Origin of the sequence: Streptomyces sp. NPDC001851 (genome assembly GCF_040297165.1) — a bacterium.
Lineage (GTDB): Bacteria > Actinomycetota > Actinomycetes > Streptomycetales > Streptomycetaceae > Streptomyces.
Window position 1 is genome coordinate 248,539 of sequence record NZ_JBEOYR010000005.1, and the last position, 108,496, is coordinate 357,034.

Annotated in this window: 96 protein-coding genes and 5 pseudogenes (1 of these 101 cut by a window edge); 54 read left to right on the forward strand and 47 right to left on the reverse strand. The window is 69.8% G+C overall.

Features of this window, described 5'->3' with window-relative positions:
* Positions 1-93: the 3' portion of a DHA2 family efflux MFS transporter permease subunit gene (locus tag ABT171_RS09515; protein ID WP_351241571.1), read on the forward strand. It extends 1,347 nt beyond the left edge of the window; only the last 93 of its 1,440 coding nucleotides appear in the window; its start codon lies beyond the left edge, outside the window; it ends in the stop codon at positions 91-93.
* Positions 94-237: 144 nt separating this feature from the next.
* On the opposite strand, the gene ABT171_RS09520 is transcribed toward ABT171_RS09515, so the two are convergent.
* From ABT171_RS09520 to ABT171_RS09535, 4 genes are all read right to left on the reverse strand, one after another.
* Positions 238-984 (reverse strand): sulfite exporter TauE/SafE family protein, encoded by a 747-nt coding sequence (locus ABT171_RS09520; protein WP_351241573.1) that lies wholly within the window; start codon positions 982-984, stop codon positions 238-240.
* Entirely contained in the window at positions 981-1,367 is a 387-nt protein-coding gene (locus tag ABT171_RS09525; RefSeq protein WP_351241575.1) for a rhodanese-like domain-containing protein, read from the reverse strand. Before ABT171_RS09525 ends, ABT171_RS09520 begins: the two co-directional genes overlap by 4 nt.
* A 51-nt stretch (positions 1,368-1,418) precedes the next feature.
* The gene (locus ABT171_RS09530) at positions 1,419-2,780 is read right to left on the reverse strand and encodes a rhodanese-like domain-containing protein (protein ID WP_351241577.1); all 1,362 of its coding nucleotides are present in this window, start codon (positions 2,778-2,780) and stop codon (positions 1,419-1,421) included.
* 93 nt (positions 2,781-2,873) lie between these two features.
* Positions 2,874-3,713, reverse strand: a complete 840-nt coding sequence (locus ABT171_RS09535; RefSeq protein ID WP_351241579.1) for a GntR family transcriptional regulator — start codon at positions 3,711-3,713, stop codon at positions 2,874-2,876.
* Between the two features lie 179 nt (positions 3,714-3,892).
* On the opposite strand from ABT171_RS09535, the gene ABT171_RS09540 reads away from it, so the two are divergent.
* The 7 genes from ABT171_RS09540 to ABT171_RS09570 all read left to right on the forward strand — a co-directional run bounded on the left by ABT171_RS09540 (position 3,893) and on the right by ABT171_RS09570 (position 11,950).
* Positions 3,893-5,098 carry an NAD(P)/FAD-dependent oxidoreductase gene (locus ABT171_RS09540; protein ID WP_351241581.1) on the forward strand — a complete coding sequence of 402 codons (1,206 nt, stop codon included), beginning with the start codon at positions 3,893-3,895 and terminating at the stop codon, positions 5,096-5,098.
* 254 nt (positions 5,099-5,352) lie between these two features.
* The gene (locus ABT171_RS09545) at positions 5,353-5,877 is read left to right on the forward strand and encodes a hypothetical protein (protein ID WP_351241583.1); all 525 of its coding nucleotides are present in this window, start codon (positions 5,353-5,355) and stop codon (positions 5,875-5,877) included.
* Between the two features lie 353 nt (positions 5,878-6,230).
* Positions 6,231-7,895: an alkaline phosphatase family protein gene (locus ABT171_RS09550; RefSeq protein WP_351241585.1), complete on the forward strand. Its 1,665-nt coding sequence runs from the start codon at positions 6,231-6,233 to the stop codon at positions 7,893-7,895.
* Between the two features lie 275 nt (positions 7,896-8,170).
* A complete protein-coding gene (locus tag ABT171_RS09555) occupies positions 8,171-9,109 on the forward strand; it encodes an ABC transporter ATP-binding protein (protein ID WP_351241587.1) in 939 nt (312 codons plus the stop codon).
* Positions 9,106-9,957, forward strand: a complete 852-nt coding sequence (locus ABT171_RS09560; RefSeq protein ID WP_351241589.1) for an ABC-2 transporter permease — start codon at positions 9,106-9,108, stop codon at positions 9,955-9,957. Before ABT171_RS09555 ends, ABT171_RS09560 begins: the two co-directional genes overlap by 4 nt.
* Positions 9,958-9,992: 35 nt before the next feature.
* Positions 9,993-11,285, forward strand: a complete 1,293-nt coding sequence (locus ABT171_RS09565; RefSeq protein ID WP_351241762.1) for a sensor histidine kinase — start codon at positions 9,993-9,995, stop codon at positions 11,283-11,285.
* Positions 11,282-11,950, forward strand: coding sequence for a response regulator (locus ABT171_RS09570; protein WP_351241591.1), 669 nt, complete (start codon positions 11,282-11,284; stop codon positions 11,948-11,950). Before ABT171_RS09565 ends, ABT171_RS09570 begins: the two co-directional genes overlap by 4 nt.
* Positions 11,951-12,105: 155 nt before the next feature.
* Here ABT171_RS09570 and ABT171_RS09575 read toward each other — a convergent pair whose 3' ends face one another.
* A complete protein-coding gene (locus ABT171_RS09575) occupies positions 12,106-13,248 on the reverse strand; it encodes an LUD domain-containing protein (RefSeq protein ID WP_351241593.1) in 1,143 nt (380 codons plus the stop codon).
* A gap of 152 nt (positions 13,249-13,400) precedes the next feature.
* Between ABT171_RS09575 and sigJ the strand changes: the two genes are divergently transcribed.
* Positions 13,401-14,363 carry an RNA polymerase sigma factor SigJ gene (gene sigJ, locus ABT171_RS09580; RefSeq protein WP_351241595.1) on the forward strand — a complete coding sequence of 321 codons (963 nt, stop codon included), beginning with the start codon at positions 13,401-13,403 and terminating at the stop codon, positions 14,361-14,363.
* Between the two features lie 278 nt (positions 14,364-14,641).
* On the opposite strand, the gene ABT171_RS09585 is transcribed toward sigJ, so the two are convergent.
* The 3 genes from ABT171_RS09585 to ABT171_RS09595 all read right to left on the reverse strand — a co-directional run bounded on the left by ABT171_RS09585 (position 14,642) and on the right by ABT171_RS09595 (position 17,997).
* Positions 14,642-15,307, reverse strand: coding sequence for a hypothetical protein (locus tag ABT171_RS09585; protein WP_351241597.1), 666 nt, complete (start codon positions 15,305-15,307; stop codon positions 14,642-14,644).
* 430 nt (positions 15,308-15,737) lie between these two features.
* A complete protein-coding gene (locus ABT171_RS09590; protein ID WP_351241599.1) occupies positions 15,738-16,493 on the reverse strand; it encodes a hypothetical protein in 756 nt (251 codons plus the stop codon).
* A gap of 64 nt (positions 16,494-16,557) precedes the next feature.
* Positions 16,558-17,997, reverse strand: a complete 1,440-nt coding sequence (locus ABT171_RS09595; protein ID WP_351241601.1) for a hypothetical protein — start codon at positions 17,995-17,997, stop codon at positions 16,558-16,560.
* 260 nt (positions 17,998-18,257) lie between these two features.
* Here ABT171_RS09595 and ABT171_RS09600 point away from each other — a divergent pair, with 260 nt between their 5' ends.
* Positions 18,258-18,800 (forward strand): GNAT family N-acetyltransferase, encoded by a 543-nt coding sequence (locus tag ABT171_RS09600; protein ID WP_351241602.1) that lies wholly within the window; start codon positions 18,258-18,260, stop codon positions 18,798-18,800.
* A 294-nt stretch (positions 18,801-19,094) separates the two neighbouring features.
* On the forward strand, positions 19,095-19,940 hold the full coding sequence (locus ABT171_RS09605) for a DUF1206 domain-containing protein (protein WP_351241603.1): 846 nt from the start codon (positions 19,095-19,097) through the stop codon (positions 19,938-19,940).
* Between the two features lie 134 nt (positions 19,941-20,074).
* Here ABT171_RS09605 and ABT171_RS09610 read toward each other — a convergent pair whose 3' ends face one another.
* From ABT171_RS09610 to ABT171_RS09625, 4 genes are all read right to left on the reverse strand, one after another.
* A complete protein-coding gene (locus tag ABT171_RS09610; RefSeq protein ID WP_351241604.1) occupies positions 20,075-21,013 on the reverse strand; it encodes an aminoglycoside phosphotransferase family protein in 939 nt (312 codons plus the stop codon).
* Positions 21,014-21,092: 79 nt separating this feature from the next.
* On the reverse strand, positions 21,093-22,565 hold the full coding sequence (locus ABT171_RS09615; RefSeq protein WP_351241764.1) for a cellulase family glycosylhydrolase: 1,473 nt from the start codon (positions 22,563-22,565) through the stop codon (positions 21,093-21,095).
* Positions 22,566-22,612: 47 nt separating this feature from the next.
* The gene (locus ABT171_RS09620) at positions 22,613-23,233 is read right to left on the reverse strand and encodes an HAD family hydrolase (protein WP_503074628.1); all 621 of its coding nucleotides are present in this window, start codon (positions 23,231-23,233) and stop codon (positions 22,613-22,615) included.
* Positions 23,230-24,270, reverse strand: a complete 1,041-nt coding sequence (locus ABT171_RS09625) for a vWA domain-containing protein (protein WP_351241606.1) — start codon at positions 24,268-24,270, stop codon at positions 23,230-23,232. Before ABT171_RS09625 ends, ABT171_RS09620 begins: the two co-directional genes overlap by 4 nt.
* Before the next feature lie 813 nt (positions 24,271-25,083).
* On the opposite strand from ABT171_RS09625, the gene ABT171_RS09630 reads away from it, so the two are divergent.
* Positions 25,084-25,395 (forward strand): helix-turn-helix transcriptional regulator, encoded by a 312-nt coding sequence (locus ABT171_RS09630; protein ID WP_503074587.1) that lies wholly within the window; start codon positions 25,084-25,086, stop codon positions 25,393-25,395.
* Between the two features lie 693 nt (positions 25,396-26,088).
* Here the strand turns inward: ABT171_RS09630 and ABT171_RS09640 are convergent.
* Together ABT171_RS09640 and ABT171_RS09645 are read right to left on the reverse strand one after the other, a co-directional pair.
* Complete coding sequence (locus ABT171_RS09640) at positions 26,089-26,952, reverse strand: alpha/beta fold hydrolase (RefSeq protein WP_351241608.1); 864 nt, start codon at positions 26,950-26,952, stop codon at positions 26,089-26,091.
* Between the two features lie 791 nt (positions 26,953-27,743).
* Positions 27,744-28,157: a winged helix-turn-helix transcriptional regulator gene (locus ABT171_RS09645; protein WP_351241610.1), complete on the reverse strand. Its 414-nt coding sequence runs from the start codon at positions 28,155-28,157 to the stop codon at positions 27,744-27,746.
* Between the two features lie 65 nt (positions 28,158-28,222).
* Here ABT171_RS09645 and ABT171_RS09650 point away from each other — a divergent pair, with 65 nt between their 5' ends.
* Positions 28,223-28,918, forward strand: a complete 696-nt coding sequence (locus ABT171_RS09650) for an NADPH-dependent F420 reductase (protein ID WP_351241612.1) — start codon at positions 28,223-28,225, stop codon at positions 28,916-28,918.
* A 485-nt stretch (positions 28,919-29,403) separates the two neighbouring features.
* Positions 29,404-30,894 (forward strand): protein kinase domain-containing protein, encoded by a 1,491-nt coding sequence (locus tag ABT171_RS09655; protein ID WP_351241614.1) that lies wholly within the window; start codon positions 29,404-29,406, stop codon positions 30,892-30,894.
* A 127-nt stretch (positions 30,895-31,021) separates the two neighbouring features.
* Here the strand turns inward: ABT171_RS09655 and ABT171_RS09660 are convergent, their stop codons facing one another.
* Complete coding sequence (locus ABT171_RS09660) at positions 31,022-32,215, reverse strand: hypothetical protein (protein WP_351241616.1); 1,194 nt, start codon at positions 32,213-32,215, stop codon at positions 31,022-31,024.
* Between the two features lie 310 nt (positions 32,216-32,525).
* On the opposite strand from ABT171_RS09660, the gene ABT171_RS09665 reads away from it, so the two are divergent.
* Both ABT171_RS09665 and ABT171_RS09670 read left to right on the forward strand, forming a co-directional pair.
* Positions 32,526-32,957 (forward strand): hypothetical protein, encoded by a 432-nt coding sequence (locus ABT171_RS09665; protein WP_351241618.1) that lies wholly within the window; start codon positions 32,526-32,528, stop codon positions 32,955-32,957.
* 298 nt (positions 32,958-33,255) lie between these two features.
* Positions 33,256-33,606, forward strand: a pseudogene (locus ABT171_RS09670) (PIN domain-containing protein).
* 86 nt (positions 33,607-33,692) lie between these two features.
* On the opposite strand, the gene ABT171_RS09675 reads toward ABT171_RS09670, so the two are convergent.
* From ABT171_RS09675 to ABT171_RS09685, 3 genes and pseudogenes are all read right to left on the reverse strand, one after another.
* Positions 33,693-35,030, reverse strand: a complete 1,338-nt coding sequence (locus tag ABT171_RS09675) for an alpha/beta hydrolase family protein (RefSeq protein WP_351241620.1) — start codon at positions 35,028-35,030, stop codon at positions 33,693-33,695.
* A 272-nt stretch (positions 35,031-35,302) separates the two neighbouring features.
* Positions 35,303-35,932 (reverse strand): DUF4291 domain-containing protein, encoded by a 630-nt coding sequence (locus ABT171_RS09680; protein WP_503074591.1) that lies wholly within the window; start codon positions 35,930-35,932, stop codon positions 35,303-35,305.
* 31 nt (positions 35,933-35,963) lie between these two features.
* Positions 35,964-36,145: pseudogene (locus tag ABT171_RS09685) on the reverse strand (IS5/IS1182 family transposase); the annotation flags it as partial.
* 12 nt (positions 36,146-36,157) lie between these two features.
* Between ABT171_RS09685 and ABT171_RS09690 the strand changes: the two are divergent.
* Positions 36,158-36,466: pseudogene (locus ABT171_RS09690) on the forward strand (transposase); the annotation flags it as partial.
* A gap of 15 nt (positions 36,467-36,481) precedes the next feature.
* Here ABT171_RS09690 and ABT171_RS09695 read toward each other — a convergent pair.
* The 4 genes from ABT171_RS09695 to ABT171_RS09710 all read right to left on the reverse strand — a co-directional run bounded on the left by ABT171_RS09695 (position 36,482) and on the right by ABT171_RS09710 (position 38,781).
* Entirely contained in the window at positions 36,482-37,069 is a 588-nt protein-coding gene (locus tag ABT171_RS09695; protein ID WP_351241624.1) for a histidine phosphatase family protein, read from the reverse strand.
* A gap of 70 nt (positions 37,070-37,139) precedes the next feature.
* Positions 37,140-37,892, reverse strand: a complete 753-nt coding sequence (locus ABT171_RS09700) for a DNA alkylation repair protein (RefSeq protein ID WP_351241626.1) — start codon at positions 37,890-37,892, stop codon at positions 37,140-37,142.
* Positions 37,889-38,308 carry an SRPBCC family protein gene (locus ABT171_RS09705; RefSeq protein ID WP_351241628.1) on the reverse strand — a complete coding sequence of 140 codons (420 nt, stop codon included), beginning with the start codon at positions 38,306-38,308 and terminating at the stop codon, positions 37,889-37,891. The genes ABT171_RS09700 and ABT171_RS09705 overlap by 4 nt, the downstream gene beginning before the upstream one ends.
* Positions 38,309-38,319: 11 nt before the next feature.
* Positions 38,320-38,781 (reverse strand): MarR family winged helix-turn-helix transcriptional regulator, encoded by a 462-nt coding sequence (locus ABT171_RS09710; protein ID WP_351241630.1) that lies wholly within the window; start codon positions 38,779-38,781, stop codon positions 38,320-38,322.
* An 848-nt stretch (positions 38,782-39,629) separates the two neighbouring features.
* Here ABT171_RS09710 and ABT171_RS09720 point away from each other — a divergent pair.
* The 5 genes from ABT171_RS09720 to ABT171_RS09740 all read left to right on the forward strand — a co-directional run bounded on the left by ABT171_RS09720 (position 39,630) and on the right by ABT171_RS09740 (position 44,310).
* Positions 39,630-39,773, forward strand: a complete 144-nt coding sequence (locus ABT171_RS09720; protein ID WP_351241632.1) for a hypothetical protein — start codon at positions 39,630-39,632, stop codon at positions 39,771-39,773.
* Positions 39,774-40,237: 464 nt separating this feature from the next.
* Positions 40,238-41,200, forward strand: coding sequence for a phosphotransferase family protein (locus tag ABT171_RS09725; protein WP_351241634.1), 963 nt, complete (start codon positions 40,238-40,240; stop codon positions 41,198-41,200).
* 176 nt (positions 41,201-41,376) lie between these two features.
* Positions 41,377-41,742 carry a nuclear transport factor 2 family protein gene (locus tag ABT171_RS09730; protein ID WP_351241636.1) on the forward strand — a complete coding sequence of 122 codons (366 nt, stop codon included), beginning with the start codon at positions 41,377-41,379 and terminating at the stop codon, positions 41,740-41,742.
* Between the two features lie 425 nt (positions 41,743-42,167).
* Entirely contained in the window at positions 42,168-43,793 is a 1,626-nt protein-coding gene (locus tag ABT171_RS09735) for a class I adenylate-forming enzyme family protein (RefSeq protein ID WP_351241638.1), read from the forward strand.
* Between the two features lie 247 nt (positions 43,794-44,040).
* Complete coding sequence (locus ABT171_RS09740) at positions 44,041-44,310, forward strand: hypothetical protein (protein WP_351241640.1); 270 nt, start codon at positions 44,041-44,043, stop codon at positions 44,308-44,310.
* Here the strand turns inward: ABT171_RS09740 and ABT171_RS09745 are convergent.
* The 3 genes from ABT171_RS09745 to ABT171_RS09755 all read right to left on the reverse strand — a co-directional run bounded on the left by ABT171_RS09745 (position 44,301) and on the right by ABT171_RS09755 (position 46,779).
* Entirely contained in the window at positions 44,301-45,086 is a 786-nt protein-coding gene (locus ABT171_RS09745) for a pentapeptide repeat-containing protein (RefSeq protein WP_351241768.1), read from the reverse strand. The genes ABT171_RS09740 and ABT171_RS09745 overlap by 10 nt on opposite strands.
* A gap of 1,102 nt (positions 45,087-46,188) precedes the next feature.
* Positions 46,189-46,347, reverse strand: a complete 159-nt coding sequence (locus ABT171_RS09750) for a hypothetical protein (RefSeq protein WP_351241642.1) — start codon at positions 46,345-46,347, stop codon at positions 46,189-46,191.
* A 75-nt stretch (positions 46,348-46,422) separates the two neighbouring features.
* Positions 46,423-46,779: a hypothetical protein gene (locus tag ABT171_RS09755; RefSeq protein ID WP_351241644.1), complete on the reverse strand. Its 357-nt coding sequence runs from the start codon at positions 46,777-46,779 to the stop codon at positions 46,423-46,425.
* A 270-nt stretch (positions 46,780-47,049) separates the two neighbouring features.
* On the opposite strand from ABT171_RS09755, the gene ABT171_RS09760 reads away from it, so the two are divergent.
* From ABT171_RS09760 to ABT171_RS09765, 3 genes and pseudogenes are all read left to right on the forward strand, one after another.
* Positions 47,050-48,039 carry an AraC-like ligand-binding domain-containing protein gene (locus tag ABT171_RS09760; RefSeq protein ID WP_351241646.1) on the forward strand — a complete coding sequence of 330 codons (990 nt, stop codon included), beginning with the start codon at positions 47,050-47,052 and terminating at the stop codon, positions 48,037-48,039.
* Between the two features lie 147 nt (positions 48,040-48,186).
* A pseudogene (locus ABT171_RS41860) lies at positions 48,187-48,521 on the forward strand (alpha/beta hydrolase); the annotation flags it as partial.
* 150 nt (positions 48,522-48,671) lie between these two features.
* Complete coding sequence (locus tag ABT171_RS09765; protein ID WP_351241648.1) at positions 48,672-49,310, forward strand: DUF6518 family protein; 639 nt, start codon at positions 48,672-48,674, stop codon at positions 49,308-49,310.
* 1,049 nt (positions 49,311-50,359) lie between these two features.
* Here ABT171_RS09765 and ABT171_RS09770 read toward each other — a convergent pair.
* On the reverse strand, positions 50,360-51,082 hold the full coding sequence (locus ABT171_RS09770) for a hypothetical protein (protein WP_351241650.1): 723 nt from the start codon (positions 51,080-51,082) through the stop codon (positions 50,360-50,362).
* A 121-nt stretch (positions 51,083-51,203) separates the two neighbouring features.
* Between ABT171_RS09770 and ABT171_RS09775 the strand changes: the two genes are divergently transcribed.
* Entirely contained in the window at positions 51,204-51,602 is a 399-nt protein-coding gene (locus ABT171_RS09775; RefSeq protein WP_351241652.1) for a hypothetical protein, read from the forward strand.
* 67 nt (positions 51,603-51,669) lie between these two features.
* A pseudogene (locus ABT171_RS09780) lies at positions 51,670-52,074 on the forward strand (winged helix-turn-helix domain-containing protein); the annotation flags it as partial.
* Positions 52,075-52,224: 150 nt separating this feature from the next.
* On the opposite strand, the gene ABT171_RS09785 reads toward ABT171_RS09780, so the two are convergent.
* Positions 52,225-53,424, reverse strand: coding sequence for an acyl-CoA dehydrogenase family protein (locus ABT171_RS09785; protein ID WP_351241656.1), 1,200 nt, complete (start codon positions 53,422-53,424; stop codon positions 52,225-52,227).
* A gap of 315 nt (positions 53,425-53,739) precedes the next feature.
* On the opposite strand from ABT171_RS09785, the gene ABT171_RS09790 reads away from it, so the two are divergent.
* Positions 53,740-53,919, forward strand: coding sequence for a hypothetical protein (locus ABT171_RS09790; protein WP_351241658.1), 180 nt, complete (start codon positions 53,740-53,742; stop codon positions 53,917-53,919).
* 491 nt (positions 53,920-54,410) lie between these two features.
* Here the strand turns inward: ABT171_RS09790 and ABT171_RS09795 are convergent, their stop codons facing one another.
* The gene (locus ABT171_RS09795) at positions 54,411-55,115 is read right to left on the reverse strand and encodes a polysaccharide deacetylase family protein (RefSeq protein WP_503074630.1); all 705 of its coding nucleotides are present in this window, start codon (positions 55,113-55,115) and stop codon (positions 54,411-54,413) included.
* A 1,178-nt stretch (positions 55,116-56,293) separates the two neighbouring features.
* Entirely contained in the window at positions 56,294-57,910 is a 1,617-nt protein-coding gene (locus ABT171_RS09800; RefSeq protein ID WP_351241662.1) for an ADP-ribosyltransferase domain-containing protein, read from the reverse strand.
* Positions 57,911-58,023: 113 nt separating this feature from the next.
* Here ABT171_RS09800 and ABT171_RS09805 point away from each other — a divergent pair, with 113 nt between their 5' ends.
* The 7 genes from ABT171_RS09805 to ABT171_RS09835 all read left to right on the forward strand — a co-directional run bounded on the left by ABT171_RS09805 (position 58,024) and on the right by ABT171_RS09835 (position 61,920).
* The gene (locus ABT171_RS09805) at positions 58,024-58,701 is read left to right on the forward strand and encodes a macro domain-containing protein (RefSeq protein WP_351241664.1); all 678 of its coding nucleotides are present in this window, start codon (positions 58,024-58,026) and stop codon (positions 58,699-58,701) included.
* Positions 58,702-59,010: 309 nt separating this feature from the next.
* Positions 59,011-59,208, forward strand: a complete 198-nt coding sequence (locus ABT171_RS09810; RefSeq protein WP_351241666.1) for a hypothetical protein — start codon at positions 59,011-59,013, stop codon at positions 59,206-59,208.
* Between the two features lie 6 nt (positions 59,209-59,214).
* A complete protein-coding gene (locus ABT171_RS09815; protein WP_351241668.1) occupies positions 59,215-59,343 on the forward strand; it encodes a hypothetical protein in 129 nt (42 codons plus the stop codon).
* A 330-nt stretch (positions 59,344-59,673) separates the two neighbouring features.
* Positions 59,674-60,105, forward strand: a complete 432-nt coding sequence (locus ABT171_RS09820) for a hypothetical protein (RefSeq protein WP_351241670.1) — start codon at positions 59,674-59,676, stop codon at positions 60,103-60,105.
* Complete coding sequence (locus tag ABT171_RS09825; protein ID WP_351241672.1) at positions 60,099-60,350, forward strand: helix-turn-helix transcriptional regulator; 252 nt, start codon at positions 60,099-60,101, stop codon at positions 60,348-60,350. The genes ABT171_RS09820 and ABT171_RS09825 overlap by 7 nt, the downstream gene beginning before the upstream one ends.
* Positions 60,347-61,321 (forward strand): NAD(P)-dependent alcohol dehydrogenase, encoded by a 975-nt coding sequence (locus ABT171_RS09830; protein ID WP_351241674.1) that lies wholly within the window; start codon positions 60,347-60,349, stop codon positions 61,319-61,321. The genes ABT171_RS09825 and ABT171_RS09830 overlap by 4 nt, the downstream gene beginning before the upstream one ends.
* Positions 61,322-61,419: 98 nt before the next feature.
* Positions 61,420-61,920, forward strand: coding sequence for a GNAT family N-acetyltransferase (locus ABT171_RS09835; protein WP_351241676.1), 501 nt, complete (start codon positions 61,420-61,422; stop codon positions 61,918-61,920).
* 7 nt (positions 61,921-61,927) lie between these two features.
* Here ABT171_RS09835 and ABT171_RS09840 read toward each other — a convergent pair whose 3' ends face one another.
* Together ABT171_RS09840 and ABT171_RS09845 are read right to left on the reverse strand one after the other, a co-directional pair.
* Complete coding sequence (locus tag ABT171_RS09840; RefSeq protein WP_351241678.1) at positions 61,928-62,329, reverse strand: YybH family protein; 402 nt, start codon at positions 62,327-62,329, stop codon at positions 61,928-61,930.
* Between the two features lie 119 nt (positions 62,330-62,448).
* Positions 62,449-63,444, reverse strand: a complete 996-nt coding sequence (locus tag ABT171_RS09845; protein ID WP_351241680.1) for a GlxA family transcriptional regulator — start codon at positions 63,442-63,444, stop codon at positions 62,449-62,451.
* A 92-nt stretch (positions 63,445-63,536) separates the two neighbouring features.
* On the opposite strand from ABT171_RS09845, the gene ABT171_RS09850 reads away from it, so the two are divergent.
* The 4 genes from ABT171_RS09850 (at position 63,537) to ABT171_RS09865 (ending at position 69,487) form a co-directional block, all read left to right on the forward strand.
* Positions 63,537-64,355, forward strand: a complete 819-nt coding sequence (locus tag ABT171_RS09850) for a dienelactone hydrolase family protein (protein WP_351241682.1) — start codon at positions 63,537-63,539, stop codon at positions 64,353-64,355.
* A gap of 122 nt (positions 64,356-64,477) precedes the next feature.
* Complete coding sequence (locus ABT171_RS09855) at positions 64,478-65,674, forward strand: NAD(P)/FAD-dependent oxidoreductase (protein ID WP_351241684.1); 1,197 nt, start codon at positions 64,478-64,480, stop codon at positions 65,672-65,674.
* Between the two features lie 475 nt (positions 65,675-66,149).
* The gene (locus ABT171_RS09860) at positions 66,150-68,249 is read left to right on the forward strand and encodes a trypsin-like serine peptidase (protein WP_351241686.1); all 2,100 of its coding nucleotides are present in this window, start codon (positions 66,150-66,152) and stop codon (positions 68,247-68,249) included.
* 395 nt (positions 68,250-68,644) lie between these two features.
* Positions 68,645-69,487 carry a hypothetical protein gene (locus ABT171_RS09865; RefSeq protein ID WP_351241688.1) on the forward strand — a complete coding sequence of 281 codons (843 nt, stop codon included), beginning with the start codon at positions 68,645-68,647 and terminating at the stop codon, positions 69,485-69,487.
* A 182-nt stretch (positions 69,488-69,669) separates the two neighbouring features.
* Here ABT171_RS09865 and ABT171_RS09870 read toward each other — a convergent pair whose 3' ends face one another.
* Positions 69,670-70,806 (reverse strand): pentapeptide repeat-containing protein, encoded by a 1,137-nt coding sequence (locus ABT171_RS09870; RefSeq protein ID WP_351241690.1) that lies wholly within the window; start codon positions 70,804-70,806, stop codon positions 69,670-69,672.
* A 189-nt stretch (positions 70,807-70,995) separates the two neighbouring features.
* On the opposite strand from ABT171_RS09870, the gene ABT171_RS09875 reads away from it, so the two are divergent.
* A complete protein-coding gene (locus tag ABT171_RS09875; protein ID WP_351241692.1) occupies positions 70,996-71,607 on the forward strand; it encodes a class I SAM-dependent methyltransferase in 612 nt (203 codons plus the stop codon).
* A 530-nt stretch (positions 71,608-72,137) separates the two neighbouring features.
* Here ABT171_RS09875 and ABT171_RS09880 read toward each other — a convergent pair.
* On the reverse strand, positions 72,138-72,716 hold the full coding sequence (locus ABT171_RS09880) for a hypothetical protein (protein WP_351241694.1): 579 nt from the start codon (positions 72,714-72,716) through the stop codon (positions 72,138-72,140).
* 552 nt (positions 72,717-73,268) lie between these two features.
* Between ABT171_RS09880 and ABT171_RS09885 the strand changes: the two genes are divergently transcribed.
* On the forward strand, positions 73,269-77,333 hold the full coding sequence (locus ABT171_RS09885; protein ID WP_351241696.1) for a hypothetical protein: 4,065 nt from the start codon (positions 73,269-73,271) through the stop codon (positions 77,331-77,333).
* A 185-nt stretch (positions 77,334-77,518) separates the two neighbouring features.
* Here ABT171_RS09885 and ABT171_RS09890 read toward each other — a convergent pair whose 3' ends face one another.
* The 5 genes from ABT171_RS09890 to ABT171_RS09910 all read right to left on the reverse strand — a co-directional run bounded on the left by ABT171_RS09890 (position 77,519) and on the right by ABT171_RS09910 (position 81,851).
* Positions 77,519-78,484 (reverse strand): SGNH/GDSL hydrolase family protein, encoded by a 966-nt coding sequence (locus ABT171_RS09890; RefSeq protein ID WP_351241698.1) that lies wholly within the window; start codon positions 78,482-78,484, stop codon positions 77,519-77,521.
* 283 nt (positions 78,485-78,767) lie between these two features.
* A complete protein-coding gene (locus ABT171_RS09895) occupies positions 78,768-79,013 on the reverse strand; it encodes a hypothetical protein (RefSeq protein WP_351241700.1) in 246 nt (81 codons plus the stop codon).
* 608 nt (positions 79,014-79,621) lie between these two features.
* Positions 79,622-80,458: a GNAT family N-acetyltransferase gene (locus ABT171_RS09900; protein ID WP_351241702.1), complete on the reverse strand. Its 837-nt coding sequence runs from the start codon at positions 80,456-80,458 to the stop codon at positions 79,622-79,624.
* A gap of 66 nt (positions 80,459-80,524) precedes the next feature.
* Positions 80,525-81,700 (reverse strand): bifunctional class I SAM-dependent methyltransferase/NUDIX hydrolase, encoded by a 1,176-nt coding sequence (locus ABT171_RS09905; RefSeq protein WP_351241704.1) that lies wholly within the window; start codon positions 81,698-81,700, stop codon positions 80,525-80,527.
* Between the two features lie 19 nt (positions 81,701-81,719).
* On the reverse strand, positions 81,720-81,851 hold the full coding sequence (locus ABT171_RS09910) for a hypothetical protein (protein ID WP_351241706.1): 132 nt from the start codon (positions 81,849-81,851) through the stop codon (positions 81,720-81,722).
* Between the two features lie 52 nt (positions 81,852-81,903).
* Between ABT171_RS09910 and ABT171_RS41865 the strand changes: the two genes are divergently transcribed.
* The 4 genes from ABT171_RS41865 (at position 81,904) to ABT171_RS09925 (ending at position 84,438) form a co-directional block, all read left to right on the forward strand.
* Positions 81,904-82,206, forward strand: coding sequence for a hypothetical protein (locus ABT171_RS41865; protein ID WP_503074631.1), 303 nt, complete (start codon positions 81,904-81,906; stop codon positions 82,204-82,206).
* A 594-nt stretch (positions 82,207-82,800) separates the two neighbouring features.
* Complete coding sequence (locus ABT171_RS09915; RefSeq protein ID WP_351241708.1) at positions 82,801-83,424, forward strand: hypothetical protein; 624 nt, start codon at positions 82,801-82,803, stop codon at positions 83,422-83,424.
* Between the two features lie 67 nt (positions 83,425-83,491).
* Positions 83,492-84,025, forward strand: a complete 534-nt coding sequence (locus tag ABT171_RS09920; protein WP_351241710.1) for a hypothetical protein — start codon at positions 83,492-83,494, stop codon at positions 84,023-84,025.
* A 206-nt stretch (positions 84,026-84,231) separates the two neighbouring features.
* The gene (locus ABT171_RS09925) at positions 84,232-84,438 is read left to right on the forward strand and encodes a hypothetical protein (protein ID WP_351241712.1); all 207 of its coding nucleotides are present in this window, start codon (positions 84,232-84,234) and stop codon (positions 84,436-84,438) included.
* On the opposite strand, the gene ABT171_RS09930 is transcribed toward ABT171_RS09925, so the two are convergent.
* The 3 genes from ABT171_RS09930 to ABT171_RS41870 all read right to left on the reverse strand — a co-directional run bounded on the left by ABT171_RS09930 (position 84,422) and on the right by ABT171_RS41870 (position 87,540).
* Entirely contained in the window at positions 84,422-85,879 is a 1,458-nt protein-coding gene (locus ABT171_RS09930) for a sensor histidine kinase (RefSeq protein WP_351241714.1), read from the reverse strand. The two genes, ABT171_RS09925 and ABT171_RS09930, sit on opposite strands and share 17 nt — an antisense overlap.
* 321 nt (positions 85,880-86,200) lie before the next feature.
* On the reverse strand, positions 86,201-86,983 hold the full coding sequence (locus tag ABT171_RS09935; RefSeq protein WP_351241716.1) for a class I SAM-dependent methyltransferase: 783 nt from the start codon (positions 86,981-86,983) through the stop codon (positions 86,201-86,203).
* Between the two features lie 197 nt (positions 86,984-87,180).
* Complete coding sequence (locus ABT171_RS41870; RefSeq protein WP_503074633.1) at positions 87,181-87,540, reverse strand: PepSY domain-containing protein; 360 nt, start codon at positions 87,538-87,540, stop codon at positions 87,181-87,183.
* Here ABT171_RS41870 and ABT171_RS41875 point away from each other — a divergent pair.
* Positions 87,455-87,661 carry a hypothetical protein gene (locus tag ABT171_RS41875; RefSeq protein ID WP_503074620.1) on the forward strand — a complete coding sequence of 69 codons (207 nt, stop codon included), beginning with the start codon at positions 87,455-87,457 and terminating at the stop codon, positions 87,659-87,661. The genes ABT171_RS41870 and ABT171_RS41875 overlap by 86 nt on opposite strands.
* Before the next feature lie 162 nt (positions 87,662-87,823).
* Here the strand turns inward: ABT171_RS41875 and ABT171_RS09950 are convergent, their stop codons facing one another.
* A complete protein-coding gene (locus tag ABT171_RS09950; RefSeq protein WP_351241720.1) occupies positions 87,824-88,843 on the reverse strand; it encodes an ArsR/SmtB family transcription factor in 1,020 nt (339 codons plus the stop codon).
* Positions 88,844-90,201: 1,358 nt separating this feature from the next.
* Between ABT171_RS09950 and ABT171_RS09955 the strand changes: the two genes are divergently transcribed.
* Positions 90,202-91,773, forward strand: coding sequence for a glycoside hydrolase domain-containing protein (locus ABT171_RS09955; RefSeq protein WP_351241722.1), 1,572 nt, complete (start codon positions 90,202-90,204; stop codon positions 91,771-91,773).
* Positions 91,774-92,034: 261 nt separating this feature from the next.
* On the forward strand, positions 92,035-93,003 hold the full coding sequence (locus ABT171_RS09960; RefSeq protein ID WP_351241724.1) for a hypothetical protein: 969 nt from the start codon (positions 92,035-92,037) through the stop codon (positions 93,001-93,003).
* Positions 93,004-93,239: 236 nt separating this feature from the next.
* Here ABT171_RS09960 and ABT171_RS09965 read toward each other — a convergent pair whose 3' ends face one another.
* The 3 genes from ABT171_RS09965 to ABT171_RS09975 all read right to left on the reverse strand — a co-directional run bounded on the left by ABT171_RS09965 (position 93,240) and on the right by ABT171_RS09975 (position 97,074).
* Positions 93,240-93,974, reverse strand: coding sequence for a response regulator transcription factor (locus tag ABT171_RS09965; RefSeq protein WP_351241770.1), 735 nt, complete (start codon positions 93,972-93,974; stop codon positions 93,240-93,242).
* Positions 93,975-94,828: 854 nt separating this feature from the next.
* On the reverse strand, positions 94,829-96,319 hold the full coding sequence (locus ABT171_RS09970; protein ID WP_351241726.1) for a sensor histidine kinase: 1,491 nt from the start codon (positions 96,317-96,319) through the stop codon (positions 94,829-94,831).
* Positions 96,316-97,074 (reverse strand): response regulator transcription factor, encoded by a 759-nt coding sequence (locus ABT171_RS09975; RefSeq protein WP_351241728.1) that lies wholly within the window; start codon positions 97,072-97,074, stop codon positions 96,316-96,318. The genes ABT171_RS09970 and ABT171_RS09975 overlap by 4 nt, the downstream gene beginning before the upstream one ends.
* 499 nt (positions 97,075-97,573) lie before the next feature.
* Between ABT171_RS09975 and ABT171_RS09980 the strand changes: the two genes are divergently transcribed.
* The 5 genes from ABT171_RS09980 to ABT171_RS10000 all read left to right on the forward strand — a co-directional run bounded on the left by ABT171_RS09980 (position 97,574) and on the right by ABT171_RS10000 (position 104,136).
* Positions 97,574-99,160, forward strand: coding sequence for an IucA/IucC family protein (locus ABT171_RS09980; RefSeq protein ID WP_351241730.1), 1,587 nt, complete (start codon positions 97,574-97,576; stop codon positions 99,158-99,160).
* A gap of 69 nt (positions 99,161-99,229) precedes the next feature.
* The gene (locus ABT171_RS09985) at positions 99,230-100,924 is read left to right on the forward strand and encodes an IucA/IucC family protein (protein ID WP_351241732.1); all 1,695 of its coding nucleotides are present in this window, start codon (positions 99,230-99,232) and stop codon (positions 100,922-100,924) included.
* Positions 100,921-102,117 carry a type III PLP-dependent enzyme gene (locus ABT171_RS09990; RefSeq protein WP_351241734.1) on the forward strand — a complete coding sequence of 399 codons (1,197 nt, stop codon included), beginning with the start codon at positions 100,921-100,923 and terminating at the stop codon, positions 102,115-102,117. The genes ABT171_RS09985 and ABT171_RS09990 overlap by 4 nt, the downstream gene beginning before the upstream one ends.
* A 6-nt stretch (positions 102,118-102,123) precedes the next feature.
* Positions 102,124-103,560, forward strand: a complete 1,437-nt coding sequence (locus tag ABT171_RS09995; RefSeq protein WP_351241736.1) for an MFS transporter — start codon at positions 102,124-102,126, stop codon at positions 103,558-103,560.
* A 153-nt stretch (positions 103,561-103,713) separates the two neighbouring features.
* Positions 103,714-104,136: a YkvA family protein gene (locus ABT171_RS10000; protein ID WP_351241738.1), complete on the forward strand. Its 423-nt coding sequence runs from the start codon at positions 103,714-103,716 to the stop codon at positions 104,134-104,136.
* A 125-nt stretch (positions 104,137-104,261) separates the two neighbouring features.
* Here ABT171_RS10000 and ABT171_RS10005 read toward each other — a convergent pair whose 3' ends face one another.
* Together ABT171_RS10005 and ABT171_RS10010 are read right to left on the reverse strand one after the other, a co-directional pair.
* Positions 104,262-105,563 (reverse strand): RICIN domain-containing protein, encoded by a 1,302-nt coding sequence (locus ABT171_RS10005; RefSeq protein ID WP_351241740.1) that lies wholly within the window; start codon positions 105,561-105,563, stop codon positions 104,262-104,264.
* 100 nt (positions 105,564-105,663) lie between these two features.
* The gene (locus ABT171_RS10010) at positions 105,664-107,094 is read right to left on the reverse strand and encodes an endo-1,4-beta-xylanase (protein ID WP_351241742.1); all 1,431 of its coding nucleotides are present in this window, start codon (positions 107,092-107,094) and stop codon (positions 105,664-105,666) included.
* A 561-nt stretch (positions 107,095-107,655) separates the two neighbouring features.
* Between ABT171_RS10010 and ABT171_RS10015 the strand changes: the two genes are divergently transcribed.
* Positions 107,656-108,496 (forward strand): non-reducing end alpha-L-arabinofuranosidase family hydrolase (locus ABT171_RS10015; protein WP_351241744.1); only part of this gene is annotated, 841 nt, incomplete at its 3' end.

Below are 108,496 nucleotides of genomic sequence, written 5' to 3' on the forward strand. Positions count from 1 at the left end.
GCGGCGACCCTGCTGATCCCGGCCCGGCGCCACATCGCCCAGAGCGCGGTCGCCGCGGACCAGACGCCGGTCCTGGAGACCACCGCGTCCTGAGCACGGCGCCTCACCGACGCAACCCGCTGACGCGCCCCTTGCGCGGCCCCGCCCCTCACGGCGGGCCCTGCAGGGGGCCAACCGGCATACGGGAGAAGCACCCCGCGTCGCCGGTACGGGTATCGAGGAGATGGGGTGCGTGCTTCAGACCACGGCGTCGACGAGCATGACGGCGGCCACGGCCAGCAGCGCCAGGGCGAAGATCCGTTGCAGGGTGTGCCCTCTCACCTTCGAAGAGAGGCGCCTGCCGTCCCAGGCACCCAGGACCGCGGCGCCGGCGAAGGGGGCGACGACCGCCCAGTCGAGTGCGTTGATCGTGCCGCCGCGCAGCGCGAGTGCGGCAAGCGAGTTGACGGTGATGACGAGCAGGCTTGTGCCCACCGCGTCGCGCATGCGCAGGCCGAGTATTCCCACGAGTGCCGGGACCGCGAGGAAGCCGCCGCCGACGCCGAGGACACCGGTGACTGCGCCGAGCCCCGCGCCGGCCGCTGCCGCGCGCCCGGGCCTGGTCGCAGGGGTGGCCTCCTTTTCCTGCCCGGGTCGCAGCATGCGTATCGCCGCGCCCGCCGCGACCAGCGCGAAGGCCGCCTGGAGGGCGGGCGCGGGAATGTTCGAGGCGAGGGCGGAGCCCAGCATCGCCGGACCGATCCCGGCCGCGGCGAAGAGGAGTCCCGCACCCCAGCGGACATGTCTGTCGCGCGCGTGGCCGGTCAGCGCGACTGACGAGGTGAGGGCCACGATCACCAGTCCGGCGGTGGTGGCCGCCATCGGGGTGAAGCCGAGCAGGTAGATCAGGGCGGGGACGGCCAGGACGCTGCCGCCGCCGCCGAGCGCGCCGAGCGTCAGCCCGATCACCGCGCCGGCCGCGAGGGCGAGGATCAGCGCGGTCACGCGACCGTACCCGGCAGGCCCTGCGCGTTCACCACGGGCAGGTCCGCCAGGGCCCATGCGCGCATGCCGCCGATCACGTCCACCGCCGCCGCGCCGCTGTCCGTGAGCAGGCCGACCGCCTGCTGGGAGCGCTTGCCGGACCGGCAGATGACGACCAGGGGGCGCCGTTCGGCCTCGTCAGGCAGCGGCGCGCCTGCGGAGAGCCGGGAGAGGGGGAGGAGGAGGGCCCCGGGTATGTGGCCCGCGCGCCATTCGTCGGGTTCCCGGACGTCCAGCAGGACGCACATGCTGTCGCGGGCGGCGGTGCCGTCGCCCGTGTGACCGGTGCGCCGGGCTGCTTCGTCCACGGTGATCCGGCCTGTGCCGAAGGGGGGTGTGTTCATGGGCTGTCCTCGCCTGGTGGGCAGTGGTGGGTGGATCCGACCTGGTGGGGATCAGGCGGCGCAGAGCGGGAGTCCGGCCGGTTCGGCGGCGGTGAAGGAGTCATCCACGGCGACGACGTCCCTGCCCGCCGCGTCCAGCAGCGAGGCGGCGATGGCGGCCCGCATGCCGCCCGCGCAGTGCACCCACACGACACCCGGCGGCACGTCGTGGAGGCGCCGGTGCAGGGTGTGCAGCGGGATGTGGACGGAGCCCTGGATGAACCCGGCGGCCCGTTCGGAGGCGCGCCGGACGTCCAGCACGACCAGGTCCTGGCCGCGCCGGCACTCGGCCAGGTCGGCGAACGTGGCGCGGGGAAAGGCGGCCAGGTGCGTGCCCGGGAGGGTCCAGGCGGTCGGCTCGCCGGTGGCCGCGGCGGCCGGGCGGTCGATGCCGACGCGCACCAACTCGCGCTGCGCGTGAGCCAGTTGCTCAGCAGACGCGGCGAGCAGGGTCACCGGCTTGCCCCAGGGAATCAACCAGGCCAGATAGGTGGCGAGCTGCCCGTCGGCCTCGAAGTTGTAGGTGCCTGCGACGTGCCCTTCGGCGAACGCGATCCGGTTGCGCAGGTCGACCACCCACTCCCCGGCGGCCAGCCGTGCCGCGATCTCCGCGGCGTCGGCGACTGCGGGGGCGGTCAGGTCGACGGGGGCGGGCCCGGCGGTGTTGGCGGGGCCCATGTGGGCGTAGTAGGCGGGGAAGTCCTCCAGGCCGGCCAGGAGGCGGCTGACGAAGGTGTCGACGTCCTGGGTGAGGGCTTCATTGGACGCCCTCTCCTTGCCGATGGTGGTCTCGGTGCCCGCGCTCTGGCCGGCGGAGCAGAAGCTGCCGAATCCGTGTGTGGGCAACACGGTGGCGGCGTCGGGCAGTTCTGCGGCGAGGCGGTGCGCGGAGGCGTACTGGGCCCGGGCCAGTTCCTCGGTCAGGCGCGGCTCGACCAGGTCGGGGCGGCCCACCGTGCCGATCAGCAGCGATCCTCCGGTGAACACCGCGAGCACCGTGCCGTGCTGCTCCAGCGCGTAGGCGGTGTGGTGCGGCGTGTGCCCCGGCGTCGCCAGCGCCCGCAGGGCCAGGTCCGTGTCGATGAGCGTGCGGTCGCCGTCGTGCACGGGGATGCGCTGGTAGGACACCGCAGCCCCGGCCGGCACGAGGTAGGCCGCGCCGGTGAGGCGGGCGAGCTCCAGGCCGCCGGTGACGTAGTCGTTGTGGATGTGGGTCTCGACGACGTGCGAGATCCGGACACCCCGGCGTGCCGCCGCCGCCAGCATCCGGTCGATGTCACGCGGCGGGTCGATGACCACGGCCGTGTGCTCGCCGCCCGCGAGGTAGCTGCGGTTTCCGAGTCCGGCTATCTCGATCGTGTCGATGAAGAACATTTCATGCACTCCTTTCAGCGCCCCGCAGACGCGCGGGTCTGCGGGGCGTGAGCGTGGACAGCCATCTCGTGCACGGGGTGGCCACGGGGGCGTTCAGCGTGCCGACGTGAGTCCGCGTACGCTGCGGCGCGGACGGGTGAAGGGGGCGCCGGCGGGATCGAGGCGGTATCCGGCGCGGGCGTCGAAACGGGCGACGACGCTGAACCGGTCGCCGCGGATGAGGGTCGTGCGCCATTCGACCGCGCGGCCGTGCGTACGGCCGAGTCGTTCGATGGAGAACGCCGCCACCCCGTCGGGCAGGCCGAGCAGCCTCTTCTCGGCGGCGGTGGGGGTGACGGCCTTGATGTGTTCCTCGCCGCCGACCAGCCGGATGCCACAGCGTTCGGCGAGTTCGTCGTAGAGCGCGGTGTGGCTGAAGTCGGCGTCCAGCAGGGCGCGGGTGTCCGACGCCAGCAGCCACACCTTGTCGTGGGCCAGTGGCTCGCCGTCGGCCAGGCGGATGCGCTCCAGGTACAGCAGGGGCGTCGACTCCTCCATGCCCAGGCGCACCGCCACATGGGCGTCGGCGCGGACGTCCAGCGTGCGCACGATGCTGCGCTGTTCGAGTCCGGCCGCCTCGACGGAGGCGAACAGGCTGTAGAGGGCACCGACGGGCTGTTCTATGACCGCCTCGTCCGCAGGTCGCGGGCGGCGGCCCTTGGCCGCGGTGACCAGCCCTTGCTCCCGCAGCTCACGCAGCGCCGCACGAATGGTGTGCCGACTCACCTCGTACCGCTTGACCAGCTCCATCTCGCCGGGGAAGGAGTCGACGAACTCGCCCTGCTCCAGCCGGAGCCTGAGGTCGTCACGCACATGACGCCACAGCGGGGTCCCGCCCCGGCCTGCCTGGGAACGCGCGCCCCGGCCGCCCGCGGGAGTGGGTTCCTCACCCATGATCCATCCTTGTGTACGTACATTTGCAGCTCTAATGTACGTACATTAGCGTGGTCGGGCAAGGAAGGGGAAGCACCCACCCGCACGTGATCCTCGGGCCGCACCGTCATGGATCGCGCCGCCGCGCACGGCCCGCCTGCCCGTCGGCACGGCCCCCTCGAACCGGATGGAGAACGGGTATGACCACTGACGCGCACCACAAGGTCCTCATCGTCGGCGGAGGAAGCGCCGGTGTGAGCGTCGCGGCCCGGCTGAAGCGCCAGGGCATCCGCGGCATCGGGCTCGTCGAGCCCTCCACCACGCACTACTACCAACCGCTGTGGACCCTGGTCGGCGGCGGGCGTGCCAGCGCGGCGGACAGTGCCCGCACCCAGCAGTCCGTGATGCCGAAGGGCGTCGCCTGGATCCGCAGCCGCGTGGAGACGGTGGCTCCCGGGGAGCGGACGGTCGGCCTCGCCGACGGGCGGACCATCGGCTACGACAGGCTCGTCGTCTGCCCGGGCATCCAGCTCGACTGGGACGCGGTGCCCGGCATGGCGCAGGCGGTCGCCGCGCCGCACACCTCCAGCAACTACTCCTACGAACTGGCCCCCAAGACCTGGGACCTGATCCGCTCCATGCGCTCGGGCACGGCCGTGTTCACCATGCCATCGGGCCCGATCAAGTGCGGCGGGGCGCCCCAGAAGATCGCCTATCTCGCGGCGGACCACTGGCGCGAGCAGGGCGTACTGAAGGACATACGGGTGGTCCTCGTGCTGCCCACACCGGGCATGTTCGGGGTTCCCGTGTTCGCCGCCGAGCTCGAACGGATCGCGGCCCGCTACGGCATCGAGGTGCACACCAACAGCGAGCTGGTCGAAGTGGATCCGGACGGCCGCGACGCCCTGGTGGTCAACCACGAGTCCAAGACCAAGGACTCCATCCGGTTCGACACGATGCACCTGGTCCCGCCCCAGTCGGCGCCCGGCTGGCTCAAGACGAGCGAACTGGCCGACCCGGAGAACCCGGCCGGGTACGTGGAGATCGACAAGCACAGCATGCGCCATGCGCGCTACCCCGAGATCTTCGCCCTCGGCGACGCGGGATCATCGCCCAACTCCAAGACCGGGGCCGCGGTCCGCAAGCAGGCACCCGTCGTCGCCCGCAACGTCGCCGCCAGCCTGGCAGGCGCCGAGTCGCTGCCCGCGTCGTACGACGGATACTCCTCCTGCCCCATCACCACCTCACGGCACCGCATGCTGCTGGCCGAGTTCGACTACAGCCTGCAGCACCGCCCCACCTTCCCCCTCATCGACACCACCCGTGAACGCCGGGACATGTGGTACCTCAAGCGCTACGGACTGCCGTTCCTCTACTGGAACCTCATGCTCCGCGGACGCGCCTGACCCCCGCGCCCTCAGCCAACCAGGCCGCGCCTGGCCGCCCTTGAGCGATGGGCGCCTGTCTGGCAAGATCAACATCTATGTCCGACGGGGAGCCCAGCACGGTGAGCAGCACGCTGACGGGTCGCGGTCGCCACCTGGCGCGCACGGCGCTCCTCTCGGCGCTTTGCTGTGTCACAGCGGTCGGGTGCGGCGGGACCTCCCAAGGCTCGACCGCCCATGGCGCAGCCAGCCCTTCCAGCGACCGGGTATCAGTCGTGGACGCGACGCAGCTCCAGTCCACCTTGCCCACAGCTCTCAACATGCCCCGGGACTTGTCGGAAGAACGCACGGTCAGGGCCTGGGACTTGGCGGCGGAGCCCTCCCAGTGCCAGGACGAACGGTGGCCGGACGCCTGGTGCGCGAAAGCTGCCGCAGTCGGCCTGGCTGCCTTCACCAACACCACCGATCAAGACCTCGGGATCCACCTGGTCTCCTTCCCGGACGAACAGTCTGCGGCCCAGGCCTTCAAAAAGAGGGACAAGTCGGACGAGGTGGGCCGGTACCCAGGCCCGGACGGAGCGCCCGTCTACACCCTCGACCTCGTCGCGTCGGGGGGCGATCCGTACGCGTCCGGCAGAGGAACGACCTTCCAGCGGGGCACGGTCGTCGGCAGGATCGAGTACGCGTGGCAGCCGGGAGCGAAGGTGCCGGCCGACCGTTTGCTTGCGGTGACGCGCATGGTGGTCCAGCGGATCGACGAGAAGGAAAAGGGCTTGAACCCCACCGCTTCAGTGCACTGACCGCACGATCACCAGCAGGTGACCGTCTGTCAGACCGCGGCTCCGGCTGAACCGGTCCCGCGGCAGGTGGGCGTCCGTACACGGAGACCGTGACCGTGGCGGCGGCCACCCGAAGGAGACCCGCTCCCGCCGGCGCAAGTGCGCCGGCCTCCTCCACGGCCCGACGGCGGCCGCTCCCCCGAAGATCTGGGCCTCAGGAAGGCTGGGGGTATCCGCATCGCGGCTTTGCGTGTCCCGTTGAGTTTCTTGGCCAGGACACGGCGCGGACGTCCGCTTCCGTACACGTTCTGCCCTTCGGATGTCCCCGCAGAGACCGCGTGCCGCCCCCCGCTCGTACTGTCTGAGGAGAACCCTTGTTCCGACGTTCGGTCCGTTCGACCCGTCCGGTCACCGCGGCAGCCGCCGCGCTCGCCGCTGCCGGCGCGTTCACCGCCACGACCATCGAGCCCGCCTCGGCGCACCTGCCCGGACGCCCGGCTGCCCGGCACGTCCTGCTGCTGTCGGTCGACGGCCTGCACCAGTCCGACCTGGCCTGGTACATCGCCCGCCATCCGCATGCAGCGCTCGCCCGGCTCGTGGGTGGCGGTGCGGAGTACACGCACGCGAGAACCACCGTCCCCTCCGACTCGTTCCCCGGCATGGTCGGCCAGCTCACCGGCGGCAACCCGGGCACCACGGGCGTCTACTACGACGATGGCTACGACGCCGCCCTGCTCCCGGCCGGCACCACCACCTGCGCAGGTACCAAGCGGGGCGCCGAAGTCGACCTCACCGAGGACCTCGACAAGAACAAGGACTCCATCGACGCGGGCCAGGGTCTGCCCCGACTGCCCGGCAGCATCCTGAAGATGACCCCCGACGCCGCGAGCCTCATCGACCCGGCGAAGCTGCCGGTCGACCCGAAGTCCTGCGCGCCGGTCTTCCCGCACGCGTACCTGCGGGTGAACACGGTCTTCAACGTGGCTCGCGGGGCCGGGCTGCGGACCGCCTGGTCCGACAAGCACGTCGCGTACGACATCCTCAACGGCCCCTCGGGCAACGGCATCCAGGACCTGTTCGCCCCTGAGATCAACAGCACCGCCATCGGTTACCCCGCGGGCGAGGACTGGACCAAGGACAACGCCGCGACCGAGCAGTACGACGGCTACAAGGTGCAGGCCGTGCTCCATGAGATCGACGGCTACGACCACAGCGGCACCCACAGGGTCGGCACCCCGGCGGTGTTCGGCATGAACTTCCAGTCCGTGTCGACCGCCCAGAAGCTGCCCGCCTCGGACGGACTGGCCGGCGGCTACAAGGCCAAGGGCGTGCCCGGCCCGCTGCTGGAGAAGAACCTCGCCTTCGTCGACAAGGAGGTCGGCGCGTTCGTCACCGAGCTCCGCAAGCGGCACCTGGACGGCAGCACCACGGTCGTCCTGTCCGCCAAGCACGGCCAGTCGCCGACCGACCCCGAGGCGCTCACCCGCATCGACGACGGCCCCCTCCTGGACGGCCTCAACGCCGCGTGGAAGAAGGCCCACCCGGGCTCCGGCGACCTGGTCGCGCACGCCGTGGACGACGACGCCATGCTGATCTGGCTCACCGACCGATCGAGGGCCGCCACGGACTTCGCCAAGGCGTACCTGCTCGCCAGGTCGGGCAACGGCACTGGCATCGACGGCAACACCAAGCCCTTCACGGCGAGCGGTCTGAGGAGCTTGTACGCGGGCGCGGGCGCTGCCCGGTACTTCCATGTGAAGCCGGGTGACCCCCGCGTGCCCGACCTGTTCGGCATCACCCGCTACGGCGTCGTCTACACCGGCGGCAAGGGCAAGATCGCCGAGCACGGCGGCGCCCACGCCGATGACCTCGACGTCCCGATCGTCGTCTCCGGCGCCCTCACCCCGCACGGCGTCCGCGTCGCCGCCCCGGTCGAGACCACCCAGATCGCCCCCACCATCCTGCGGCTCCTCGGCCTCGACCCGCGGGCCCTGGACGCCGTACGCGCCGAGCACACCCCCGCACTGCCCGTGCGCTGACCTCACGATCCGCGGGCTGGGGAGCCATCTCCCCGGACTCCCCAGCCCCTGGCCGATCCGCGCGCGGACCATCCGCGGACCGGGCCCTGCCGCGCAGACATGTGTGCAGGTACGTCGTAACAAGTTCTCCTCGCCACCGGCGCCGTAGTACCCCGGTACCACCCGCCCGCCGCGGTTCAGCCCCCGGTACCACCGGATCCGGCGGTTCGCGGGCCTAGCGTCGGACAGGAGGCGTCGGGCGGTTCGGGCGCCTAAGTCCGAGGGAGAGAACGCGAATGATCGAGGCACAGCAGCTCACCAAGAGGTACGGGGAGAAGACAGCCGTCGACGGCCTGGACTTCACCGTGAAGCCGGGCGCGGTGACCGGCTTCCTGGGGCCCAACGGTGCGGGCAAGTCCACGACGATGCGCATGATCGTCGGCCTGGACGCACCGACCAGCGGATCGGTCACGGTGAACGGGCGGCGCTACGCCCGCCACCAGGCGCCGCTGCAGGAAGTGGGGGCGCTGCTGGAGGCGAAGTCGATCCACCCGGGCCGCTCGGCCTACAACCACCTCCGGGCCCTTGCACTCACCCACGGCATCCCGCGCCGCCGGGTTGACGAAGTCGTCGAGCTCGCGGGCCTCGGCAGCGTCGCGACACAGCGGGCCGGTGCCTTCTCCCTCGGCATGGGCCAGCGGCTCGGCATCGCGGCCGCCCTGCTCGGCGATCCGCAGACGGTGATGCTCGACGAGCCCGTCAACGGACTGGACCCCGAGGGCGTCCTCTGGATCCGCAACCTGCTCACCTGCCTCGCGGCCGAGGGACGCACCGTGTTCGTCTCCTCGCATCTGATGAGCGAGGTGTCACTGGTCGCGGACCATCTGATCATCGTGGGGCGGGGGCGTCTGCTGGCCGACACGACCGTGCGGGACCTGGTCCGCGAGGCGGGCGGCGACACCGTGACCGTGGCGACGGACGACCCCGCGCGGCTGCGGGACGTGCTGGCCGGACCCGGCGTTGAGGTCACCGGCCGTATCGGCTCCGAGGAACTGCAGGTGACCGGGGCGTCCGCGCGCGAGATCGGGCTGAAGGCGGCCGAACACGGGATCCCCCTGTTCGAGCTGACCACCAAGGCGGTCTCGCTGGAGGAGGCATTCATGGAACTGACCAGGGACGCCGTGGAGTACCACGGCTCCACGACCGGCACCGAGACCTCAGGGAGCGCGGCATGAGCACCCTCACGGCACAACCCGAGACCCCCGAGACCACACCGGCTGCCCCCGCCCGGCCCGCCTACCGGGTGACCGGACGGCGAGTGCTGTCCTCGGAGTGGGCCAAGCTCTGGTCCCTGCGCTCCACCTGGATCACCCTCGGCCTGGGCCTGCTGTTCCTCGTGGCCTTCGGCGTCATCGCAGCGAGCCACTACAGGTCGAATCTCGGCTCCGGCCGGCACATGGACCGCGACTTCGCCACCGCGACGGCCGCGAGCCTGTCCCTCTTCGGCACGAACTTCGCGCAGCTGGCCCTCGGCGTGCTGGGCGTGCTGGTCACAGCGGGCGAGTACTCCACCGGCATGATCCGCTCGACGCTGGCCGCGGTGCCGCGCCGACTGCCTGTGCTGTGGTCCAAGGCGGCGGTGTACGGGCTGGTCGCGCTGGTGATCGCGACCGCCGGCGCGTTCGTCGCCTTCCTCGTCGGCAGCCAGATCGTGTCCGGCACGCCCGCCGCCATGGGCCTCGGCCACACCGGCGTCGTCCGCAGCCTCCTGGGCGCCGGACTCTACCTCGGTCTGGTCGGCGTGATCGGCACCGCGCTGGGCGCGCTGCTGCGGTCCGTGGCCGGCGGTATCTCGGTCCTGGTCGCCGCCCTCATGCTCATACCCGGGCTCGTCTCCCTGCTGCCCAGCTCGTGGCAGGGTGACATCGACCCCTACCTCCCCAGCCACGCGGGCGAGTCGATCTTCGCCCTGACCCATGACTCGACCACTCTGTCGCCGGGTGCCGGACTGCTGGTCTTCCTCGGCTGGACGGCCCTGGCGCTGGCCGGAGCGGCGTACCGGCTGCTGCGCAGCGACGTCTGAGCGGCGGCCTCCCGCATCATGGGTGGGTGACCTTTGTGACCACCGAAGATCTCAGCGGGATGGGGCCGCTGGTCGCCCGGCTGAGCCGGGCCGGCCAGCGGCTCCGGCACGCCGACCGGGCCCGTCCGTGGGTGCTGGACACCGCGGTGGTGGTCCTGGTCTTCCTGCTGTTCTGCCTGCCGGACCTGCTGCACGCGGTCGGCGTGATCGGCGGCGACGGTGACGGCCCGCACCGCTTCCGCCTGGCCTTCACCCGGCTGCCCGTGGCGGGCATGCTGGCCCTCCAGGCCGGGCTGGTGCTGCCGCTGCTGTGGCGACGCCGGGCACCCGCCGCCGCCTTCGGCGCGGTCACGGCCATGTTCGTCCTGCAGTGGTCTCTGGGCGCCGCGCTGCGTGCGGACGTCGCCCTCTTCGTCGCCCTGTACAGCCTGACCCTGCACGGGCGGCTGCGGCAGCTGCCGTGGGCCTGTGCGGTCACGGCGGGCGCACTGGGTCTGGTCGCGGCCCGGGTGTCGGCGGCGGTGTCGGTCTGGGACGCACTGTTCTTCCTGCTCAGTACGGCGACCGCGGCTCTCGCGCTCGGCATGGTGATCCGCATCCGGCGGGCGCAGCTGGCCGCGCTGCGCGACCGTGCGGCACGGCTGGAGATCGAACGCGACCAGCGCGGCAGGCTCGCCGTCGCCGCCGAGCGGGCACGCGTGGCCCGGGAGATGCACGACATCGTCGGCCACAACCTCTCGGTCATCATCACCCTCGCCGACGCGGGAGCGTACGCCGCGGGCGCCGCTCCGGAACGGGGCAGGGAGGCCCTGCACCTCATCGCGGACACCAGCCGTCAGGCCCTGGGCGAACTGCGCCGGGTGCTCGGCGTACTGCGCGAGGCGGACGGTGAGCCGGCCGAGCCCGAGCTGAGCCCGCAGCCCGGCCTCACGGACATCGACGCGCTGTGCGAGGGAGTACGCGCCGCAGGCCTCCAGGTCGTCTACCGAACGGCCGGCAACATCGACGCCCTCGACAGCGGGGTGCAGCTCACGGTCTACCGCATCGTGCAGGAGGCCCTGACGAACACCCTCAAACACGCCGGTGCCGGCGCGCGTGCGGACCTGGCGGTCGTCGTGGAGGACAGCCGGCTGACCATCACCGTCCACGACTCCGGCCCACCCGCCCCGGCCGGCCGTACCCGCACGGCGAACGAGGAAGGACACGGCCTGGTGGGCATGCGAGAACGAGCGGCACTCTACGGAGGGCACGTCAGCGCGAGCCCCGCGGGCGCCGGCTGGACGGTACGCGCCGACCTCGATCTCACCCCCCGGGACGGTGCCCGGTGACCACCGTGCTCATCGTGGACGACCAGCCGCTCCAGCGGTACGGCTTTCGCATGCTCCTGGACTCCGTGCCGGAGACGGACGTGGTCGGCGAGGCCGCGCACGGAGCCGAAGCCGTACGCAAGGCCGCCGAACTGCGCCCCGACGTCGTCCTCATGGACGTACGCATGCCCGGTATGGACGGCATCGAGGCCACCCGCCGGATCGTCGCCGCCGGCGACCGCTCCCGCGTCCTCGTCCTGACCACCTTCGACGTCGACGAGTACGTGTACGCGGCCCTGCGCGCCGGAGCCAGCGGCTTCCTCCTCAAGGACGCCCGCCCCGACGAACTCCTGGCCGGCATCCGTGCGGTGGCCGTCGGAGACGCCGTGATCGCCCCCGCGCTCACCCGCCGTCTCCTGCACGAGTTCGCCCGCCTCGTGCCGCCCGGCGGCGACGGCTCCGCCGAGGACCCACGACTGGCCTCCCTCACCGAGCGTGAACGCGAGATCCTCGTCGCCATCGGCAAGGGCTGGACCAACGGCGAGATCGCCAGCCGGTTCGTCCTGTCGGAGTCCACGGTGAAGACCCATGTCGGCCGTGTGCTGTCCAAGATCGGCGCCCGAGACCGCATCCAGGCAGTGATCTTCGCCTACGACCACGGCCTGGCCCGCCCGCACGGGGGCTGAACCGGCAGGCGGGACCGCCGGCGGTGAGTGATCGGACAGACGGGCCTGGTTCCAGGCGGCCAGGCGTCGCCAGCAGGTCATACCCGAGCCGACGCCAGGCTCTACGGCGCGTTGTCCGCCCCGGCGGCGTTCTCACGTCCGCACTGTGCGGGATGTCAGAATCCGATGGCCTCGCGCAGCAGCAGGACGGTGCCGCGCCCGGGCTGGGGCTCCGCGTTGAGGACGAGCAGACGGTTGACCGCGCTCGGCTGCCCGTAGACCGCCTGGGCCCGCGCGGTCTCCAGCGGGAGGGCGTGCTCCTCGACCCGGCGCAGTGCGGTGCTCAGGTCGGGCACCACCTTCTGCGCACCGACGACCCAGATCGCCCGCGCGGCACCGCCGGCGGAGGCGGGCAGCTGGCTGCCGCTGCCCGAGGCGATGACGAGCGAGCCGGTCTCGGTGACGGCCGCGACGCTGGCGACGAAGACGTCGGGGGCGGCCACCAGCCGGCGGATCCGGTCGAACTCGGTGGCGCGGTCCATCTTCAGCACCCGCGGCCGGATGGCCTGGTAGCGGTCGCCCGCCTCGATGTCCTCCGCGATGCCGGAGAGCCGAAGCGTCTCGCTGGCCCCGGTGAACACGCCGGCGCCCTGCGGGATCAGGTCCTTGACGCGGGCACGGGCCGCCGCGGCGTCGTCGAGCAGTTCAGCGGCGAAGCCGTTCGCCCGCAGCGCCGCGATCGCCCGGTCCAGCCGTTCCGCGGACGCCGGTGCGGCGAAGTCGTCGGCCGTCCCCGTGGCCGACGCGTCCGCCTCACCGGCACCCGCCCCGGGTGCCCGACCGGCGTCCCCGTCCTTACCGGAGTCGTGCGCCTGAGCGTGGGGGCCGGGCGCCGAACCCTCCAGCGGGGTGGTGTCGGCGTACCTGACCTCGTAGACCCGCTCGGCGAACCGCCATCCCTCCGGGGTCCGCCGGTAGGTGTCGTGGTAGATGGCGAAGTTCAGGCCCGAGCGGCCGTCGAGCAGACGCGCGATCTCCTGTATGTAGGTGCGACCGGTGGCGGTGTCGCCGTCGATCCGGATCGTGCCCGGGTGGCTGTTCTGCACGAAGAAGTCCCACTGGCTCTGCAGGCGTTCGCCTCCGGCCCGGATCTCCTCCCGGCCGATGAACTCGACCGGGACGTTGGGCATGCGCAGAACGCCGTCGGGGGTGAACAGCGCGGCGAGACGGGCGCGGTCGCGCATCATCGCCGCGTCGGTGAACTCGCCGCGCAGCGCCTCGATCTCGACGCGGTCGGCGATCTCCTGGAAGTCGTTCATGATGGGCTTCCCGTCCTGGTGGCTGGTGTACTCGTCTTCACCGGTCCGACAACGCAGCCCCGCCGAATGTGAGGTGAGCCGCCGACGTCACATTCCGCCGCTCTGATGTGTCGTAGTGGAGAGGACACGTGAACGAGGGAGCCGGAGAGCGTATGACCACCCCGTCGGACCAGGCACAGCCGGACCAGGCACAGCGGCAGGCGGACGAGCAGCGGGACCCGGACCTGAGCACGATCATGAGCGAGCGACGACAGCTGCTCAATCTCGCCTACCGGCTGCTCGGGTCCCTGGCCGACGCGGAGGACGTCGTCCAGGAGACCTACACCCGCTGGTACGCGATGTCCCGGGCCGAGCAGCAGGCCATCAGGTCCCCGGGCGCCTGGCTGACGAAGGTGGCCGGCCGCATCTGCCTGAACCTCCTCGGCTCGGCGCGCGCCCGGCGGGAGTCCTACGTCGGCGAATGGATCCCGGAGCCGCTGCCCGACCCGGCCGAGTGGATCGCCGGGGCGGGCGGCGTCGGCGTGGACCCGGCCGACCGGATCACCCTCGACGAGTCGGTGTCCATGGCCTTCCTGGTCGTGTTCGAGTCGATGACCCCGGCCGAGCGCGTCGCGTTCGTGCTGCACGACGTCTTCCGCTACCCGTTCGCCGAGGTGGCCGAGATCGTCGGCCGGAGCCCGGCGGCGTGCCGTCAGCTGGCGTCCTCGGCCCGCCGCCGCATCGCCGCCGCGCGAGCCGAGGCCAGCCCGAACGCGGCTCGGCAGGCGAGCGTCGTCCGGCGATTCAAGGCGGCCTGGGAGGCGCGGGACATCGAGGCCCTGATCGGCCTGCTCGACCCTGGTGCCACCGCGATCTCCGACGGCGGCGGCCGCGCCGTCGCCCACCTGCTGCCGATCGAGGGCGCCGAGCAGATCGCCCAGCTCTACCTGGCGATCGCCCGCTTGGCGCCGCCCCGGACGATCCTTGAGCGCACGGTCAACGGGCTGCCGGGCCTGGTCGTCGAGTCCGGGGGCCGGGTCGAGACGGTGTTCGCCTTCAAGATCGCCGACGACCGGATCACGCACATCTGGGCGGTGCGCAATCCGGACAAGCTCCGCCCATGGGGGCTGTCCTGACCGTCCCCACGGGCCTCAGCTCACGGTGGAACTGCACGCTGCCGGTCCCCGCACGCACCCGGTCGGCAGCGGGGACGCCTGTGTGCAGCCCCTTGTGGGCCAGCAGGATGGCACCGTGCACCTGTTCAACATCTGTTCGACATCGACGGCCTCGTGCCGACGTGGACATGCGCGCGGCGTGCTCCGCCGACAGCACGACCGTGAAGTGCACCATGACCGCGAACAACCAGCAGCACCACCCCGCTCACACGCGGCGCGGCGCCCCCGTAGCCACCGGTTCACACCGGCGAGGGCAGGTGCACCGCGGACAGCAGCCCCAGCTCGATCTCCCGACGCGGCAGCCACAGCCCGAGATGCTCGCCCACCGCCGCGAAGAGCCGCTTCGCCAACTCCTCGTCCTCGCCCTCGGGGTCCTCGCAGCCGGGGAAGGTGTCCCGCACCGCCCCGGCCCGGCGCATCGCCCCGTCAAGTGCGGCGAACGTCCCGAGCCGGTCCCTGGGCGGGACCGCGGTCTCCAGCAGGCTGTCACCGGGCTCGCCGGCAGTCACTTCGCCGGCTGCGTCGACGTAGCACACCCACGGGTGCTCGTGCAGGAAGCGGTCCAGGCAGACGAGTTCGTCGTCCTGCTCCACCAAGGTGTCCTGGCCCAGCCGGTCGAGGAAGAAGAGGTGCCAGGTGGATCGCTCGACCTCCAGGACGTACGTCCACCCGCCGCTGCGGCCGAACATCGCCACGCTGTCGCCCGGGTTCACGCTCAGCATGTCGAAGTCCCTGAAGAGCGGCGGCCGTTCGGCCATGCCGCGGTCGGCGCCGAGGCGCACCACGAAGTCCACGGGGTCCACGCCCCGCACCGCCGTGAGGCTGATGTCCGAGAGCATCCCGTCCTTGGCGATCGCACCGCTGTACCAGTGCTCGCCCATCCACGCCAAGCCGTTGTCCGTCACCGTGGCGACTCCTTCTCGCGGTCGGTGAGGCCGCCTAACGCAGCTGCCCGTACCGCCGTCCAAGTCCAGGCTGCCGTATCGGCTGCACCAAGGAACTCGGCCTCTACCTCCGGGGATGAGCTGGATCACATGGGCCCAAGCATAGGCAACGACGGGGCAGCCCCTTGATCATCGTCGGACTGTTCCTGCAGCGCCCGACCGCCGGTGCCGGCCTGCGCAGCGCGGTGGGGCAGTCGAAGGCAGCCGCCAAGTTCCTGGCCGGGGCCAAGCGGCAGGCGGGCACCCGGCCGGAGCTGCTGGCGGCGTCGTGGAACGCGGGTGTCGCGGCGGTGAAGAGGTACGGCGGAGTGCAGATCCAAGCCGAACCTCGCGGCCAACTCCTGGCAGGTCATCGGCCCGTGCCCGAGCCGCCCCCGGCCCGCGTGCGCGGTCATGTGGTGGGCCAGGTGCCGAGCGCCCGCGCCAGTCGGTCGCTCTGGTCTCGGGTGATGCCCTGGGCGAGGCGGATTCCATACCGCGGGCTGCCGGGTTCGTCGCAGTACAGGATGCCGGGAAAGTGGTCCTGGCCTCCGGAGAGGGGGGAGACGGAGGCCAGGGACCATCCGGCCGGCTCCCACAGGGGATGGTCGTGAACGAGGGCTTGCGCGAGCGCGGGGGCGTTGCCAGCGGGTACGCCCGCCTGGACAAGCGCGCAGCCGATCACATCGACAGCCTCGCTGGGCAGGTCGGCATCACCGAGCGCCGGTAGCAGGAGGAGCAGACGAGCATGAGGTGCGTGGACGCCCGCAGCGCTCTCGTCGGGTGTGCCGGCGATGTGCGCGAGCTCCTGCCAGGACAGCCCGGGGCCGGACTGGTGTCCGTCGATGGTGGCCAGGTAGCCGTGGCGGTCCCACTCGGGGTGGGATATGAAGTACTCCGTCCCCGCGTCGTCGCAGAGGTTGCGGCCCACGATGACGACGGCATGGCCTCCGCTGAACGGAACCCGGATGACCGGCCACTGCTCCTCGTCGGCCAGGGCCGCGTCCGCCGCGTCCGCGTCCGCCGCGTCGACACCGAACCACGCCGGCTCGGGATCGTTCTCCTCGGTCTGGCACAGCCACAACAGGTAGGCGGGCCAGAATCCCGGCAAGGCCAGCAATCCCTCCCCGGCAACGAGCGGGGCGTCCTGGAATCCATCGATCAACACGAGCCCAGACTGCCACCTGGCTCAGGCGGGCCTCGCACCGCGGCCTGATCCATAGGACAACAGCCTAGGATCGGGCTTCCAGCAGTGAGGCGAAGGGGATCTGCGTGACCCCGGAGACGTACTGGTCGACGCCGTACGTCTCGTAGGACTCCGTATGAGCTGACAGGCGACCCCGGGAATTGAACGACGAAATCACAGCGGTGATGCCGCTGCCCTGTGGGCCGAGCCATCGGTTTGAAGTGACGTAGCGGGGCCTGCGCGTCACATTGATGATGTTGTTGTCGTTGTGCACCCGCGCGTGGTACGCCACATAGTCGGGGCAGGGGGCGGGGGAACAGTTGAAAAGCCTTTCCCTCTTCTCGTGCCACGAGAAGATCGGGGTCACCAAAGCCGGATCGATCTTTCCGCGGTCTCCTCTCAGGAAGATGGCCGACATCTTGGCTGTGATGATGTCGTACTTCGCGTCCGCGGGGATCTGGACCACCCGCTCCGTGGTGAAGTCCGTTCCCGGCGCGATCCACGCGCCCGCCAGGACGACGGGCCCGCTGTTGATCGTCCGGTACGCGGTTGGCTGCACGTACAGCTCCGTGTCCACACCCGCCTCCGCGTCCGCCCGCCATTCCCTCTGATCCAGCGTGGTCTTCTTTCCGTCGAAAAGGGAATACCGCCCCTCGACCCAGTAGGCGCTGTTGAGGACGTAAGCGGGAACGGCCCCGTCATTCGCCACGTGGAGTTTTACCGGGAGGTAGGTCACGGGCATCTTCGGATCTTTCCTGGGTTTTCCGAAAAACGCCTCGACCTTGTAATGGGAAAGTGCCGCGTGGGGCTGGTACACGGCTGAGTAGGCGAAGTTGGCCGCGGCCAGCAGGACGGTGGCCGCCACGGCCGCGGTGATACTCCGGGGGTGGGGAATCCCCTTCCAGGCTCGCTCCTGCCAGACCGTCCACCCCGCCCACAGCGCCCACAAGGAGAGGGCAAGGAACACCGGCAGGTACGGCGTCCACTCCCGCTCCTCGAACCATACGGCCAGCAGCAAGCCCTCCGTCGCCACCGCGATGAATACACCCACCAGCACCAAAGCGCCCGAGTGCCGCAGCGTGCGCTTTCCCCAGAAGTCGAACACCGCGGCCGCCGCGACGGCCTGCACCGCTCCCGCGAGCACGAACAGCATGCCGCCCAGACGCCCCGAGAAGGTCAGTGCCCCCAAGGCGTCCACCATGCCGATGTCGGCAAGAAGCAGCGCGGATACGAGCAGCCCGGCGACCAGCAGCGCGATCGTGGCGCGCCGGCGTCCCGTGCGGTCGGGCCAGGAGGCGCTGTCCGCCCCACGCCAGGAAACGCAGGCCCGGTTCTCCAGGTCCATATCGGGCGGCAGCCCCGCGTGGCGCAGCTGCCTGCGCAGATCACGTCGGGACCAGGCACTGCCCGCCGGCTCGCCGTCGATGGTGACCGCACGTAGACCCCGCTTGTCCGGCGCGTCCACCACCACTCTGCGCCTGCTCATGGACCCAGGTTCACGGCCGAGCCAGGGGAGCGCACCCGGGACTACTCCACTCGTCCGTCTGCCGTCCCGCCGTTCCCTCCGGGCGCCGAGCCCAGGCGCTGCCGCCGCTGCCGTCGTTGCTGCTGACGATGTGCGGGTCAGGCACCCGGTGACGACCCACCTGTACGGGGCGGTGCTGGTGGGGCATCCGTCGGCGTGGGCGGCGGTCGTCCCTGGAAATAGGATTGCCGTGAGGCCAGAGCTCACGTTGGCTGGGGAGTATGGCTGAACTGCGTACCGATCGCCTCCTCCTCCGTCGATGGCGGGACTCCGACCTTGAACCGTGGGCGGCGATGAATGCCGATCCCGAGGTGCGGGAGCACTTGGGTGACCTGCTCACCCGAGAACAGACCGATGCCTCGGTGGCACAGTTCCAGGCCGAGTTCGACCAGCGAGGCTACGGGTGGTGGGCGGTTGAGGCGCAGGGCACGGGCGAGTTCATCGGTATCGCGGGCTTGGACCAGGTGGATGACGGCATGCCGTTCACGGGAGTGGAGATCGGCTGGAGGCTCGCCCGCTCGGCCTGGGGCCAGGGCTACGCCACCGAGGCCGCGCTGAGAGTCCTGTCCTACGGCTTCGACACCCTCGGGCTTCCCGAGATCCTCGCTGTGACAACGGCTGCCAACCTCCGTTCGCAGGCGGTGATGCGCCGAATCGGCATGACCCGGGACCCTGCCGACGACTTCGACGACCCCACCGCGCCCGAAGGGCCACTGCGTCCGAACGTGCTGTACCGCATCGCCCGTAGTACGACGAGGACTTGACGTTCTCCGCTGGGCTGCCTCTTCCGCCGCGCGGACACGTTCCCTGCGCTGGGCGGCGAGCACGTCGGGGTGGCGGGTGTCGGCCAGGGCGAACTGCCGCAGCGGCCGAAGTGGGTCTCGATCGGGTTGCCCCAGGATGTGTACGTCGGGGAGGGCTGTCCTGGATGATGCAGAGCGATGCACCGCCGATCCGGGCGGCGCGGATCGACTTCAGCGCGGCCGGGGTACTGGCGGTGCCCTTCCGGACGACGGTCGCTGAGGTGTCGGCTCCAGGGATCGGGGCATCGGCGGGGTATGGATGCACAGTCATGGGTGCTGCGGGGGCGCGGCCATGCCCGCAGGGCGGCGGACAGTGCGGCGATGTCCGTGGCGGCCCGGGTGGGGTTCGCCGCCCGAGGACTGATCTACGTTCTTGTGGGCGTGATCGCCCTGCGGATCGCCGCCGGGCAGGACGGGAGTGGGCGGCAGGCCGATCGCGGTGGTGCGCTTGAGGAGCTGGCCGGTCAGCCCTTCGGGGCGGAGATGCTCTTGGGACTGGGTGGCGCGCTCGCCGGTATGGCGCTGTGGCGGCTGTCGGAGGCGGTGTTCGGTGGGGCGGGGCCGAACGGAGACAAGCCGTCCAAGCGCGTGGCTGCGGCCGGCCGGTGCGTCTTCTACGTCTTCGCGTGCTACTCGGTGCTGTCCTACGCGGCCGGAGACCGGGGGAGCGGCAGCGGCTCTTCCGACCAGCGGACGGACGATGTCACCGCCATGGCTCTGCGATGGCCGGGCGGCCAGTGGCTCGTGGGCATCGCCGGTGCCGTCGTGGTGGTCGCCGGGCTGTGGATATCGGTACGGGCCGTGCGGATGAAGTTCCGGGAGAACCTGAGGACCGGGGCCATGTCGTCCAGGGCCAGGCGGATTACCGACCTGTTCGGTGTGATCGGAGGCACGGCGCGCGGCGTCGTCTTCGCCGTGGCCGGTGTGTTCGCCGTCGTAGCGGCCGGCCGGCACCAGCCCGGCGAGGCCAAGGGCATGGACGACACGCTGCGTGCCTTCCGCGACCTGCCGGCCGGCCCGTGGCTCCTCGGCGTGATCGCACTCGGTCTGGCCGCGTTCGGCGTCTTCTCCTGGTGCAACGCGCGCTGGCGCAGGCTCTGAAGCAGGTGAGTGCGGCCCCGCCGACGGCGCCGCTGCTCGGACGGGCCGGTCTCCCCATCTCATCGCACGTACCCACAGCCCACGAAGATCAACGGTGGCCGCACTCGTCGTCCGCCGGTGCCCGGTCAGCACCTTCACGCACTACGGCGTTCGGTGAGCGACTCCGCCAGTCGGTCGGCGAATTCGGTGAGCCAGTCCAGCCGTGGTCCGCTGCGGGCGATACGAAAGCCGTGGCGGCGGCCCCAGAACGCAGCCTGCACGGCATGGAACTGGGCCCACCGCTGGACGCGTTCGCGGTCGAGTTCGGCGGCCTCGGCGAAGACGTCCAGGACACGGTGGGCAGCCTTGCCCAGGTCATCCGCTTCGAGGAGCGTCAGCGCGCGGGACTTCAGCAGCGTGCCGCCGTCGTAGGCAGGATCTCCCACGTACCCCTTGGGATCGACGGCCAGCCACGGCTCTCGGTCGGCACGCAGGATGTTCCGGGCATGGAGATCGCCATGGACGAGGGTGTCCGGCTGGGCCCGGCCCAGTTCCCGGACGGTCGCCACCGCGGCATCCAGCACCTGACGCGGCAATGCATGCGGCAGCTCCTCGGCGTCCTTGCACAGCTGCTCCTCCCAGGCATCGGCCTGCTCACGCAGCCGGGGCAGGCCGGGCGGTGCCGGAATGGCCAGGCGGCGATTGAGGCGCCCGGCGACCGTCACCACCTCGTCGCCGTCCTCGACCTCCGCCAGGGTCGACGGCTGGACCCGCTCCAGCAGCATCGCGAACCGCTCGTCGTCGCGCTCATGCAGCAGGACGGCACCGCACCCGCCCCACGCAACGAACGCATCCGGCTCATGGACGTTGCCGGGATGCGGAAACGACACCTTCAGCACGGCGCTCTCCTCCGCCCTCCGCCGTACCGGGACGACGACGCCGACGCCCCCGTGCATGACCTCGCCGTCCGGCACGCACCCCCAGCGCTCCAGCAACTCCTCCACGAGCCCGGGCAGCTCGGCGAGCCACGCCGCCCCGGCCTGACCCTCGCGGTCGACGGTGCTCTGTGCGAACTCCTCTGGCATCGCGATCATCCCCGCACCCTACGCGCCGGCCGGCCGCCGCCACCAAGCGGACGGAGCCTGTCGGAGCCCATGGCCAACCCCGCCGTGGTCAGCGCCGTCGCCGTAACGGGGCGAGCGACCAGCAGCGAGAAAGACGGACGCCGAGATACCGAGCAGGACTCCGGCCAGCAGTGGGCGCCGACCGGCACTTCGGACCCGAGGAACGGATGGTGATGGTGACTTCGCTGCCCGGGGCGGCCAGGACCCATGCCTTGCCTTCCGCCCGGCGCAGCACGACCGCGTTGCCGTCTGCCGTGATCCGCCACGAGCGCGGGGGCAGGGACAGTTCTGTCAGCCTCAGGCCGTGCCGCGCCGCTCGGTAGGTCATCCGATACACGTCATCGGCGGGGTCGTACGAGGCGGAGCGGATCGTGCCTGCCACCGCCTCGGCGTACGGTTGCGCGGTCAGCTCCTTGTTGGTGCGGAAGGCGCCGGAGTCGTCGACCGCGCAGTATCCGCCGCCGTAGCACCAGACATAGCCCGCCCAGCCAGAGCTGTAGCGGCCGAGCGAGCGCATCGCGTCACGGTAGAAGCGCTTCATGTTCGGCAGGGAGCTGTTGGGCGGACCCCACTCCCCGATCACGATCGGGACGTTGTACCGCTTCGGGTACTCGGTGACGGCATGCTCGTAGGCCGCGATCCAGCCCGCGCCCGGATCATAGTCCGCTCCCGCCTCCATGGCGGCGTTGTAGAAGTGCGGCGCGTACACCACCTTCGGATCGTCGATGCGCCCGAGGCCGGTCGGTACGCCTTCACCCACGATCGGGGTGGGTTCGACGAAGACCCAGGCGTCCCGGTCGGCCGAACGCACCGACGCGGCCAAGCGGTTGTACATGGGGGTGAGCTGGTCGTGCTCGATCCGGCGGGCGGCCGCCGGCAGGTCCTCCCCCTGCCGCAGCTCGCCCATGGGTTCGTTGATCAGGTCGTAGCCCAGGACGGCCGGGTGGTGGGCGAAGCGGCTCGCCAGCACCCGCCACGCCCGGGCCTGGGCGCGTTGCAGGTCCTGGTCCTGATAGAGATGAGTGAAGGCGCGCTGGACCGCGGGCTCGTAGTACTCGGCGAACCAGTCGTCCGGATGGGCGGTGAACGGCAGTCCGTCGGTCCTGGTCGCCCACTCGGGAATGCCGCGGTGGCCGAAAGCGGGTCCGAAGACGTCCTGGTGGGCGTCGATCACGACCTTGACGTCGTATCGAGCGGCCCAGTCCAGGAGACGTTCGATCTTCCGCAGATAGGTCTGGCTGTATCGACCGGGCTGCGGTTCCAGGTCGTCCCAGAAGACCAGTAGGCGGGCGAAGTCGAACCCCTTGGCCCGCATGTCGCGGAAGTGACGCTCGGTGATGGCCGTCAGGGCCTTCTCGCCCCGGTTCACCTTGTCCTCGATGTTCCAGCCGCGCAGGGTGAGGACACGCCCGTCTTGGTCGGTGAGTGCGGGTATGCCGTGCGCGGTCTGCTGGGGGCGGGCGGTCGTGGGGGCAAGCAGCGCGGCGACAACTGCGCTCGCCGCAAGGGCCGTTCGCAGCACCACGGGAAACCTCCGGGCCAGTCGGGTTCGGGGTGTCGCGCATCCCATCAGTAGCCGGGCCTGTCTTCAAGAGGTAGTGCAAGCCGTCTTGCTTCCCGGGCGACCGGCGACCGGCGAGCAGCACGTGCGGCGCGGACGCCGGGTTGACTGTCTTTGACCACCACGCAGGCTTCGGGGTCGACACCTGTCTGTCGCGCAGCATGCAGGAACAGATCGGGGCGGGCTTGCCGCGGGAGACCTCGGTGGAGCTGTAGATGCGACCTGCGAAGCGCTCGCAGAGTCCAGCGCGGCCAAGGGTGTGCCGCCCCTTGTCGTAGGAGACGCTGGAGACCACGCAGGTCGGTCGGCAGAGCCAGCGCGTCAAGAGCTTCGGGCAGGCCGTCGACCGGGGCAAGCTCAGCATCGACGGCCTGGCGGTGGAGTTGCTCGACCCCCGCGACCAGAATGACTACGCTGAGCACGGGCCTGCCTTCCCGCCCGGTCGTCGTCCAGTCCGCGCGTAGCCAGTCCGCCGGCCCGACCATGACCTCCCCGACCAGGGTCACGCGCTCCCGCCCCCCCCGCGCGCCTTTCCGCCCCCGCGCCAGACGATCACCTGCGTCCTGCCGGTTCCCTCGATCGCGACGCCGTAGCAGACCATGGTGGCCGACAGGCCGGTGAGGCGTCAGAGCATGAGCATGAGCCGCGTGTTCGGGATGAGCTTCCGGTTCACGCTGGTGCTCTGCACGAAGATCGTGAAGTCGTCGTTGTGGTCCGGCTTGACGCGGACTTCCACGTCCGGCAGTCCGAGCAGAGCTCTGGCCTCGGGCCCCGTATACACCCGGTCCGTCTTCTTCTCCAGCACCGCGATCTGCTTCTTCGCCTGAATCTTCTCCGACTTGCTCAGCTGGTAGAACGCGCCACCGGTACGGTAGGTGTGCCCGCATTCGATGACCCAGTCCCGGATCCCCGCCTCACGAGTCACAGGGATCAGCTCGTACTGTGACGGTTTCACCGGGGTGAGGCCGGCCGCCTTGATGGTGTCCTGGTTGACCGCCTCAGCACCCGTGGAGAACACCGCCCGAGATCCCCGGATGCCTCGGGTACGGCCCACCATGAATTTTTCGGTGGCCTGCTGGATGACCTGCCCGGCCTCCGCCAGACCCTGCGTGCTCGTGGCGTCCCAGATGGCGATGTTGTCCTTCGGGAAGCCGCACTGCATGGCCTCGCGCTTGCCCATCTGGTCCGGCACAAGGACGGCCAGCGTCCAGTTGTCCTCCTGAGTCTCGATCAACTCGGCCACGGCCTTGACCAGTTCACGGGGGTTCCTGGCAGGGGCATCCGGGCAGCGATGACTGGCGTTCTCCTGGCCGTCGGTGAGTATGAATGTCAGGAAGCTGTGGTCGCCGTACAGTTGAGCCGTCTGCGCCAGCTCCCCCTGTGACTTCAGCGCGGCCGCCAGCAGAGCCGTCATTCCACCGACCCGATACAGCTGCTTCAACGACGGCATCCGCAGCACGTCCTTGTCGTAGATGACGCATTCCACCTTGTCCGCGAAGACGTACACCGTGACGCGGGTTTCCTGGTCCAGTTCCCTCGATCGGCGGGCGAGGTAGGCAATCTGCTGGTCTGCGACCTCGACGACTTTGCCGCTCAGATGCGACATGGACGAACTGGCATCCAGCACGAGAGCAACGTGGTTGATGTAGTTCTGGCTTCCGGACATGACAGCTCCCCCTCTTTCCGACTCGATGCTCCTACCGTCTCACGCACCACTGACAATCGGTCTTGGCCGCCAGCCTGACGGGGAACCCACCCGGCCACGCTTCGATCGAAGACGTGCTGTTTCCCGGGATCGATGTGCGATTGGAGGGCGTGAGTGTCACCGCTGCGCTGTTGGTCGTGGATGTTGTGGCCTGCGGACGACCACCGTGTTGCCCAGCGTGTCGGTGGCGGGGACGCAGAGTGCACTCGATCTACCGCCGCACCCGGTCCGAACGCCCCTTGGGCGCACAGAAGTTGGTCGTGCGTCTGCGGGTACGGCGCTTCTTCTGCGACAGGAAGTCGTACGCCCGCAGGACGTTCGTCGATCAGTCGATCGGCTGCCGGAGCGTCGCCGTCGGTCCAGCCTCGGTTGAAGGAGTGGCTGACGACGGTGGCCGTCGAGCTCTGCGGCCGGGCCGGCGAGCGGCTGTGCCGCAGGCTGAACCCGGCGGCGGGCCGGACCCGCCTGGTGGGGCTGCTGGAGGAGCCGCCGACATCGGAGCGGGCACTGTGGGTCCTCGGGGTGGAACGAGATCGCCTTCCGCGTTGGACGATGCGCGTGGGCGGAAGTGCGTCCACCAGCGGCATCCGGATCGGGCGGTCACATCCCCGTTCCGCGTGCTTCTTCAGGCACGGCCGGTGCTGATGGCACGTCTCCTCGACCGCGTCAGAGAGATTCTGGAGCAGATGCCAGCGGTCCGCGGCCTCCAAGGCGTCCGGCGTCGGCTTCCTTGATCGCCTTCGTGTACTCCACCACCACGCAGAAGTCCCCCGCATGGTCGCCGCCGGGCATCCGCTGAGCGACATCGCCCGCCGCCTCGGCCTCGACCGCAAGACGGTCCGCCGCTACCACGGCTACTCACCACGCACCCTGACCCGGGCCTGCCAGGCCGCCACCGGTCGCAGCGCCAAAGATCTCATCGACGCCCGCGCCGCCCTGGAGGCGCAGCGCCTGCTCGTGCACACCGACCTGCCCGTCGCCGAGATCGGCCGGATGCTCGGATTCTCCGAACCCGCCAACTTCGGGGAGTTCTTCACCCGCGAGACCGGCGACACCCCCGGCGGCTTCCGCACCCGCCAGCGCTGACCAGGAGGCCGGGCAGCACGGCGCCGGGCCATCGACCGGCCGGGCGACTGCGGTTTCGGCACCCGCCATGGCCAGGCAGACGCCAGCGGAATGATCCCGCGTACCAACCACGGGCCTGCGGCTTCACGGAAACACAGTGAGAACCGTATTCGAAGAGCGCCATCATCTGGCAGGCTCATCGGTCAGCCGGGTTTGCCCCGGGGTTCTGGTCGAGGTGCCCCGGGCGTCAGAACGCGCACACAGCGGGGTGCTGGGCGACGCTCCGCTCGGCGGCCTCGCTCAGGTTGTGCCAGGGATGCCGCCGGTTCGCGACCCGGAACGCCTGCGGTGTTCTGTTCCGTCTGCGGCAGCCTCGGCGAAGAACGGGCGCGGCCTCGGCGGACGACCTCGGCCCGACCGAGGCCGCTCCACCGGCGCTTTCTCCGGGGACCGTGACCGTGACCACGGCGGTGACCACCATGGTGGCGACGGTGATCACCGTGGCGGCATGGTCGCCGACAGGGCGTACAGCACCCGCACGACCCGCACCCACCTCCGAAAGCGCGACATCCGCCGTGTCGTCCCGGAGAAGAAGGACCACAAGGCGGCCCGCCCGCACCGGGGTTCACGCGGCGGACGGCCTCCGGGCTTCGACCCTCGCTGTACGTCCGCCTCGGCACTGTCACCGCCGAGGCTCGCCTCATCGGGCTCTGATCACGATTCGGCCGGCAAGAGCGCGGCGATTTCACCCAGAACCCGGGCCGCCGGTGCCGGGTCGACCAGCCACTTCAGGTGGCTGCTGGTGAGCGTACGGACGTCGTAGGGGTTCTCCGGCGTCAGCGCGTCGCCCTCGCGGATCATCCGGTCCTGCATGGCGAGCGGCACGCTGGTGTCCTCGGTCAGCCGGATGTACGTCTTGGGGATCCGCCCCCAGGTGCCGGCCTGTGCCCGGTCGTCGGGTGTACCGGCGTCGAGGTTCTCGTCGGGCTGGAAGGTGTTGAGGAAGACCATGAACTCCTCGTCCGTACCGTCGGCGAGAAAGGCTGCCTTGAAGGCCGCGAGCACGTCAGGGTCGGCGGTGCGGAAGTTGGAGCGAAGCAGCCCGAGCTCGGCAGGGTTCCCGACCATCGCCGCGGCCAGCCCCGCGGCATCGACCGTGGCCATCTCGGGCTCGGCGTAGTAGGCGCTGACTTCGAGGTCGACGGGGCACCAGGCGGAGACGTAGACGATACGGTCGATCAGGTCGGGCCGCTGGTTGGCCGCGACGGTGGCCGTCATGCCGCCGCGGCTGTGTGAGACGAGGATGACGGGCCCGTTCCGCTTGGCCCGTTCCAGTATTCCGATGAGGTGCGCGGCGTTGTCGGCGAGCGTGACGCCCTTGATGGCCCCGGGCGTGGTGGCGAGCTCTCCGAGGTCCTGCGGCGCCTGGTAGGCGCGCGGGTACGTCGCGGCGAACCCGTGCCCCGGAAGATCGACGGCGACCGATCGGTGTCCGAGGAGGCCCAGTTCGGCCTGGAGCGGTGCGAAGGAGAAGGAGTTCGCGAAGGCTCCGTGAACCAGTACGAACGTCGGTTGCATCTGTCTACACTCACTTTCTGGTCCTCTGCGGCGTCGGCGGCACGCGCGTCGCTCTTCCCGACGCCGCGACCCACCTTGTGGCCGAGGAGCGAGAAGTCGTCCTGCGAGCACCATGCAGCCGCGGAGACGTCTCGTGCATGGCAAGCGTCAGCGGTCAAGCGTGGAGACGAGGGCTGCGTGCGAACGGCCGCCCATGGTCCGATGTTTCACACTACTCAGTGAAAGATCATCCGCACTACCCGGACGAGCCTTCTCATCACCGCACTGGCGCGGGAACCCTGCCATCATGACCAGCGTTGCGGGTAATCCGGTGTGAAACCGGTGGAACTCAGGCCACCCGGCACCAACTGCCGCTCGGGCAGGCGGACTAAACGCTTCTGCGATGTCGTCGACCCCGCCGCCGCAGGTCGCCCTTTCCGTCTGCGGCGTCCTCGGAGAGGCCGAAGTCCGGGCGTCGGCGGGAGCCTAGGCCGGACTCAAGAAGGGACCGGGGCGAGTCGTCGCGCTCGTCGGGGAACCATGCATCGGCAAGCGTGCTCTCATGTGGGCCGTCGCGGAGCCGAGGCACGAGCCGCTGGAATCCCGGTGTGCGCAGTTCGTGGGCGGGCCGCGAGCGCGTCCTCCCACGCTGGCCGGCTCCGGAGTCGTCGTAGTGACCTTCAACTACGGGGTCGGCTCCGAGGGCTTCGGGCACCTACCGGGTGTCCCGGACAACCGTGGGCCCACCATTCGATCTCACGTGGTGGACGACCTCCTCGCAGAACCCCGCGACTGGGGTGTCCGACGGTCTGTCATCCGGCTGGACCGTCCGAGACGCGTCGGCCCCGGTGGAAGCACTCCTGTGCCGCCAGCACCTCGTCTCCGTAGGCCGCCGCCCAGGCGCCCAGGGCACGGATCGGGATGAGCAGGGCGGTGCCGGCCTCGGTCAGGGCGTAGTCGACGCGAGGCGGCGCTTCGGCGTAACGACGCCGCCCCACCAGGCCGTTGTACTCCAGCCGCCGCAGCGCCTCGTTGAGCACCTTGGGGCTGATCCCGCCGATCCGGGCCAGCAGCGCGCGCGGACGCATCGGGCCCGACTCGCCGAGGACGTAGATGACCACGCTGTCCCAGCGGTTGGCCAGCACCTCGACGGCGATCCGAGCCCGGCAGTCCGCCGCAAACGGATCCCCGCCCAGGTCGTCCTCGTCCTCGTCCACCTCTCCCATACGCACATCCTGCCCCGTCCGATGCCTACCGGACGGTGTGCATCGGCTCGCCTAGCGTCCGTGGCATGACATTCCACGACGCGAACGGGAGCAGGACGATGCGCATCGGCATTCTCGGCACGGGCGCCATGGCAGAGGCACTGGGCGGGGCCTGGGTACGGGCCGGGCACGAGGTCATGGTCGGCGGCCGGAACGCCGCTTCCGCCGCCGCCACGGCCGCCCGCATCGGGGCCACCGCGCATGGCGGCCCCGCCGAGGCGGCGCGGTACGGCGAGGCCGTACTGCTTGCCGTGCCCGCCGACGTCGCACCGCAGCTGGCCGGGGAACTGGCAGCGGACCTCGCCGGACGGATCGTCCTCGACTGCACGGTGCCGATGCAGCCCTCCAGCCACGGCGGGCCGGTTCTCTCCACTGCCGGCGGTACGGACTCGGCCGCCCTGCGCATCGCCGTGGCCGCGCCCCATGCCGATGTCGCCAAGGTGTTCGGCATCTGCCACGAGAGCATCTGGGCTCTGCCGCAACCGGCTTTCGAGGGTGCTCCGCTGGCGGTGCCCTTCTGCACGGATGCCCCGCCCGCTGACGTTGTGACGCGGGAGCTGATCACATCGATGGGCTGCACCCCGCTGCCGTGTGGCGATCTGCAGCGGGCGGCGCTACTGGAGGCTGCAGCGGTCTTCGCCATCGGCGTGTGGTGGTCCGGCAGCGAAGTCCGCCACGCCTTCCCCGCCCCGGCCCTGGCCCCCGGCGCCGTCCACGACTAAAGACGGGGTGTTCGATGGGGCGCGTGGCTGCTGCGCCCTCTGGTCGTTCCGGTGGGGCGGGGTGACTCAGCGAACGAAGAATGGGCTCGGCTGGGGTCCCGCTTGCCGAAGAAGGGTGCCCGGGCGGGCGTTGGTGGAACCGTCTTCCGGTGATCAACGGGGCCCTGTTCCGACTAGGCACCAGCGTCCGCGAGGCTCGGCGCCATCACCGCGAAGACCGCCCACCCGGACACCTCGCTGGGCACCACCAGCATCGGCGGATGACTCTCCGGGCGGATACGGCGACGGGTCGGACTCCTGCTGAACGGCGCGACCGCCCGCCCACCGACCCGCACCGCCTGGTCCCGCTCTCTGGCCTCCTGGGCAAGCGAGTGCGGCAGTGCTCACGCTCCTGCCCTACGACCCGCCGGGCTGCAGCGGCGGCCACGGACCGGCCGAGGCCGCGCCGTAAGCTACGCCGGGTTTCTGATTCACGGGAGGCGTGGGTGGGGCGGGAAATAGTCCTCAGCGGCCGGTACGAGCTGGTCGAGAAGCTCGGTCAAGGCGGCATGGGAACGGTCCATCGTGGGGTGGACCGGCAGCTGCGCCGTGCCGTCGCAGTCAAGCTGCTCTCCTCGGAGTTGGCCCACGATCCGCAGTCGCGAGCCCGCTTCCGGCGTGAGGCGCACGCGGCTGCCGCGTTGAACCATCCAGCGGTGGCCACCATCCACGACGTCGGCGAGGAGCCGCATCCGGACGGCCCACGGCCCTACCTGGTCATGGAGTACGTGCAGGGCGCCACCCTCGCCGAGGTCCTGCGCGACGGCCCACTGCCCGTCGCCGAGGCGGTCGACGCGGCCTGCGCGGTACTGGACGCACTGCGGCACAGCCACGAACGCGGCATCGTGCACAGGGACATCAAGCCCTCGAACATCATGCTCACCGGACCAGACACCGTGAAGGTCCTCGACTTCGGCATCGCCAAGGCGTTCACCGAGGCCGCCACCCGCATCACCGGTAGCGGTGCGGCGATCGGCACTCCCGCTTACCTTTCTCCCGAGCAGATCAACGGGGCGGAGATCGACCATCGGGCCGATCTGTACGCGATGGGCTGTCTGCTGCACGAACTGCTCACCGGGCAGACACCGTTCCGTGGCGAATCGGCCTTCGCCGTCATGCATCAGCACCTGTACGCAGAACCCGAGCCGGTATCCCGATTCCGGCCGCACATACCGCCGGCGGTGGAGGCAGTGATCCTGCGCGCACTGCGCAAGGATCCGGCGGAACGGTTCGCCGATGCGGGGCAGATGCGCGTGGCCCTCAGCGACGCCCTGAGGCAGGCCTCCATGCCGACTGCCCAGGCCACCGCGCCGCGGCCCCCGGCGACGCCGTCCGGCGGCCGAACCTCTCCCCGGAACAAGCTCCGTATCGCATTGCGCCCTTCAGCCGACCGCGCTCTGGCCCTGCTCGGATGTCTGCTCTCGGTGCTGTGCGCACGCGGCCACCTGGTGGACACGGCTCACTTCGGCCGGGTCGCCGTCGCGGCGGGAGTGTTGGGAGTGGTGACGCTCCCGTGGTCCACACGCGTGTCCTGCGCGGTGAGCTGGGGGCCGGTGGCCGAGGCCGTGTCGGTCAACTCCGAACTGCGGCGCGCCGACGTCGGCTGGGGCCACTCGTACGTCGCCATCGCTGTCCTGCTGGCGCTGGTCGCAGCCTGCTGCTTCGTCGGTGGGGTACGCAGCCGGGACCGTGGCGCCGGCTCACTGGTCGCCTTCTGGTTCAGCGCCACGGCATCGATCTGGTACTTCCTCGACGACCTGCACAAGCTCTTCGTCTTCTACCTGCTGCTGACGCTGGTGGCCATGGTCATGGTGTCGTGGGAGACCGCCGCACTCGTGCGGCGCCGGGCCGGTGACCGGCGGGCAGCGTCGGAAGAGTCGTCCGTCGGCGTGACGCCGCCTGGCCGTCGGCTCAGGGATGTGAAAAGGGTGAGCTGACGGCCCTGTTGGGTGCATGGGATGTCTGCTGACGCCGAGGTGCATGCCTCGGAGATCCACTCGCGGTGGACCGCCAGGTCCGCGCAGAAGGCCTACGCAGCCGCAGCGGCACACCTCCACCCGCGCCCTACGCCACCGTGTGCGGCACCCAGACGGCGGCGTGGAAAGGCCCGTTGGCAGTGGACGGATCAGCGGACGGAAGTGCTGCGCTGCCTGCGACCACGCCGCGGCGGTTGACCTGCCTCGCGGAGGAGTTGAGGCCGCCGAGGGAGGCCAGGTAGGTGAAGTCGCCGTTGTCGACACGGGCGACGAAGGCGAAAGAGTTGGGGGCGAAGTTGTCACCGACCATGGCGTTCCCGGCGATCTGCCTGACCTCGGTGACACCACGCCCGGAGCCGATCACGGCACTCGTGTGCGTCATGAGGTCGAACGAGCTGGAGAGCAAGCCGTCGCCGCCGACCACGGTGCTGCCGCTGATCAGCTGCGCGGTCAGGAAGTGGGACCCGAGGTCCGTGCGGATGCCGGTGCGGAGGTCGTAGGCGTACCCGGTGAGGCCGTTCCCGGCCGTTCGGGACTGCCCGACCACGGTCGCACCGCTGATGTCGTTGGCTGTGCTGGAGCTTCCGCCGAGGGTGCCGAGATCGGTCATCGTCCGGGTGCGCAGGTCGTACGCGAACCCGTGCGTCGTGGCGGCGGGTGTGTTCGGCAGGGAGGAGCCGCCCACGACGATCGAACCGCTGACGGCCGTCGCGGTGCTGTCGCCCGACGGGCCGGCGAGGCTGCCGAGATCGGTCAAGGCCCGGGTGCGCAGGCTGTACGCGAACGCGTGTGTGACCACGTCGCCGGGCAGCGACGACGTCCCCACCACGGTGTCACCGTCGAGGCCGGTGATGTTGGTTCTGCTGCCGCCGAGAGTGCCGATGTCGACGAGCCGACGGGTCCGGATGTTGTACGCGAATCCATGAGCCGGGCCGTCGGGGGAGAGGTCTGACCCCCCGACGACGTAATTCCCCTGCACGCCGGTCGCCTGGCTGGAGTCCCCCAGCGTGCCGAGATCTGTCATGGTGTGCCTGCGCAGGTCGTATGCGAAGGCGTGTTCAGCGGCGTCGCCGCGCGTCAGTGAGCTCCCGACGACCGTGTTGCCGTCGATGGCGGTCGCCGCGCTGCGGGTACCACCCAGGGTGCCGAGGTCCTGCACGGTGTACTGCACGGACCCCGCCGCCGACTCGGCCGACGACGTGTCAGCCCCGTACGCCGGACCAGCCCCCACGGCGAGCAGGCTCGCGCCCGCCAGGATGCAGGCACGTAAACGTATGCGCATGATGCCCCCCTGAAACGATCGATCGAAACGAGCGTGGTTCGGCAGCCCGCTGTGCCCTCGTCCCTCCCCAGACACGGGCTGACCGGATGCTGCACAGCCCTCACTTGTACATCAGTCCCGAGCGTCCAGACAGTGGACGGTCGGCCACGAATAGGACGTTCGTGACCGCGCCACGACACGGCACGCCAAGGTCCACCTCATACTTGGTGATCAGGCCCGGCTGTCCTTCATGCCCCGATTTGCTCAAGCGGGCCCAGAGCCGCTCAGCGGCGCGTGTGGCCAGTGGAAATCATCCGCGTAGGGTGTTGGCATGTCGTTGAGCAACATAGTCCTCTCGTCCGGTCGTTCGATCGAGCTCACCGAGCTGCGGATGTCTTCGACCTACGAGGGGTCGCTGGAGGGATACCCGTGCAAGTCCGTTAACGACATGAAGGTCAGCGGCTTCCAGCGGGAGGCCGAACGCTCGTTTCCCTCCACGCCGGTTCATCTCGTTCCGCCCTTCCGCGAGTACCCAGACCAGACCGCCGGCGCCTTCGGCCCTGTTGAGGTGCTGCCTTCCGTGGCTTGCGTCGGCGTCTTCCGCTCGACAGCCGTCGCTCCTGGGATCGACCCGGTGCTGCACCGTTCCGCCCTCACCGTGGTCTGGTTCCAGCCCGTCCCGGACGTACCGTCGGGCGAGGATGCTGATCTCGCGCTTCGCAGCATCTGCTGGGAGGAGCTGGCCCAGGACTACGAGCTCTAGCGACGCGTGCTGGCCACAGCCCTGACCCTTGAGCCGGTTGATCCCGCACTCGACCACGTCGCCCGATCCTGGACGAGAGCGGTGCCCATCGCACGGTCCGAGTGCAGTGGAAGGGAGCACGTTGCGTGCCTGCCTGGCCCGGCTCGCCGAAACCCTGCGCACATCCGCTGAACGGGCCGAGCAGGCTCGCGCCGCCTTGCAGCAAGGGACCGGCAACGAGCCGACACCAGCCGAGAAGGGACCTCGACAGCGAGCCGGACCGCCGGCTGGCCCAGGCGGGAGGGCAGTGAGCGACGCGATGCGCGTCGTTGGACGGCACCGCGATGGCCGCAGCCGGCCGCGGCGATGTCCTTGCCTCCCGCTTGATGCACCGCGCCCACCTGGAGGCCGGCTGGGATCTCTCCGCCGCCCCAACGTGCGCACTGGTCGAGGCCGATCGTGTCCCGCCCGGTACAGCAGAGCACCTCGCCGCCCTACCCGGATTCACCGCCGCCCTCGCCGTGGTGCCCAGCAGGACACCCGGGCCACGGCACACTGCCAGTACGCCGCTCAGCCCGCCCCGGACCGCCCTGACGGAGCGATCACCGTCACGGCGCCACCCGACCGGTGGATCGGTGAGCCGGTCCGGGTAGCGGACCTCAATCCGTAGAGGTCATGAGGGTGGCTCTTCTTGTGGTCGGACGGACGTGTCGTCCGCCGCTTCGAGCCTCGTGCGTTCTTCCCTGCCAGCCTGGGTCAGCGGACGAAGGAGATCTCCGGGTAGCTTTTGCTGGGCCCGTCCAGCACAGGACGACGCTGATGAAGCAGTGTCCGGTCGAAGAAGGCGGCAAGGTAGTCGCGCTGGACCTTGATCGCACGGGTGGGGTCGATCGTGCCGAACATCTGCTGGACGGTGGCCTGTGACCAGCCGACCAAGGGCGCGTACTGCGGGGCCAGCACCGCGTTGTCGTAGAAGGTCAGGTGGGTGGCACCGTGGAGTTGGACGTCGACCCGGTATCCCTTCAGGTGCGCCCACAACGTGCGCCACGACCCGTCATTGTTGCGGTTGTGGGTGCCCGAGCTGAACAGCATGAATGGGCGGTCAAGATCCTTGCTCGGCGCCGAGCCGAAGAACTGGCCGTCCAGGTCGGCGCCGGCGCCGATCCGGTGGTCGAGCTGCATGGCGGTGTCGACCGCGCCGCCGCCCAGCGAGAAGCCGAACATGCCGATGCGGGATGTGTCCACGGCGTGCGACAGTCCGGTGGGAAGCTTGGCGTGGCCGGCGTCCGGGTCACCTCCCTTGGCGATGGTGCCGAGCTGGTTGATGACGAAGCGGATGTCGGCGGCGCGCACCTTGAGCGTATCGGAGGAGTGCGCGCCCGCGGGCATGGTGTTGACCTCAAGCCGGTTGCCGGGGAACTGCACCTCGTTGGCGTCATGCGTGTGATCGACGGTGACGACGAGGTAACCACGGCTGGCCAGATCCTGGACGAGAGCGGTGCCCATCGCACGGTCCGAGTGCAGCCCGGTCGAGTACAGCAGCACGGGCAGCTTGCCGTGCCTGGTGTCGACCGGGGCAAGGACGTGGCCGGCGGTTCGCGGCACGGTCACCTGTTGCGGCGTCAGGCCAAGCGATGTGCTGAGGAAGTGGGCGCCCGCCACCGACGACATCCACGGCGCCTGGTAGTGCCCGGCAGGGGAGGAGGTGGGGTACCACAACGACACCATCAACTCGCGTACGCGATTCCCAGGAACGTACGGATCCGTACGAGACTTGTCGATGAGGTGCAGGCCGACCATGCCCACCGAGGAACGCCCGGTCGGTGCCGGAAGAGTGAGCTGCAGGGGCGAAGGGTCAGCGTGGCTGTGCGGAACGGCCTGGTGGACGGCCTTGGGGTGGACACGGACATCGTCGTTCTGAGGCGCCCAGGGCGCGTACTCGTCGGAGCGGGCTGTCGTCGAGGTTACGGGTGGCTTCTCGGCGGCTGTTGCCGGCGCCACCGCTGTTGCGCCCAGCACGATGGCAAGCGCACCCGCCGCACCGATCGCTCTGGCTATCGCTCTGCGGCGGTCGCGCGGTCGACATTGCTGCATGGAATCCCCCTGAGAAGGTCAGCGTTCGTGGAACCGAGATCAATTTTCGGCACACCGTACACGCTCTCTGCCTGGCTCGACCCCCCCAGAGATCACCGCACGCACCGAAGCGTACTCAAGTGCTCGCCACACCCCCTGCATCGGCGAACTGCTGAGGCACACGACTCCGGCACCGACTCCCGCAACGCGATGCCGGACTATGGCCGTGGCACCACGCCGGAGGAGCGGCCAGGCGCTCCTGGGAGACCCTCTCGATGGGCAGGCAGTCTGGCTCATCGGTGCAGGTGTGTCAGGACCCCTTCGGTCACGGGGTAGGGACGTTCACGGGGGAGCAGTTGCCGTGCGACGTCGAACTCGCCGTCCTGTACATGCGCGTGGATGGTGTGGGCGAGCGATGTGATGTCGGTGATGGAGACGATCCACTCATCGGCGTAGAGGCGTGCGGCTTCGCCGGCGAGGCCGAGCTGGAGCGACCGGTGAGCAAGCGGCTGAAGGTGCAGGTCGCGTTCCGGGTCCCATTGCACCCGGGCCGGAGCCTGCTTCAATTGGCGCTTCCACGTGGCGTGGTCGGCGTGGAGCCCGTGCTCGTAGTGGGACAGGCAGGCGTGTTTCAGTGCCCACTCGAAGCCTTCGCGCGAGATCTCGACGGCGAGGACGGTCTCCTGTCCTTCTTTGGTGCCCCACCCGCAGCGGTACATCATCCACAGGAACGACGGCTTGATCCACGTCATCCGGTCCCGCTGCCACACCGCCGGGAAACGGCCCTCCCGAGCCGCCGGCAGGCCGATCACCGGGGCGTACGCCTGATAGACGGTGACCGTGGAGTCCGTGTGCAGGGCTCGAATCTGGTGTTTGGGTTCTTCCACGGGACCAGGGTGGGCGCACTGTCTCGCACGCGCCATCGAATTACCGCGGTGCAGGGCGGCCGCTGAGTCAGCGCCGGCAGATGAGGGCAGCGGCGATGCCGGCGAAGGCGAGGAAGCGTGCGGCCTGCGCTCGTAGCGGCGGTGCAAGCGACGGCATACGGCAAGCCAGGCCACCGTGTGCGGACGATGCGTGATGTTCCGTGAACGGGGCCATCGGCGCAGGTGATCGTAGTCGTACCCTTCATCGCCACGCTGGTCTGCGTACCGCCCACCCGATCCCGCCGCGGGCTACGGTGTCACCGACCAGGCTCCACTGCGGAAGGGTTACGACTACGACCATCTGCGGCGCTGGTCAGGTTCAACCGAGGCATCACACCGCAGATCGCCCGCAGGAGTGCGGACTCCAGCCAGCGGCTCGGTCGGCATCGCTGGGTCATCGAACGCACCGTCTCCTGGCGCGCCGGATGCCGCAGACTGCACCGTCGCTACGAACTCAAGGCCGGCCACTTCCTTGCCTTCGCCGGCATCGCCGCGGCTCCTGTCTGCTGGCAGCGCCTCTCACCGCGGTGATGCGGCAGGCTGCCACTACGGGACGTTCCAGGCGGAGATGAACGGCTGCCCGTCCTCGGCGGCCAGGAAACTCAGCGTTCCGGGATGCGGGTGGCCCAGCAGTCGGCTGGCCGACGCGTCCAGGCCCAGCCACCGTACGGTGAGCACGCGCGCCAGATGACCGTGAGCGACCACGGCGACGTCACCGTCGTTCAGCAGCGGCCGGATCCGGTCCAGCACCGCGTCCGTGCGCGCGGCCACCTGTTCGAGCCGCTCACCGGGATGGTCGGCGTCGCCGGGAACGACGCCGTCCCGCCACAGGTCCCAGCCTGGCCGGCCCGCGCGGATCTGCGCCGCGGTCAGGCCCTCATAGCCGCCGTAGTCCCACTCCACCAGGTCGGGATCGGGCCTGACGCCGGTCAGTCCCGCCAGCTCGGCCGTCCGCATGGCGCGGCTCAGCGGGCTGCTGAACACGCCGACGAGCGGGCGTCGGGCCAACCTCGGAGCGAGAGCCTTGGCCGATGCCTCACCCACGTCAGTCAGCGGAACGTCAGTGCGCCCCGCGTGCTGGCCCGACAGGCTCCACTCGGTCTGGCCGTGCCTGATAAGTATCAGTTCCCCCATGGGTGAGTACACTATCCGACCGACCATGCGATGCGGCGGAACCGTGACTGCGGATAGCGCGGGAACGAGGTCAGTGGCCGTGGGTACGGCGGTAGGCGTCGATCAGGCGGGTCCGGCCGGTGTCGTGAAGGCGGCGGACCGCTTCGCGCAGGGTGACGCCGGAGATGCGGTCGATGCGGCTCTCCACCCATGCCGCCACGAAGTGATGGTCGCGGCGGGTGGTTTCCCGCAGGACCCAGCCAATGGCTTTGCGAATGAAGAATTCGGTCTCTTCCAGCATGGCGTCGGCGTATCGGCTCAGCCGCTTCAGGTCGGCCGCGTCGGCGCGGATGCCGGGGAGCAGGGCAAGAAGGGCTGAGCGGCGGAGCCAGAAGTCTTGGTCGATGGCCCAGCGGTCGAGGACGGTCCCGGCCGCTTCCTTGTGCTGGAGGGCGATGGCACCGGCGCCGTGGACGGCGAGGGTGTCCACCAAGGCCCAGGTGCGGGCGCCTCGCAGCATCACTTCCACCGTCACGAGGTCGGCGGGGCCGAGGAGGGCTGTGTGGCGGGTGAGGAGGTGGACGGCTGCCTGCCGGTGTTCGTAGACGTTGCTGGTCCACAGCAGATCGGCCAGGGGCAGGAGGTCCGACCGGGTGAGCAGAGGCAGGTTACGGCTTGTGGTGTTGACGGCGCGGCGCAGGTCGGGGATGGGGACACCGAGGTGGACGAGGTCACTGTGGAGGTAGTCACGGTCCCAGGCGGCGCGCCGGGGGGTGCCGAGGCGGGCGAGCTGCTGGGTGAGCTGGTCGGCCGCCTCGGCGAGTCGTGAGTGGGGCAGGCTCACGCGCCGGTTTCCAGGACGCGCTTGAGGGTGGCGAGCTCGGTGTCGACCAGGGCGACCTGCTTGTCGAAGTAGGCGTCAGTGAAGGCCGGCGGCTGGAAGAAAGTGATCATGAATTCGGATCCGGTGCCGTTGGCCACGACGCGGGCGGGGACCTGCCAGGACGCCCGCTCCTCGACGTAATCGTGGTCGAGGGTGCCCAGTTCGGCGTTGCCGCGGATGCGGAGCCGTGCCGGGCCGTGCGGGGTGGTCATCAGCCACCAGTCCGGCTCGTCGGTGGGCTCGATGGCCGTGACGTTGGCGATCACCCAGGCGGGCCAGTTGGACGGGTCGGCGAGGAAGGCGTAGACGTCGGCGACGGCGCGCTCGATGGTGACGGTCTTGGTGACCGAGCGTGCGGTGGTGGGGGTGGTGCTCACCGTGGTGCCTTTCAGGGGGTGGGTGGTGCGGGGGGCTCTGGGTGGGCTTCCCCGACGAGGTGGCGTATCCAGGACTCCAGCCGGCGGCGCTGGTCCGGTTCCAGGGTGGCGAAGAAGTGGGCGTCGTTGCGGTCGGCGATCTTTGCCAGCTTGGGGGCCAGGTCGCGGCCGGCGTCCGTGAGTGTCAGTCGCACGGTGCGGCGGGAGGCGGGATCCGGTTCTCGGGTCGTCAGCCCCTTGGCTGCCAGACGGTCGACCAGGCGGGAAACCGCGCCGGCATCGATGCCCATATAGCGGGCCACCTCACGGGTGGTGGTGGCGTCGCCTCGGTACAGGGTGATCAGGACCGCCCACTGGGAGACGGTCACGTCGTGCTCGGCGAGTTCCCGTTCGAAGCGGCCGTGGACTTCGTCGGAGAGCCGGCGAAGCCAGTAGCCGAGGTGGTCGCGCAAGCCGCTGGTGGAAGATGTCACCCCTCCAGCATGAGTGCCACGACAAATGTTGTCAAGACAACATTTGCTCGCTCACCCGGTGCTTTGATGCCCACGCTTTGCGTGTGGCCAGGCCGCGCCACTGTGTGAGGCGGTTTTGAGTGCTTCCGCGGCATGCTGGTGGGCCCGGACGACGGTGGAGCCGACCGACACGGTCCAGCCGGTGTCGTCGACGGCACCGGCTGCCGCCGGCAGGGAGGCGAGGATCTTCCCCCGCGTGCCGTCGACGGCCCGATCCGGTCCCACGTCGCATCAGTGATCACTAATCGGACACTCGCATCCGATCATCCGATGAGCCCCCCAAAGAGACGCGCTTCAGCGACCAGGTCCGCCCGGACGTCTCGGCTGTGGTCGCCCGTGCCTACACCGAGCGCTCGGCCTACCCACACGGTGCACCGCAACGCCCTCTGTCCGCCGAGGACATCACCACGGTGCCCAGGGTCGCCTCCTCGCTCCGGGGCACCCGGACGGTCGGGACCGGGCCGTGCCGCGACGGCACCGCCAAGGACCCCGGCCAGCGGCCGGGGCGCTTTGGCTGCGCCGTCGGGCTGCGCGCAGCCTCGCCGGGGCCGGCCGGTCCCACGCCGTGCTCTTCTGGGTCCCGTCCGGGGTCCTGTCGTGGCCGGGCGACGAAGCCCCGGTCAGGGGGCGTCTGAATGCCTACGGCAATGGCCTGTGGGCGGGGATGGCCGTCCCTTGAACGAGTGACGTAGGGCGTGCACGGGCCTGGCGGGTGGGAAGTCTCTTGCTCGTCCAATACGTCCAGCGCCACTACTCACCGAGAGGGAATCACCGTGCTGTTTGTCCGCCGCATCGTGACCGTTGCAGCTGTGAGCGCGCTGCTTTCCCTCGGAGCGGTCATCCCTGCCATCGCCGCCCAGACACCGAGCCCCGACGACATCGCCGACGGTCTTCTCGAACGACCCGTCAGCACGCTCGTCGGTTCCCCCCTCGGGCTCCCCATCGGCATCTGAAGCCGTCGGGTCTGTGTGGGCCGGGAGCGCCCGTCGGTTCCTGATACGCGCTCATCATGCGGTGGCGTATGGCGTCGGGTGGGCGGCTCCGCCACGCCGTGGTGCCCGGCGTGCTGCGTCCGCTCCCGGGCCCGGGGCACGCATCCATGGACCCCGGGTCCAGTGAGGGGTCCGGCCCGCGATCCGTGCCGGGTTCCCGGCCGGGCGTTTGCCTCCGCCTGGCCAGCGGCCGGCTCCGTGCCTGTGCGTGGGGAATCGATGGATTCCGCTGACCTGCGAAAAGCTGGCAGGCGGTCTGGGGGACCCCGCGTTGAGGCGTGGAGATTCCCGGCTACTTGGCCGCACGAGTGAGTGAGATCGCCTCAAGGAGGACGCCCGTCGGGCGTCACGGCCAATGCACGATGCACAGAAGTACAGCCGTAAAGCTTTAGCGCGTGCCGTCGTCCGGATGATGGAGTGGCACGGTGACCAACCACGATGAGGTGGCGGCTGTCCGACCGTTGACACTCGCTTGGGTGAGCCGGCATCTGGAGGTCGGCGAACGGATCGTCAGGACCGAGGGGCTGCGCGGCGGCATCACTGCCGAAATGCGGAGGCTGACCATCGGCACACGGGACGGAGGCACCCGTGACCTGGTGCTGCGGACCTTCGTCGACCCGATTTACGTGGAGCGCGCCGAGGACTGGCTGAACAGGGAGGCTGGCGCCCTGACACTGCTGGCCGGGACCGACGTGCCGGCTCCTGGACTGGTCGCGGTTGATACGAACGCCGCGCATTGCGAGTATCCGTCGCTCCTGATGACACATCTGGCGGGCCGGACGGTCCTCGATGACGAGGGATTGGAGGCGCGCGTGCCTCTGCTGGCCCGGCAACTCGTGGCTGTCCATGCGTTGCGACCCGCCAAGCGGCCTCAGGAGTATGTGGCGTTGACGACCGCTGACACCGTCGTCGTTCCGAGGGGCGCCGACGCGGCGGCATGGGCCGCGGCGACCGATGTGATCCGCAACCCCGCGCCGCCCTACCAGGGGCGGTTCCTGCACCGGGACTTTCAACCCGGCAATGTACTGTTCGACGTGCCGCCCCCAGGGCTGGCAGGTGCACGGATCACGGGGGTCGTCGACTGGGCCGCGACCTCCTGGGGCCCGCCGGATCTCGATGTGGCGCACTGTTCGACCAATCTCGCGCTGCTGCACGGCCCGGCGTGGGGTCTGCGGTTCCCTGATGCGTACGAGGAGGCCGGCGGGGTGCTGGCCGCGGCCGCGAGCGAGCGGCTGTACTGGCGGGTGCGGGACGGGCTGGCGTGCTCAGAAGAAGTGCAGGTGGTGGCGCGGTCATGGCGGGAGGCGGGGAGGACAGAGCTGACGACGCGAGTTGTGGAGGAGCGGCTGGATGCCTATGTCACCGCCCTGATGAACGCGCTGGGCTGAACCAGAGCGGCGGCTGGGGCGCGGGTCCGGTGGCGAGCGCCGGGCCTGGCTGCACTCGCCGTGGCGGCTCCCCAAGATCTTTGCCAGAGCCGAGATTTGACGGCACCGCCGTGCCGTCGCTGCGTCGAGTGATCAATTCGCTGGGCCTTGGCAAGGAGTGTCCGTAAGGTTCCTGCATGACGGATGAGGATGAGCGGGCCGTGCAGGCGGCCATCGACGGGGAGATGCGGCTTCTCGATCCCGAGGTGCGTGCTTCCCCGGCCCGTGTCCTGGAGCTCCTGGATCCGGAGTTCACCGAGATCGGGGCTTCCGGACGCCGGTGGGACGTGGAGTCGATCCTCACGGTGACGAGTGGGGGTTCGGTGTCCCCGGTCTCTCCGGTCAAGGTCAGTGACATGTCCGGAGTCGTCCTCGCTCCAGGCGTCGTTCATGTGACGTATTTCGCCGAGAACCAGGGCCGTAGGGCATGGCGGAGCTCTTTGTGGCGTCTGACGGCGACGGGCTGGCGGCTGTACTTCCATCAGGCCACTTTGACCGGTTGAGGCTGAAGGGACGAGAGCGAACTTGTCGGTGCGGCGGGCCGGTTCGAGCCCGGCCGCGCCTGGAAAGGGTGCCGGCTTGCGGATCAGGGCTTCGAGGTCACCCTGATCCGCTTGCCGATCAACCGAACCGGCATCGAGTAGTGGTGGGTGCGGACCGCGATCCGGCTGTAGCGGTCAAGTCGCGGCGTGACGGGCCGACTTTGCTGTCGGCTCCCGTCGGTCTCCGTGCAAGGCCTGCTGGTGCCACACCACGGGGAGCGTTTCCCCGCCATCATGACGCGCGTTCGGTGCGTTCTCTCGGGCGCTCAACTGACCTGCGAACTCCGCGTTTTCTTCAAAGCGCGGGCATGGGTACTCCACTGGCTGGTGGCCGAACGTGACCCCCGTGAAGCCATGGCTTCTGAGTGGCGTGTTTGGATGTGTTCATGATCGTTAACGCGCAGGAAACATCCGAGCCGCGGACGTACGTGGACCGCATTCTGGAGCACTGGTGCAAGGACGAGGACGCTGAGGCGCTCGTCCAGGGGGCGCAGCGGCTGAGCAGGGGAGAGGCTCGGCGGCGGCTGTTCAGGTTGGGACATGCTCTGCGCGGGCAGGGGCTCGCGCCCGGCGACGGAGTGGGGCTGTTCCTGGCCAACCGCGTGGACTCCGTCCTGGTGCAGCTCGCCGTCCATCTCATCGGCTGCCGCGTCGTGTTCCTGCCGCCCGAGCCAGGGCCCGGCGAGCTCGCCGCGCTGGTCGAGCAGTCCCGGGCGCGCGCCGTGGTCACCGACCCGCTGTTCGCGCAACGGGCCGCCGACGCGGCCGGCCGCAGCGTCCACGCCCCCGTACTGCTCAGCCTCGGGCCCTGTGAGCAAGAGTGCACGGACCTGCTGGCCCTGGCGGCCGAGTGCCCGGCCGTGCGCCCCGACGGCGTGCCCGCCCCGGGAGCGGACGAAGCCGTCACCGTCCTCTACACCGGCGGAACTCTGGGCCATCCCAAGCTCGCCGCGCACAGCCACCGGCTTTACGAAGCGCTGCTGGACCTGGTGGACGATGCCCCGCAGAACTCACGCCCCGCGATCTTCCCGACCCTGAACCAGGGCACGGACAGGGTGCTCGTCTCCACGCTGCTCACGCACGGCAGCGGCCACCTCGTCTCGGTCCAGGCCCTGGTGACAGGGTCCGTCCTCGTCGTGCTGCCCGAGTTCGAACCGGGCGCGGCGCTGACGGTACTGCACGACGAGCGGATCACCGCCACCATGTTCGTACCGCCCATGCTGTACGCGGTTCTCGACCACCCGGAGTGCAAGCCGGACGCCCTGCCCGCGCTGCGGCGGATCGCTGTCGGTGGCGCGGCCACGTCGCCCAGCCGGCTGCAGCAGGCGGTCGAGGTGTTCGGGCCCGTGCTCAGCCAGGGCTACGGGCAGTCGGAGGCGCTCGGCATCACCGTGTTCAGTGCGGAGGATCTCGCCTCGGAGGGAGCCCGCCGCCCCGAGCTCTGGCGCAGCTGCGGTCGCGCGATACCCGGCGTCGAGATCGAGATCCGTGGGGAAGACAGCGCGGCGGCACTGCCCGTCCGGCAGGTCGGCGAGGTGTGCGTCCGTGGTGAGACGGTGATGCTCGGCTACTACGAGGACCCGGAGCGCACCGCGGCGGCGCTGCACGACGGCTGGTTGCGCACCGGGGACATGGGATATCTCGATGCCGATGGGTACCTCTATCTCGTCGACCGGGCCAAGGACATCATCGTCACCGGCAGCACCAGCGACAACGTCTACTCCAGGGTCCTGGAGGATTTCCTGCTCACGCTTCCCGGTGTGCGCAACGCGGCGGCGCTGGGTGTGCCGGACGAGGAGTACGGCGAGGCCGTCCAGATCTTCCTGGCCACGGCCGAGGGTGCTGACGTCGACCCGGAGGCGGTCGGCGCGGCGGTGACCGCCGAGTTGGGAGAGCTGTACACGCCCCGGAAGACGGTGCTGCTGGACCACCTGCCGACGACCAAGGTCGGCAAGGTGGACAAGAAGGCGCTGCGCGCCGCGTGGACGAGCGGGGACCTGGACACGCCGTAGGCTCCGTCGTCGTGGAGGCACCCCGGCCGACGCGGGGTCATGTGCGCCGGGAAGGCAGAGCCTTTGTGGCTCATCTCGGCCGGCCGCCCTTTCCGCTGTGAAGAGGCGAAAGTGCGGCATCGCTGCGCTCTGGGCGCCCTGTCGGGAGGTCGCCGGGGCTGTGTCCTCGTGGAGCTCCCTCCCGGCCCGCCCATCTGGCGGTGGCCGTGTCAGACGCGGAGCGCTGGCCGAACCGGTTCCTGAGGGCGTGCGCGAGCGGATCACGTTGCCCGAGCAGCGGCCCGTACTCGACCGGCCCGGCGCCGCCCACCCGGGTGTGCACCGGGACCGTCTGCTGTTCAGCGCCAAGGAGAGGTTCGACTTCGACCAGTGCGCGATCACGCCCGACCCGGAGCGCGGCACGGTCCGCAAGGGGCCCGGCCCGGTGGGGGGATGCGCCTGGACCGCCTCCATGGACGGGGCGGGTCCGGCACAGGGTGGTCGCGACCGCTGTGATGATCCCCGCGCCTACCAGTGAGCGGGCCGTGTGAGCGCCGGCGGCAGTACGGTGGCCGCGTCGCCCTTGGCCGCGTTCAGCTGCGCCTGGGTGAGGAACAGCGCGCCGGTGAGGTCCGCGCCGCTCAGGTCGGCGTCCCGCAGGTCGGCCCCGATCAGGTCGGCGTCGCGCAGATCGGCCTCGCTGAGGTCGGCCGCGACGAGGAGGGCGCCGCGCAGGCTCGCCCCCCTGAGGTCGGCGCCGGACAGTTTCGCGCCGATCAGATCGGCTCCGCGGTGGTTCTTCTTACGGCCTGGGACCTGGGCTCGCGTCAGCTCGCTGGCCCGCAGCAGCAGTGTGTTGACCTCGCCGCGCAGCGCGTTCATGTCCAGCTGGGTGATCGACTCGGCGCTGCCGCGCGTCAGGCCGTCGATGTGGGCCCGCGCCTTCCGGAGCTCCTCGTGGACGGGGCGGGCCGGTACGAGGCCGAGCGCCTCGGTGACGTACCAGAGCAGCTCGTGCAGCTGCCGCATGAAGGGGAAGACCTGGAACATGGAGCGCGCCGTCTTCGGCGCCTGACGCCAGTCGGTGCCGTCGAAGGTGATCTGGGACACCTTTTGCCCGGCCCCGAAACAGTCGAAGACGGTGCAGCCCGGGTAGCCCTTGTCGCGCAGCTGTGCGTGGATGCCGCAGCGGAAGTCCTGCTGGAGGTTCGAGCACGGCTGGCCGGCGGGCTTGTTGACGGCGAAGTCGGCTGAGCGGGCGAAGGGCAGGGCCACGCAGCACAGGCCGAAGCAGTTGGCGCAGTCGGCCTGCAGATCCTTGCGGTTCTCGGAGGCCTTGCGGTCCTCGGAGGCCTTGCCGTTCTGGGGCGCCGGGTGATCGTGCGAGGTCTTGCGGTCCCGGGGCGCCTTGCGGTCGTCCCGGAGTGGCCTGCGGTTCTGGTTCCTGGAGTCCGGCTGGTTCTTGGAGTCCTGCTGGCGCTTGCGGGTGGGCCGGTCGGTCCCGGCCGGCCGGCTGGTGCGGTCCTGGCCCGCGGTGTCGCGCTCCCGGCCCTTGCTCGGGGTATCGCCGTCGAGGCCCGGGCCTGCGGACGGACGCTTGCCCTCGTCTGCCTGGGACGGGCGCCCCTGCCCACCGGCGGCGGACGGCCGTCGACGTCCCCCGGCTGAGGCGGGCTGCTTGCGGACCTCGCCCGCGGAGGGGCGCTTGCGCCCTCCGGAGGAAGAGGGGGCTCCGTGCTGTGGCGACACCGTGCGTGCTCCTGTTGGGCGACGAACACCGCGTACCGCGGCGCTCCGAGAACGGCTTTCATTCTCGCAGACGGCGCGCGGCGCCCGACCGAGCGGATGGGCCGGGGTTGTCCGGATTCGGGCGACAGGTGTCGTGTCCGAGTGGCCGGTGGGGCCGAGGGCGCCGGTACCGGGCGGCAGGAGCGGGGCCCGGGCGCCCGTGACAGCCGCAGCACCGGTCGCGTTCTGGGGCAGCGCAGATCCGCCCCGCCCGAACCCCGCCAGCCGTGGCCCTGACAGCCGGCCCCCGACGGTCGTCGGAGCGGTCGGCGGCGCCGTGCCGAGGTCTCGGCCGGTTCGCGCGGCGATGCCCGAGCAACCCCGTTCGCGCATTGCACGTCCGACGAGGTCTCGTCCCCTCAGTCCTCGTAGACCGGCGGCTGCCGACCATGGGCGGTGACGAGCTGGCCGCCGACGGCAGGCCCTCCCTGCTCTGCCCCAGCGACAGGCTGATCGGCGGGATGGCCGGAGACGTTGAAGGCGGCCGTGAAGGGCCGTGGGCGAAGATGCGGCGCCGCCGGGAGCGCGCGCTCTGGCCGGGGCCGTCGTAGGCCAACATGACGTGCGGCGCCAGGAAGGGCGACCAGGGTCGGGGTGACCAGCAGGTCGTGGTCGAGGCGGAAGCGCCCTACGGACCGGTGACGTGGTCCTGGGCCTCTATTACCGCCAGCACGGCGAGCGCGGTGAACGCCTCGGCCTCGGCGAGTACCGCGCGCGAAACGCCCTCCTGCGAGGCAGGGCCCGGGCGGCCGGGGGCGCCCCGGAGGCCGGGACGGAAACGGGGCACCGGCGTCCTTGCGCGGGCACGGCGGTGGTGGCCCGCGCTCCCCCCGGAGGGCGGGCCACCACACAGGTCAACCGCTCACCAGCTGCCGCTGCACCCCTTGCTGGAGCAGACCTCCAGCACGACGTTCTTCTGGTGCGTGAAGCTGCCGTAGAACCCCGGCTTCCACTTGTTGTCGATCAGTGCGTACAGCGCCACCCCGGAGCTGTGGTTGTAGGTGCCCCAGCTCCCCTTGTAATAGCCGCCGCCGGTGCCCTGCCAGGTCTTCCAGACATGGGCGTACTTGCCGTCCGGGGTGTACAGGTATGTGCTTCCGGAACCGGCCGGACGCGCGAGCGCGGCGGGAGCCGCCGTCGCCGCCGGGGCGAGGGCCAACGCGCCGCCGACCAGCGCCGCCGTTGCCACAGCGGCAGCGATGTCCTTGCGGATGTGCATGATCTGCCTTCCTTGTCTGTGACGAGCCGTCACCGCTGCAACCGCGTGGTCGCTGCGCGGAGTCCAGACGGCGTTCCGTCTCGAACACGGTGTGCCGCAGTCCGGCGAGCCTCCCGCCCGCCGAGCTCCAGGACATGGAAGTGACTCTGGCCGACCCCTGCCGTGGATGTCTTTGGCGATTCGCGCCTTTATGTTGGCTCACAGCGCCCTTTCGCCCCCCGTGGGACCGGCGGAAGGATACGTGTGTGCCTGTCATGGGTGGGGGCTCCGATGAAGACGGTGTTCAGCACTGATGAACTGCCCGTGTCCGAGCGGACCGAGGCGTGGGTCGCGGCCACAACTGAATCACTCGTTCCCAACCGATTCACGTTTCCGGACCGGGCCACCTTCGGCGCACGATTGCAGGCCATGCCGTTGGGCGCTTCCCAGCTCTGCGCGTTGTCGTACGCCGCCCTGTACTCGCGCCGCACCCCCGCCCTGATCAGGCAGTCCGATCCCGAGCACTATCAGGTAGGTCTCATCAGGTCCGGGCGGCAGGGCATCGACCAGGCCCGTCGGCGGGCTCTGGTGGGCGCCGGCGATCTCGTGCTCTACGACAGCTCGCGCCCCTTCGACGCCGTGGTGCCCACCTCCCGGCCACGGTCCGAGTCCTTGCTGCTGCAGTTCCCCAAGAACCGTCTGCCCCTGCCCGAGCGTCAGATCGCACGGCTGCTGGCCGTACCGATCCCGGGCAGCCACGGTGTCGGCCGCCTGCTGGCCGACTTCCTCGGCACACTGGCCGCCGAAGAAGCCGCTTACACGGTCCGTGACCGGTTCCGGCTGGAGGGCACGGCGATCGACCTGGTAGCGGCAACGCTGGCGCACCACCTCGACCGGGACGGCGACCTGCCGCCGGAGTCCCGTCAGCACGTCCTGTTCATGCAAATCAGCGCCTATATCGAACAGCATCTGGCCGACCCGGACCTCGGTCCGGCCCGTCTCGCAGCAGTCCACCACATCTCGCTGCGACACCTGCACCGCATCTTCCAGGAACGCCACACCACCGTGGCCGGACTCATCCGGCAGACCAGACTGGACCGCTGCCGCCGCGACCTGGCCGACCCTGCCCAGCGCGGTATCGCCGTCCACACGATCGCCGCCCGCTGGGGCTTCCAGGACGCTGCCGCGTTCTCCCGGACCTTCCGCACCACCACCGGATGTTCGCCCACCGAATACCGTGCCGCCTGCCTCACCGGCCCGACCCATCCATCCCACCGGTGACTCCTCGCGCCGTGAACGCGACGACGAACGCCCGTGAGGGCCGGCCATCACGGTTGCGAGCGGGCCGTCTCCGTCGGCAAGTCGACTGGGCTGCCCTTGCGGGCCCGAGCATGGAGGAGAACGCGGGGCTGGGTCCAGCGGTGTCGAGTGGTCCAAAGCACCACCCGTTCAGGCCAGCGCCTCGACGACGGCCTCCTCGAACGCGAATTCACCGTCGGCGAGATCCCCGGCACTCTGCGGACGCCTGGATCCGCCGCACCGGCCCCGCTGATCCTGATCGGCCTCCCGTGGGCCACAAGGGCGGCTTGCACAGGCGGGAATCGCGGCACTGGCCCGGGCCCGGGAATCCGCAGCGTACGGCTACGCGGTGGCCGCCATCGACGTCCACGGGCACGGGGACCGACCCCGTTCCGCTGGCGAGGAGAGCCCGCACCGACCTGTGCCGGGCGATGCGGGCCGGCGAGCCGGTCGAGGAGTTCCTGCTGCAGGGGGATGACGAAGGGAACGCCGACAGCACGTGGGCCATGCCCACGCCAGCGTGTCATGCAGGGGCGGGTTGACTGACGCGCGCCCAGGACCCCTTCAAAGAGGCTATGCATCGAGTGTATACATCACGTGTATAGTCCTGGGGCATGGCTCCTGTGACCGCGTCCCGTCGCGACACCCCCGTCACCGTCCTCACCGCGACCGCCGCCTTTGGAGTGCTGCTCGGCTGGGCAACGTACGCGCTACATGGGACGACACCTCTGTTGGAGCGGGCGACCAACTCGTCGTCTACCTGGATCATCTGGACTGCCGCAGCCGGAGCGCTGATCCGTGCACGGTCGCTCGCCGTCTGGGGCGGGGCGTTGATGATGCTCGCCACCTGCGGTGGCTACTACGCGGCGTCCGCTCTCGGAGGCACCTTCGGGAGCGGAGGGCTCGGCACCGCCGTCGTATGGTCAGTGGCGGGGTTGGTCGGAGGCCCTCTGCTGGGATGGGCAGGGTGGACCGTGCGACGCGGGCGGGGCGACCTGCGGGCGGTAGCCGGAGCGGTTATCACGATGGTGGTGCTGGGGGAGGGGCTCTGGCTCGGGCTGGGGCTCCATTACTGGGGAGAAGCGGTTGTCTACCTGACCGTTGGCGTGCTGCTCACCGGCCTCCTGACCGTCTACCTGGTGCGCACCGGGGTGCACCGCTACTGGCTGTGCCCCGTACTCGCTCTTGTGGGCGGTCTCGCCTTCTACCTCGCCGAGAAGGGCATCCTCAACGGTCTGCTCGGATCGGCTTGACTCCGTCCAACTCGTCACTCGATCGAATGCGCCGGTCACAGCCACTCGTTGATGGCCACTACAGGGACGGCCGCTTCGTGGCGGATCGCGGGCTTGTCGTATCCCGTGGCCACGGCCAGTGCCTTTTGAGGCGGTTGATGCCGCACTTGACCGTATGCCGAGCCGTGTAGTCCTGCGGATCGAACTTCGGTGGCCGACCGCCGCGCGAACCGCGTTTCTTGCGGTTGCGGGCCTGGTCGGTCAGGCGTGCGCCTTGTCGGCGCGCACGCGATCCGGCCGGGTGCGCGGTCTGCCCGCGCCAAGTCGCAGGACGCGGATGCTGCTCAGGACAGGCTCGAACTGCGGGGAGACGCCCCGCTGCCCGGTCGTGATCACGAGGGGCATGGGCTTGTGGCCTGTGGCAGCTCAACGACAACGGCCGCATGGACGTCCTCGACACCTCGGCCCAGCCCGCCGAGCTGCGCGCCCGCGTGGACCACGTCGTTTGACCGCGTCGCCGCGAACTCCAGGCTCACAGCCGCCGGCCCGGGCACCCTTGATCCGACCACACTGCCGTCCGGTAACGCTCTGCACCTCGCGCTCGGACCGCTGGGGCACCCTCGTCGCCGCCATGCGCCCGGCGCGGACCCACAAGTAGGCCAGCCTCGGTGCGCATGGTGCAGCGTCTTCACCAAGCGGGGCAGGCCGAGGGATGGCCCGCCGGGGGGAGGGAGAGTCGCTGCTCGCATGTCTGATGTGAGGTGCGCACACCCCGACCGATCGCGCAGCGGTCCTTGACGAGGTGGTGAAGGGCGGGGCGCCGGGGTCCTGCCGGTCGAGACCGGCGTCAGGATGCTGACCGGCGCCGGGTACCCGATCGATGACGCCCAGAAGGAGGTCACCTGTATCCAGGCGAGGGCCGTATGGGCTGCTGCCCACCTTGCCGCCGCGACGGGCGACAACGCAGCCGTCCGGGAAGACCATGGGCTGCCCGAGGCCAACCGAGATCCCGCAGGTTCCGCTGGCGGTGCACCCGCCAGTGATGGAGGGCAGGAGTCTCGGTGCTTTGGTCAGTGGGTGCTGTAGTCAGGGTCAGGGAGAGAGCCGGCGTCCGGGAGCGGACGCCGACCTCGCAGGCCGAGCCGCTTGATGCTGACCGCACGCAGCAGGCCGTCGACCTCCTTCAGCGCCGTGTCGTGCAGCTCGCGCAGGTGTGGATTCTGGCTCAGCCGGCTCAGGACCCCGGAGACGTCCACGAGACCGGTGACGACGTAGTTCTGCTGGTACCAACCCATCCGGGCGTCCTGCCGCTTGATGGCGTCCTCGGTCGACTCGGAGTCCTTGAACTTCGCTGTGGCCAATCCGATCTCCTCGGCCATGCGCACCCGCATGTCGCCGGCGATCCGAACCATGGCGTGGCGGATCGCCTTCTGCCGTCTGCCCGTCTGACTCAGGGCGCTGTTGACCACTTCCTCCACGAAGTTCTCGATCAACGGATCCGGCAGGAAGTCAGCGTCGTATCGCTGCCGAACCGCCGCCCGGGAGCGATGGTGGACGAGGTGCGACCGGAACGTGAGCGCGGTGATCCGGAGCTTCTCCAGGTCGGCGGCCCGCTGTTTCCCGCGCTCCTGTCGCTGCGAGGTGAGCACAGCCATAAGGGGCGCGAGGACGGCTGACGTGAGCGCGGCGATCGGTACGGTCTTGAGGATGAAATCGCCCCAGGAGAGGCCGCGTGGGGGCTGCTGCTTGGGAGACGTGGACGCCGCGAGCTCGGCGAGATCCGAGAGGAGCATGGGCTGGATTGTGTACGGGGATCCGGATTCCGTCCATCGTGATCAGTGATCCGTTCGTTGTTCGAGGATGGCTGAGCTGATAGCCGGCGCGGGGTGCTGGAGATCTGTGGAGGGTTCACGCATGACGGGTCCCTCGCTCTCCAACGCGCTCGTACCGGTCGGGCACCGCCGTGACGGGCGGCTCAGGTACCCCGACCTCGGAGCCTCGCCCGAGGACGACTCGAACACGCCCGAGCCGCGCCCAGGCATCCCCCTGGCCATGTACGGAGCCGTCCTCGTCGTCATGGCTCCGCTCATGGCCGTTGGCGTGCTGCCCGAGATCAAGCCTTCCGGGCCGTTCACCACCCGCTCGGGGATCACCTGGATGGTCGAGTTCGGCGGCCTGGCATGCGCCGTTCTGGGCCTCGGTCTCGTCGTGGCCGCTCGCTCCTATGCCGCCCGCACCAGCCCCGTCTGTGCCAGTGCCACGGCGACGAACCGGGCCGAAGAACCGAGTAACGGGAGTGCTCGAACAATGTGACAGCGCGGTCCACACGGCCGTTCGGCGACCTCAACCACGCCCGGCACCGACCGTGACCACCCGAACGAAGGGGCCGGCCGCGCATGGGTGCGTGGAGGACCAACGCTGGATCCTGTCCCGGGTGGCCACGGTGATCGCGCGGCGCTTCCATGTCCGCTTCAGACCGGCCCAGACCTGGCGCATCTTGCATCGGATGGGCTTCATGGTGCAGTTCCCTGTGCGTCGGCGCCGCCGAGCACGACGAAGAGGTGGTGGCCACCTGGCTCAGGGAGACCTGGCCGAGCGTGGAAGGACGGTGAGGGACCAGGACGCGTGGCTGTGCCTCGCCGATGAGTCGGGCCAGGTGCTCAGGCCGCCGACAGCACGGACCTGGTCCCGTCGCGGCCACACGGCGCGCGTGACAGTCCGGGCGGGAGGCTCGGTATGTATCTCCCGCGCCGGCTTGGTGCGGAGCGGGCCGGGCCGGCGGACTGGAACCGACCGCCCGGCCCGGTCCTCAGATCTCGCCCGCAGCCGCCCGTAACCGCCCACTGGTGTGTCGCCTGGCCGGAGCCCCGCTGCCCCGTCCTCCGGTCCTCGGCAGCAGCAGGGGCGCGTCGGGGCGTGGGCGAGCGCCGGCCGGTCAGATCAGCGGGGTGATCTGGTCCTCGATACCGAGCAGGGCCCGGCCGTACATCTCGGTCGCGATGGCGGGGTTGACCATGGCGTGCCGCGTACCAGTCCCCAGATCCCGCCAGATGCGCTGCAGCGGACTGTCGTCGGAGAAACTCCGGGTCCCCTGGATGCTCAGCAGCAGATCTACTGCATCTCGTGAGCAACGGGCGACCGTGCCGATATCCATGCGCGTCCGGGTCCGGTTGACCAGGGGCATGCACTGGCCGCTCGCCGCCCAGCTGTCGACATCGTCCGCGGCCCGCATCAGGTGCAGGGTGGCAGTGTCGATCAACGATGCTGCCTCGGCGAGCTGTATCTGGGTGGAGGGTGCCTCGCGTGCCTGCGCGTAGTGCGTGTGCGAAATGCCCCGGCCCGTGGCGAGGGAGGCCAGCACCAGCTCCATCGCACCGCGGGCCAGGCCCAGCAGCGGGCCGGCGAGCGACAGGGCGAGCGTCGGGACGAACGCCGCGCGGTACAGGGTCTCGTCCTTGAACTCGGTCGGACAAGTGCCCTGGAGCGCGTGGGTCACCGACAGAATGCGGTGGGCCGGGACGAAGACGCCGTCGGCGATGAGGGTGTTGCTGCCGGTGCCGCGCATCCCGGCAACGTGCCAGGTGTCCTCGATCGTCAGCTGGTCCATCGGGACCAGGGCCAGTGCTTGGTCCAGGCGCTCGCCGCGCTCGTCCGTGAGCGTCATGCCTAGCAGCGCCCATCGCGCGTGGAGACAGCCGGAGGCAAAGCCCCACCGTCCGGTGACGATGCTGCCTGCGTCGACTGTCCTGCCGGTCCCCTGGGGTGGCAGGACCGCACAGGCGCGGGTGCCGGGATCCTGCGCGTAGACCTCACGCTGCGCGCGTTGGGGATAGAGGCCGATGAGCCAGCCCGAGATGTTGATCAAGCTGGTGGTCCAGGCAGTCGACCCGCAGCCGCGGCCGAGTTCGGAACTCACTTCGACCAGCGTGCGGATGCGTTCCTGGTGGCCGCCGAGCCGCTGGGGAACGGTGAGGCTGAACAGGCCGGCCTCATCGAGTGCCGCGATGTTCTCCGCAGCGACACAGCGGTCCTGTTCGGTGCGGGCGGCATTGCGCCGGAGTAACTCGACCAGGGCTGCGGCCCGTCCGGGCAGCGTGGCCGGCTCGATGTCCGGGGCAGGTTCCGCGGCGCCCATCGTCATGAGAGGTCCTCCTTCGCACGTGAACCGGCCGGGCAGGAGGCCGGCGGCCAGGCCCGACACCGTACTCGTATTTCTGCCCGCGCCCCCTGGTGCGGGGGCCGCCTGCTGCACGGAGTCGAAAGACCGCGCCTGCGCCTCGTCAGCGAGGGCGATCCCACGTGTTCTCGGTTCGCGGTCGCCCTCAGGTGGCTCCGCTCATGACTTCCGGCTCTGGATCGACTTTTGTGCGCGCTTACCGAGCGCAATACCGGCGGCACGTGGTCGTGATGCGGCTTCCTGGAATCCCACAGGATCGTTCTCCGGCCGCTCTTGTCAGCCGAGGACACCCCCAGGGCCCCGTCCCGCGAGCCTGGCCACCAGCTCACCCGGATCGTCCTGCCCGCCCGCCTGCTCAGCGAGTCACTCACCGCCCAGCGCTTCGACGACCACGACCATGTCCCCACCATGAGGCGTTCCGCGCCCGCACCACCGCCCACCTGCCCGAGCTGATGACCGGTCGGCTCGTCCGCTGGTTCACCGTCCGCCTCGACGGCCATCGTCGCTGTAGGCCTTGTCCGCGGCAAGACAGTGGGGCGTCTCGCAGGGCCAGCCCGGACCGAGGCGGGGAACTCGGATCTTCTCCAGCACGGGCTTGGACTGGGTGCGGTCCGTCCGCCGCCCTGGCGTGATGACCAAGGAGAGAGGGCGGCAGCGGCCGGCGCGCCGCAATCCGTCGAATGCCGGCGAGACCCGGCGGGAACGGACGGGTCGGAGAGGATGCATGCTGCCGCGGCGCCACCGTAGCCCGAGCCCCAAGGGCCGGTGGTCGAGCAGGAGAGGCGCCGCGGCTGCGACCCGTGCGTCGACCGGTACTTCACCGGCATCGCGCACCGGGTCCGCGGCACCCTCGACCGGAGCCTCACCACCAACCGCTGCGGCGCCGGATCCACCCCCTGCGGCCCGCAGACCTTCGGCGAACGACCCGTCGGAGACACGCTCTTTCAGAGCTTGTCCCCACTCCCCGCCGAGCCGGCCAAGGGTGTGAGGAGGGTGCGGAGGTCGATGACGCGGTAGCCACGTGCGGTGATCGCGTCGAGGATCCGTGGCAGGGCTTGGGCGTCGATCACCTCGGTGTGCCCCTCGTTCGCGCCGACGTGCATCTGTACGATCGCCCCTGGACGCAGCGCGTCCAGCGCCCGGCGCACCGCGCGGTCCACGGTCATGCCGCCGTCGGTGCCCTTCCACCCGTTGGTGTCGGTGGTGAATTCGATATCGGCGAACCCCAGCCCGTTGACCTCCCTGATCTGGGCAGGGCTGGTCTCGCTGTAGGGGAACCGGAAGAACGGCGTCAGGGCCCGTCCTGCCCCGGCCGCGCGCAGGGCCCGGTCCGCTGCCCGGACCTCCCGGCGCCTCCCGGCGGCGGTCAGATCCTTGAAGTAGGGGTGGCTGTAGGAGTGGTTGCCCAGCCCGTGCCCTGCGGTCGCAAGTCTCCTGACCACCTCGGGGTAGCGGTCGGCGAAGTCGCCTGTCAGGAAGAACGTGGCAGGCGCATGCCGGCGGGCGAGCTCACTGAGAACGCTGTCCAGACCGGCGTCGTTCCAGGCCGCGTTGAACGTCACCGCGACCGCCCGCTCACGCGTACGGATCACACGGTTCTCCGACCCGAACAGCGTTCGCAGGCCGTCCGCAGTCGCCACCGGGTGCATCGAAGAAGCTCTCGACATCCCAGCCAGTAGCCCGGACACCACCCCACAAGTCCCAGCGAGCAGCCCGGCAGCCACCAAACGGCGGGAGGCAAGAAGGCGTGTGGCGAGAGAGCGCGATTCCATGCCACCGTCATCGGCTGACTGATACTCGCCCTTGAGTCTGTACCGCGGAAGGCTCCCACGTCCGCCGATCGGGTCTTGTCAACGATCGCTCGGTGATAACTGTGCCGGTTACCAGGGGCCGACAGCGGTGTCCCAGCTTTGCGTGCGCTGAGGCCGGTCCCGGATGCCTCGTGTGGTGTCCGGCCGGCAGTGGGGGCACGCCGGTATGTCTGGTATGTTCCGCCGCGGCGCGTCGAGCGTCTCGGCCGGGGCGCGGGGCGCGGGGCTCGGGGCTCGGGGTGACAGCGGCCGCTTTTGGCCGCTGCCCGGCAGTCACCGGTGTACACCGGGTCCACGTTGGTGCGGTGGAGGCTGTACCGGATCAGCCATTCCGGCTCCGGCGGCCGGCCTCGGGGTCGCGCAGTAGACGTTTCGGCACGACGTCGAAGTCCGGCTCCTGCGACGCCTTCGGGGGCCGGCCACTGCGACGAGAGGCCGCCCGGGCGGCGGACTCCGGCAGGGCGGGGGTGCTGCGCACCTTCACCCCCCGCCGGACTACCTGCTGGTCAACAGGGTTCTCGGCAGTGCGACCGCGGTCCTGCGCCGCCTGGACTGCACCTTCCCGTACCGGGCCGAGGCCAAGCGGTGGATCCCCGGATTCGCCTTTCCGAAGGGGCGGGGCGGGGACAAAAGCGGGCGGTGAGCGCCGAGGCGCAAACGGAACCTGATGAGGCGCCCCAGCCCGTGGTTTTGCCTCTTCGACTGACCGGTTGCACGTGGACACAATCAAGGCATGGGGCGGCACGTGGTTACAATGCGCTGCGCGCTACAGCTACCGGGGAATGTCCGGCCAGCGCGCCGCCATGGAGAACACGGCCTCATGCGCACCACCTCACCTGTCTCGCACGCTTTGTGGACCGCCTTCGCCGCTTTGACCGTTGTTGTGGCCCTGGTATTTGCCGGTTGAGGCCCGCCTTTGATGATGTTCCGCGCAGCTTTGCGGGCAGGCGGGCCTCGAATCGGTGAGCGGTCAGGTAGCAGTGTGGTCGATGAGTCTTGGCCGGTATCACATCTGCTCAGGACAAGAGGGGCTGTTCTTCCGACTCGGTCAGTTTCACGGTGCACAGACCGCCACGGTCGGTCTTCACATCCACCACCTCAAGCTGCGTGCCCGGCAGGAGAATGAACTCCTCCTCGCCCGTGAAGGCGGAATAGTCGCGAATGCCGACGGCCCGTGCGGGCTGCACCTCGAAGAGCGTTCGCTTGCCACGACTGCCGAGGAACGCCCGTGCCACGCCGAGCTCGGATGTGCACGAGGACACGCCCCACCAGGTCACGGTCCGCCCCACCGGGTACTGCGCCCGCAGGTCCAGCGGTACTCCGCGCCACAGCGGCTCCTTGCGTACCGGAAGCCCCGACACCGCGGAGAACAGCAGCCGCAGATAGGGGAGGTACGGGACGACCTTCGAGCGGTCCGGATGGCGCAGGACAGCGTTGATCTCCCGGTAGAACGCGGATTCGCAGGTGTAGAGGTAGAGGGCGGCGACGGCGTCGGCGGACAGGCCCGAGGCGCCTTCGTCCGCCCGGAGCTTGCCGAACTCGTGCGACCGCTGGACGTGCCGGTCCAGACCGCGCAGCAGCTTGGCGACGGGGCCGACGGCGTCACGGAAGTCCATGAGCGGGGTGTCGAATACGCCGGTGATCGCCTCAAGGACGAGGCCTTCGTCCTTGACGCTGGAAAGCCGCTCCAGGTACAGCTGGTGCAGCTCCATGGTGGACGTGATGAATGCGCCCATGCGCTCGGCGACGCCGCTGCCCGTCCCGCCGGCCTCTGCCGCGGTCCTGTCCCACCCTCGGCTCGGCAGCCAGTCGACCGCGTCGGCGCCCACCGACGCGAGGGCGTCGTTCACCATGTCGAAGTGGTCGCCGTCGCAGAAGATGTCCCCCTGCGCGGCGGGGTTGCAGTGGTCGATGTGCCGGACCTCGACCTCGGGGTACTTCTTCTGAAGTCGGAGGACGACCTGCTTCAGACTGCGTGCGTGGGCCCCCCACCACGCGAAGACGACACCGCGGTCCTCCTCGTCGGCGTTCTGCTTGGCCTTGAGTATCTCCTCGACGATCCGCTCGGCGACCGGACGCCAGAACCCGGTGTGCGGGTCGGCTCCCCTTGGCCCGTCGCTGCTGGCGGTGAGGGCCGCGTTCAGCAGCAGTACGCCCTGCGTGAGCATCGCCTGGAACCACTCCGGCGGCTGGACGGTGTCCTGCTCCTTCAGCAACGCGCGGATGTCGGCGATCGGCGTCTTCTTGGGGATGCCGTACTTCCACATCGCCGCCGCCTTGATGATGCAGCGGATGCTGACGACCCTGCCGAACTGGCTGTCCTTCCAGTCGTGGAAGGTGTTGTCGAACATGGCGATGCCGGTGGCGCTCTCCGGCCGGGGGTACGGGTTCTGCCCGAAGATGACGACCTTCCACTTGTGGGGCGGGTTGGGCTTGAGCGCCTGGAAGGTCAGCTCGCGGACGGGAACCACATCCGGGCCCCGGCCCGGGCCGATGAACGAGGCTGCGTTCGGCTGCGCCTCGATGACCGGACTCAGCAGCGGGAGCCACGGTTCACCGCCGTCCTTGAACAGTTCGGCGAGGGCGAGCGGGTCGTTCGGATCGGGCTGGGCCGAGGCGTTGTCATTGATCACGGCCGGGAGGCTAGCAGCGGGGTACGACAACGTGATCGCCCAACTGCGTTGTCAGTGGGCCCCTGTAGCGTCGTGATCACTGGAAAGCCCCTTTCCCGACGGGAGTGTGGAAGATGACCGTGAACCGCGTGCAGCCGCCGCTCAAGGTGGTCTTGACCGACATCAACACCAGCGTGGTGCACGCGTGGCGGGCGGCGTTCGCCGATACTCCGGGGGTAGAGATCCGCAAGGGATCGATCCTCGACGAGACCGTCGACGCCTGGGTCAGCCCGACCAACTCGCGGGGCCTGATGAACGGCGGGGTCGACGCCGTCATCAAGCGCCACCTCGGCGCGGGGATCCAACTGCGCGTACAGCGGGCGATCCGCGACCAGTTCGAGGGAAGGCTCCCGGTGGGAAGTGCGGTGTGCGTTCCATCCGGGGCGACCAACCCGAAGTTCCTGATCTCGACACCGACGATGGAACAGTCCTCGCAGAACGTGAGCGAGACCCTCAACGTCGCCCTGGCGTGCGCCGCCGCTTTCCAGGCGATCCACCGCCAGAACAACGGAGCACCCGGCAGCATCAAGTCGGTGGCACTGGTCGGCATGGGCGCCCAGACGGGCCGGGTACCGGCACGCGTGTGCGCCAACCTGATGTGGACGGGCTACACGCTGTTCAACGACTACTGCTTCGACGACTACGACAACCTGCGCCACACGATCATCGCCCAACTCGACGACATAGAAAACGCCCCCACCGAAACCCGGGTACGCATAGCGCCGCCCAACCGGGCGTCATCCCATCGGTGACCGGCGCGTGGACCGACTTGCCCCACCCCAAAGGCGTGTGTGAGGGACTCCCGACTCCCTGACTTGATCTTTGACGTCCGACGTCGAACGGTGCGTCGAACTTCCTGGCCGCCCGGCACGACGGCTGGCCGATGCGGAGCGCGAGGGGAATCGTCGTGGTCACGTGTCTCGCGCTGGTCGTCCGGGCGTTGCTGCTGCCATGACGGCAGAACTTCGGCTGTCCTGCACGGACTTGCTGACCACTACGCGGCGTATGTCGGCGGCGCCTGGACCTGGATCGGGCAGTGGATCCGCGCCGGCGTTGCCGAGGTGTATCAGGCCGCCTTCTACGACCGCGGCGCCGCCGTGTCCGGGCGTCCGGCGGAGCTGCCCGAGGCCACACGCTCCGTGCTCACGGCGGCACGGTCGCCGGCCGACCGGCTCCACCGGGTGCCCGTCCTGGTCATCCCGTGTCTGGAACTGGCCGACGGGCGGTTGCCGGAGGACAACCAGGCCGGTCTGTGGTGATCGTTGTTGCCCGCTGTCTGGAGCGATGCGCTGGCCGCCCGCAGCCGTGGTGCGGTCACCGCCTGGACGGCGGCCCATCCGGACCGTGAGCAGGAGGTCGCCGACCTGCTGGGCCCGCCGCGGCATGACGCCTGACCGGCGTAACAGCTGGTTCTCGGCGTCACCCCGCCCGGCGGGGAGCTGGAGGCCGACGCGCCGAGGTCATGGTGTCTGCTCCCGCTGAGGGAGCAAGCGCCGTGGCTTCGGACCGCGGTCGTGCTGCACACGGCGGGGGCAGTACGGCCGGCCTTCGGGTGACTGCGCAGCGCGGCGACCTTGTTCGCCGAGCCGCACGCTGACCAGCCGCTGGGCACGACCGGGTCAGGCTCACCGCTCCTACCGCTTCGCGATGTACAGAAAACTTGACACCGTGTCGCAGCTGCTTGACACTCGCCGTGTCAAGCTTTCTTTACATAGGGAGTGGCAGTGGCATGTGAAGAGAGACGTGCCTGGATCATGGTGCTGGTCACGATCGCGTCGTACGCGGCCTACCTGGCCGTCGTCCTGCGGCGGCACGAAGGAGCGGCGCCGCTGACGCAGACGCCCTATGTGTCCGCGCTGCTGTGGACGGTCGGTGTGGCGATCGTCGCGCAGATCGTGCTGAACATCATGGTGGGGATCGTGTCTTCCGAGGGCGCGAACGACAAGGATCAGCGTGACCGGGAGATCCACCGCTTCGGCATGTACGTCGGACAGTCGTTCATCGTGATCGGCGGCGTGGCAGGGCTCGTCCTGGCGATGCTCCGGGCCGACCAGTTCTGGATCGCCAACGCGCTCTACCTCGCGTTCGTCCTCTCGGCGATCCTGTCGTCCACGGCGAAGATCGCCGCCTACCGGCTGGGCTTCCACCCGTGGTGAGGCCGACGAAGGTCACCAATGCGATCCGGGCGCTGCGCTTCGCCCACGGCGAGATGACCCAGGCCGAACTCGCCCGCCGCATCGGTGTGACCCGCCAGACCGTCATCGCCATCGAGCAGGGCCGTTACTCGCCCACCCTGGAGATGGCCTTCCAGATCGCCCGAGTGTTCGGCGTCCCGCTCGACGAAGTGTTCCAGTACCCCCAAAGCGACGAAACGGGCGAAATCGAGGGAGAGGTCACGTGAAAGCCATCGTCCAGGACACCTATGGACCACCCGAGGCGCTGCGTCTCGAAGAGATCGCACCGCCGGAGCCCGGGAGCGGCGAGGTGCTCATACAGGTCCAGGCGGCCTCCGTCGACCCCGGCGTCTGGCACCTCACCACGGGCCAGCCATACCTCATCCGTGCCCTGGGCTTCGGGCTGCGGGCGCCCAAGGCACGCGTCCGGGGCATGGATGTCGCAGGACGTGTCGAGGCCGTCGGCCCGGACGTCACCCGTTTCCAGCCCGGCGACGAGGTGTACGGCACCTGCGATGGCTCATTCGCCGAGTACGCCTGCGCCAAGCAGGACAGGCTCGCCCGCAAGCCCGGCAACACCGGCTTCGAGGAGGCGGCCGTCGTCCCGGTCTCCGGGTGCACCGCCCTCCAGGCGCTGCGCGATGTCGGGCGACTGCGGTCTGGGCAGAGCGTCCTCGTCATCGGCGCCGGGGGCGGCGTGGGCACGTTCGCCGTGCAACTGGCCAAACACCTGGGGGCGGCCCACGTCACCGGCGTCTGCAGCGGCGCCACGGCAGACCTCATCCGTTCCCTCGGTGCCGACGAAGTCATCGACTACACGCTCCAGGACCCCACCGACGGAGCCCGCCGCTACGACCTCATCCTCGACATCGCCGGCAACCGCTCCCTGTCCGGGCTCCGCCAGGCTCTCGGCCCTCGCGGAACGCTGGTCCTCGTCGGTGGTGAGGACGGCGGGAAGTGGTTCGGCGGCACAGGCCGGCTGCTGCGGGCGCTGCTGCTGTCGCCGTTCACCGGCCAGCGCCTCCGCGGCTTCTTCTCCACGCAGAACCACGACGATCTGCGGCTCCTCGCGGAGCTCATCGAGGCGGGCTCGATGACCCCCGTCATCGACCGGGTCTTCCCGCTGGCCGAGGTCCCCGAGGTGGTCGGCTATCTGAGAAGTGGCGATGCACGCGGGAAAATAGCCGTCAGGGTCTGAGAGTTCCGCGCGGAACCGGCCATCGGCCGGCGGCGCCCGGCACCCCGCCTGGCGGCGTGGTTTCCTTCAGCAACCCCATCGCTCCGAAAGGGAAAGACATGCCAGAGCTGCGCCAGGCCCGCGTCTCCGACCACGGCACGATCGTCGCATGTGTGCACCAGTGGTGGGGGGACTCACGTACGCCCGCGCAGGCCCGCGAGCTCGCGCTCCTTCTCCCCAAGCTGTTCTTGCAGTTCTTCTCCGGCACCAGCCTTGTCCTGGAGGACGAAGCCGGCATCAGGGCGTTCCTCATAGGTTTTCACTCCGCCGACAACGACCAGGAGGCGTATATCCACTTCGTGGGAGTGGACCCCGGGCTTCGTGGGCAGGGGGCTGCTCGCCGTCTGTACACGACCTTCATCCGGCATGCCGCCGAGGTCGGCCGCACGGAGGTGCGGGCGATCACCTCGCCGGGGAATACCGGATCCATCGCCTTTCACCGCGCTATGGGGTTCACCCTCGAAAGCGGGGACCGAGAGGTCGATGGTCTGCCCCTGCACAGTGACTACGACGGGCCTGGGCAGGACCGGGTGTGCTTCTACAAGAAGATCGCCCTCTGATGCGCACTCATGACTTCGCCGGACGAGGCAGCGGATGGGCGCCGGCCGGGTTGGTGTCCTCGCCGAGGTAGGTGCCGTAGCCCTCGACAACCAGCGGGCCGTCGAAGATCAGCACCTCGTTGACCAGGCCGCCCTTCTGGTTGCGGTAGTTGATGACCAGGCAGTTCACGCCGACGTAGCTGCCCAGTACCTCGAACCGCAGGTCGGGGATGCGCCGCAGGCCCTCCGCCCAGTAGGCGCGCAGTGCGTCCTTGCCGCGGATGACCCCGTCCCCACCGAGCAGTTGCACGGCCACGGGAGACCGGAAGGAAACGTTCTCGGCGTAGTGCGACAGCACAGCGTCCAGTTCGTGCGCGTTCCACGCCGCAACCCAGGAGTCGACGAACTGCCGTGCGGTCGCATGATCCATGGGCGCATTATGCCCCAGTGCCGGGACGGCCATGGTGCGACCGGCCCTCGGCCGGTCCGAGGGGTCCAGCACCAGGCGCGCCGGCCACTTCCCGCGCTTGTACACCGTGCTCGCGGTGATCAAGTGGGTCGGACTTCACGAACAGGCCGGCGGAACATGGCGCGGTAGTCCCGTGGCCGCTGGCCCGTGTGCCGGGCGAAGATGGCGCTGAAGGTGCTCGTGTCCGCGTACCCGAGGTCGGCGGCGATGTGCGCGATGGTCCTGTCGGTGGTCTCCAGCAGATGACGGGCCCGGTGGACCCGAGCGGATTGCAGGTAGGCGAGCGGGGTCTGACCGGTCTCCTGACGGAAGCGACGGAGCATGGTGCGTGTGCTGATGTGGAACGCCTCGGCGAGCGCGGACAGGTCGTAGCGAGCCCCGAGATTCTGGTCGAGCCACCGCTTCACGCCGAGGGAGAACCCTTGGCCGACGGCGGGCATGAGGTCCGGGTCCATGTAGGGAGTCTGGGTGGAGCGTGCGTCGTCGATGAGCGCGATGCGTGCGGTGCTGCGGGCGACACGGGGGCCGTCGTGCTCACGGATCAACTGCAGTGCGAAGTCGTACATGGCGCTGAAGGCGGCGGTCGTCGTCACACCGCGGTCGGTGACCACCAGGCGCTCGGGGCGCACCTTCACGTTGCCGTACCGTCGGGCGAACTGATCGGCCAGCAGCCAGGACGTCGTCGCCTCGCGCCCGTCGAGCAGGCCGGCCTCAGCGACGAGGAAGGCGCCGACACAGATCGACACGACGACGACACCGGAGGCGGCCTGCGACCGGAGCGACGCCACTTCGGGCCCCAGGTTCGCGAGCGTCGCGTCGAGATCGAGTCTGGGTGAAAGCTCGAAGCCCGGCACGATCAGGACGTCGACCGGGCGCAACGCCGAGACCTCGATGGCCGAGCCGCCGGACGCGACCACCCGCCGCCTGGGCGAGACGACGGACACCTCGTACGGCGGACGGTCCGGCCCGTCCGCCGCTGCTATGTGATCGGCCATGGTCAGCAGATCGGGGATCCCGAACACCTCCGAGGCGAAGCAGCCGGGATACGCGAGCACACCCAAACGCAGCGTTTTCATGGTCCTCCTGCTCCCGGCGGTGGCGATATCACCGCTCTATGTGGCGATGTCGCCGCTTCCTCGCACGGCACTGTCTCATCACACTCTCGACCATGACAACGATGCGAACGCGGCGCGACGACCCCCTGGACGACTTCTCCCGGAGAGTCGTCAGCGTCGATGACGTCGGCAAGACCGTGTACGTCGCCGGAACCGGACCCGGCGTCATCCTGATGCCCGAGATGCCGGGCATCAGCCCTGACGTCGCGCGGTTGGCACGCTGGGTCCGCGAGGCCGGCTTCCGTGTGTACCTGCCCTCTCTCTTCGGCGTCGACGGCGCCTACCCCACCACCGAGGCGGGCGAGGCCGTCGTCCGGCGCGCATGCGTCAGCGCCGAGTTCCGTGCCTTTGCCGGGGGTGGCACCAGTCCCGTCGTGGCGTGGCTGCGCGGCCTCGCGCGGATCGCGCACACGGAGTGCGGCGGGCCGGGCGTCGGCGCGGTCGGACTGTGCTTCACCGGCAACTTCGCGCTGACGATGGCACTCGAACCGGCTGTCATCGCCCCGGTCGTCAATCATCCCTCGCTGCCGCTCGACGACCCCGGCGGTCTGGAGATGGGAGACGAAGACGCGGTTGCCCTGGCCGAACGCATCGAACGAGACGGCTTGAAGGTACTCGCCTACCGCTTCGACAACGACAGGTGGTGCACGGGTCAGCGGTTCGCGGCCTATCAGGCGCTGCTCGGCCAAGCGTTCGACGGCCGGGTGCTTCCCGCCGACGCGGCGAACAGGAACCCTCCGCCCTTCTTCCGCGACGTCGTCGGATGCGCCCACAGCGTCGTCACGGCACATCTCGTCGACGAGCAGGGTCACCCCACGCTGCGCGCCCGTGACGAGATCACCGACTTCCTCACGGAGCGGCTCAGCGGGTGACACATAAGCCTCGCCACACCCCCTCAAGTGTCAAGGGTCCCTCGCCTTCGTCCCGTACACGCCGACGGCCCGAGGAACACACTTCCGGCCCCCCGGGCCGCCTGACAACTCACGGAGACACCATGACCGAGAGCACCGATGTGGTCGTGATCGGCGGCGGCTACGCCGGCGTCATGGCGGCCAATCGCCTGACGCAGCGCGACGACGTGACAGTGACTCTGATCAACCCGCGCCCGGTCTTCGTCGAGCGGATCCGCCTGCACCAACTGGTGGGCGGATCCCACGACGCGCTCGTCGACTACACACAAGTCCTGGGCGACGGCGTCCGACTGGTGGTCGACACCGTGACGCGGATTGACGCGTCCGAGCGCAGCGTGACGCTGGCGGCCGGGGGCACAGTCGGCTACGACTACCTGGTCTACGCGGTGGGCAGCGGCAGCGCCGACCCGCGCGTGCCCGGCGCGGCCGAGTTCGGCCACCCGATCGCCGGCCTGGAGGAGGCGGAGCGGTTGCGCGCGGTCGTCGACGCAGCGCCTGCCACTGCCGCGATGACGGTGGTCGGAGCCGGTCCGACCGGCATCGAGACCGCCGCCGAACTGGCGGAGGAGGGCCACGCCGTGACCCTGGTCTGCGGTGAGGTGCTTGGCCCCTCCCTTCACCCCCGAGGGCGGCGCTCGGTTGCCAAGCGGCTTGCCACACTCGGTGTGACCGTGCTCGAAGGCCCCGATGCGAGAGTGATGGCCGTGACTCGGGATGACGTGCAGCTCACCAGTGGCGGCAGGTTGCCGAGCACGGTGACCATCTGGACCGCCGGATTCGGCGTGCCGGACCTGGCCGTCCGCAGCGGGCTGAGCACCGACGCCTTGGGGCGGCTACTCACGGACGAGACGTTGACCAGCGTGGACGACGTGCGCATCGTCGCGGCCGGCGATGCGGCGACACCGTCGGACCTGCCGTTCCGGATGAGCTGCCAGGCAGCGGGTCCTCTGGGCGCGCATGCCGCCGACACGGTGCTCAGCCGGATCACGGGTGGGCAACCCGCGCCCGTCAACCTGGGGTTCGTCGGCCAGTGCATCAGCCTGGGGCGTCGCACCGGCGTCTTCCAGCTCGCCTACAAGGACGACACCGCGAAGAGCTTCTACGTCGGCGGCCGCACCGGCGCGAAGCTCAAGGAGTTCGTTTGCAAGCAGACCATCAAGCAACTGAAGGACGAGGCGCGCAAGCCCGGTTCGCACACCTGGGCCCGGAATGACCAGCGCCGGCAGTTGCTGCGGGCCAAGCGTGGTGAGGCGCCGGTCTCCGCTCAAAAGTCAGCCTAGGCGTTGCGAGTCATGACGTCGGCTGACATCGCGTCCTTGACTGGTGAGCGGACGTCCGTATCCAGCGTGGCCTCGCGTCAACGCGAGCCGGCGTCCGCAGCGGGACTTGATGCCGAACCTGCTGAGGGCTGTGGTCAAGTCGGTGACGATGGCGTTCTGCGCGGCGGCAAGGGAGACCTTCCCGGAGCAGACGGCGGTGCGCGGCTTCGTCTCTTTGCCGGTGGCGGAGGCCGGCCCTCTAGATGTAGCGCCCTTGGCGTAGATCGTCGACTTCAGGTTCGCCTGGGAGTCGGCACCGGCCGCCCGCACGTCAGCCAGGCGAATTCGCCCAACGGTTCGATAGCCGGGTAACGGTGCCGTACTCTCTGCTAGTCCTATCGCATGCGTGGCGGAGAGCCACGCCAAGTGGGGGGAATTCAGCCCAAAAGTGAGTAGATCTGCCGGGCATCGCGCGAGTCGGCGCGGTGCCCTTCTCGTGGTCGCCGTCGGCGCGATCACCGCCGTGGCCGGAACTCTCGTCGTCTCGGTCGACACGGCAGGCGCCACGAACGCCCCTCCGGCGTACACGTCCGCGATACCGGACACCGCCCCGCGTCCCCCAGCCGCAGCGCCGCACTGGACAGCCCTTGCGGCCAAGCGGTTCTGGACCGCGCAGCGCATGGCAGAAGCGAAGCCGCTTCCGGACTCCAAACCGCGGACCGGGGGCAAGGCCGCCCACGCCACGCTCCAGGGGCTCGTCAAGCCGCCGGTCTCCGGTGGCCTGAACGCCCAGGACCTGCGCGAGGCCCCGATGGACGCCACGCCGACCGACACCGCCGGCCCGACGGACACACCCACCGACACCTCGTCCCCGGCTCCCTCCGCCACGGCTACGGACACCCCGACCGCCGCGCCGACGGACACCTCGTCCGCCTCCCCGGGCGCTTCCCCCACCCCGTCGGGCTCGGCGAGCCCCACCGCCGCGCCCAGCGCGTCCGCCACGGGCACGGGCGGGACAGGCCCCGTCAGCTCCTCCTTCGGCGGGCTGCCGATGGTCGGCCGGATGTACATGCAGACCAGCAGCGGTTCCTACTTCTGCACCGCGAGCGTCATCAACAGCCCGCACCACAACCTCGTGCTCACCGCCGGGCACTGCATGGACGGGCGGGCAGGCGGCGGCTCGCTCGCGTTCGTCCCCCGGTGGACCGCGGCCAATCCCCAGCCGTACGGCATCTTCCCCGTCGCCACCGACTCCGACGGCCGCAGCCGGGTCTGGCTCGACCCCCGCTACTACGACCGCGGACACGTCAAGGGCGCCCCGTGGGACGTCGCGTTCGCCCAGGTCGGTGCGCGCAGCGACGGCAAGCAGGTGCAGGACGTGGTGGGCGGCAACAACCTGGCCACCGGCCGCGGCTATGTCTTCCCCAGCATACGGCTGGTCGGCTACCCCGGCACCGCCACGCGGCCCCTGACCTGCAACAACAACACCACGCAGTACACCCCCACGGACGGCACCCCCGGCTCGTACCTCCGGATCGCCTGCAACGGCTTCGCCACCGGCACCAGCGGCAGCCCGTTCCTGGAGAACTTCGACCCGACCACCGGCACCGGCGACGTGGTCGGCAGCATCGGCGGCTGGGACACCGGTGGACCGACCGACGACGTCTCCTACAGCTCCTCCTACGGCTCCGACGTCCAGAACCTGTACAAGGCGGCGGTCGCCGGCACCGCCCCCGCACGCCCCAATGTGCTGCCTGGCGCCTCCACACTCACCCACGCCACCCTCGTCACCTCCGGCTCCTTCGCGCCCTCACCTTCGCCCGATCCGGAAAAGAGCGACCTGGTCGTGCGCTGGTCGGACGGCGAGCTGACGCTGTACCGGGGCGGTGGCAACGGACGGTACGACAAGGAAGTACGGCTCGCCGCGGCCAACACCACCTGGACGAAGGCCGTCTCCATCACGGCCGGCGACTTCACGGGCACCAACACCTACGACCTGCTGGTGCGCTGGAGCGATGGCAGCCTCACCCTCTTCCCCGACGTCGACGCGCGCGGCCTGCACAGCCAGGTCACACTCGTCAAGCCGGGCACGCTGTGGCAGCACGAGGTCGCCATGACCGCGGGCCGCTACACCACCGACGACCACTGGCCCGACGACCTGATCGTGCGCTGGTCCGACGGCGAGACCACTCTCTACAAGAACATCAACTCCACCGGGACACACGGTGAGGTCCGGCTCAGCCCGGCCAACTCCACCTGGACGCACGCCACATCCCTCACGTCCGCCGATTTCTCCGGAACCAATGAGTCAGACCTCGTGGTCCGCTGGTCCGACGGCGAACTGACCCTGTACCCGGACATCAACCAGTACGGCTTCCACGGAGAGGTGCGACTGCGGGCCCCGAGCTCCCTGTGGACCCACGCCACGCTCACCACGGCGGGCAACTTCACCAGCACCGACAACCGGGGCAACGACTACCTCGTGCGCTGGTCCGACGGCCAGCTGTCCATGTACCAGGACAGCGGCAACAGCCTCGGCAAGGAAGCCGTACTCGCGGCCGCGTCCGGCTCGTCGCTGCCGTACTACCGGCGCTGACCACGAAGTCCTCTGGGCCTCGGCCCAGAGGACTCCCAGCGTTCCGTATGGGTGGTACCGGCGATAGCGGCCAGACACCCGGGCGGCCATCGTGCAGCTGAGGAAGATGCCGGCCAGCCCCGCGTTTGCCCTGAGATCGGCTTCGGCCGCCCTCATCGCATGCCGTATTCCGGGAGCGCAGCGTCTCCTCGACTCACTGCCCGGACGGGGAGGAGCGTCACTTCGCTCACGGTCGATGCCGCAGGCGGTCCCGCGGGTGGCGGGGGCCTCCAGCGCGGCGCTGACCCAGGCCGCGTATACGGCCTTGCCCTGCTCCTGGGAGCGCTCGGCAGGCGGGGACGAGTCGCTTGGGGGTGGGGCAGACCGCACGCACGCCGCCCGCTAGCATCCCGGACATGGTGAGACGGGGGTGGCGGCTGGGTGCCGTGGCGGGGATAACAGTGCTGGCGGCGTTCTGCGCCTCGGGACCAGAACGCCATGAGTTCATACGCACGGCGTCGGACCTCGGCCCCCTACCGGGCGACCGCTACGACTACACGGCGCAGGACTACCAGCGATCCCAGCGGGCGTCGGCCTTGCTGATCCGCCAGTGCATGGCGAGCCGCGGTCACCCGGACTTCCCGCTCGACCCCCGCTATCCCAGCGACCCCGTTGTCGCCGTCGCGGTCGGCACCGACTACGGCGCCCTCGATCTCGGCACCGCCCGCCGCTGGGGCTACGGCTGGGACCCCGCACAGCACCCGGCCCCCCGGGCGACGGGCCGCCGCATGACCAACGCCGAGTATGCGGACTGGCCCGCCTGTAACGCCGAGGCGAGTCGGCGGCTGATGCACGGCATAGATCTGAAGCGGGACTGGCTCTACGCAAGCAGGCGGGCGATCGAGGTCGACAAAGCAGTCAAGCACGACCCGCGCCTCCGAGCAGCCTGGGATGAGTGGTCCCGCTGTGTGGCAGAACAAGGATTCTCCCGCTACCCCGACCCCGTCGCAGCGTACACGGACCGCGCCTGGCAGCGGGACAACAGCGGCAACACCCGGCATACGCAGCGGGAGCGGGCCACCGCCGTCGCAGACGTCACATGCAAGCGCCGCCACCACACGGTCGAGCTCTGGCACGCCGTACGGGCGCAGAAGCAGGGCGCGGACATCGCACGGCATCGCGCCCGCTACAACGCGGGGCTTCAGGCGCTACGGACGTACCGAGCCAACATCGCCGAGGTGCTCCGGAAGGCCGGCTAGTGCTCAGACCGGGATGGTTCGCCGGGTCGCCTCTTCTGGCGGTCGGATGTGCGGTGACGTCCGATCCGACCGCTGGGGGTGTGGTGGCTGAGCCTGTCCGTAGCGAGAAGGGGCTCCGCTGGGGTGGACGCCGCCTCGACTCGGCGGCCTGATCAATCCGGTGCGACGAGGTGAACCAAGCATCAGGACGACAGCAGGGGCGGGACTGGCCTCGCGATCGCGGCAGCCGGCAGCAGAACGTCAGGTTCGGCGCCGGGATCCTCGGCGAGGACAAGGCCGGCTGCGTCGGTGTCGAAGCCGTTCGGCCAGATGGTCAGGTCGCTCGCCAGCGCGCCTTCGAGTCTCGCGTGCCGCAGGTCGGCACCGCCGAGGTCGCAGCCCCGCAGGTCGGCCATTCGCAGATCCGCACGGACGAACACCGCCCCATGGGCCCGAGCCTTGCGCAGGTTCGCCTCCCTGAGGTCCGCACCGGAGAAGTCCGCCTCCCGCAGGTCGGCCTTGACCAGGCGTGCGCCGCGCAGATCGGCTTCGAGACAGCGGACCTGGTGAAGAATCGACGTCCCGAGTTCGGCATGCCGCAGGTTGGCCTCGATCAGTGACGCCCCGCTCAGGTTGACCTGGTACACGCTCGCCGCCTCCAGGCACGTGGCGTCGAGGTTGACGCCGTTCAGCCACAGCCCGTCGCAGTCGGCCCGACGGAGATCGGTGAAGCTGACGTTGAGCCAACCCGGGCTGCGTTCCTGGCCAAGGACCCCGAGGCAGGTGAGCGCCACCTGGGCATCGGCGGCACGGGTCTCCAGCGGGCGCACCGAGTTGATGGACGCGTCCGCCGCCGGAGCGTCCGGCTCCTGTGGCGGCCACGGCAGGTGCGTCCGAAGGTATGCCGCCATGATCGAGACGACGGCCTCGTGGTCGCGGGCGGAGTGGTCCGCGATCCGCCACAGTGCGTAGATGCCGCCTATCCGCACGTCCAGCTTGTCACTGCCGAGTTGTTCCACTGCCCGGCTGAAGCGATCGGTGACATTGCCCTCCCGGGTGGCGTTCAGCCCGTCCTGGCTGACCCGCAACTGCCGCCAGGTGGCGTAGGCACCGAACAGCACGACCGCGCCACCGATCGCCTGCAGGAGCGTGGTACGCACGTTGTTCACCGCGTTCATCCGGTCCGCGGCGGCAAGGTGGCCGCCGGCGAGATCGTGGTCCACCACTATCCCTGGAAGCACCAGGAGCACGACGAACACCACGGCCAGTGTGGCCACCCCGACCAACGCCACGACGACCACGCGAGTCGCACGCCGGCGGCTGTGAACCGATTCCCCCATAGCCATCGGATCCTAAAGCAAGGCCGAACCCGGCGAACCGGTTGGGATGCGCCGTACTGACCTTTGCGCTTCAGGGGGACGACAGACACTGCGCCGTCGACAGTGTCGCTGAGGTGGGGCGTATGAGCTTGATCCCTTTTCGGTCTGGCCGCTGGTGGGTGGCGCCGGGGGGCAACGCAGAATGGGAAAATGAAGTCACGCACCACATCCCGCAGGAGGCAGTCGGACCCGGTAGCTGAGTCGGTCGCCGCCTACAGCGGCCACGCCGACGACTACGCGGCTGTGCATGCTCCGAAGATGGCGGATCGTGTTGAGCGGTTCGCGGGCTCCTTGCCTGCGCCCTCGCTGATCCTTGACGCAGGGTGTGGTCCGGGCCGTGACCTTGCGAGGTTCCGGAGGCACGGGCATGTGGTGCGTGGCGTTGACCTTAATCCGGTATTCGTGGCGATGGCCAACGCCCACGCGCCTACCTCCGAGTGTGACCTGCGCGAGGTCGGGTCCCGATTCCCAGCCGGAACGTTTGATGGGATCTGGGCCTCCGCGTCACTCGTCCACCTCGACGTGGTGGATGCGGTGGACGTACTGGGGCAGTTCGCCGGACTGCTGCGGCCCAGGGGCCGGCTATACGTGTGTTTGAGCGCCACCGGCCGTACAGGCTGGCTCGATGAACCGGACGGCCGACGGTGGTACACCGTGTGGGACCCAGACGAGTTCGCCGCTGCGGTGGCCGGTGCGGGCTTCACGATCGACGGTGTCGACCGGGGGCCGTACGTAGAGGTGTGGGCGACCCGCGGCGGCTGACTTCCAGGTCGAGGCGGGGGCCCTGGGGGTCAGGCGGACTGCATCGAGGGCGCCCTGCTCCCTCGCTCTGCGTGCCGCATCCTGTACCCGTGGCGCGGTGCTCCGCGGGGCACCGGCTGCGGACGCTCACCTGGGAGCGGTAGGCGGAACGTCTGTCTGAGGTGGGCGGCGCAGGGCACGATGGTGTCCATGAGGGGGCGGCGCGCTGAGTATGGGATTGAGGTCAGTCAGGCGGCCCGGCGTGGGCGCGGTGCTGGGGTCCGCAGCGCCGCCATGTCGAGGCTCTGCTGGCTCTCGACGGCTACTGGAGTCCTGGGGTGATGGGAGAGGAGCAGCAGAACTGGATCCGGGAGACGGCCCAGAGGGAAGATGCGGCTTCCCGAGAGCGCGCACGGCCTCCACACCTGTCCCGTTCGCGGACATGAGACATTCTCTGTGGAGGGGTTTGACCCTGTCTTCGGCCGGGTTGGGTACGGACAGTGCCAGAACATCCGGCCGGAGCCTGAGCTCCGGCCGGCGGACGGGCGTCGTCAGACGCTCCAGATCTCCTTCATCGTCTCCACTTCGCCCTTGCCGTTCAGCGTGACCTCATAGATGTTGCCGAAGCAGCCGTAGGGTGCCTTCACCTTGGGGTAGTCCTTGGTGGGAGCCCCGATTTCCTCGGCCAGGCAGCGGTCGATGTGCAGCGACAGCTGCTCATGGTCGACCTGCTTCCACTTGCCGGGACCGGCGGCCAGGGCCAGGTATGCCTTGACACCCGCCGGAAGGACGTAGTGCTTGGTCTGAGCCCCCTTCTCGGCGCCGTAGATCCAGTCGTTCGGCGTGCAGTGCGGCTTGGCCTCCGCGGCCTCGAAGCCGCTGGAGTCACGCATCAGCTCGACCTTCACCTTCGTATGCCCTGCGGGCAGGGTCGGCGGCGTGCCGCAGTCCCCGCCCTTTCCGCCACCATCGACGTCATCGGTCGGGTCGCTGTTTCCGGCCTCGCCGGTGTCCGATGCCTTGGACGCCGTAGCCGACGGCGCGCTCGACGGCGAGGCGCTGCTGCCGGAACCTCCGGTTGTGCCTTCGGCGTTGGAGTCGTCCGGGTCGCAGGCGGTGACGCCGCTCAAGGCGGCGAGAAGCACAATCGTGCTGAAAACACGGCGAGTTGAGGTCATTCTTCCATTCCCCCGAATAACAGAGCTCGGTGACGTGATCATGATTGATCGACGGAGCTTTCTACACCACGGGGTTGTTGAAAGGCCAATTGTCGAGGCAAGAGGCGATGTCCGTCAGGGGCGTCTGCGAGGACTTCGCCGGCCGCGACCAGCACACCAGCGCCTCTGAAACTGCGGGAAGCGTGGCCCAAGGGCGGCACCGGCAACCACACCGACACCAGCGTGCTACTGCGCCCGATCGTCCTCCTGCATGATCGAACAGACATCGCTCGTCCCCACTGAGGGGGCGGATCCCTTCAACGACGTGCGCGGCAAGTGAGCACCAAAGCGTCGAGATCGGCGGGGGGACGGGGAGCGCTGCCTCCCGCACAGACCGGAATTGCCAGTCCGGCGCCCTCTTCGGCCGTTCTGCCGGCTGCGCCGGCCAGGCCTGTTGAGCGGCATTGTCAGTGACAGCGCGTAACGTGTGATCATCGAACCAGCAGTGTGGGGGAGGGCCGGCGCATGGGCGGGCGTGTGGAAAAGGGCGGCTACACCGCGGAACTGACGGATGATCTGGAGGTCGTCTACCGCAATCCGCAGGGGCGGAGGCTCAAGAAGTTCCCCGATGCGATCGCGGGTGCTCCCGGGCTCGCAGTCCTGCTGGGGGCACGGACACATCTGCGGAAGCACCGTGAGGCGTGCCGCCTGCAGGCGGGTGGGTGGGCGTCGGACGGGGTCCGTGTCCCGCGTGCCCTGGCCGACGCGGACCCGCTGTGGCGGGAGGCTCTGGAGGCCGAGTCCGTCGAGCTGACCGACGAGTTGGGCGACGGTGGCCTGTGGGTTCGTACGTACGCCGGGTTCGACGGCCGCACGCTGACCCAGGTGCTTCCCGAACAGCTCATCCCGTACCGCGACCGCTTGATGCGCGGGCAGCACTGGGAGCCGGACGGCTGCTTCTCCACCGGCATACCGGACCCCTCCGACGGTGCCCTTCCCTTCCCTGAGCGGGTCATCGCCGCCCACCCCGGCTTCGAGGAGCCGGCGACCGAGAAGCTCCTGCTCCTGCAGGACCGCACACAGCAGTGGAGGTTCGCCTACAAGGCGGACGTCGACAGTGTCCTCCAGGGCATGGAGGAGTCGCTCCCCGCGCTGCTGATCACGCTCCTCGACGAGATGGCCGACCTCGCCCTGCGGCAGGGCGAGCATGCGACAGCCGCCGCCTGGTTCGGGCGGGCCCGCACCGCCGAACGGGTGCAGGCGCGCAAGATCGACAAGGAGTGGCTGCTGGGCCGGTACCTCACATACGCCGAGGGCGAGGCCCTCTCCGCCACGGTCCTGCGGGCCTGGGCGCGCGAGCTGGCCGTCAAGGGAGAGGCGACCGAGGCGGATCTCTCGCGGTTCCGTCAGGTGGTGGTCCGCCGTGTCCAGGCGTCGTCCGAGGTGTACCCGCAGCTGGCCGGCGATGTGCGCAAGCTCGCCAAGGCCGCCGGTCTCGAACCGGAGTCGGAACTGGCCACGCTGCTCGGGGAGATGTTCGCGGTCGGCGGTGTCTCGCTGTCGGACGACAAGTTCTGGACCGACTGCCTCAAGGGCCGGGCCATGGACCTGCTGGGCAGGCACGCGCCGGAGGCCGCTCGCCAAGTGCTCAGGCTGCGTCCTCGGCGTTTCGGCGACAGTTCCAGGGTGTGGCGGGAGCTGCTGGAACGCACCGATGCGCTGGCGTTGCTCACCGGCGAGGTCCCGGGGCTGCCCGTCGGCGAGGCCGCCGCCTGGCTGTCCGCGTGCGTCCTCTCGAACAGTGACAGGAACGGCCCCTGGTCCGTCATGTACGAGATCGCCGAGCGGATCGCGCCGAAGCTGGCTGCCGACGGTGTGCCCGTACAGTTCCGTTACTGGCGAATCGGCGAGTATGCCAACGGTAGGACACCTCTCGACCTGATCGACCTGCTTCTGGAGCACGGCGCCCCCGTCGCCGACCCTCCCGAGCTGCTCGGCCCGTCGCAGTTGTCCTGCATCCAGCTCAGCCACCGGCCGAAGCTGGAGCACCTGCAGGCGGACGAGCGCTTCGCCAAGGAGCTGCGGGCACGGGTGCGTGCCGACCTGGAGATGACCACCAAGGACCTGGCGTCCAACAGCTGGTACCAGCCGCACGAGGCCAAGGGCTGGCAGCGGATCCCCGAGCTGTTCGACAACCCGATCGGGCACGAGGAGATCCGGTCCTGGTTCGGCCGCGAGCGGGCGAAGCTGCGCGCGGGCGTCGACTTCGAGGAACTGGTCCTCCTGCTCGGCCGGCTCGTGCACGTGGGCGTGGCGGTGGACCTCCTCCTCAAGGACGCGGAGGCGGCGGCCGAGTTCGCAGCGGTGGACGTCGTACCGCTGGTGATGGCAGAGTTGCCCGACACCGTCTCGCGTGCCCAGGTCGAGGAGTTGCTGGGGAGGCTTCAGCCCTACTACGTCGAGCGGGAGGGTGTCCGGGGCCCCAATCGCGGACCGATCCTGGAAGCACTGCCGCAACTGGGCGAGCCGATGCACAGCGGGGCCGCCCGCTCCCTGGTCATGGCCGTCAACTGCCGCGCTGGACTGAAGCGGCTGGTGGGCTGTCTCACCCCTGGCGAGGGTGATGTGTCACCGGCCGCCGACGCGGGGTCGCAGGAGCCGGAGGACAAGGTGAGCCGTCAGATGATGGCGCTCGCGAAGGAGGGCACGGCCGTTTGGGGTGGTGATCTGGGGCAGGCCACCACCACGTTCGACCGTATGCCACGCAACGGCCGGTTCCGGCGCACGCACGCGTGTGCCGCGGCACTCGCCCTGTGCGCCGTTTCCTCGGCGCCGGGCGGCTCGGCGGCCCGGTCGCTGATGATGTACGCCGCCCACCCCTTCGTCACCGGCGAGCCGGGACACTGGCGGATCGTCCACTGCGAGGTTCCCGAGGACCGTACCGACATCAACGCCCCGCTTCCCGGGTCCGTCTTCCGGACGGACACGTCCGTCGCCTACGTCCTGGCCAGCGGAGGCAGAGATCCCCGGCGCACGCTGTGGGAGTACTCCCCGGACGGCGTCTACCCCGAGGACGGCCCACTGGCTGTCGCAGGCGTGAAGCTCACGCGTGCCCATGTGCTGGAGCCCGTGCGTCCCGGCACATGGTTCACGCGCTTCGCCGAGCTGTACCGCAAGCACGGACCGGCACCGGCCCGCCCGGAGCTCGTCCGCGCCTTCGCGGAGCGCCTGGGCCTCTCCCCGGCGGAGGCCACCGCGCTGCTGACCGCACACGTCCCCTGCGCACCGCACCAGCTCGACGAGGAGGACGGCTACCTCTCCGGGCACTACTCCGCCGACCTGGAGTCCTGGAAGATCCGGTACAAGGAGGCGGAACAAGCGGTTGCCGCACTGACCGACGCGCTCGGCCCCCGGTTCTTCACGACGTTGTACGACAAGCTCCTTCCCGACGACCCCGAGCAGCTGTGGGCCACAGGGCCCGACGTGGACCGGGCCGCCGAGTGGTGGCTGGAGGAACTGGGCAGCCCCCTGCCCGTACCCACCGCGCTCCTGACCCTCGCCGCCAAGGAGACACTCCCGCCCCAGGGCGAGGCGGCCATGACTCGGCAGCCCCGCGGGGACAACCGGCGCTGGTGGCCCCACCTGCGGCTGCCCGCCCTCCTCGGCCGGCTCACCACCGGGGCGGACTGCCTGGCTCCCCACCGCGCGGGCCTGGCGGGCGAGCCGCATCTGCTGGCCCTGCCGAGAATCGCGGCCTGGCTCGCCTACCGCACCCCGGCCGGTGACCCGTCGCGCCCCGCGGCCGGCGCGGCGATATCCCGGCTGCGCGAGGAGCTGTCCTCGGGCCCCGGTCCGCTCACGCTCTTCTCACTGCAGAGCAACTACCTGATGGGCCCACCCCCTTCGACGGATGCGCTCACCGCTCATCCGGCGGTCACGGAGGTGGCCGACGCGGCGTACGACATGCGTCATCTGTGTGTGGACCCAGTCGCGCTCAAGGGACCCGATGATCCTCTGCTGGACGCCTTGGACACCTACCTCGACTCCGTACTGCCCTCTCAGTGGCTGCCCAGCCCCTCGGGACTGCCCGCCGTCGCAGACCTGCGGCTGCTGCTGAGCGACGACTTCGCCGCGCTCGGAGCACACTTGCTCACCGACGGCGAGCGCCCCCCGGGCTGGGAACAGGACCCCGCGCGGTCCGTGCCGCATCTCGTCGAGGACTGCGCCGAGGCCTTCGGGCTGGGCGAGGACGCCGCGTCGCTCTACCTGATGCTGCTGGCACTGCCGGACCCGTCGGACCGCAACGTCAAGGCGTGGACCGGCTGGAAGCCCAGCCGCTTCAAAAAAGCGGAGGCCGAGCTGCACGCGTCGGGCCGAGTGCTGCGTGCCCTCCGGTCACGAGCGGGCCGCTCCCTCTTCCTGCCGGGCGCCTGGCAGGAGCGGAAGCCGCCTCGCCTCCCGATCGAGGCGTCGAAGCTCGGCCTGCTGCCCCTGGCCAGGGAGCACCGGTCGACATCACACCTGACCGCGGTTCCCTCCGCCCCGCTGCCGGTGCTGTTCACACGGGCGTGGGAGGGCGTAGCCAGGTAGGGGCACATAAGGGTGTAGTGGAAGCAACGGGCGTCGTGCAGTTCAGTGCTGGGGCCCGTCTCTCAGACATGGCTGTGGGATTGTCAGGAGTAGGGCGTCCCGACGTAACGCGGAACTGGCCTCCGGCTGGTGCCGGAGGCCAGTTTGCTGTGGGGTCGCTGCTGGGGTGCCGGGTGTGGGTTGGCTCAGCTGATGGTGTTCAGCATCGCTGCTTCGACGTGGTTGGCGGCGTTGCGGTGGCCGAGGGCGTTGGGGTGGACGAAGGAGAGCTGGTCAGGGGGCGTGAGGAAGCCTTCCACCCACTTGCCGGCGTCGCAGACGCTGTGGCTCCGGGAGGAGTCGTAGAGGTCGACGAAGCTGGCGGCTTGCTGGGTGCCGGTGGACTTCTCGATGGTCTTGTTGAGGGGTTCCAGGACGTCCTTGCGCAGCCAGTCCAGATCGCCGCGGGTGATCGAGCCGAACTGCGTCGGGTCGTTGTAGCGGCACTTGGACGTGTCGTTGGGGACGATGGTGGGGTAGCCGACGGTCAGGATCTTGGCGTGCGGGGCGCGCTCGTGGAGCACGGTGAGCATCCGGTCGTAGTCCCGGCTCACCTTGTTCAGCCGGGCCGGGATGCCGGCGGCCAGGGCGTCCTTGCACGGGGTGCCCACGCCGCCGCTTTCCTCGCCCAGCTTGGGACACTGCATGAGGATGTCGCCGAAGCCGAGGGTGTTGCCGCCCACGCCGACGGTGATCACGTCGGTGCCGGGGCCCACCGCCGCGGACTGGGGCGGCACCGCGGGGAACGGGTAGTCCGGGTCTTCGGCGAAGGGCGGCAGGTGACGGCCGATCGGCTCTTGCGCCTCGTCGGTGACGTTCCCGATGGTGGCGGCCCCGCAGCTGACGTTGGTCAGGTCGAAGAGCGAGCCGAGGTCGCGGTCGATGACCTGGGGGTAGGACTGGTCGGTGCGCTCGCAGCCATCGCGGGGGACCTCGAAGACGTCGCCGGCGGCCGGGATGACGCCTGCAGTGTAGGAGTCGCCCAGGGCGACCCACTGGTAGTCCGCGGCGGCGGCGGGTTGCGCCCCGGCGAACTGCGCGGGGATAAGGGTCCCGGCGGTGAGGGCTGCGGCCGAACCGAGCAGGGCCAGACGAGTGCGGAAGCGGGCCACGAATCCTCCAGGGATACGGTTTTGGCGACGTTTTGACCATAAAGAGGCAATCACTAAACGCACTAGATCCAATACGGACAGTCATAATGGGGCTGAGGGGTGCGTCTCTGTGGGTGACTGGGACTCGGTGTCCCGACCACTCGCGCCCTACTGGCGACCGCTCTGGTGGGGTACTTGCGCAGCGCAGGGAAGTTCTTGATCGACTGCAGGATCCCGGGCCGACCGCACGTCCCCTCGGTGGCTGTCTTGTTCTCGATCACCGGGAACCTCAACCTCCGGCCGTTCAGGGCCACGAGGACTCAGCGCAAGATCTGACGCGGACGCTCTGCCGTGCGGGGCGGACGGAATGCGGTGGGGGCGGCGTGCCGGAAGTGATGCCGATGCCTTGGTTTGTGAGCTGGCGGACCGCGCTCTGCAGCAGCAGGGCTCGTGCCTCGGTGCGGTAGGAGACGGGCAGGACGAACGCCGCTTCGTGCGGGCTGTACTGGAAGTAGCAGCTGTACAGCACGGTGCGGGCTTCGGTGGGCACGCTGGCGGACGGGACCCCCACCACGCCGTCGGGGTACCGGATCAGTGCTGAGCGACTCGGTGACCTCTGGCGCGGCGGGCTGGTGTGGTGGGTCCGGCCGATGGAGGGCGTTGCGCCGGACCCCGTGCATGGCTTGGGCGTAGCGGGGCAGGACACGCCGGGCGACCTGGGCGGCGGCACGGACCGGATCGTCGCGGACGGCGATACCGTTCGGCTCCTCCACACCGCGGAAGTGCTTGAGACGCGTCGGCTGGTGCGTGCTGCACTGCCGGCCGATCCCTCGACGGCAACCGTCCGTATCGGGCAGCTCCTCGTTGAGCGAGACACCGAGCAGCGCGTACTCCGCGATGTCCTGCAACCTGTGCCCGCCCATGGCGATGGGCGGACGCGGACGCGGACGCGTACGAGCACGTCAACGATGCTCCCTTTCCCCGGTACATGGAGGAGGCGAGGCCCCGGATGTTCCAGGAGATGCTGCCCACCGACGAGGCCGACCGCCGCCAGCACGCCTCTCAAGCCGAGCTGGACTTCCTCGCTCGCACGGTGGCACTGCCGGGAGAGGCGGCTGGGCACTGTCAAGAAGCGGGCAGCACGGTGGCAGGGCGGCGTCAGCGAAGCAGCTCGTCGCTGGAATCCTGTGCCGGAAGGAACTTCACGGCTTTTCGGGCCAGGACGGCAGCGAAGTATTCACGTGCGTCGGGACGCAGTCGCGCCAGGGAGACCATGCCAGTGATGACGGTGTCGGCCACCTCGTCCTGAACATCTGTCCACGTGTGGCTGTGCCCTTTCCGCGGGTTGGTGCCCCGGGCGCCGATGACGGCCTGTGCAGCCTCACCTACCTCTTCGGCGAGCTTGAGCACTTGCAGGGTCCATTGCTCCTCTGACGCGAGTCCGTTCTCGGTGTCGAGGCGGCTGAACGTGTCGGCCAGATGCTGGATGGTGTCCCACGTGTCGTTTGCAGAGGCACGCGTGGGATGGTCGCGGGATCGCGGGGGCACTGCGGTTCTGCGCATGAGCGCTGGATCGCTGGTGAATCCGAGGGACTCGTACAGAGGCCTGGATTCGTCACTGGCGTGCAGTTCGAAGAGGGTGACGCCCTCCTGCCCCAGGTCGTCGAGGAGTGCCGTGAGGGCGGCCTTGGCGTAGCCACGGCGTCGGTGCCCGGGCCGGGTGGCCACGGCCTGGATGCGCGCGGCCAGTCCCTCTGGGTACCGCGGTGCGGGGAGCACGGGGCTGACCAGGGCTAGGGCGCAGGTGGCGACTCCTCCCTCCGGTGCGTCGACGACGTAGGCCCGGGCGTCGCCACCAGGCTGGAGTCGTTCGGCCAACTGGCCTTGGCAAAGGGCCTGCCAGTCCGAGTCGAGCGGTTCGGAGAGAATCAGCTCGGATCGCAGGCGGGTGATGCCTCCGGCGTCGGCGGGCGTGGCTCGGCGTGGAGTGGTCATGGGATCGGTCCTTAGAGAGGGCCACGGTGTGGTCGTCCGGGTGGTCCTGCCCGTTGAGGGCTCGGGTCACGTGGAGGAGGTCGTTGGCCGGTCGGTGATGGCGGTGACGTGGGCGGGGGCGTGGTCGACCGGCAGGTCGGGGCGCCAGGCGGTGAGGATCTGGGCGCTGCACTCGAACAGGTCCGGGGGCAGGGCGTCCAGAGGCCACCAGCGCCAGTCGCCGACGCTCTCGCCAGGCTGGTCGGCCGGCTCGCCTTGCCAGTGGGTGACGAGTGCGCCGAAGGTGATGCGGACGACGTCGCCGGCCTGGTCGAGGAACATGCCCAGGAGACGGACGTCGGCAGGGTCGGCGCACAGACCGGTCTCCTCGGCGAGTTCGCGTACGACTGTCTCTTGTAGTGACTCGCCCGGCTCCACGGTCCCGCCGGGCAGCTCCCGGGTGCCCAGCCGGTGTCGGCCAAGGAGGAGGCCCTGCGGCCCGAACAGCACGGCGCCGACGCCGACGGCCGCGTGGGCGACGGGTGGTTTCGCGGTGCGGGGACGGGCGGTGATCCGGGCCGGCCGGTGGACATGGAAGAGCCGGTAGGAGGCGTGATTGTCCTTTTCCGGCGCGTCGAGGACGGTGATGCCCTGCACGCGGAGCCCGTACTGGTCGAGCAGGTCTTCCCACAACTCGGGGGTGAGCACCCACATGTGCACGGTGAGATCGTCGCCGCCGGCCGGGCGCAGGATCTCCGGGCGTGGGGTGACGGTCGACGCGGGGCCGTCGCCGGCGGAGTTGGTGTGCAGCACCGTGAAGTACAGCCGTCCGCCCGGCTTGACGGCGGTCGCCAGGACGGGCAGGAGCCGGTGCGGGTCGAGGAAGTGGAAGGTGCTGAGGGAGTAGATCACGTCGTACGGTGCTGCCGTACCCAGGTGCTCGGCGGCGTCGGCGTGGACCAGGCTCAGTCCCGGCACATCGGGGTAGCGGGCACGCGCCCTCTCGATCTGACTGAGCGAAGCATCGACGCCGTCCACCCGCGCACCGTAGGCGCGGGCCAGGTGCGCGGCGTGCCGGCCAGGGCCGCAGCCGATGTCCAGGACGCGCAGGCCCCTGACATCCCCGAGGACGGCGTCCCCCGGCCCGTTGGCGGCAGGGCCCCAGCTGATCTGGTCCACTTCCGTCAGGGGCGTGGCGCGCTCCAGGTGGTGGTTTCCGTAGGCGTCCCACGCGAGGCGGGTCTGATGCTCGACGTCCAACACGTCAACCTCCATGCTGGGTTCAGGGGCGGAGTGCGTAGCAGCGCAGCACGTCGAGATCGGCGGTGCGTACGACGGACCAGCCGGCGGTGAGGATCTCGGCCTCGGCGGGTGTGATCCCGACGGCGGCAACCGGCAGGGGCATTGAGGTCATCGGAGGCGAAGTCCATCAGGTGCCAGGCCAGCCCCTCGCCCTGCTGATGGTTATGGGCTGCGGCGATGACGCTGGGCGCGAAGTCGATGCCAATGGTGCGGCAACCGTAGCGGGAACACGGCCCTCGGGCAAAGCGCCCCTCATCTTGTGCGAGACGTTGTCCCGACGCCTCCAACGCCCCATCGCCGCAGCGGAGATCGGGCTCTCCGCGCCGGGAGCTGACTGCGCTGGCAGACCTGTTCTTCCCCCGAAGAGACCAGCGCACGGCGGCCTGGACGGACGTACGGCTCTCCACCAGTACCTCGTCCACGATGTGGCCAGGTACGTCGGAGAGGTATTCACCAGCGAGCGGTGACGCGAACCACGTCCCGGCCCGCCTGTCCCGGTGCGCCGTCCTGCACCAGGCGTCCGCCGTCGCCCACCCGGCTTGGTCGAACGCTGGCGGTTCACCGGCGACTTCCACCATCCCGTGCATCTGAACCTGGTCCACTTCCAGGTCGAACATGGCACTGAGCCCAGGGGCACCGGTTTCCCCACCGGTGTTCCCGAGTTGGCCGCCGACAAGGCTGATCTCCCCGCCGCAGCTCGCGTTCGTGCAAGCCAGGGTGTGGATTCGGATAGCTGCTGCCAGTGGCGCATGTCACCCCTGTCCCTAGGAGGAGCATCAGCCGGTTTTCTCGGCGACGCCTTGCCGACCGGGATGTGCCAGTTCCCGCCTGTTGGGCGGGGAAAGGCTTCCCTGCGGATGCCAACGGCAAATCTGGCCGCCGACGCTTCACCCGTCCGAAGCGCCCCCCGGACATGGTGTCGAGTCCCAAGCGTCGGCCACTCCCGGGCAGGACGGCAGCGTGGCGCTCATACGGGACATGAGAGCGACGGAGGTTCGTCTAGGGTGAGCGGCGTGCGTGAGATCGCTGGCGTCAGAGCCATACCCGGGGGACGTGTACGTGTGCAATTCCATGACCACGGTTTCGTCGTCAGACGCGACCGGATGGCCGGCCGCATCGCTGAGGCGTTCCTCGGCGACACGGCCGGGTGTGTCACGATTTTGGTACTGCTCGCTTCAGTGGGCCTCCACAGCCTGCTGAACAAGGTGGGTGCGCCGCACGTCGTCGCCGTGGCGTGCCTCTGGGCGTTCATCGTCTCGACCTGTTACGCGGTGCTCCTCGCGCTGCTGCGGTGGGCGGCCGAGGTAGTGGCGGACATCGTGGCATTCGTCGTCGTCGTGGTGACCCTCCCGGGTCTGCTGTTCCCGGGTTACCGGCGGAAGGTGCTGGGCCGATGGCGCGGTGGCGGTCCGGAATCCGAGCCCGGGTGGGTGCCTGCCACCGCCCTCGCCGGAGCGTGGCTGGGCCATGAGGACCCGAGCACGGGCGCCATGGTGACGCTCCAGCGCGTCGACGGATCCGCGGTCGCCTACACCGCCCGGCCCGACAAGGCCCGCGAGTTGCACGCCGGTTTCGAGGCACTGCTGCGCTCCCACCGACCGGTCCCTACGGCGATGCCGCACCAGCAACCCGCGCCAGGAGCCGTACCGTACCAATCCTGGTATCCGGAGCCACCCCGCAGCTGACGACGATCGGCGTCGCCGCACTTGCCCGCCCCATCCCCAACTCCCCGTCCGCGGAGCCGATACGACCATGTCCGTCTTCAGCAAGCGCCGTACCGTCCGGCTCTCCCAGCACCGTACGGCCGACAGCCCATTCGGGCCGATACGGATCAGCTACGATCGCTGGCCCTCCGTCGTCGCGCTCGTCCAGGGACCCGGCATGCCACCCGTCACGGTCCGGCCCGACCGTGAGCACGGCTGGATCAAGGTCGACGGGCGGGTGATCCCCACGCGCCGGGGAAGCGACGGCCGTTGGGCCCTGCGCCGCAGAACACGCACCCGCACGGCCGTGGTGGGCGAGCGCACCTATGAACTGCTGCCCACCGGCCTGTGCCGGGCCCGGCTTGTGCGCAACGGCACTCCCATTGCCGAAGCGCACGGCACCCTGAGCGCGTACGGCCTCTTCCGCACCATCCCCGGCATCGACGCCAGGCTGACCTGGTCCCATGGCCTCGACCCCTACGACGTGGCGATCGGTCAGGCCCTGGTGGTCGCCTTCGGCGCGGGCGCCCCCGGTGCCCTGGCCACGATCGCCTCTTTCTGGCTCGACATCATCAGCTCCTGACACACCACCTCCACGGTGGCCGGTGTCGCTGCAAGACGTTCGAGGCACTGAGCGTTCAGCGACATGGCGGACGAGGGAGAGTCGTATCCGTCGAGAGTTGTGTCACGCGCCCTGCCCGGTGGTCGCCGGTCAGACCAGTACCTGTTCCAGGAGTCGAGCAGGTCGCCGGTGGCGTCGGCGGCGCCGAGGGACCGACGCGGGGCGGTGTGGGCTCGCTGGACGCGGCGTTCGCGTTCGGGACGGAGGGCGGGCCCGCCATCCCCGCCGCCTCGGGGGTGCTCGGCTACCGGCCGCTGACGGTGTGGCCGCCGCTGGTGCCGGGGTTGGTGACGCTTGGCGTCTTCGTGCGGCGCGAGGTGCTCTGCGGTGTGCCCTCGGCCGGGTGGGGAGGTCAGGTCAGCGCGGTGCGGTGATGGAGTCGGCCGTCGGCGTCGTACGAGGGATGTCGACGCGGGAGGCAGGGCCGACGGTGAAGCCGATGACCGCGCCGCCGCCGGGGCGGTTGCGGGCGAAGGCCGTGCCACCGTGGGTGAGGGCGACGGCGTGCACGATGGCCAGGCCCAGCCCGGAGCCGGGCAGGCTGCGGGCACTGTCGGCGCGGTAGAAGCGGTCGAAGACGCGGGGCAGGTCGGCCTCGGCGATGCCCGGTCCGCGGTCTCGCACCTCCACGCGGGTTCCTGTGATCGCGACTTCTATCGGCTCGGTTCCGTCCCGGTCGAACTTGGCCGCGTTCTCCAGCAGGTTGGACAGTGCCCGCTGCACGGCGGCCGGCCGGGCCCGTACGACGGTGTCGTCGGCGTCGACGAGAATCTCCCGGCCGGTGCGGCGCCGGGCGAGGGCGGCCGCGTCCTCGGCCGCGGCGCTCAGGGCGGTCTCCGTGGGCTGCTCGGCGTCCCGGTCCCCGGCGGCCAGCTCGACCAGTTCGTTGACCAGGTTGACCAGTTCGCGGGTCTCGCTCTTCATGTCCGCGATCAGGTCGGCCTTGGCCTGCGGTGGCAGTCGGTCGATGCGGTCCAGGAGGGCCGCGTTGGCCTGCAGCGAGGTCAGCGGGGTGCGTAGTTCGTGCCCGGCGTCCTGGATGAGACGACGCTGGATCTCCTCGGACGCGGCGAGCCGGCCCAGCATGCCGTCGAACGCCCGCCCGAGCCTGCCGACCTCGTCCTGCCCGGCGACGGGGACCGCGGTGTCCAGCCGGCCGGTGCGGGCCACGTCCTCGGCGACCCGGGTCAGCCGGACGAGCCGCCCGGCGATCCTGCGCGCCAGCCACCAGCCTGCGAGGCCGGCCACGACGATGACGATGGCGCTCAGCTCGACGGTGCGTTGCTTCAGCTCCCGGAGCAGGTCCTCGGTGTCGCTGTACTGCTGCGCCACCTGCACGGCTCCCCGCCCGCCGCCGAGCGCGACGGTGGCCACCCGATAGCGGTCACCCTCGATCTCGGTCTTGTAGTAGATGGTGTGGCCGGCCCTGGCGTGCGAGGCCGCGGCTCGGTCGGCGGGGCGGACCTTCAGCGCCGGGAAGCCGCGTTCCTCGACCCGGCCCGTGGGCCCGAGGACCTGGACGTCGGTGCGGATGCGGCGGGAGAGGTCGTCGCGGGGGCTGTCGCTGTCGGGGCTGACGCTGAAGTAGTCCGACGGCGACAGACGGTGCTGGGCGACCTGCTGGTGAAGGTCACCCACGACGCCGTGGAAGACGTCGTCCTGGTCGACCCGCACCATCCGCGCCGCCACGTTGTAGCTGAGGAAGCCGCCGAGGAGCGTGGTCGCGGCGGTGACGCAGGCGAAGGAGAGGGCGAACACGGTGCCCAGGCTGTGGCGCGGGTGCAGGATCGCGAGCCGCTGTCGTGTGCTGTCCATGGGCGGGTCTTCCTCCGGGGCGGTCGGCGCAGCCAGTGTGCCTGGCGACCACCGCCGACGGCAGGGCCCGGGGGCCGTCGGCGACTCCTCTTACTGGCCTCTCACCAGGGCTGATGCATGGGCTTGCCCAGTCGGCAGACGCAGGGCGAACGTGGCCCCTTCTTGGCCGGGCCCGGGAGACGCTGCGGCGATGCCGCCGCAGCGGGCGTCAGGCCGATGCCGTTGCCGCGCGGTGACGTGGACGAGGACCCGGGGGCCAGAGCGCGGGAGTGAGGGCGAGGGAGTGATACCCACGATACGTGTCCGCCCTGGTCGCAGGCGCTATACAGCTGCCGTGTGCGTAACCCGGATCTTCGACTGGCCGTGCGGGCGCCGCTCCCAGTCGTCCATGAAACGGGCGGTCAGACCGTGCCGTTCGGCGAGCGAGATCAGGGTCTCGGTGCGGTAGTAGAAGTCCTCGCGGAGCACCTGGTGCTCGGGCCCCTCCGTGCGGTCGTACGTGAAGTCGAAGAAGCCGCCGGGCGCCAGCACCCTCCCGACGTTGGCCAGGCACTCGTCGATCACCTCGGGCGGCGAGTGCGAGAAGACGCTGTGGGCGTGCACCACGGTGAACCAGCCCCGGGGGAGGAAGTCGAGCGTCAGGTTCTCGACGAGCGCCAGGTGGGGAAGCCGGTCCTGCAGGACCCGGCGGACGAGGGTGCGCTGTGCCTCAAGGAGGATGTCCGGCGAGATGTCGATGCCGTAGTAGTGACCGGGGTCGAGGTAGTCGATGAACCGCCACCCGGCGCGCAGGTTCCCGCAGCCGATCTCCAGCATGCGGTCCTGCGGCGTCAGACCGTGTTCGACCAGGTAGTCGAACTGCATCTGCCCGAGCGCCAGCCAGCGGGCCTGCGAACCGCTGCCTACGGCGCGCCCGGGGCTGCGCGCGGTGTCGGAGGCCATGACGGCGCGGTAGTAGGCGACGTGGTCGCGGTGCCGGAGGCCGAGCCAGGTGTCCCGAGCGGCACGCCGCAGGTAGGGAGGGACCCGCCCGGGGTGCCGTACGGCATAGCGCAGCTTGTGCCCCAGAGAGGACCGGTTCCTCGACAGCTCCGACTTCGGCATGGCCGACTCCGTGATCCACGACAGCCCCCTGCAGGGCAGCGTAGCCCGGGCCAAGCTGCACGGCCTCCCCGCGATGACGCGCGGTGTGACCGGGCGGGGGTGTTCGCCTGAGCGGTCCCCGCCCGGCTTGCAGTGCGCCGGAGCTGCGCCGTCAGCCCTCGTCGTGGTCGCCGGGGCTGCTGCGGTGGACGTCGTCCTCATCGGTCTTGGCAGCCGTGCCCTTGCCGTTGGCCGCGTCGACGGTGGCCTCGTGGTCGTGGCCCTTGGTGTCCGTCACGTCGATGTGCCAGGCAGTGGTCTTGCCATGGGCGTTTTCGAGGTCGGCGGAGGTGGCGGTGCCCTTGACCTTGGTGAGCGCCGCGTCCACGGCCTTGCCAGGTCGGTCTGGCGGACTTGGCGAGGGCGGCGTCGCCGCTGCGGTCGTCGGAGTCGTTGTCCTGGTCGGCCCTGGACGCGGTGAGCTTGCCATCGGTGGCGGTGACGGTGACCTCGTGCTCGGTGCCCTCGGAGCCGGTGACGTCGACCTTCCAGACCGGCTTGCCGTTCTGGCCCGCCAGGTCGACGGCGGTGACCGTGCCCGAGACCGACTTCGTGGCGGTGCCGGCGGCCTGCCTGATGTCGACCTTGTCCTTCCTGATCAGCGTGGCGTCGTTGTCGTGGTCGTCGGCAGGGGAGTGAGGCGGCTCCGATGGCGCCGGCCCGTCGTCCGGGCTTCCCGAGGACCGAAGTGCCCTCTGGTGGGGGCATCGGTATCCGTGTGCCGAGAGTAGAGTCCGCGAGACCCATCAAGCAATCCAGGTCACAGGCCGGCCCGTCGAGGTTTACGCTGCTGCGCCATCATCAAAGCGTTGGAGTGTGTCTTTGGAGGAGGGATAGACCCAGCGGGGTGAGGGTATGCCAGACCTTGTTTCCGTCGCGGCGTGAGGCGACGAGTCCTGCGCTGCGGAGCACGCTGAGGTGTTGGCTGGCCGCTGCGGTGGTGACGCCGAGTCGTTGGGCGAGCATGGTGGTGTTGGCGGTGACGGCCAGTTCCGCGAGGGCGGTGGCGCGTGTTCGCCCCAGCAGCGCGGTGAGTGCGGCTGATGGGCCTGCGTCGGGGGGTGCCAGGATCGAGCTAATGCCGGCCGCGTCTTGGCTGGCTCGATACATCAAGATCGGCGCTGCGTCGTCCTGGGTGGGTGTGAAGATCTGCGGTTCAGTGGGGCAGAACAGGGAGGGTGCGAGGATTAGGCCGCGGCCGTCCAGGTGGATGTCGGTGGTCTGGTGGGTCCAGGGCTTGTAGGTGGGCAGTTCCAGCACTGGGGGATTCCAGACCAGCAGGGGATGCAGCTCGCTGAGCAGTTTGTCGACGCCGCCCTCGATGGTCTTGCGTGCGCTTGCCATGCATTCGGCTTCCAGGTGCAGGCGTAGTCTCGGCCAGACCGGGCCGATGAACGCGTCGTGACATTGTTGGAGCGCGCCGAGGAAGTCCTCTCGGGCGCGGTGGTCCCCGGTGACGGCGGGGCCCAGCCAGGGCGGCATCCGCCGGGCGATGCCCGGGATCGCGGCGAACTCCGCGTGCAGGCGTGTGGCGGGGAGGGACCGTAGCTGCTCCAGCCCCGCATCCAGAGTGTCCACCCTGCCCGCCAGGGTGAACAGGTCGGTGGCGCCGCCGTTGTGTGGTGCCAGGAATCCCGCCAGTGAGGCGGCGGTCGGCGGCGCCTGCCGCAGGACACGCGTGCGCCAGCCTGCGAACAGGGACACGTTGGGTGTCTGCTGTCTCAGGATCCGCAAGCTCCACTGCGTCTCGGCCAACGGCCCCAACACCCACACCCGGACCCTCACGAGGTCCTCAGCCGTGAAATGCAGACGCAGCACCACACCCCCAAGTCCCCGGCAAACCCCCACCGTGTCCAACCGTCACGTGCCGGGCTGCGCTGGGAAGGGCAGTTTTCACGCCGACTTCCCCCAATCACGAGCGACCTCACGCCATGATCATGACATATTAGCCCGGTTTGGCGGCGAGTGTCGTTATTAAGTCCAGGCGGTAAAGACTTCCAGACGCCCCTGGGTGTCTGTCAGCGTTGGTCGCGCGCCCGGACGCCACCGGGCTGCGACCGGCCAACCTAGGTTCAGGCCGAGGTTCGGAGACTTGTGCGGACTTGCACGGGAAGCACCAGGGCCAGGGTCTGGGTGACGTCGTTGACGTTGGCCGGGCGGCAGCAACGGCTCGATCAGCACCCACAAGCGTTTGTCATGCACGCACAAAAGCCCTGATGGGGACGTCAACACCACAGAAGGGACGACCTTGATACGCATTCACCTCGGGTCCGAGGGCTCAGGCAACGTCAGGATCCGCGCCCTGCCCGACTTCGACGCCGAACTGACAGCGGCCGGGGTAGCCCATGCCCACGGCCGTCTGCCCCACTACCCGCTCATTGTCTCCGCCTCGCCCCTACCGGTCTCGCCCAACCGTTGGTCGCGTAGACATGGCTGTAGAGGTAGCCGTCGGCGTCGCCTGGTACTGAAAGCGTCCACGGCCGTGGACGGTGAGACGGCCAGGGTGGGCCTCATCAGGGTCCCGACTCTCTTGGCCGGCGACCCGTAGGACGGTATCCGCCCAAACACGCAGATCGCCCAGCATGCCGATGAACTCGGCCAGATCGGCAGCATTACGCGGAGCCGACAAGCCGCCCCTCGCCCGTTCTCGCCCGCGGTGCCCCCTCCCCTCCCTCGCGTGCCCGTGGCAACCGGAGTCCATGACAGGGTGTGCGGATTCGTATGGAAAAACGGGACTTCGCCCAGCCACATCGGGAACCTGGTCCTGTCGCTTGCGCAAGTCCGGTTCCAAGTGGTGGCCGATGGGGAGCTACGGCCCCAACTTCGACGGCCACGAGTCCTGCTCTGCGCCGGCGCCTGCGGGCGCAGGGGAACCGTCCTGACAGGGGGGAATCAGATCAGCTTGAGTGGCTTCGAGTATGGGATCTGCATCCAGGAGCGTACTGACGCCCCATGCAGGGATCACCGCGGCGGTGTCGGCCTTGTCGGGCCGGCGAGCGGAGCACAGGCGGCGCCTGCCTCCGCTATGCGCCGGCCAGGCACGGGCTGGCAATGCGCGCCACCGTCCCGCGGCTGTATCCCGGGGCCGGGGGCAGACGCCTGCCCCGAACCGGCCCGGTTCGCGGCCCTGCCCTGAGCAGGCAGCGACCACGAGGCTGTTGTGGCTCCACGGTGGAGGCATGCCCCCGGATCGGCTCATCGGCCTGATCGTCGTCGTGATCTCAACCCGCGTTCCATTTACCACTGACCAGGAGTGGAAGTTGACCGAAAGACAGCAATTTCAATCGCCGCTCTCGCGCCGGCGCATGCTTGCGGCCATCGCGGCCGTGACCGTCGGCACAGGAGTCAAACTCGGGCTCGACCTGGGCAACCCGTCCGCTGCTTCGGCCGCCACCAGGCTGGGCCTGGACTTCAACACCTATCCGAATCCGAGCCCTTCGACGATCAGCGCAGACGGCTACACCTTCGTTTGCCAGTACCTCGCCGGCCCCGGTGCGCTGACCCGCAGCAGCGCGCTGGCGTTCATCGACGCCGGGATCGACGTGGTGTGCAACTGGGAAATGGCGCAGTACGCCCCGAAGAACGGCTATTCCCAGGGCGTCAGCGATGCCCAGCAGGCGCAGAGCGCGGCAACTGCGGCCGGAATGCCGGCAGCCCGGCCGATCTACTTCAGTCTTGACTGGGACGTGCAATCCGGAGATCTTCCAGCGATCGAGGCGTACTTCGACGGAATCGCCTCAGTGATCGGCCGTGACCGCACCGGAGCGTATGGCGGCTACTATGCGATCCAGCAGCTGTTCAACAACTCCAAGATCAGCTGGGGCTGGCAGACATACGCCTGGTCCGGAGGCAACTGGGATTCCCGCGCCCAACTCCGCCAGACCCAAAATGACATACAGATCGGCGGCACGGGAGTTGACAAAGACCAGGCCGTCACCGACGACTTTGGCCAGTGGGGCGTCTCCTCGCTCTCCCACCTCTATGCACTCGCCCCCAGCGGTTCCGGCGTGTTCCAGTGGAACGGATCGGGATCGAGCTGGACTCAGATCGGCGGACCCGCCGGAGACATCTTCGCCGGCGGCGCCAGCCTCTTCGCCACCAATCCCAGCACAGGGAACATATACCGCTACAACGGAACCCCGAACAGCTGGAGCCAGGTCGGCGGGCCGGGCTATATGTTCGCCCTGTCGAACGACGCCCTTTATGGCCTGGCACCAGACCGCAGTGGCGTCTTCCGATGGAATGGATCAGGCAACGCCTGGACTAAAATTGGCGGGCCAGCCAGTCACCTGTACGCCGGGGGTGCCGGGTTGTTCGCCACCAATCCCAGCACGGGCAATATCTACCGGTACAACGGAACGCCGAACAGCTGGAGCCAGGTCGGCGGCCCCGGCTTCACCTTCGCGGTCTCCAACAACGCTCTGTTCGGCCTCGCGCCCGACCAGAGCAAGGTGCTCCAGTGGAACGGATCCGGCACCGCCTGGACACAGATCGGCGGCCCCGCGAGCTACCTGTACGGCGGCGGAAGCGGACTGCTCGCCGTCAGTCCCGGCAGCGGCAACGTGTACTTGTACAGCGGAACGCCGAACAATTGGCGCCAGGTCGGCGGCCCCGGCTACACCTTCTGCTCGACCGGCAGCAGTTGGTTCGGGCTGGCGCCGAACCAGGATGGCGTGTTCAAGTGGAGCGGCAGTGGCACAGGCTGGTCGCAGATCGGCGGCCCCGCCGACCTCATAGTGACTGGCTCCTGAACGTCCGGCTGCCGGTCCTGGCTCGGTCGCCAGGCCGGCAGCTGCCGATGTGCCATGCCCGGTGGCCCGTCTCTCGTCGTGACGGGCCCTCATACAGCCGTGGCTACCGAACAGTTCAATCCCTGCTGCGCAACCTCGCCGAGGCGGTGGAGAAGACGGTCGGGGCCCATCACCCGTGCATTCGCGCGGCGTTCGCCACGGCCCCGGTCGTCACGGAGCCCGCCACCGCGTCCACGGGGATGGCAGCCGCCCGCGGAAGAGATGCCGTTCGTCGCGCCGGACGGCACCCGGGCCGTCCTCGGGCGCCCGAGGGGGCTGGTGGCCCGCACCACCGAGCGGTACACGGCGGTTCAGCAGCTGCCGTCCGAGGGGCAATCTCTGGCAGCGATCGGCCGCCAGCTGCGGCTGGACCACTCGACCGTACGGAGCTTCGCCCGCGCCCAAAGTCTCGACGAACTGCTGCTCAGGGCAACCAACCGGGCCTCGATCGTGGACGAGTACAGGCCCTACCTGCACGAACGCTGGCGCGAGGGCTGCCACGATATCCCGCAGTTGCACCACGAACTGCGCGCACGCGGCTTCACCGGCAGCATCCAGTGCCTCCGCCGCTACTTCCAACCCTTCAAGAAGCCGCACAGCCCCAAGCCGAAGATCCCGCCGGCGCCTCCTCCCCAGCCGCAGCCCGCCCCGAAACCCCGGCGCGTCGTCCGCTGGATCATGACCAACCCCGGACGCCTTACCGAGACCGACGCCGCCGAACTCAAGGAGATCCGGGCCGCCTGCCCGCACCTCGACGCCACCGCAGGCCACGTCCGTGACTTCGCCGCCATGATGCGCGACCTGCGCGGCGATGACCTGCCCGCATGGACGGACCGCGTCCTCTCCGACGACCTGCCCGCCCTGCACTCCCTGGTCAACGGCATGGAACGGGACCGCCTGGTCCTGGAGATGTTCGCTGGCCCCCTGCCGGGCATCTACGACGCCACCGGCCCGGGCAAGCTGCTGTTCGCGTTCTTCGCCGCTATGGCGGAGACCGAGCGGGAGACCTCCGGCAGTCCACGCTCGAATGGCTCGACACCGCCGCCCGCAAGGCGAGTACGTCGGCCGGCCCGCGATATCACCGACGACATGCTCCACACCGTGCTTCGTCGCCGGGCGCTCGGCGAACCCGTTGAGCAGAGCCATCCACCCACCTGCGGGAAGCCGGCCTGGGTCCGCTGGCCGACCTGAGCTTCGTCGGACTGGAGGACGACCCCGACGACCCGGTGACCGTCACCGGCCGCCGAGCGACCCGCGGCCCATCCGCTCACCGCCACTCAGAAGGAGGTGAACCGGCTGGTCAGCCGCGAGCGCGCGTCCAGCGAGCACGGCTTTCCCTACCTGAAGAACTGGCGCCTCCTCACCAAGGTCCGTAGGAACACCCGTCATGCGACGACGCTTCTGCGGCCCTGCTCGTGCTGACGAGTTCAGGCGTATGCGCTGTCGCCGGGGACGGTGAGCCGGAAGCCGATGCCGCGGACGGTGGCGATCCAGGCCGGGTCGCCGAGCTTGCGGCGCAGGGCCGATACGTGCACGTCGAGTGTGCGGGTGGGGCCGAAGTAGTTGGGGTCCCACACCGTGTCGAGGATCTGCTGGCGGGAGTGGACGGCGCCGGGATCGCTGGCCAGTTGGGCCAGCAGGTCGAATTCCTTCGGAGTGAGGGTGAGCGGGCGGCCGTCGATGGTGACGCCTCTGGTGCGCCGGTTGATGGTCAGCGGGCCGAGGTGCTGGACGCCGCGCTCCTCGTGAAGCTGCGTGCGCTGAAGGGGGAGCCCGCTGGGCGTGCCGGTGTGCGGTGCGGCGTGCCTCTCGGGGTGGGTGCGGCGGGTGACGGCTCGGATCCGGGCGACCAGCTCGCGGACCCCGAAGGGCTTGGAGAGGTAGTCGTCCGCTCCGACCTCCAGCCCGACGACGCGGTCGGTTTCCTCACTTCGTGCGGTGATCATGATGATGGGGACGGCGGAGCGGGCGCGCAGGGCGCGGCAGACGTCGATGCCGTCCATGTCGGGCAGTCCGAGGTCCAGAAGGATCAGGTCGGCGGTGGAGGCCGACAGGGCGGAGGCTCCGGATTTGACGTGGTCGACGGCGAAGCCATAGCGGTTCAGCCCTTCCATGACGGGGCCGGCGATCCGGTCGTCGTCCTCGACGAGCAGGAGCCGCATGGTTTCTGCTGGTGGTTCGGCCGGGAGGACCTGGTCGGCCCCCGCGGTGTACGTGGGATCGCTGTTCGTCGGCATCGCTGTGTCCGTGATCGTCTGGGTTGTGCCCGCCGTGGGCAACGCGGCGTGCGGTGGTGGGGTCGGTGCTGCTTGTGCGAGTGGGGGTTGCACTGTGGGGACGACCCTACGGGTGAGGAGGGCAACTCGGGGCCAGAAGCCCTCTAGCGCCGTGTTAGCAGATGGCCAATATTCCGACACGGGTGCGCGCTGCTGTTCTTCAGGCCGGTCCGGGTGGCCGTGGACGACGGGGCCGTAGGTGCCGAGGTGAATGGGGCACTGGGAGCGGCGGTAGTGGGGGTGCCGCCGAGAGTGATTTTCCGGCCCCGCGGGAGGCGCTGGGCTGCGGTCCTGCTCCTTCCCTGGAGGCGGAGGTGACAGGGAGAGACGGAAGTACTGCGGTCATGTCGTTGAGACGGGCGCTGCCGGACAGCTGCTGGCCGCCGAGGGCGGGATGGTGGCTGGGGCTGGCTATGTGCATGGCTCTCCTGACCTCCTCGGCCGGCGGCCGAGGCCGCTGAGCGGCTGGCCGACGGGGTGCCGCCGCGTCCGGAGCGGACCGCACCCCCATCGGCAGCTGCCGCTTCCTCCTTCACGAGCACCGAATGGAATGGGCCCGTCCTGCGCACAACGGCCGGCAAACAGCCATCAGCGGTGGGGAAGAGCCGGGAACGCCAAGGACTGTAGGGGGAGGCACTGCAGCGCAATGTCAGTGAACGGGCAGCGGAGGGCCAAGAATCAGCCAACGTCTCGCAGCACCTGTGCGCCTGGACCTCCCCGGCCGCGCGGCCGGTTGCGTCTCACTGCTGCCAGTCGGATACGGCGTACGGGCGTTCGGCGGGAACGGGTGGCACCGCGCCCTGCTTGCCCCGCATCGCCGACCGGGGACGTCGAGGGGGCCCGGTGAGGTGCGCGTCTGCCGCCCTGAGGCGGATTACGGCATCGAGGCCCCCGCCTGGTGCGGCCCGCAGGGTGACCTCGCCGCCCGAGGCACGGGCCAGCTGCTGCACGATGGGCAGGCCGAGGCCGGTGCCTTCGTGGTCGGCGTCGTTCGCCCGCCAGAAGCGGTCGAAGGCGCGTTGCCGCTGTTCCTCGGTCATGCCCGGGCCCTGGTCGATCACGTGTAGTTCCACGGTTCCGGGCGCTCCGTTCGCCCAGGCGGTGGCCAGGGTGATCGTGGTGTGGGGTGGTGAGACCCGCAGCGCGTTGGAGAGCAGGTTGTCGATGATCTGGTCCAGGGCGCCGGGGATGGCCCGCACCCGGCCGGTCTTCGGCCCGGCCACGACGATGTCCACGTAGTGCTCGCCGGCGAAGGCGCTCCACACGGCCGCGCGGTCGGCGACGACGGAGTCGAGGTCGGTGGCCTCCGGGGTGGTCGCCGCGTTCTCCAGCCGGGCGAGAGCGAGCAGCCCGTGCACCATGCGGCTGAGCCGCTCCACCTCGGCCACCGCTTCGTCCAGGCTGGGCTGGGCGCGCGGGTCGAGGTAGGGCTCGAAGTTCTCCAGTCGCAGCCGCAGCGCGGTCAGCGGGGTCTTCAGCTGGTGGGACGCCTCGGCGGCGAACGCGTGCTGGGCCTTGAGCAGATGCTGGAGCCGGGTCGCGGTGCGGACGAAGCTGGTGGCCAGGCGCCGTAGCTCGGGGGGCCCGAGGTCGGTGGCGGGCAGGTCCTCCAGGGTGCCGTCGGCCAGTTGCGTCGTGGCGTGCTCCAGCGCCCGTACCGGGCGGGTGATCCAGCGGGCCAGCGCGAGAGCTATCAACGCGACGGCCGCCAGCACCCCCAGACCCACGGCTGTCAGTGCCAGCCAGGCGTCATGGACCTTGGAGGTCACCGTGGTGAGGGGAAAGGACGCCCGTACGACGCAGCGGACCGTCGCGCCGGAGGCGCCCGGCACGGTGGCGAAGAAGACCTCTTCGTCGAGCGCGGGATCCTGCCGGGTCCCGGAACTGGACCGGTTCCGCAGCGCGGCTGCGATGTCCGGCTCCACGGACAGGTCCGTCCCGGCCGGGACGGCGTTGCGCGAGTCGGTGAGCAGCTTTCCCTTGCTGTCGACGACGGTGACATGGCCGCCGGTGCGCTGTGCGAAGCCGGCGACCAGCTCGGGGACGTCGCTGACGGTCCGTCGCTCGACCTTCTCCTCCAGCACCTCGGCGAGCATGACCGCGGCCTGCTGCCCGTTGCCGGTGAAGCGGGACATCTCCCCGCGGGCGTAGACGTAGCCGAACGGCACTTCCAGGCACAGCAGCACCAGCAGGGTGAGGCTGAGGTAGCTCAGCAGGAGGCGGCGGGTCACCGGTCACCTTCCTCGGCGTTCTCGTCCACCGGCCTGGCGGGTGTGGCGCCGGCGGGTGGGGTGAGCCGGAATCCTACGCCGCGGATGTTGTCGATCCAGGCGGGATCACCGAGTTTGCGTCGCAGCGCGGCGACGTGGACGTCCAGGGTCTTGGTGGGGCCGAAGTAGTTCGGTTCCCACACGGCGTCCAGGATCTGCTGGCGTGTGCGGACGGCGCCGGGGTCGTCGGCGAGGTAGGCGAGCAGGTCGAACTCCTTGGGCGCCAGGGCGACGCAGGTCTGGTGCAGGTGGACTTGGCGGCCGCGCCGGTCGATGGCCAACGGGCCGATCTGCTGAGCGCGGGACGCCGGAACGGTGTGGCCGCCTACGAAAGCGGGGACAGCCGGCACCGGCGCGGCCGCGGCGGGTCCGGCGCGTCGGAAGACGGCCCGGATCCGTGCGACCAGTTCCCGGACTCCGAACGGTTTGGACAGGTAGTCGTCGGCCCCCAGCTCCAGGCCGAGAACGCGGTCCACCTCGTCGTTTCTCGCGCTGATCATGATGATGGGCACCTGGGAGCGCAGTCGGAGCGTCCGGCAGACATCGATGCCGTCCATGTCGGGCAGCCCCAGATCCAGCAGCACCATTTCCGCCTCCGCCGCGGCGAGTCCGTCGGCGCCCGTACGGGCGTGCTCGACGGTGAACCCGAAACGGCGCAAGCCCTCCATCAGTGGACCGGCGACCCGGTCGTCGTCCTCGATCAGTAAGACACGCATGTCGACAGACTCACCATCCGTCGGTCCTCCGCGACGGGTAAACGGCTGAATGTCACGCGGATTACCTTCGGCGAAAGTGAACAACCGTCTTCCTTTACTGCCTTCTGCCCGTCACTGACCCTACGAGCCCCTCGGCAGTACAACGTCAGCGAACAGGCAATGCCGTGCAAGCAGTCTGTTAAGAAAGCGCAGTGCGGGCCTTGGTCATCCAGCAACCGCTTCCCCCGCGACCAGCAGCCCGACGCAGTCGCTCCGCTTGCCGAGCCGGACGTAGGGGACATGCGGCCAATTTTCCGGCGACAGTTCTATTTTTCGGAACGGTGGAGCCGACGGAATGCTGGATCGATTCTGATGTCAGCCTTCCTTTTCCCTGGCGATCAGTTAACTAACGATCCCGTAACGTTGTCGACAGCTGATCGCGGACCGCGCTCGCAATCGCGCTTTCTCTTCTCCCCCGCCGCTTCTCCGCTTGCTTTCCTATGCCAAGGGACGGTGAACCATGCCGTACAGCAGCACCATCAACGAACTGCGCCACGTGCGCCCCGAGCTGATCGCGCCCTTCAAGGCCGCACTCCCCGGTGCGCGTGCCACGGTGCTCGGCCGACTGTGGGGCGCCTTCGCCCGCGAGCCCCTGCCGGGTATCGCCGACCGTCACCACCACGCCGGTACCCTCGTCGTCCGGCTCACGCGTGGCGGACGGCTCTCGGGCCCTGCCGCCGCGGCTGAACGGTTCGCCCGGGTCCCCGCCGGCTTCACCGTGCAGGGTCCGGACGGTCCGGTCGACGAGCCGGCCCGGCTCCTCGCCGCCCTCGGAGTGCGCACCGCGACCGCATCGCGCCTGGCCGCCGAGCTGGACAACAGCGTCGCCAACCTCGCGCTGGCCCGCGCGGCGAACTACGAGCCGCGCAAGGTGCGGGACTCCACGGATGCCGAGCAGGCCGTGGTCGACGGCCATCCGCAGCACCCCTGCTGCCGTACGCGCACCGGACTGTCCGTCGCCGAGGTGCTCGCCTACGCGCCCGAGCACCACCCCGTCATCGAGCTGGGGCTCGTCGCCGTACCGGCCGATCGGTGGCAGGCCACGGGCGACTGGCCCGAGGAACTGCGCGACGGCGACACCGTCCTGATGCCGGTCCATCCCTGGCAGCGCGACCACGTCCTCGCGCGCCAGCCCGACCTGCCGGTCGTGGAACGTACGATCGCCGCCCGGCCGCTGCTGTCGATGCGCACCCTGTCCCCCCTGGACGCGCTGCCCGGCTGTCACATCAAGACGGCCCTGGACGTGCAGGTCACCAACTACCGGCGCACCATCTCCCCGGCCGAGGCGGCCGACGGAGCGCCGCTGTCAGAGCTGGTCACCGCGGTCGTGGACAAGGCCGGCCACGGCGAGAGCCTGCGGATCCTGCGCGAACTCGCGGGCGGCGCCGTCCTCGTGGACGGAAAGCCGTCGTCAAGCCTGGCCTCCATGATCCGGGAGGCCGGCGAACGGCACCTCGGCCCCGGGGAGGTCGCCGTTCCGCTGACCGCCCTCCACGCCACCGGGGCGCGCATGGTGAGCGGCGACCCGGTCACCTGGCTGGCGGAGTTCGCCGGGCTCGTCCTGCCGCCCGCCCTGACGCTGCTGTCGATGGGCGTGGCCCTGGAAGCGCACGGCCAGAACACCCTCGTCGCCCTGCGGGACGGGCATCCGGTTCGCGTCCTCTACCGCGATCTGGACGGCGTACGCGTCCACCCGGACCGGCTTGCCCTGCACGGCTTCTCGCTGCCGCCGCTGGCGGGCAGCCGGGCCGGGAACGACGAGGCGGCGCTGCGCACCAAGCTGTTCGGCGGCCTGCTCAGCGGTGTCTTCAGCGAACTGGTCGATGTCCTCTCTCACACCCGGGGAACCGACCCCGAGCAGCTGTGGGCGGCAGTGGCCGAGGTCGCGCACCGCGTCTACGCCGACCTTCCCGACGCGGCCGGAGACCGGGACGTCTTCTTCGGCGACACGCTGCCGCTGAAGGCGACCATCGCGATGCGCCTGGCCGAACAGTCCGGCGTCGCCCAGTGGGCGCCCTTTGCCAACCCCCTGGCCCGCCACCGCTGACAGCCCGCTTCCCACTGCCGGGCCCGGCCGGCCCCGCACCTCTCCTTGCACCGACTGGAGTCCTTCCGCATGACCGTCCCCAGCACCACCGGCGCAGTCCTCGCCACCACAGCCCGTCCCGCCCAGGCCGCCGACGCCGTCACCGCCCACACCCTGCTCAACTGCCTGATCCGCGAAGTCTCCGCGCCCGAGCGCCAGGTCACCGTCGACAACGGCCACCTGCTGCTGCGGCTGCCCCGCCGCGACGTCCTGCTCCGCGTCCCCCTGCGCCGCATCTCCCTGATCGGCGCACACCGCTTCGACGGACCGATCACGCGGTACGACGGCGCCGGCTGGTCCCCGATCGGCTGGCGAGAGCTCGCCGGATACATCCAGGAGGAACTGGAGCTGCGGACCGGCGTGGCCAACGACGAGTTCCTGACCCAGGTCACCGACAGCCGGAACACCATCCACACCGTCCTGGAGCAGCGCGACACCACGGCCCTTCCGCAGGACCCGTACCTGGAGTCCGAGCAGTCCCTGGTCTACGGCCACCGCTTCCACCCCTCGCCCAAGTCCCGCACCGGCGACCCGGAGGACTGGCTGGACTACGGCCCGGAGACGGGGACCCGCTTCCCTCTGCGCTACCTCGCCGTCCACCGGAGCCTGGTGCGTGAGGAAGGCGACTTGAGCAGGCTCGACGCCCTTCATCCGGACCGGCGGAAGGAGTACGTGACCCTGCCGGTCCACCCGTGGCAGTACCGGCTGCTCGGTGACCACCCCGCCCTGCGCAGGGCCATGGCCGCCGGCTCGGTCATCGACACCGGCGTCACCGGCCCGGACTTCGCCCCCACCGCCTCCGTACGGACCCTCTACCAGCCGGATGCCGACACGTTCCTGAAGTTCAGCCTCAACGTCCGCCTGACCAACTGCCTCCGCAAGAACGCCGCCTACGAGCTGTCCGGCGCCGTGGCCCTCAACCGGCTCCTGCTGCCCGTCTTCGCCGACATCGGCCAGGCGCATCCCGGAAGCTCGCTGCTCGCCGAGCCGGGCTACCGCACCCTCGCCCTCGACGACGATCTCTCCCTCCTGGAGGGCTTCGGCGTCATCGTCCGCACCGGCCTGCGCGAACACCTGGCTCCGGGCGTGACCCCGCTGCTCGCCGCCGCGATCGCCGACGAGCACCCCACCGGCTCCGCCCAGGTCGCCCGCCTGCTGGCTCGTGGTAACGGTGACGCGCTCGCCTGGTGGGACGCCTACCTCGGCCTGCTCCTGCCTCCCGTCCTGACCGCCTACTTCGAGCACGGCATCGTCCTCGAACCGCACCTGCAGAACGTCGTCGTCGGCGTACGCGCCGACGGCACCCCCGCGCAGATGCTCTTCCGCGACCTGGAAGGCACCAAGCTCCTCCCCGAACGCCACCGCCCGTTCCTCGCCGCCCTGCCGGAAGACGTGCGCACCCCGATGACGTACGACGCCGAACGCGGCTGGAACCGGGTGGCCTACTGCCTCCTGGTCAACCACACCGCCGAAGTCCTCGCCGCCCTCGCCGACACCGACCCCGCCCTGGAACCCGCCCTGTGGGGCCTGGTCCGCGACCACCTCGACGCCTACTCCCGCAGCGCAGGCGAGCCGCCCCGGCTGCGCGCCCTGCTCTCGGGCGTCCCGCTGCCCGCCAAGGCCAACATGCTGCTGCGCTGGTCCCGGCAGGCCGACCGGCACGCCGGGTACGTGCCGCTGCCCAGCCCGCTGGGCGAGGACTTCCCCCGCGAGGTGACCCGGTGAGGACGGAACTACTCCAGTACATCGACGGGCTGGACGCGGAAGACCTCCCGGCCTACGTGTACGACCTGAGCGACCTGCGCGAACACGTGACCGGCATCCGCGCCGCCCTGCCCGAACGCGTCCAGCTCCTCTACGCCGCCAAAGCCAACTCCGACCCGCGGCTCCTGACCGTCCTGAGCGACCACGTCGACGGCTTCGAGGTCGCCTCCGGCGGCGAGCTCCACCACATCCAGACCACCTGCCCCGGCACACCGATCGCCTTCGGCGGCCCCGGCAAGACACCCGCCGAACTCGAACAGGCCCTCCAGGCCGGAGTGGACCGCCTGCACATCGAGAGCGAACAAGAACTCCACCTGCTCACCGGCCTGCTCGTCGAGCGCACCGTGGACGTCCTGCTCCGGGTCAACCTCCCGATCGCCCTTGGCCCGGTGGCCCTCGCCATGGGGGGCCGGCCCAGCCCCTTCGGTCTGGACCCCGGCCACCTGGACCGCTGCCTCGCCCTCATCGCCGACGAGCCGCGCATCCGGCTGCGCGGCATCCACGTCCACCTCGCCAGCGGCCTCGATGCCACCGCCCACCTCGACCTCGCCGCCCAGGTCCTGACCTGGGCGAGCGAATGGGCGAAGGAGAACGGCCTGGAACTGGCCGAGGTCAACCTCGGCGGCGGCATGGGCGTCGACTACGCCCGCCCAGACCGGCGCTTCGACTGGGCCGCCTTCGGCACCGGCCTGCGCCGCCTGCTGGAGGGACACCCGGGCCTGACCCTGCGCATCGAACCGGGCCGCTCGGTCACCGTGCACTGCGGCCGGTACGTCACCGAGGTCCTCGACATCAAACGCAGCCGCGGCCATGCCTTCGCCGTCCTGCGCGGCGGCACCCACCACCTGCGCACGCCGGCCACCAAACAGCACGACCAGCCGTTCACCATCGTCCCCGCCGACAGCTGGGACCAGCCCTGGGAACGCCCCCAGGCCCAGAACGAACCCGTCACGCTGGTCGGCCAGCTGTGCACACCCAAGGACGTCCTGGCCCGCTCCGTCCAGGTCGGACGGCTGCGCGTCGGCGACAAGATCGCCTTCGCCATGGCCGGGGCGTACGCCTGGAACATCTCCCACCACGATTTCCTGATGCACCCCGCCCCGCGGTTCCACCACCTCGACCACGCCCCCGTCCCCGCCCGCCCCCACCCGTAGAAGGCCATGACCAAGCACCGCCGTGTCCACAGCAGCGACAGGACGCAGACCCTCCGCGCTCACCTTGCCGCCCTCGACATGGGCGGCCGGCACCGACGGGTCCGCAGGGGCGGAAGGCGACGGGCCCCGAGCGAAGCACTCGCCACGCTCGGGGCCCGCAACTTCCGCCGCTACCTGATCGGACAGCTCGTCTCCAACATCGGCACCTGGATGCAACGCGCCGCCCAGGACCTGCTCGTCCTCCAGCTCACCGGGAACAGCGGCAGCGCCGTCGGCATACTCACCGCCCTGCAGTTCCTGCCGCAGACACTGTTCGGGCTCTCCGGGGGCGTCTTCGCCGACCGCTTCGCCAAACGCCGCCTGCTGCTCCTCACCCAGTCCGCCATGGGAGTGCAGTCGCTGGTCCTGGGCGTCCTCACGGTCACCGGCGCGATCAACCTGTGGGCCGTGGACGCACTGGCCTTCCTGCTGGGCACGGCAACGGCGCTGGACAGCCCGGCCCGCAACGCCTTCGTCTCCGAACTCGTCGGCAAGGAACGCCTGGCCAACGCCGTCAGCCTGAACTCCGCCCAGTTCAACGTCGCCCGCGCCGTCGGACCGGCCGTGGCAGGACTGGCGGTCGCCGCCGCCGGAACCGGACCCGTCTTCCTGGCCAACGCGGCCTCGTACCTCGCCGTCCTGTACGGCCTGATCACCATCCGAGCCGACGAACTCCACGCACCCAAGGAGAAGAACCTCGGAAACGCCCGCCTGTCAGACGCCTTCCGAGCCATCCGCGCCACCCCCGAACTGCTCCTGCCGATCACCGTCATCGCCTTCGCCGGCACCTTCGGCTTCAACTTCCAGGTCACCATCTCCCTCATCGCCATCACCGTCTTCAACTCAGGCTCGGCCGCCTACGGTTACCTGTCCGCCGCCTACGCCATCGGCAGCCTCATCGGTGCGCTCAGAGGAGCCGGCAAACGAAAACCCCCCACCGCCCGCCGCCTGGTCACCGCCACCGTCGTCTTCGGAGTCCTGGAGGCCCTGGCCGGACTCATGCCCGGCTACGGCACCTTCCTGCTCGTACTCCTGCCCACCGGGCTCGCCTCGGTGACCGTGATGACCACCGCCAATGCCATGACCCAGCTGAACGCCGACCCGGGCATGCGCGGCCGCATCGTCTCCGTCTACCTTCTCGTGCTGCTCGGCGGCACCCCGGTCGGCGCACCTCTGGTCGGCCTGGTCTCCGACACCCTCGGCGCCCGCTTCAGCCTCGTCCTCGGCGGAGCGATCTCCGCCGTGGCCGCCATCGCCCTGTCCGCCGTGATCACCGCGCGCTCCCGCACCAGCCAGCAAAGCACTCCGCTGACCGCGGTCGCCTCACCGCCGCCCATAGGCATCGACAGCCCGTTCCACCCCGAACGCACCCCTCAGCCTGTGGCACGCCGACCGGCGGCCTGACGCGGGACAGGCGGACATGCGGACATGCGGACGTAGAAGACTGCGGGACCGGCGGGGGCGCGGTCCCGCGGCAAGGCGGATGCTACAGCCGTACCATCGCGTTGAGGGAAGCGATGCCTCCACGGCCGAGTTCGCCACAGGGGAGTGGGGCCGATGGGCGAGGTATGGCAGGTCCTGACCGGGATCGCCGCGAGCCTGCTGCTGTGCTGGCTGGTGCTGCTCGGCGCCCTCGCGATCGCCCGCCCCAAGGGCAACCTGTTGACGGAGGCGGTCCGGCTCCTCCCCGACCTGCTGCGCCTCGTTTCCCGCCTCGCCCGCGACCGCGCCCTTCCGCGCCGCACCCGCTGGCTGCTCTGGATCCTGGCCGGCTATCTGGCGCTGCCCATCGACCTGGTCCCCGACTTCATTCCGGTCCTCGGCTATGCGGACGACGCCATCGCCGTTGTGCTTGTACTGCGGACCGTCGTCCGGCAGGCCGGGACACAGGCCGTGGACCGACACTGGCCCGGCACTCCCGACGGACTTGGCGTCGTACGCCGACTTGCGGGCCTGCCAGCGGCAGAGCCGCAGGAGTAGAGACCCGGGGATGCGCAGTCGACCCCGGCGAAGACCGCTCGGCCGCGATCGGACCCCGTCTCCGGTTCCGCGAAGAAGGACGGAAGGCTCTCAGGCACCTGGCTCCACTCCATGGTGCGGGCGTGTCACTGGAACTGTGCGAAGAACCTCCAGATCTCTGCTTTGGTCCAGGTGGTGACGCCGCTTTCGCCGGAGGAGCCGTCGACCGGACCGGGTGTGTGGCCTCCGTCGAACGCGGCCCACTGGACCGGATATCCGGCACGGCAGCCCGAGTAGATGGTGGTGATGTGCGTTCGGCTGCCCGGCGCGGGCTCGCGTGGGCTCTGGGGGGTGCAGCCGTTGTCGCCGACGAATCTGTCGCGCAGGGACCGTCCTTGCGTGATGTTGAGGACGGAGTCGCCGACGCCGTGGATGCCGAAGTAGGCGATGGGCCGAGTACCGCCGCTGCACCCGCTGATCTCGGCGCCGGACATGACCGCAACGGCCCTGAAGACGTTCGCCCGGCTGCATGCGAGCGCGTAGCTCATGCCACCGCCCCAGCTGAATCCCGTGGCGAAAAGCTGCGCCGGGTTGACGCAGAGGCCGCCCTCGATTTGCCGGATCATGTCGTCGACGAAGGTGATGTCCTCACCGCCCGAGTTGGCCCAGCCGTTGCCGAGGCCCTGGGGTGCCACGAGGATCGCGCTGTTGTTCGACTGTTCCTGTTGGCCGTAGTAGGACCAGGCGTTCCCGCTCGTGCCGCCCGAGGCGACGTCGTCGGCGGTTCCGCCCCGCCAGTGGAACGCGAAGATCAGCCGGTAGCGGTGGCTGTTGTCGTAGTGGGCGGGAACCCTGAGGATGAAGCTGCGGCTCTTGCCGCCGCTCTGAATCGTGTGCATACCGCTCGCCGGAGTCGGTGTGCTGCCGCATCCGCCGCCACCACCAGAAGACAGCTTGATCATCTGCCATTGCTGGTTGGCGCCGCCCCAGTCGGTGTACTGGACGGCGTCGCCGCCGTCGGCGGTGGAGGCGCCCTGCACCTCCACCGCCTTGCCGCTGTTGCGGTTGATCAGCCGGACGTGGCCCGCGTCGGAGTCGGCCAGGCGGAACTGCTGGTTGGCCCCGTTGTGGTCGGCCCACTGCTGGATCGCGGCACCGTCTGCGGCCGAGGCGCCGGCCACGTCGAGAACCTTGCCCGAATGCCGGGCCTTGAGGCGGTAGTAGCCGTCGCCGGAGTCCACGAACTGCCACTGCTGGTTGGCTCCGTCGTTGCGTGTCCACTGGTTGACCCGCGCGCCGTCGGCGGTGGACGCGCCAGAGACGTCCAGCGCCTTGCCGCTGTTGCGGTTGACCAGGACGTACCAGGCACTGGTGTCCACCGCCGCCGCCTCGGCAGGCGCCGGATTCACCACGGCGAGCATGCCGATCGCGAGGGTGACCGCCACCATGGCGGCGACCCGGGACCACCAGCGATGTATTCGTGGAGGGGCGGGGGAAACCGCACCGTAGGCCGTCATCGATGCGCGCCTTCGTTTGTGGCAGGTCCCATCAGGTGCGGGTCCAGCGCTGGTTGCTGCCGTTCGAGCAGGAGTAGAGCTGGATCGGGGTGCCGTTGGCAGTTCCGCTTGCCACGGCGTCGAGGCAGAGGCCGGACTGGACGCCTACGATGGATCCGTCGGAGTTGAGGCGCCATTTCTGGTTGTCGCCGCCCCAGCAGCTGTAGATCTGGACCTTGGAGCCGTTGCCGGTGCCGGCGGCGTCCAGGCACTTGTTGCCGTAGACCCTGAGCTCACCGGCGGCGGTGTACGTCCACTGCTGGTTGGTGCCGTTGTGGCAGTCCCACAGCTGGAGCTGGGTGCCGTCGGAGGTGCTGGTGCCGGGCACGTCCAGGCAGCGGCCCGAACCGACGCCCTTGATCTGTCCGCCATCCGCAGGGGGAGTGGTGGAGCCGCCGTTGAGTGCGTTGAGGACGGCGGTGTAGGCGGGCTTCCTGCTGCCGTCGCCGTTGAACAGAAGCGGTGTGTCCCCAGATCGCCAGGAGTCGGTGTCGCGTACGCCCCAGACGGTGATGCCGAGGCAGCGTGGCACGGCCAGGCAATCGTTGGTCACGCTGGCGTAGGTCGAGGCCGGGGCGCCCTGGATGTCGAGTTCGGTGATGGCCACGTCGACGCCGAGGGCGGCGAAGTTCTGCAGGGTGGTGCGGAAGTTGCTGTTGTAGGGGCTGCCGCTGTTGAAGTGCGACTGGAAGCCGACGCAGTCGATCGGCACGCCGCGCTGCTTGAAGTCCCGGACCATGGCGTACACGGCCTGTGTTTTGGCCCAGGTCCAGTCCTCGATGTTGTAGTCGTTGTAGCAGAGCTTGGCGGCCGGGTCGGCGGCGCGCGCGGTGCGGAAGGCGACCTCGATCCAGTCGTTGCCGGTGCGCTGCAGGTTGGAGTCGCGCCGGGCGCCCGAACTGCCGTCGGCGAAGGCCTCGTTCACGACGTCCCACTGGGCGATCTTGCCCTTGTAGTGGGCCATCACGCCGTTGATGTGGTCGATCATCGCCTGGCGCAGCGAGCTGCCGCTGAGGCTCTGCATCCAGCCTGGCTGCTGGGAGTGCCAGGCCAGGGTGTGGCCGCGCACCTTCTTGCCGTTCTGCACCGCCCAGTTGTAGACGCGGTCACCGGCGCTGAAGTTGAACTGGCCCCGCTGCGGTTCGGTGGCGTCGATCTTCATCTCGTTCTCGGCCGTCACCATGTTGAACTCGCGGCCCGCGATGGTCGTGTACGCCGAGTCGCCCAGCCTGCCCGAGGCGATGGCGGTGCCGAAGTAGCGGCCGCTCTGCGCCGCCGCGGCGCCGAGCGTGCTTTCGGCGGCGTGTGCGGTCGACGGCGTGACCAGTGCGGTGGCCGTACCGAGGACGCCGACGACCAGCGCCAGCAGCAGGCCGCGGATCTTCCGGCGGACAACGGGTCTGGGGAGGGCATACGAGCCCATGACTGTGCCTCCAAGGTAGAAATCACGGATGGACTGAAGCGCAGGGGATTGCGTCGTCCGCGCCCGTACGGCAGACGGACGGGACGGGCCGGAGCCCGGGCAGCACGGACTGCCCAGGCCGATACGGGCTCGGAATCCCGAACTAGGGCCGGCTCCTCAGACGGGATGATTGAGGTGGGGCCATGGATCGTCAATACTCCCCGCACAAAAACTTTCTGTGCGTCCTACGAAACTTTCGGACCCAGGGTAAGCCGGGGCGACGGGCGCGGCTCCGGGGTCAAGTGGCATATCCGGCCAGCCGTTTGACGGCGTGATGTGCACTGTCCGGCACATGTTGGGTGCGAAGGTTTCGGCGTTGGTAGCGATACATGCGAGAGGTGTTGACGCCGTTCACCGGTTCTCTATCATTCGGGTGATCGACAATTCGACCCTTGTTCGATATGGCGAACAAGGTCGAGTCGTCGGTGCTCGGGGACTGCTGCACACCGCACCACACCGACAGTCCGGCCAGCCTCTGACGAGGCCAACCGGAGCCGCCTACTCAACGTTGAGGAAGTGCCCATGCACCGAGGAAGTTTCAGCCGCAGGCATCCGTCTGCGGTGCTCGCGGCCGTGGTTGCGGCCCTGGCCGCGTTGGCGGCGCTGCTCGTCGCCACCCCGGCTCAGGCGGCTTCCAGCGGCGCCTTGCGCGGTGTTGGTTCCGGCCGGTGTCTCGATGTGCCGGGTGCCGGCCAGACCGACGGCACGAATCTGCAGATCTACGACTGCTGGGGCGGGACCAACCAGCAGTGGACGTTGACGGACGACAACCAGCTCACCGTGTACGGCAACAAGTGCCTGGATGTTCCGGGCCATGCCACCGCGGCCGGTACCCGGGTGCAGATCTGGACCTGCTCCGGCGGTGCGAACCAGCAGTGGCGGGTGAACTCCGACGGCACGGTCGTCGGCGTGGAATCCGGGCTGTGCCTGGATGTCTCGGGAGCCGGCACGGCCAACGGCACAGCGGTGCAGATCTGGACGTGCACCGGCGGCAGCAACCAGAAGTGGACCGGCCTGTCCGGAACGACCCCGCCGGGGGGCGGCACCTGTGCTCTTCCGTCGACGTACCGGTGGACGTCCACGGGTGCGCTGGCGCAGCCGGCGAACGGGTGGGTCTCGCTGAAGGACTTCACCAACGTGGTCTACAACGGCAAGCACCTGGTCTACGGGTCGAACGTCTCCGGATCGTCGTACGGCTCGATGATGTTCAAGCCCTTCACGAACTGGTCGGACATGGCGTCGGCCGGCCAGACCGGGATGAGCCAGTCCGCGGTGGCGCCCACGCTGTTCTACTTCGCGCCCAAGAAGATCTGGGTGCTGGCGTACCAGTGGGGTGCGTGGCCCTTCATCTACCGCACGTCGA

What these genes read in the sequence shown, in the direction of transcription:
- ABT171_RS09525 (WP_351241575.1), bottom strand. Translation starts at nt 1,367, where the DNA reads ATGAACACACCCCCCTTCGGCACAGGCCGGATCACCGTGGACGAAGCA.
- ABT171_RS09530 (WP_351241577.1), bottom strand. Translation starts at nt 2,780, where the DNA reads ATGTTCTTCATCGACACGATCGAGATAGCCGGACTCGGAAACCGCAGC.
- ABT171_RS09535 (WP_351241579.1), bottom strand. Translation starts at nt 3,713, where the DNA reads ATGGGTGAGGAACCCACTCCCGCGGGCGGCCGGGGCGCGCGTTCCCAG.
- ABT171_RS09540 (WP_351241581.1), top strand. Translation starts at nt 3,893, where the DNA reads ATGACCACTGACGCGCACCACAAGGTCCTCATCGTCGGCGGAGGAAGC.
- ABT171_RS09555 (WP_351241587.1), top strand. Translation starts at nt 8,171, where the DNA reads ATGATCGAGGCACAGCAGCTCACCAAGAGGTACGGGGAGAAGACAGCC.
- ABT171_RS09560 (WP_351241589.1), top strand. Translation starts at nt 9,106, where the DNA reads ATGAGCACCCTCACGGCACAACCCGAGACCCCCGAGACCACACCGGCT.
- ABT171_RS09575 (WP_351241593.1), bottom strand. Translation starts at nt 13,248, where the DNA reads ATGAACGACTTCCAGGAGATCGCCGACCGCGTCGAGATCGAGGCGCTG.
- sigJ (WP_351241595.1), top strand. Translation starts at nt 13,401, where the DNA reads ATGACCACCCCGTCGGACCAGGCACAGCCGGACCAGGCACAGCGGCAG.
- ABT171_RS09595 (WP_351241601.1), bottom strand. Translation starts at nt 17,997, where the DNA reads ATGAGCAGGCGCAGAGTGGTGGTGGACGCGCCGGACAAGCGGGGTCTA.
- ABT171_RS09600 (WP_351241602.1), top strand. Translation starts at nt 18,258, where the DNA reads ATGGCTGAACTGCGTACCGATCGCCTCCTCCTCCGTCGATGGCGGGAC.
- ABT171_RS09605 (WP_351241603.1), top strand. Translation starts at nt 19,095, where the DNA reads ATGGATGCACAGTCATGGGTGCTGCGGGGGCGCGGCCATGCCCGCAGG.
- ABT171_RS09610 (WP_351241604.1), bottom strand. Translation starts at nt 21,013, where the DNA reads ATGATCGCGATGCCAGAGGAGTTCGCACAGAGCACCGTCGACCGCGAG.
- ABT171_RS09625 (WP_351241606.1), bottom strand. Translation starts at nt 24,270, where the DNA reads ATGTCCGGAAGCCAGAACTACATCAACCACGTTGCTCTCGTGCTGGAT.
- ABT171_RS09630 (WP_503074587.1), top strand. Translation starts at nt 25,084, where the DNA reads ATGGTCGCCGCCGGGCATCCGCTGAGCGACATCGCCCGCCGCCTCGGC.
- ABT171_RS09640 (WP_351241608.1), bottom strand. Translation starts at nt 26,952, where the DNA reads ATGCAACCGACGTTCGTACTGGTTCACGGAGCCTTCGCGAACTCCTTC.
- ABT171_RS09645 (WP_351241610.1), bottom strand. Translation starts at nt 28,157, where the DNA reads ATGGGAGAGGTGGACGAGGACGAGGACGACCTGGGCGGGGATCCGTTT.
- ABT171_RS09650 (WP_351241612.1), top strand. Translation starts at nt 28,223, where the DNA reads ATGACATTCCACGACGCGAACGGGAGCAGGACGATGCGCATCGGCATT.
- ABT171_RS09660 (WP_351241616.1), bottom strand. Translation starts at nt 32,215, where the DNA reads ATGCGCATACGTTTACGTGCCTGCATCCTGGCGGGCGCGAGCCTGCTC.
- ABT171_RS09665 (WP_351241618.1), top strand. Translation starts at nt 32,526, where the DNA reads ATGTCGTTGAGCAACATAGTCCTCTCGTCCGGTCGTTCGATCGAGCTC.
- ABT171_RS09675 (WP_351241620.1), bottom strand. Translation starts at nt 35,030, where the DNA reads ATGCAGCAATGTCGACCGCGCGACCGCCGCAGAGCGATAGCCAGAGCG.
- ABT171_RS09680 (WP_503074591.1), bottom strand. Translation starts at nt 35,932, where the DNA reads ATGGCGCGTGCGAGACAGTGCGCCCACCCTGGTCCCGTGGAAGAACCC.
- ABT171_RS09695 (WP_351241624.1), bottom strand. Translation starts at nt 37,069, where the DNA reads ATGGGGGAACTGATACTTATCAGGCACGGCCAGACCGAGTGGAGCCTG.
- ABT171_RS09730 (WP_351241636.1), top strand. Translation starts at nt 41,377, where the DNA reads ATGACGGATGAGGATGAGCGGGCCGTGCAGGCGGCCATCGACGGGGAG.
- ABT171_RS09735 (WP_351241638.1), top strand. Translation starts at nt 42,168, where the DNA reads ATGATCGTTAACGCGCAGGAAACATCCGAGCCGCGGACGTACGTGGAC.
- ABT171_RS09755 (WP_351241644.1), bottom strand. Translation starts at nt 46,779, where the DNA reads ATGCACATCCGCAAGGACATCGCTGCCGCTGTGGCAACGGCGGCGCTG.
- ABT171_RS09760 (WP_351241646.1), top strand. Translation starts at nt 47,050, where the DNA reads ATGAAGACGGTGTTCAGCACTGATGAACTGCCCGTGTCCGAGCGGACC.
- ABT171_RS09765 (WP_351241648.1), top strand. Translation starts at nt 48,672, where the DNA reads ATGGCTCCTGTGACCGCGTCCCGTCGCGACACCCCCGTCACCGTCCTC.
- ABT171_RS09770 (WP_351241650.1), bottom strand. Translation starts at nt 51,082, where the DNA reads ATGCTCCTCTCGGATCTCGCCGAGCTCGCGGCGTCCACGTCTCCCAAG.
- ABT171_RS09775 (WP_351241652.1), top strand. Translation starts at nt 51,204, where the DNA reads ATGACGGGTCCCTCGCTCTCCAACGCGCTCGTACCGGTCGGGCACCGC.
- ABT171_RS09785 (WP_351241656.1), bottom strand. Translation starts at nt 53,424, where the DNA reads ATGGGCGCCGCGGAACCTGCCCCGGACATCGAGCCGGCCACGCTGCCC.
- ABT171_RS09795 (WP_503074630.1), bottom strand. Translation starts at nt 55,115, where the DNA reads ATGCACCCGGTGGCGACTGCGGACGGCCTGCGAACGCTGTTCGGGTCG.
- ABT171_RS09805 (WP_351241664.1), top strand. Translation starts at nt 58,024, where the DNA reads ATGACCGTGAACCGCGTGCAGCCGCCGCTCAAGGTGGTCTTGACCGAC.
- ABT171_RS09835 (WP_351241676.1), top strand. Translation starts at nt 61,420, where the DNA reads ATGCCAGAGCTGCGCCAGGCCCGCGTCTCCGACCACGGCACGATCGTC.
- ABT171_RS09840 (WP_351241678.1), bottom strand. Translation starts at nt 62,329, where the DNA reads ATGGATCATGCGACCGCACGGCAGTTCGTCGACTCCTGGGTTGCGGCG.
- ABT171_RS09845 (WP_351241680.1), bottom strand. Translation starts at nt 63,444, where the DNA reads ATGAAAACGCTGCGTTTGGGTGTGCTCGCGTATCCCGGCTGCTTCGCC.
- ABT171_RS09850 (WP_351241682.1), top strand. Translation starts at nt 63,537, where the DNA reads ATGACAACGATGCGAACGCGGCGCGACGACCCCCTGGACGACTTCTCC.
- ABT171_RS09855 (WP_351241684.1), top strand. Translation starts at nt 64,478, where the DNA reads ATGACCGAGAGCACCGATGTGGTCGTGATCGGCGGCGGCTACGCCGGC.
- ABT171_RS09865 (WP_351241688.1), top strand. Translation starts at nt 68,645, where the DNA reads ATGGTGAGACGGGGGTGGCGGCTGGGTGCCGTGGCGGGGATAACAGTG.
- ABT171_RS09870 (WP_351241690.1), bottom strand. Translation starts at nt 70,806, where the DNA reads ATGGGGGAATCGGTTCACAGCCGCCGGCGTGCGACTCGCGTGGTCGTC.
- ABT171_RS09875 (WP_351241692.1), top strand. Translation starts at nt 70,996, where the DNA reads ATGAAGTCACGCACCACATCCCGCAGGAGGCAGTCGGACCCGGTAGCT.
- ABT171_RS09885 (WP_351241696.1), top strand. Translation starts at nt 73,269, where the DNA reads ATGGGCGGGCGTGTGGAAAAGGGCGGCTACACCGCGGAACTGACGGAT.
- ABT171_RS09900 (WP_351241702.1), bottom strand. Translation starts at nt 80,458, where the DNA reads ATGACCACTCCACGCCGAGCCACGCCCGCCGACGCCGGAGGCATCACC.
- ABT171_RS09910 (WP_351241706.1), bottom strand. Translation starts at nt 81,851, where the DNA reads ATGACCTCAATGCCCCTGCCGGTTGCCGCCGTCGGGATCACACCCGCC.
- ABT171_RS41865 (WP_503074631.1), top strand. Translation starts at nt 81,904, where the DNA reads ATGGGCTGCGGCGATGACGCTGGGCGCGAAGTCGATGCCAATGGTGCG.
- ABT171_RS09920 (WP_351241710.1), top strand. Translation starts at nt 83,492, where the DNA reads ATGTCCGTCTTCAGCAAGCGCCGTACCGTCCGGCTCTCCCAGCACCGT.
- ABT171_RS09930 (WP_351241714.1), bottom strand. Translation starts at nt 85,879, where the DNA reads ATGGACAGCACACGACAGCGGCTCGCGATCCTGCACCCGCGCCACAGC.
- ABT171_RS09935 (WP_351241716.1), bottom strand. Translation starts at nt 86,983, where the DNA reads ATGCCGAAGTCGGAGCTGTCGAGGAACCGGTCCTCTCTGGGGCACAAG.
- ABT171_RS09955 (WP_351241722.1), top strand. Translation starts at nt 90,202, where the DNA reads ATGCCCCCGGATCGGCTCATCGGCCTGATCGTCGTCGTGATCTCAACC.
- ABT171_RS09960 (WP_351241724.1), top strand. Translation starts at nt 92,035, where the DNA reads ATGCCGTTCGTCGCGCCGGACGGCACCCGGGCCGTCCTCGGGCGCCCG.
- ABT171_RS09965 (WP_351241770.1), bottom strand. Translation starts at nt 93,974, where the DNA reads ATGCGGCTCCTGCTCGTCGAGGACGACGACCGGATCGCCGGCCCCGTC.
- ABT171_RS09975 (WP_351241728.1), bottom strand. Translation starts at nt 97,074, where the DNA reads ATGCGTGTCTTACTGATCGAGGACGACGACCGGGTCGCCGGTCCACTG.
- ABT171_RS09980 (WP_351241730.1), top strand. Translation starts at nt 97,574, where the DNA reads ATGCCGTACAGCAGCACCATCAACGAACTGCGCCACGTGCGCCCCGAG.
- ABT171_RS09985 (WP_351241732.1), top strand. Translation starts at nt 99,230, where the DNA reads ATGACCGTCCCCAGCACCACCGGCGCAGTCCTCGCCACCACAGCCCGT.
- ABT171_RS09995 (WP_351241736.1), top strand. Translation starts at nt 102,124, where the DNA reads ATGACCAAGCACCGCCGTGTCCACAGCAGCGACAGGACGCAGACCCTC.
- ABT171_RS10000 (WP_351241738.1), top strand. Translation starts at nt 103,714, where the DNA reads ATGGGCGAGGTATGGCAGGTCCTGACCGGGATCGCCGCGAGCCTGCTG.
- ABT171_RS10005 (WP_351241740.1), bottom strand. Translation starts at nt 105,563, where the DNA reads ATGGTGGCGGTCACCCTCGCGATCGGCATGCTCGCCGTGGTGAATCCG.
- ABT171_RS10010 (WP_351241742.1), bottom strand. Translation starts at nt 107,094, where the DNA reads ATGGGCTCGTATGCCCTCCCCAGACCCGTTGTCCGCCGGAAGATCCGC.